Annotated in this window: 104 protein-coding genes and 3 tRNA genes (2 of these 107 running past the window's edge); 65 read left to right on the forward strand and 42 right to left on the reverse strand. The window is 68.8% G+C overall.

From position 1 onward, the window contains the following. The 3 genes from ASF30_RS16340 to ASF30_RS16350 all read right to left on the reverse strand — a co-directional run. A protein-coding gene (locus ASF30_RS16340) for an MFS transporter (RefSeq protein WP_082467964.1) crosses the window boundary here: on the reverse strand, positions 1-296 show its 5' portion. The gene continues 1,171 nt to the left of window position 1, outside the view; only the first 296 of its 1,467 coding nucleotides appear in the window; its start codon is at positions 294-296; its stop codon lies off the left edge, out of view. Between the two features lie 5 nt (positions 297-301). Then, complete coding sequence (locus ASF30_RS16345) at positions 302-721, reverse strand: MarR family winged helix-turn-helix transcriptional regulator (protein WP_055909101.1); 420 nt, start codon at positions 719-721, stop codon at positions 302-304. Between the two features lie 89 nt (positions 722-810). Further along, positions 811-1,266 carry a DoxX family protein gene (locus tag ASF30_RS16350; RefSeq protein ID WP_442914976.1) on the reverse strand — a complete coding sequence of 152 codons (456 nt, stop codon included), beginning with the start codon at positions 1,264-1,266 and terminating at the stop codon, positions 811-813. A 57-nt stretch (positions 1,267-1,323) separates the two neighbouring features. Here ASF30_RS16350 and ASF30_RS16355 point away from each other — a divergent pair, with 57 nt between their 5' ends. From ASF30_RS16355 to ASF30_RS16410, 12 genes are all read left to right on the forward strand, one after another. Further along, positions 1,324-2,103, forward strand: coding sequence for an SDR family oxidoreductase (locus ASF30_RS16355; RefSeq protein WP_055909104.1), 780 nt, complete (start codon positions 1,324-1,326; stop codon positions 2,101-2,103). A 107-nt stretch (positions 2,104-2,210) separates the two neighbouring features. Continuing rightward, positions 2,211-3,932 (forward strand): circularly permuted type 2 ATP-grasp protein, encoded by a 1,722-nt coding sequence (locus ASF30_RS16360; protein WP_055909109.1) that lies wholly within the window; start codon positions 2,211-2,213, stop codon positions 3,930-3,932. After that, a complete protein-coding gene (locus ASF30_RS16365) occupies positions 3,926-4,855 on the forward strand; it encodes an alpha-E domain-containing protein (protein ID WP_055909112.1) in 930 nt (309 codons plus the stop codon). Before ASF30_RS16360 ends, ASF30_RS16365 begins: the two co-directional genes overlap by 7 nt. Beyond that, positions 4,852-5,697, forward strand: a complete 846-nt coding sequence (locus ASF30_RS16370; RefSeq protein WP_055909115.1) for a transglutaminase family protein — start codon at positions 4,852-4,854, stop codon at positions 5,695-5,697. The genes ASF30_RS16365 and ASF30_RS16370 overlap by 4 nt, the downstream gene beginning before the upstream one ends. Before the next feature lie 37 nt (positions 5,698-5,734). Continuing rightward, the gene (locus ASF30_RS16375) at positions 5,735-6,583 is read left to right on the forward strand and encodes an alpha/beta fold hydrolase (protein ID WP_055909118.1); all 849 of its coding nucleotides are present in this window, start codon (positions 5,735-5,737) and stop codon (positions 6,581-6,583) included. Between the two features lie 498 nt (positions 6,584-7,081). Beyond that, the gene (locus ASF30_RS16380; RefSeq protein ID WP_055909121.1) at positions 7,082-8,647 is read left to right on the forward strand and encodes a glycoside hydrolase family 6 protein; all 1,566 of its coding nucleotides are present in this window, start codon (positions 7,082-7,084) and stop codon (positions 8,645-8,647) included. A gap of 142 nt (positions 8,648-8,789) precedes the next feature. After that, positions 8,790-9,839: a lipoate--protein ligase family protein gene (locus tag ASF30_RS16385; protein WP_055909124.1), complete on the forward strand. Its 1,050-nt coding sequence runs from the start codon at positions 8,790-8,792 to the stop codon at positions 9,837-9,839. A gap of 71 nt (positions 9,840-9,910) precedes the next feature. After that, a complete protein-coding gene (locus ASF30_RS16390; RefSeq protein WP_055909127.1) occupies positions 9,911-10,213 on the forward strand; it encodes a hypothetical protein in 303 nt (100 codons plus the stop codon). A 186-nt stretch (positions 10,214-10,399) separates the two neighbouring features. Then, positions 10,400-11,305, forward strand: coding sequence for a DNA-methyltransferase (locus ASF30_RS16395; RefSeq protein WP_055909129.1), 906 nt, complete (start codon positions 10,400-10,402; stop codon positions 11,303-11,305). 145 nt (positions 11,306-11,450) lie between these two features. Further along, positions 11,451-13,556, forward strand: a complete 2,106-nt coding sequence (locus tag ASF30_RS23490) for a TPM domain-containing protein (protein ID WP_055909132.1) — start codon at positions 11,451-11,453, stop codon at positions 13,554-13,556. Positions 13,557-13,658: 102 nt separating this feature from the next. Next, positions 13,659-14,390 (forward strand): PspA/IM30 family protein, encoded by a 732-nt coding sequence (locus tag ASF30_RS16405; RefSeq protein ID WP_055909141.1) that lies wholly within the window; start codon positions 13,659-13,661, stop codon positions 14,388-14,390. Positions 14,391-14,423: 33 nt separating this feature from the next. Beyond that, positions 14,424-15,254: a VOC family protein gene (locus ASF30_RS16410; protein ID WP_055909144.1), complete on the forward strand. Its 831-nt coding sequence runs from the start codon at positions 14,424-14,426 to the stop codon at positions 15,252-15,254. 15 nt (positions 15,255-15,269) lie between these two features. Here the strand turns inward: ASF30_RS16410 and ASF30_RS16415 are convergent, their stop codons facing one another. The 6 genes from ASF30_RS16415 to ASF30_RS16440 form a co-directional block, all read right to left on the reverse strand. Further along, positions 15,270-16,304: a LacI family DNA-binding transcriptional regulator gene (locus tag ASF30_RS16415; RefSeq protein WP_055909147.1), complete on the reverse strand. Its 1,035-nt coding sequence runs from the start codon at positions 16,302-16,304 to the stop codon at positions 15,270-15,272. A 29-nt stretch (positions 16,305-16,333) separates the two neighbouring features. Further along, on the reverse strand, positions 16,334-17,761 hold the full coding sequence (locus ASF30_RS16420) for a glycoside hydrolase family 1 protein (RefSeq protein WP_055909150.1): 1,428 nt from the start codon (positions 17,759-17,761) through the stop codon (positions 16,334-16,336). After that, positions 17,761-18,693: a carbohydrate ABC transporter permease gene (locus ASF30_RS16425; protein ID WP_082467966.1), complete on the reverse strand. Its 933-nt coding sequence runs from the start codon at positions 18,691-18,693 to the stop codon at positions 17,761-17,763. Before ASF30_RS16425 ends, ASF30_RS16420 begins: the two co-directional genes overlap by 1 nt. Beyond that, a complete protein-coding gene (locus ASF30_RS16430; protein ID WP_055909152.1) occupies positions 18,690-19,781 on the reverse strand; it encodes a carbohydrate ABC transporter permease in 1,092 nt (363 codons plus the stop codon). The genes ASF30_RS16425 and ASF30_RS16430 overlap by 4 nt, the downstream gene beginning before the upstream one ends. Before the next feature lie 71 nt (positions 19,782-19,852). Next, entirely contained in the window at positions 19,853-21,175 is a 1,323-nt protein-coding gene (locus tag ASF30_RS16435) for an ABC transporter substrate-binding protein (RefSeq protein ID WP_055909154.1), read from the reverse strand. Between the two features lie 284 nt (positions 21,176-21,459). Next, positions 21,460-23,325 (reverse strand): MDR family MFS transporter, encoded by a 1,866-nt coding sequence (locus tag ASF30_RS16440; RefSeq protein ID WP_055910378.1) that lies wholly within the window; start codon positions 23,323-23,325, stop codon positions 21,460-21,462. A 171-nt stretch (positions 23,326-23,496) separates the two neighbouring features. Here ASF30_RS16440 and ASF30_RS16445 point away from each other — a divergent pair, with 171 nt between their 5' ends. The 3 genes from ASF30_RS16445 to ASF30_RS16455 all read left to right on the forward strand — a co-directional run bounded on the left by ASF30_RS16445 (position 23,497) and on the right by ASF30_RS16455 (position 26,345). Next, complete coding sequence (locus ASF30_RS16445; protein WP_055909156.1) at positions 23,497-24,183, forward strand: amidase domain-containing protein; 687 nt, start codon at positions 23,497-23,499, stop codon at positions 24,181-24,183. Positions 24,184-24,262: 79 nt separating this feature from the next. Continuing rightward, positions 24,263-25,114 carry a M15 family metallopeptidase gene (locus ASF30_RS16450; RefSeq protein WP_055909164.1) on the forward strand — a complete coding sequence of 284 codons (852 nt, stop codon included), beginning with the start codon at positions 24,263-24,265 and terminating at the stop codon, positions 25,112-25,114. 145 nt (positions 25,115-25,259) lie between these two features. Next, positions 25,260-26,345 (forward strand): amidase domain-containing protein, encoded by a 1,086-nt coding sequence (locus ASF30_RS16455; RefSeq protein ID WP_055909166.1) that lies wholly within the window; start codon positions 25,260-25,262, stop codon positions 26,343-26,345. Positions 26,346-26,392: 47 nt separating this feature from the next. On the opposite strand, the gene pgm is transcribed toward ASF30_RS16455, so the two are convergent. Next, on the reverse strand, positions 26,393-28,021 hold the full coding sequence (pgm, locus tag ASF30_RS16460) for a phosphoglucomutase (alpha-D-glucose-1,6-bisphosphate-dependent) (protein WP_055909168.1): 1,629 nt from the start codon (positions 28,019-28,021) through the stop codon (positions 26,393-26,395). Positions 28,022-28,093: 72 nt separating this feature from the next. On the opposite strand from pgm, the gene pheA reads away from it, so the two are divergent. The 3 genes from pheA to ASF30_RS16475 are packed head-to-tail and all read left to right on the forward strand — an operon-like array spanning position 28,094 to position 30,096. Next, a complete protein-coding gene (gene pheA / locus ASF30_RS16465) occupies positions 28,094-29,092 on the forward strand; it encodes a prephenate dehydratase (protein ID WP_055910381.1) in 999 nt (332 codons plus the stop codon). A gap of 3 nt (positions 29,093-29,095) precedes the next feature. Further along, on the forward strand, positions 29,096-29,839 hold the full coding sequence (locus tag ASF30_RS16470; RefSeq protein WP_055909170.1) for a hypothetical protein: 744 nt from the start codon (positions 29,096-29,098) through the stop codon (positions 29,837-29,839). After that, the gene (locus ASF30_RS16475) at positions 29,836-30,096 is read left to right on the forward strand and encodes a hypothetical protein (protein WP_055909171.1); all 261 of its coding nucleotides are present in this window, start codon (positions 29,836-29,838) and stop codon (positions 30,094-30,096) included. The genes ASF30_RS16470 and ASF30_RS16475 overlap by 4 nt, the downstream gene beginning before the upstream one ends. A gap of 51 nt (positions 30,097-30,147) precedes the next feature. Here the strand turns inward: ASF30_RS16475 and ASF30_RS16480 are convergent, their stop codons facing one another. Next, positions 30,148-31,149 (reverse strand): diacylglycerol/lipid kinase family protein, encoded by a 1,002-nt coding sequence (locus tag ASF30_RS16480; protein WP_055909173.1) that lies wholly within the window; start codon positions 31,147-31,149, stop codon positions 30,148-30,150. A gap of 105 nt (positions 31,150-31,254) precedes the next feature. On the opposite strand from ASF30_RS16480, the gene serS reads away from it, so the two are divergent. The 7 genes from serS (at position 31,255) to ASF30_RS16515 (ending at position 37,263) form a co-directional block, all read left to right on the forward strand. After that, positions 31,255-32,526 (forward strand): serine--tRNA ligase, encoded by a 1,272-nt coding sequence (gene serS / locus ASF30_RS16485; protein WP_055909175.1) that lies wholly within the window; start codon positions 31,255-31,257, stop codon positions 32,524-32,526. Continuing rightward, entirely contained in the window at positions 32,523-33,368 is an 846-nt protein-coding gene (locus ASF30_RS16490; protein WP_200918470.1) for an HAD family hydrolase, read from the forward strand. The genes serS and ASF30_RS16490 overlap by 4 nt, the downstream gene beginning before the upstream one ends. A gap of 198 nt (positions 33,369-33,566) precedes the next feature. Further along, a tRNA-Ser gene (locus tag ASF30_RS16495) sits at positions 33,567-33,654 on the forward strand. Positions 33,655-33,691: 37 nt separating this feature from the next. Continuing rightward, entirely contained in the window at positions 33,692-34,975 is a 1,284-nt protein-coding gene (locus ASF30_RS16500) for an LCP family protein (protein WP_055909177.1), read from the forward strand. Positions 34,976-35,000: 25 nt separating this feature from the next. Beyond that, positions 35,001-36,155 (forward strand): calcium:proton antiporter, encoded by a 1,155-nt coding sequence (locus ASF30_RS16505; protein ID WP_082467970.1) that lies wholly within the window; start codon positions 35,001-35,003, stop codon positions 36,153-36,155. A 90-nt stretch (positions 36,156-36,245) separates the two neighbouring features. Next, positions 36,246-36,334, forward strand: a tRNA-Ser gene (locus ASF30_RS16510). Between the two features lie 209 nt (positions 36,335-36,543). After that, positions 36,544-37,263, forward strand: a complete 720-nt coding sequence (locus ASF30_RS16515; RefSeq protein WP_055909180.1) for a spermidine synthase — start codon at positions 36,544-36,546, stop codon at positions 37,261-37,263. Positions 37,264-37,272: 9 nt separating this feature from the next. Here the strand turns inward: ASF30_RS16515 and ASF30_RS16520 are convergent, their stop codons facing one another. Beyond that, the gene (locus ASF30_RS16520; RefSeq protein ID WP_157497477.1) at positions 37,273-39,666 is read right to left on the reverse strand and encodes a hypothetical protein; all 2,394 of its coding nucleotides are present in this window, start codon (positions 39,664-39,666) and stop codon (positions 37,273-37,275) included. A 120-nt stretch (positions 39,667-39,786) separates the two neighbouring features. Between ASF30_RS16520 and ASF30_RS16525 the strand changes: the two genes are divergently transcribed. The 3 genes from ASF30_RS16525 to ASF30_RS23415 all read left to right on the forward strand — a co-directional run bounded on the left by ASF30_RS16525 (position 39,787) and on the right by ASF30_RS23415 (position 42,454). Further along, positions 39,787-40,491, forward strand: a complete 705-nt coding sequence (locus ASF30_RS16525) for an SOS response-associated peptidase (protein ID WP_055909185.1) — start codon at positions 39,787-39,789, stop codon at positions 40,489-40,491. Between the two features lie 120 nt (positions 40,492-40,611). Next, on the forward strand, positions 40,612-41,316 hold the full coding sequence (locus ASF30_RS16530) for an endonuclease/exonuclease/phosphatase family protein (RefSeq protein WP_055909188.1): 705 nt from the start codon (positions 40,612-40,614) through the stop codon (positions 41,314-41,316). A 358-nt stretch (positions 41,317-41,674) separates the two neighbouring features. Beyond that, positions 41,675-42,454, forward strand: coding sequence for a hypothetical protein (locus ASF30_RS23415; RefSeq protein ID WP_055909191.1), 780 nt, complete (start codon positions 41,675-41,677; stop codon positions 42,452-42,454). 93 nt (positions 42,455-42,547) lie between these two features. Here the strand turns inward: ASF30_RS23415 and ASF30_RS16540 are convergent, their stop codons facing one another. Then, a complete protein-coding gene (locus ASF30_RS16540) occupies positions 42,548-43,030 on the reverse strand; it encodes a MarR family transcriptional regulator (protein WP_055909193.1) in 483 nt (160 codons plus the stop codon). 59 nt (positions 43,031-43,089) lie between these two features. On the opposite strand from ASF30_RS16540, the gene ASF30_RS16545 reads away from it, so the two are divergent. From ASF30_RS16545 to ASF30_RS16595, 11 genes are all read left to right on the forward strand, one after another. After that, positions 43,090-43,785, forward strand: coding sequence for an NAD(P)-dependent oxidoreductase (locus ASF30_RS16545; RefSeq protein WP_055909195.1), 696 nt, complete (start codon positions 43,090-43,092; stop codon positions 43,783-43,785). An 89-nt stretch (positions 43,786-43,874) separates the two neighbouring features. Then, positions 43,875-44,312 (forward strand): hypothetical protein, encoded by a 438-nt coding sequence (locus ASF30_RS16550; protein ID WP_055909196.1) that lies wholly within the window; start codon positions 43,875-43,877, stop codon positions 44,310-44,312. Between the two features lie 90 nt (positions 44,313-44,402). Continuing rightward, positions 44,403-45,422 (forward strand): LacI family DNA-binding transcriptional regulator, encoded by a 1,020-nt coding sequence (locus tag ASF30_RS16555; protein WP_055909199.1) that lies wholly within the window; start codon positions 44,403-44,405, stop codon positions 45,420-45,422. Between the two features lie 206 nt (positions 45,423-45,628). Further along, positions 45,629-47,293 (forward strand): glycoside hydrolase family 13 protein, encoded by a 1,665-nt coding sequence (locus tag ASF30_RS16560; protein WP_055910389.1) that lies wholly within the window; start codon positions 45,629-45,631, stop codon positions 47,291-47,293. A gap of 104 nt (positions 47,294-47,397) precedes the next feature. After that, entirely contained in the window at positions 47,398-48,765 is a 1,368-nt protein-coding gene (locus tag ASF30_RS16565; RefSeq protein WP_055909201.1) for an ABC transporter substrate-binding protein, read from the forward strand. Between the two features lie 143 nt (positions 48,766-48,908). Next, positions 48,909-49,889 (forward strand): carbohydrate ABC transporter permease, encoded by a 981-nt coding sequence (locus tag ASF30_RS16570; RefSeq protein ID WP_200918471.1) that lies wholly within the window; start codon positions 48,909-48,911, stop codon positions 49,887-49,889. Beyond that, positions 49,886-50,860: a carbohydrate ABC transporter permease gene (locus ASF30_RS16575; protein WP_055909203.1), complete on the forward strand. Its 975-nt coding sequence runs from the start codon at positions 49,886-49,888 to the stop codon at positions 50,858-50,860. Before ASF30_RS16570 ends, ASF30_RS16575 begins: the two co-directional genes overlap by 4 nt. A gap of 257 nt (positions 50,861-51,117) precedes the next feature. After that, a tRNA-Arg gene (locus ASF30_RS16580) sits at positions 51,118-51,190 on the forward strand. Positions 51,191-51,358: 168 nt separating this feature from the next. Beyond that, complete coding sequence (locus ASF30_RS16585; RefSeq protein WP_055909205.1) at positions 51,359-51,742, forward strand: VOC family protein; 384 nt, start codon at positions 51,359-51,361, stop codon at positions 51,740-51,742. Between the two features lie 51 nt (positions 51,743-51,793). Beyond that, on the forward strand, positions 51,794-52,153 hold the full coding sequence (locus ASF30_RS16590) for an A1S_2505 family phage non-structural protein (protein WP_055909207.1): 360 nt from the start codon (positions 51,794-51,796) through the stop codon (positions 52,151-52,153). After that, the gene (locus ASF30_RS16595; RefSeq protein ID WP_055909209.1) at positions 52,153-52,878 is read left to right on the forward strand and encodes a DUF5995 family protein; all 726 of its coding nucleotides are present in this window, start codon (positions 52,153-52,155) and stop codon (positions 52,876-52,878) included. The genes ASF30_RS16590 and ASF30_RS16595 overlap by 1 nt, the downstream gene beginning before the upstream one ends. Here the strand turns inward: ASF30_RS16595 and ASF30_RS16600 are convergent. The 7 genes from ASF30_RS16600 to ASF30_RS22845 all read right to left on the reverse strand — a co-directional run bounded on the left by ASF30_RS16600 (position 52,838) and on the right by ASF30_RS22845 (position 59,044). Further along, positions 52,838-53,476, reverse strand: coding sequence for a signal peptidase I (locus ASF30_RS16600; RefSeq protein ID WP_055909212.1), 639 nt, complete (start codon positions 53,474-53,476; stop codon positions 52,838-52,840). The two genes, ASF30_RS16595 and ASF30_RS16600, sit on opposite strands and share 41 nt — an antisense overlap. Next, positions 53,473-54,306, reverse strand: coding sequence for a hypothetical protein (locus ASF30_RS16605; RefSeq protein WP_055909215.1), 834 nt, complete (start codon positions 54,304-54,306; stop codon positions 53,473-53,475). The genes ASF30_RS16600 and ASF30_RS16605 overlap by 4 nt, the downstream gene beginning before the upstream one ends. Further along, positions 54,303-54,950, reverse strand: a complete 648-nt coding sequence (locus tag ASF30_RS16610) for a TasA family protein (RefSeq protein ID WP_055909218.1) — start codon at positions 54,948-54,950, stop codon at positions 54,303-54,305. The genes ASF30_RS16605 and ASF30_RS16610 overlap by 4 nt, the downstream gene beginning before the upstream one ends. Positions 54,951-54,998: 48 nt before the next feature. After that, positions 54,999-55,562, reverse strand: a complete 564-nt coding sequence (locus tag ASF30_RS16615) for an alternate-type signal peptide domain-containing protein (RefSeq protein WP_055909221.1) — start codon at positions 55,560-55,562, stop codon at positions 54,999-55,001. 964 nt (positions 55,563-56,526) lie between these two features. Further along, positions 56,527-56,964, reverse strand: coding sequence for a MarR family winged helix-turn-helix transcriptional regulator (locus tag ASF30_RS16620; protein WP_055909223.1), 438 nt, complete (start codon positions 56,962-56,964; stop codon positions 56,527-56,529). Between the two features lie 293 nt (positions 56,965-57,257). Further along, complete coding sequence (locus ASF30_RS16625; protein ID WP_055909228.1) at positions 57,258-58,895, reverse strand: MFS transporter; 1,638 nt, start codon at positions 58,893-58,895, stop codon at positions 57,258-57,260. Next, a complete protein-coding gene (locus ASF30_RS22845; protein ID WP_157497479.1) occupies positions 58,892-59,044 on the reverse strand; it encodes a hypothetical protein in 153 nt (50 codons plus the stop codon). The genes ASF30_RS16625 and ASF30_RS22845 overlap by 4 nt, the downstream gene beginning before the upstream one ends. A gap of 91 nt (positions 59,045-59,135) precedes the next feature. On the opposite strand from ASF30_RS22845, the gene ASF30_RS16630 reads away from it, so the two are divergent. The 6 genes from ASF30_RS16630 to ASF30_RS16655 all read left to right on the forward strand — a co-directional run bounded on the left by ASF30_RS16630 (position 59,136) and on the right by ASF30_RS16655 (position 65,896). Further along, entirely contained in the window at positions 59,136-59,651 is a 516-nt protein-coding gene (locus ASF30_RS16630) for a MarR family winged helix-turn-helix transcriptional regulator (RefSeq protein ID WP_055909230.1), read from the forward strand. Between the two features lie 21 nt (positions 59,652-59,672). Then, a complete protein-coding gene (locus tag ASF30_RS16635) occupies positions 59,673-61,436 on the forward strand; it encodes a cation:proton antiporter (RefSeq protein ID WP_055909232.1) in 1,764 nt (587 codons plus the stop codon). A gap of 205 nt (positions 61,437-61,641) precedes the next feature. Further along, positions 61,642-62,796 (forward strand): LLM class flavin-dependent oxidoreductase, encoded by a 1,155-nt coding sequence (locus ASF30_RS16640; RefSeq protein WP_055909233.1) that lies wholly within the window; start codon positions 61,642-61,644, stop codon positions 62,794-62,796. Beyond that, positions 62,783-63,949, forward strand: a complete 1,167-nt coding sequence (locus ASF30_RS16645) for an amino acid ABC transporter permease (RefSeq protein WP_082467976.1) — start codon at positions 62,783-62,785, stop codon at positions 63,947-63,949. Before ASF30_RS16640 ends, ASF30_RS16645 begins: the two co-directional genes overlap by 14 nt. Next, positions 63,946-64,776, forward strand: a complete 831-nt coding sequence (locus tag ASF30_RS16650; protein ID WP_121003798.1) for an amino acid ABC transporter ATP-binding protein — start codon at positions 63,946-63,948, stop codon at positions 64,774-64,776. Before ASF30_RS16645 ends, ASF30_RS16650 begins: the two co-directional genes overlap by 4 nt. A 109-nt stretch (positions 64,777-64,885) precedes the next feature. Then, positions 64,886-65,896, forward strand: coding sequence for an ABC transporter substrate-binding protein (locus ASF30_RS16655; RefSeq protein ID WP_055909235.1), 1,011 nt, complete (start codon positions 64,886-64,888; stop codon positions 65,894-65,896). 169 nt (positions 65,897-66,065) lie between these two features. Here ASF30_RS16655 and ASF30_RS16660 read toward each other — a convergent pair whose 3' ends face one another. The 3 genes from ASF30_RS16660 to ASF30_RS22350 all read right to left on the reverse strand — a co-directional run bounded on the left by ASF30_RS16660 (position 66,066) and on the right by ASF30_RS22350 (position 68,852). Further along, a complete protein-coding gene (locus ASF30_RS16660) occupies positions 66,066-66,563 on the reverse strand; it encodes a GNAT family N-acetyltransferase (RefSeq protein WP_055909249.1) in 498 nt (165 codons plus the stop codon). A 103-nt stretch (positions 66,564-66,666) separates the two neighbouring features. Continuing rightward, a complete protein-coding gene (locus ASF30_RS16665; RefSeq protein ID WP_082467978.1) occupies positions 66,667-67,794 on the reverse strand; it encodes an FAD-dependent oxidoreductase in 1,128 nt (375 codons plus the stop codon). After that, on the reverse strand, positions 67,791-68,852 hold the full coding sequence (locus ASF30_RS22350; RefSeq protein ID WP_162240774.1) for a GNAT family N-acetyltransferase: 1,062 nt from the start codon (positions 68,850-68,852) through the stop codon (positions 67,791-67,793). Before ASF30_RS22350 ends, ASF30_RS16665 begins: the two co-directional genes overlap by 4 nt. 141 nt (positions 68,853-68,993) lie before the next feature. Here ASF30_RS22350 and ASF30_RS16675 point away from each other — a divergent pair, with 141 nt between their 5' ends. Continuing rightward, positions 68,994-70,958, forward strand: a complete 1,965-nt coding sequence (locus ASF30_RS16675; RefSeq protein ID WP_200918472.1) for an FAD/NAD(P)-binding protein — start codon at positions 68,994-68,996, stop codon at positions 70,956-70,958. A 12-nt stretch (positions 70,959-70,970) separates the two neighbouring features. Here the strand turns inward: ASF30_RS16675 and ASF30_RS16680 are convergent, their stop codons facing one another. The 8 genes from ASF30_RS16680 to ASF30_RS16715 all read right to left on the reverse strand — a co-directional run bounded on the left by ASF30_RS16680 (position 70,971) and on the right by ASF30_RS16715 (position 79,612). Continuing rightward, on the reverse strand, positions 70,971-72,110 hold the full coding sequence (locus tag ASF30_RS16680; protein WP_055909252.1) for an LLM class flavin-dependent oxidoreductase: 1,140 nt from the start codon (positions 72,108-72,110) through the stop codon (positions 70,971-70,973). Between the two features lie 14 nt (positions 72,111-72,124). Continuing rightward, a complete protein-coding gene (locus tag ASF30_RS16685; protein WP_055909253.1) occupies positions 72,125-72,967 on the reverse strand; it encodes a DUF1684 domain-containing protein in 843 nt (280 codons plus the stop codon). 90 nt (positions 72,968-73,057) lie between these two features. Beyond that, positions 73,058-73,306, reverse strand: coding sequence for a hypothetical protein (locus tag ASF30_RS16690; protein WP_055909254.1), 249 nt, complete (start codon positions 73,304-73,306; stop codon positions 73,058-73,060). A 153-nt stretch (positions 73,307-73,459) separates the two neighbouring features. After that, positions 73,460-74,470: an ATP-grasp domain-containing protein gene (locus ASF30_RS16695; RefSeq protein WP_055909257.1), complete on the reverse strand. Its 1,011-nt coding sequence runs from the start codon at positions 74,468-74,470 to the stop codon at positions 73,460-73,462. Next, positions 74,467-75,867 (reverse strand): amidohydrolase, encoded by a 1,401-nt coding sequence (locus ASF30_RS16700; RefSeq protein WP_082467982.1) that lies wholly within the window; start codon positions 75,865-75,867, stop codon positions 74,467-74,469. Before ASF30_RS16700 ends, ASF30_RS16695 begins: the two co-directional genes overlap by 4 nt. Continuing rightward, complete coding sequence (locus tag ASF30_RS16705) at positions 75,857-77,050, reverse strand: LLM class flavin-dependent oxidoreductase (RefSeq protein WP_055909259.1); 1,194 nt, start codon at positions 77,048-77,050, stop codon at positions 75,857-75,859. The genes ASF30_RS16700 and ASF30_RS16705 overlap by 11 nt, the downstream gene beginning before the upstream one ends. After that, positions 77,040-78,413, reverse strand: coding sequence for an NtaA/DmoA family FMN-dependent monooxygenase (locus ASF30_RS16710; protein WP_055909262.1), 1,374 nt, complete (start codon positions 78,411-78,413; stop codon positions 77,040-77,042). The genes ASF30_RS16705 and ASF30_RS16710 overlap by 11 nt, the downstream gene beginning before the upstream one ends. Next, positions 78,410-79,612 (reverse strand): LLM class flavin-dependent oxidoreductase, encoded by a 1,203-nt coding sequence (locus tag ASF30_RS16715; RefSeq protein ID WP_055909265.1) that lies wholly within the window; start codon positions 79,610-79,612, stop codon positions 78,410-78,412. The genes ASF30_RS16710 and ASF30_RS16715 overlap by 4 nt, the downstream gene beginning before the upstream one ends. A gap of 163 nt (positions 79,613-79,775) precedes the next feature. Between ASF30_RS16715 and ASF30_RS16720 the strand changes: the two genes are divergently transcribed. Further along, complete coding sequence (locus tag ASF30_RS16720) at positions 79,776-80,114, forward strand: carboxymuconolactone decarboxylase family protein (RefSeq protein ID WP_055909267.1); 339 nt, start codon at positions 79,776-79,778, stop codon at positions 80,112-80,114. 103 nt (positions 80,115-80,217) lie between these two features. On the opposite strand, the gene ASF30_RS16725 is transcribed toward ASF30_RS16720, so the two are convergent. Further along, positions 80,218-80,910, reverse strand: coding sequence for a winged helix-turn-helix domain-containing protein (locus ASF30_RS16725; protein ID WP_055909268.1), 693 nt, complete (start codon positions 80,908-80,910; stop codon positions 80,218-80,220). 445 nt (positions 80,911-81,355) lie between these two features. Further along, positions 81,356-81,988, reverse strand: coding sequence for a uracil phosphoribosyltransferase (gene upp / locus ASF30_RS16735; protein WP_055909272.1), 633 nt, complete (start codon positions 81,986-81,988; stop codon positions 81,356-81,358). Between the two features lie 35 nt (positions 81,989-82,023). On the opposite strand from upp, the gene tadA reads away from it, so the two are divergent. Continuing rightward, positions 82,024-82,491, forward strand: coding sequence for a tRNA adenosine(34) deaminase TadA (tadA, locus tag ASF30_RS16740; protein WP_055909275.1), 468 nt, complete (start codon positions 82,024-82,026; stop codon positions 82,489-82,491). Between the two features lie 102 nt (positions 82,492-82,593). Here the strand turns inward: tadA and ASF30_RS16745 are convergent, their stop codons facing one another. Both ASF30_RS16745 and ASF30_RS16750 read right to left on the reverse strand, forming a co-directional pair. Further along, entirely contained in the window at positions 82,594-83,349 is a 756-nt protein-coding gene (locus ASF30_RS16745) for a glutamine amidotransferase-related protein (protein ID WP_055909278.1), read from the reverse strand. Further along, positions 83,346-84,308 carry a cation diffusion facilitator family transporter gene (locus ASF30_RS16750; RefSeq protein WP_055909281.1) on the reverse strand — a complete coding sequence of 321 codons (963 nt, stop codon included), beginning with the start codon at positions 84,306-84,308 and terminating at the stop codon, positions 83,346-83,348. Before ASF30_RS16750 ends, ASF30_RS16745 begins: the two co-directional genes overlap by 4 nt. 22 nt (positions 84,309-84,330) lie before the next feature. On the opposite strand from ASF30_RS16750, the gene proC reads away from it, so the two are divergent. After that, positions 84,331-85,167, forward strand: coding sequence for a pyrroline-5-carboxylate reductase (proC, locus tag ASF30_RS16755; protein WP_055909284.1), 837 nt, complete (start codon positions 84,331-84,333; stop codon positions 85,165-85,167). On the opposite strand, the gene ASF30_RS16760 is transcribed toward proC, so the two are convergent. Both ASF30_RS16760 and ASF30_RS16765 read right to left on the reverse strand, forming a co-directional pair. After that, complete coding sequence (locus tag ASF30_RS16760; RefSeq protein WP_055909287.1) at positions 85,164-85,835, reverse strand: potassium channel family protein; 672 nt, start codon at positions 85,833-85,835, stop codon at positions 85,164-85,166. The genes proC and ASF30_RS16760 overlap by 4 nt on opposite strands. Continuing rightward, a complete protein-coding gene (locus tag ASF30_RS16765; protein WP_055909291.1) occupies positions 85,828-87,270 on the reverse strand; it encodes a TrkH family potassium uptake protein in 1,443 nt (480 codons plus the stop codon). The genes ASF30_RS16760 and ASF30_RS16765 overlap by 8 nt, the downstream gene beginning before the upstream one ends. Before the next feature lie 90 nt (positions 87,271-87,360). Between ASF30_RS16765 and ASF30_RS16770 the strand changes: the two genes are divergently transcribed. From ASF30_RS16770 to ASF30_RS16780, 4 genes are all read left to right on the forward strand, one after another. Next, positions 87,361-87,795, forward strand: a complete 435-nt coding sequence (locus ASF30_RS16770) for an ArsR/SmtB family transcription factor (protein ID WP_055909293.1) — start codon at positions 87,361-87,363, stop codon at positions 87,793-87,795. 177 nt (positions 87,796-87,972) lie between these two features. Next, the gene (locus ASF30_RS16775) at positions 87,973-88,167 is read left to right on the forward strand and encodes a helix-turn-helix domain-containing protein (protein WP_055909296.1); all 195 of its coding nucleotides are present in this window, start codon (positions 87,973-87,975) and stop codon (positions 88,165-88,167) included. A 116-nt stretch (positions 88,168-88,283) separates the two neighbouring features. After that, positions 88,284-88,382, forward strand: a complete 99-nt coding sequence (locus ASF30_RS22355; protein WP_003792170.1) for a 30S ribosomal protein bS22 — start codon at positions 88,284-88,286, stop codon at positions 88,380-88,382. Positions 88,383-88,479: 97 nt separating this feature from the next. Further along, positions 88,480-88,728, forward strand: a complete 249-nt coding sequence (locus ASF30_RS16780; protein WP_055909299.1) for a glutaredoxin family protein — start codon at positions 88,480-88,482, stop codon at positions 88,726-88,728. Positions 88,729-88,875: 147 nt separating this feature from the next. Here ASF30_RS16780 and ASF30_RS16785 read toward each other — a convergent pair whose 3' ends face one another. Next, entirely contained in the window at positions 88,876-89,256 is a 381-nt protein-coding gene (locus ASF30_RS16785; protein WP_055909302.1) for an SHOCT domain-containing protein, read from the reverse strand. Positions 89,257-89,460: 204 nt separating this feature from the next. Here ASF30_RS16785 and ASF30_RS16790 point away from each other — a divergent pair, with 204 nt between their 5' ends. From ASF30_RS16790 to ASF30_RS16805, 4 genes are all read left to right on the forward strand, one after another. Beyond that, positions 89,461-91,818 (forward strand): arylsulfatase, encoded by a 2,358-nt coding sequence (locus tag ASF30_RS16790; protein WP_055909305.1) that lies wholly within the window; start codon positions 89,461-89,463, stop codon positions 91,816-91,818. Between the two features lie 85 nt (positions 91,819-91,903). Next, positions 91,904-94,270 carry an arylsulfatase gene (locus ASF30_RS16795; protein WP_055909308.1) on the forward strand — a complete coding sequence of 789 codons (2,367 nt, stop codon included), beginning with the start codon at positions 91,904-91,906 and terminating at the stop codon, positions 94,268-94,270. Positions 94,271-94,273: 3 nt separating this feature from the next. Continuing rightward, positions 94,274-95,230, forward strand: coding sequence for an HAD family hydrolase (locus ASF30_RS16800; protein WP_055909310.1), 957 nt, complete (start codon positions 94,274-94,276; stop codon positions 95,228-95,230). Further along, positions 95,227-96,861 carry a SulP family inorganic anion transporter gene (locus tag ASF30_RS16805; RefSeq protein WP_082467984.1) on the forward strand — a complete coding sequence of 545 codons (1,635 nt, stop codon included), beginning with the start codon at positions 95,227-95,229 and terminating at the stop codon, positions 96,859-96,861. The genes ASF30_RS16800 and ASF30_RS16805 overlap by 4 nt, the downstream gene beginning before the upstream one ends. Before the next feature lie 28 nt (positions 96,862-96,889). Here ASF30_RS16805 and ASF30_RS16810 read toward each other — a convergent pair whose 3' ends face one another. The 3 genes from ASF30_RS16810 to aspS form a co-directional block, all read right to left on the reverse strand. After that, on the reverse strand, positions 96,890-97,606 hold the full coding sequence (locus ASF30_RS16810) for a GAP family protein (protein ID WP_055909313.1): 717 nt from the start codon (positions 97,604-97,606) through the stop codon (positions 96,890-96,892). Positions 97,607-97,631: 25 nt separating this feature from the next. Beyond that, positions 97,632-98,552 (reverse strand): formylglycine-generating enzyme family protein, encoded by a 921-nt coding sequence (locus ASF30_RS16815; RefSeq protein ID WP_055909317.1) that lies wholly within the window; start codon positions 98,550-98,552, stop codon positions 97,632-97,634. Between the two features lie 125 nt (positions 98,553-98,677). Continuing rightward, entirely contained in the window at positions 98,678-100,018 is a 1,341-nt protein-coding gene (gene aspS / locus ASF30_RS16820) for an aspartate--tRNA(Asn) ligase (protein WP_055909321.1), read from the reverse strand. A 110-nt stretch (positions 100,019-100,128) separates the two neighbouring features. Here aspS and ASF30_RS16825 point away from each other — a divergent pair, with 110 nt between their 5' ends. The 6 genes from ASF30_RS16825 (at position 100,129) to pulA (ending at position 111,445) form a co-directional block, all read left to right on the forward strand. Next, positions 100,129-100,773 carry a histidine phosphatase family protein gene (locus tag ASF30_RS16825; RefSeq protein ID WP_055909324.1) on the forward strand — a complete coding sequence of 215 codons (645 nt, stop codon included), beginning with the start codon at positions 100,129-100,131 and terminating at the stop codon, positions 100,771-100,773. Then, positions 100,773-101,387 (forward strand): TlpA family protein disulfide reductase, encoded by a 615-nt coding sequence (locus tag ASF30_RS16830; RefSeq protein ID WP_055909327.1) that lies wholly within the window; start codon positions 100,773-100,775, stop codon positions 101,385-101,387. Before ASF30_RS16825 ends, ASF30_RS16830 begins: the two co-directional genes overlap by 1 nt. 25 nt (positions 101,388-101,412) lie before the next feature. After that, the gene (locus ASF30_RS16835) at positions 101,413-102,144 is read left to right on the forward strand and encodes a cytochrome c biogenesis CcdA family protein (RefSeq protein WP_200918473.1); all 732 of its coding nucleotides are present in this window, start codon (positions 101,413-101,415) and stop codon (positions 102,142-102,144) included. A gap of 73 nt (positions 102,145-102,217) precedes the next feature. Next, positions 102,218-103,930 (forward strand): cytochrome c biogenesis protein ResB, encoded by a 1,713-nt coding sequence (gene resB / locus ASF30_RS16840; RefSeq protein ID WP_055910411.1) that lies wholly within the window; start codon positions 102,218-102,220, stop codon positions 103,928-103,930. A gap of 51 nt (positions 103,931-103,981) precedes the next feature. Beyond that, complete coding sequence (gene ccsB / locus ASF30_RS16845) at positions 103,982-104,941, forward strand: c-type cytochrome biogenesis protein CcsB (RefSeq protein ID WP_082468096.1); 960 nt, start codon at positions 103,982-103,984, stop codon at positions 104,939-104,941. Between the two features lie 459 nt (positions 104,942-105,400). Then, positions 105,401-111,445, forward strand: coding sequence for a pullulanase-type alpha-1,6-glucosidase (gene pulA, locus ASF30_RS16850; protein WP_162240775.1), 6,045 nt, complete (start codon positions 105,401-105,403; stop codon positions 111,443-111,445). A 38-nt stretch (positions 111,446-111,483) separates the two neighbouring features. On the opposite strand, the gene ASF30_RS16855 is transcribed toward pulA, so the two are convergent. Continuing rightward, entirely contained in the window at positions 111,484-112,461 is a 978-nt protein-coding gene (locus ASF30_RS16855; RefSeq protein WP_055909334.1) for an o-succinylbenzoate synthase, read from the reverse strand. Positions 112,462-112,610: 149 nt separating this feature from the next. Between ASF30_RS16855 and ASF30_RS16860 the strand changes: the two genes are divergently transcribed. Beyond that, positions 112,611-113,522 carry a 1,4-dihydroxy-2-naphthoyl-CoA synthase gene (locus ASF30_RS16860; RefSeq protein ID WP_055909336.1) on the forward strand — a complete coding sequence of 304 codons (912 nt, stop codon included), beginning with the start codon at positions 112,611-112,613 and terminating at the stop codon, positions 113,520-113,522. A 1-nt stretch (position 113,523) separates the two neighbouring features. Continuing rightward, on the forward strand, positions 113,524-114,330 hold the 5' portion of the coding sequence (locus ASF30_RS16865) for an AMP-binding protein (RefSeq protein WP_055909338.1). It continues 396 nt past the right edge of the window; the window shows 807 of its 1,203 coding nt (coding positions 1-807); its start codon is at positions 113,524-113,526; the stop codon falls past the right edge of the window.

Below are 114,330 nucleotides of genomic sequence, written 5' to 3' on the forward strand. Positions count from 1 at the left end.
CCGGCGAGCAGCAGCACTCCGAGGCCCACGGCCAGCAGCATGAGAACGGACTGCGTCACGAACAGGATGCGCCGGCGATCGAAACGGTCGGCGACGAGGCCGGTGAACGGCACCAGCACGAGCTGCGGCCCGAACTGGAGCGCCATCGTGAACCCGACGGCCACGGCGCTGTTCTGGGTGAGCTGGGTCAGCACCACCCAGTCCTGCGTCGTCGACTGCATCCAGCCGCCGATGTTCGACACGAGGGCGCCGACGAACCAGATCCTGTAGTTGTATCCCGAGAGGGAGCGGAACATCGCACTCACTGGGTGGCGAGCCTCCCCATGAGCTCGGCGGCGCGGGCGAGCAGGTCGCGCTCCTCGACCGTGAGCTCGCGCAGCTGGGCCGTGAGCCAGGCGTCGCGCTTGGAGACCGTGGCCTTCACGAGTTCGGCGCCGGATGCCGTGAGGCTGATGTTCGTCTTCCGCCTGTCGTCGGCGTCCTCGGCGCGGGCCAGGTGCCCGGCCTCCTCGAGGCAGTTGACGGTGCGGTTCATCGACGGAGCCGAGACGCGCTCGCGCTCGGCGAGGGCGGACAGCGTGTGCGCACCGTGGATCGAGAGGGTCGCGAGCACGGCGAACTGCGCGTCGGAGACGGAGTCGTCGCTCTTCTCGGCGCGAAGACGCCGGGCGAGCCTGAAGGTCGACATCCGCAGGAGTGAGCTCTGCTGGGGGATCGTCATGATATTACTTAGCCTAGCTCATTAGCCTTGCTAAGTGATTGTCGTTCGCTGAGGGCGCGGCCTCCGCGACCGTTCCCAGCGTGACGCAGCTACTTCCGCCGCAGCGCCCGGATCGCCCCTGTCGACCACAGCGCCCACAGCACCAGCAGGGGCTGGAACACGAGCCGGATGCCGCGAGCCGTGTCGGTGTCGAGACCGAAGGCATCCGTTCTGGTGACGTACTGCGAGATGTTGCCGGGGAAGACGGCCACGAAGAACGCGGCGACGACCCAGCCGACGGGGATGCGCCGGCGGCCCAGCACGATCAGGGCGCCGCCGAGGGTGATCTCGACGATGCCGCTGGCGATCACGACGAAGTCCTTGTCGGCCGGCACCCAGTCGGGCACCTGCGCCTGGAAGTCCTGACGTGCGAAGGTCAGGTGACTGATCCCGGCGAACAGCAGGGCGGCGCCGAGCGCGATGCGCCCGATCAGCTGCGGAGTCGTCGACGGATGCGGCTTCGCGGTGAGCGAGGTGGCGAAGCGGGACGCGAGCATGGAGGCCATCTCCTCATCCTCACACCCTCGGAGCGTCGGGGGAGGGGGCTTGTACCGTGTACGAGTATGAGCAAGGAGCACAGGCGTGGCGTCGCCATCATCACCGGAGTCGGGCGACGGCGTTCGATCGGGGCCGGCCTCGCGGTCGGCCTGGCGCGCGATGGGTGGGATCTCGCCCTCAACCACTGGACTCCCTACGACGACCGCATCGACCTCGAGCGCACGCCCGATGACCCCGAGGCCATCGCCGACGAGTGCCGGGCGCTCGGGGTCTCCGTCGAGCTCATCCCCGGCGACCTCGCCGACCCGGCCACGCCGGTCCGGCTGCTCGAGAAGGCCCGGCAGCTGGGTCCGGTGACCGGACTCGTCATGTCGCACTGCGAGTCGGTCGACAGCTCGATCCTGACCACGGATCTCGAGAGCTGGGACCGCCACTTCGCTGTCAACGCCCGGGCCACCTGGCTGCTGATCAAGGCCTTCGCGGAGCAGCTGCCGGCATCCGTCGATCCGGGATGGGTCGGCGGCCGCATCGTCGCCCTCACCAGCGACCACACCGTGCACAACCTGCCGTACGGTGCCAGCAAGGGTGCCCTCGACCGCATCGTGACCGCGGCCGCTGTCGAGCTGGCCGATCGGGGAGTGCGCGCGAACGTCGTGAACCCGGGTCCGATCGACACGGGATGGATGAGCGACGAGATCCGCGACTCGGGGATCGCTGCCACCCCGGCCGGCCGCCTGGGGACGCCGGACGACACCGCCGACCTGGTACGGTTCCTCTTCTCGGCAGAGGGAGCCTGGATGAACGGACAGGTCCTCTACAGCAACGGCGGGTTCAACGTCGGCTGACGAGCGTCCGTGCCGGCGGCATCCGCCGCCCTCCCGATCCCGTGTGGAATGAGCCCGCGACGCGTGTCGGAAACACGCCCGTAACCGCACGCTGGAATGCTCGGCCCATGGTGAACCTGTTCGAAGGTTACGGATCCGCGACGATGAAGCGCCGGGGCGCGTCGCCGTGGGATGAGATGTTCCCGGCCATCGGAGACGGGGAATCGGTCCGCGAGGCCTACTCCGACATCCACTCGGCCCTGGCCCGGATGACGCAGGAGGAGCTGCGCGGTCGCACCGACTCGCTCGCCAGCTCCTACCTCGCGCAGGGGGTCACCTTCGACTTCGCGGGCGAGGAACGTCCGTTCCCGCTGGATGCAGTGCCGCGCGTCATCGATGGCGCCGACTGGACCGTCGTCGAGAAGGGCGTGCAGCAGCGGGTCAGGGCGCTCGAGGCCTTCCTCGCCGACGCCTATGGGGCTCAGGCGGCCGTGCGCGACGGCGTCATCCCGGCCGCCCTCATCTCGTCCTCCACGCACTTCCACCGCCAGGCCGCCGGCATCGTCGCGGCGAACGGCGTGCGCATCCAGGTGTCGGGAATCGACCTGATCCGGGATGAGAACGGCGCCTGGCGCGTGCTCGAGGACAACGTGCGCGTGCCCAGCGGCGTGAGCTACGTCATCTCCAACCGCCGCGTCATGGCGCAGACGCTCCCCGAGCTGTTCAGCTCGATGCACGTGCGCCCCGTCGGCGACTACCCCAATCGCCTGCTCTCGGCCCTGCGCGCGAGCGCCCCGGAAGGGGTCGACGATCCCGTCATCGTGGTGCTCACCCCCGGCGTCTACAACTCGGCGTACTTCGAGCACACCCTGCTCGCCCGGCTCATGGGAGTCGAGCTCGTCGAGGGACGCGACCTGTTCTGCTCCGGCGGGCGGGTCTGGATGCGCACGACGTCGGGCCCCACCCGCGTCGACGTCATCTACCGGCGGGTCGACGACGAGTTCATCGATCCGCAGCAGTTCTACCCGGACTCCGTGCTGGGCTCGCCCGGCATCCTGTTGGCGGCCCGCCTCGGCAACGTCACCATCGCCAACGCCGTGGGCAACGGAGTCGCCGACGACAAGCTGGTCTACACCTACGTGCCCGACCTCATCCGCTACTACTTGTCGGAGGAGCCCGTGCTCCCGAACGTCGACACCTGGCGCCTCGAGGATCCCGGAGCGCTCGAGGAGGTCCTCGACCGCCTCGATGAACTCGTCGTGAAGCCCGTCGACGGCTCGGGTGGCAAAGGACTCGTCGTGGGACCGGATGCGAGCCGGGCCGAGCTCGACGTCCTGCGCGCGCAGTTGATCGCCGACCCGCGCGGCTGGATCGCTCAGCCCGTCGTGCAGCTCTCCACCATCCCCACGCTCGTCGACGACGGCATGCGGCCGCGCCACGCCGACCTGCGGCCCTTCGCCGTCAACGACGGCGAGAACGTGTGGGTGCTGCCCGGCGGCCTCACCCGGGTCGCGCTTCCCGAGGGGCAGCTCGTCGTCAACTCCTCGCAGGGCGGCGGCTCGAAGGACACCTGGGTGACGGGTCGGATCGGAGCCCCTCCGGGACCGGATGCCGCGAGCCTGGTGTCGGATCAGGCTGCTCTTCCCAGCGCCCCGGTCATCTACGAATCGATGCCGGCGGCGGCCACGTCCCCGCAGGACAACGGCTCGGTGCGCCAGCAGCAGGAGCAGCAGCAGCAGTCCGGACCCCCGCTCGCAGAGGCACGGGAGCGAAGCGAGCGCGCCGAAGCGACCTCGCCCGCCGCATCCGTCACCCGCATCTCCTCTCCGCCCGAGGACGCAGCATGCTGAGCCGCATCGCCGAGTCGCTGTTCTGGATCGGCCGCTACCTCGAGCGGGCCGACGGCACGGCGCGCATCCTCGACGTGCACCTGCAGCTCCTGCTCGAGGATCCGTGGATCGACGAGGACACGGCCTGCCGCTCGCTGATCGCGCTGATGGGCGGCGAGGCCGACCCCGAGGTGCACCTCACGCGCAAGGACGTGCTGGCGCTGCTGGCCGTCGACCGCGACAACTCCGCCTCGATCGCCTACTCGCTCAGCTCGGCCCGTGAGAACGCCCGGCGGGCGCGAGAGATCATCTCGACCGAGCTGTGGGAATGCCTCAACACCACGCACGCCCGGATGCCGCGGCGCGTGGCCGGCGACAAGGCGCACGAGTTCTTCCGCTGGGTGCGCGAACGCACGGCCCTCGCCATCGGGGTGACCGAGACATCGACCAGCCACGACGACGCCTGGCTGTTCTTCTCCCTCGGCCGCACCATCGAGCGCGCCGACATGACGGCGCGGCTGCTGGCCACCCGCTCCCTCACCGAGGCGAGCGGGCCGAGCTGGACCACGATCCTCCGCAGCTGCGGGGCCTTCGAGGCCTACCTGCGCAGCTATCGTGGCATGCCGACCGCCCGCAACGCCGCCGAGTTCCTGCTCCTTGACCGCCTGTTCCCGCGCTCGGTGATGTTCTCGCTCAGCCGGGCCGAGGAGTACCTCGTGGCCCTCGACCCCACGAGCAGCCGCCTCGGCGTGCGCGAGGAGGCGCAGCGGGTGCTCGGCCAGATCCGTGCGGAGCTCGAGTTCCGGCCGATCAGCGAGATCATCTCGGATCTGCCCGGCCACATGGAGGAGTTCCAGGTGGCGACGGCTTCGGCGAGCGAGGCGATCAGACAGCGATACTTCCCGACGAGTGCTGTACCCGTCTGGATCGGAGAGAACTCATGAGCCGCCTGCGCATAGTGCACCGCACCGGATTCTCCTACGCACGCGCTGCGACCGCGTCGTACAACGAGGCACGCATGCTTCCGTGGCACGGCAGCGGCCAGTTCGTGCTCTCGAGCGAGCTCCACATCGACCCGGTCGCCCACCAGCACTCCTATATCGACTACTGGGGAACGCGGGTGAGCACCTTCGACGTCCTCACGCCGCACACCGAGCTCTCCGTGACCGCCACCAGCCTCGTCGACGTCGCGCCGGTGACGCCGACGGGTACGCGCCTGGGCTGGGACGAACTCGACGCCGTCCGCGAGACCGCGAGCGTCTACGTCGAGCAGCTGCGGCAGACCGAGGCCACCCGCCCGCCCGACGACGTGACGGCGCTCGCCGCCGCGATCGTGGCACGCGGCCTGGACCCCCACGACGCGGCCCTCGAGATCTGCCGTGCCATCGGCGACGGCATCGAGTACGTCCCCGGATCCACGCGGGTGAGCTCCACCGCCCGCGAGTCGTGGGAGCAGGGGAAGGGCGTCTGCCAGGACATCGCGCACATCGCCCTCGGCGCCCTGCGGTCCGTCGGCATCCCGGCGCGCTACGTCTCGGGCTACCTGCATCCGAAGCCCGGAGCAGCCATCGGTGAGACCGTCATCGGCGAGTCGCATGCCTGGGTCGAATGGTTCAGCGGCGACTGGGTGGGCTACGACCCCACGAACCAGCTCGAGATCGGGGATCGTCACGTTCTCGTCGGTCGCGGCCGCTCCTACTCGGATGTCTCGCCCCTGCGCGGCGTCTATGCCGGACCCAGCGCCTCCAAGCTCTTCGTGCGCGTCGAGATCACCCGCGAGGCGTAGCCGCCCTTCGTGGTCACGGGTGCCCTAGCCTGAGCCCATGAGAGCCGAAGACCGTACCTTCACCGACAGCTACGGCATCCACATCCACTTCGACGTGTGGGCGGTCGAGCAACCGAAGGCCGTCGTGCAGCTCGTGCACGGAGTCGGCGAGCACGCCGGGCGCTACGCCCACGTCGCGGCGGCACTCAACGCGGCGGGGTACACCGTCTACGCCGACGACCACCGGGGCCACGGCCGCACCGGGATGGAGCAGCACGGTGGCGACGTCACCAAGCTCGGCCACCTCGGCCCCGGAGGCCTGCGGGCCGCCGTCGCCGCCGTGCACCAGCTCACCGAGCTCATCCGCGAGGAGAACCCCGAATCGCCGATCGTGCTGCTCGGCCACTCCTGGGGCTCCTTCATGGCGCAGATCATCCTCAACGCATCGGCCGACGACTACGCGGCGGCGGTGCTGACGGGCACGGCCTACCGGATGCCGGGCTACCTCGACAGCGGCGACCTCAATCGCAAGCACAAGCACCTCGGCACGACGGGCATGGAGTGGCTCAGCCGCGATCCGGCCGTGCAGCAGGCCTTCGTCGACGACCCGCTCACCACCTCGGTCCCCCTCGCGAAGCTCTTCGGGCTGGTGGATGCCGCTCGCCTGTTCGGGCGCCCGGCGCGCGACCTGCCCGACATCCCGTTGCTCATCCAGGTCGGAAGTGACGACACCGTCGGCGGCGAGAGGAGCGCGCTCAAGCTCGTCGACGCCTACCGCCGGCGCTCCGGCCTCACCGACGTCACGCTCATCGTGTATCCGGATGCCCGTCACGAGGTCTTCAACGAGACCAACCGCGTCGAGGTGATCGCCGACACCGTGGCATGGCTCGACGAGCACGTCGGCTAGGCCTGCGCCCCGCCCCGCGCCGCCGCCGTATGAAGGCGCCGCTGCCGCCGTGTGAAGGCACTGCCGCCGCCGTGTGAAGGCACCACCTCCGCCGTGTGAAGGCAATGCGGAAGGCGCATCCCCGTGATTGCGGGCTTCTCGTCGTGCCCGCCTTCATCCGGAGCGGCGGATGCCTTCACACGGCGGGAGGGCGAGCGGCGGATGCCTTCACACGGCGGGAGGGCGAGCGGCGAGTGCCTTCACACGCGGGGAGGGCGGGCGGCGGATGCCTTCACTCGGCGGGAGGGCGAGCGGGGAGTGCCTTCACACGGCGGAGGCGCGCCCGCCCAGCCTGACCCCTTGACGGGGGACACGGATGTGCGGCACTCTGGAGACGCGGCATCCGTGAGAGCGCTCTCACCAGACAGGTCCACGCGGTGGCGCACGCATGACGCACCACCCTGCACGGTCCACAAGGATGTCGACCGAGGTCGACGATGACCCCCGGGAGTTCTCAGCATGACGAAGCACCACAGCCGCCGCCCGCTCCGGGCCGCAGCCATCATCGCCATCGCCGCCGTCGCGACGATGGGTTTCACCGCTGCCCCGGCCGCCGCAGCCAATGACGTGCTCGGTCCGGGAAGCGCCCTCTACGTCGACCCGCACTCGACGACGCTCGAGGCTGCGGCAGGGCTGTCGGGTCAGGCTCGAACGGATGCGCAACTGCTCGGCAGCTTCCCATCGGCCACCTGGCTCACGAAGGGCACGCCGGCCGAGGCGCAGGCCGCAGCGCACGAGGTGACATCGGCGGCGGCGGCATCCGGAGCAGTCCCGACCGTTGTGGTCTACAACCTGCCCTACCGCGACTGCGCCCAGTACTCCGCGGGCGGCGCCCTCGACACCGCCGCGTACGAGGCGTGGGTCGACGGGGTCGCGGCGGGCATCGGGGACGCGAAGGCCGCGATCATCCTCGAGCCCGACGGCCTCGGCATCATCCCGTGGCACACCGACATCAACGGCAACCTCGAGTGGTGCCAGCCGGCCGACCTCGACCCGGCCACGGCGGCATCCGACAGGTTCGAGCAGGTCAACCACGCCGTCGACGTGCTCACGGCCCTGCCCAACACCGCGGTCTACCTCGACGGAACGCACAGCGGCTGGCTCGGGGTCGGCGACATCTCGCAGCGCCTCATCGCCGGCGGCGTCGAGAAGGCCGACGGCTTCTTCCTCAACGCCTCCAATTACGTGCAGACCGAGCGCCTCGCCAAGTACGGCACCTGGGTCTCCGACTGCATCAACCTGAGCGTCAACAGCTGGTACGAGCCGAGCTACTGCGGCAGCCAGTACTACCCGGCCAGTCCCGACGACTTCTCGACCTGGGGGAAGACGGATGCCCAGTACGCCCAGGCGTACATCGACACCGGCCTCACCCCCGACCCCGCCGCCCAGGCGCACTTCGTCATCGACACCAGCCGCAACGGCGTCGGACCCTGGGCTGCGCCGGCAGGCTGGGAGGGCGACGCCGAGGTCTGGTGCAACCCGCCCGACCGTGGAGCGGGTGCTCGCCCGACGACCGACACCGGGAACGCCCTCATCGACGCCTACCTGTGGATCAAGGTTCCGGGGGAGTCCGACGGCCAGTGCTACCGCGGCACCGGTGGCCCGCTCGATCCCGTGCGCGGCATCGAGGATCCGGCGGCAGGTCAGTGGTTCGCCCAGCAGGCTCGCGAACTGATCGCCAACGCAGTGCCGGCCTTCCCGGCGACGAGCTGCCAGGTCTCGTACTCGGCCACGAAGGCGCTGTTCGGGGTGTTCGCAGCCGAGCTGCGCATCAAGAACACCGGCACCACCCCGATCAACGGCTGGACCCTGAAGTGGAACTTCGCCGGGTCCGAGAAGGTCGTGAAGCTCGTGGGGGGCAAGGTCACGCAGGCGGCGGATGCCGTCACGGTGAAGAACTCCTCCCTCACGGCGAAGATCAAGGCCGGCGCCTCGGTGCCCGTCGCCTTCGTCGGCTCCAACGCGAAGCAGCGGGTGGAGCCGTGGCTGTTCACGCTGAACGGGAGGGCCTGCGCCTCGGACTGAGCGCGACGAGGCACCGGTTCACAGGATGAGGGCGAGGATGACGGCTGGGGGAGCCGCATCCTCGCCCTCATCCTGTAAACGTGCACGGCAGCGGGGAGGGGGCGCCCCGGGGTGAGCGGTCGCGGCGTCCTAGGCTGGACGCATGCACGGTGAGTACAAGGTTCCCCAGGGCAAGCTCGTCGTCGTCGACTTCGAGGTCGTCGACGATGTCATCACAGGTTTCAGGCTCGCCGGCGACTTCTTCCTCGAGCCCGACGAGGCGCTCGGTGCGATCGACGCCGCCGTCAACGGACTCTCCGCCGAAGCCGACGCCACCGCGATAGCCCGCGCCATCACCGCGGCGCTCCCGGCGGGAACCGTCATGCTCGGCTTCTCGGCCGAGGGCGTGGCCGTCGCCATCCGTCGCGCCCTGAAGAAGGCGACGAGCTGGCGCGACTACCAGTGGGAGATCGTCCACGCCAAGGCCGTGAGCCCTGCGATGCACCTCGCCCTCGACGAGGTGTTGGCCACCGAGGTGGGCGCCGGACGTCGCCAGCCCACACTGCGCATCTGGGAGTGGGACGAGTCGGCCGTCGTCATCGGCAGCTTCCAGTCGGTGAAGAACGAGGTCGATCCTGATGGCGCGGCGAAGTTCGGCTACGACGTCGTGCGCCGCATCTCGGGCGGTGGCGCGATGATGATGGAGAAGGGCTCCGTCGTCACCTACTCCCTCTACGTGCCCGCCGACCTGGTGCAGGGAATGACCTTCGCCGATTCGTATGCCTTCCTCGACGCCTGGGTCATCGACGCCCTCCGCGCCCTCGGCGTCGACGCGAGCTACCAGCCGCTCAACGACATCACCAGCCCCACCGGCAAGATCGGCGGTGCTGCGCAGAAGCGCCTCGGCAACGGCGGCATCCTGCACCACGTCACCATGAGCTACGACATGGACGGCGAGATCATGACCCAGGTGCTGCGCATCGGGCGCGAGAAGCTCAGCGACAAGGGCATCGCCAGCGCCGCCAAACGTGTCGATCCGCTCAGGCGCCAGGCTGGGGTCGAGCGCGCCGTCATCATCGAGCAGCTCGAGAAGACCTTCGCTGCGCTGACGGATGCGGTTCCCGGCGACATCACCGACGACGAGTACGCAGCGGCCGAGGCCCTCGTCGAGTCGAAGTTCGCGACCCCGGAGTGGCTCAACCGCGTGCCGTGAGGCTGCCGGTCATTGGGGCCCGGGGCGAAGCCCGCGTCCGAAGCGCCGGAGCCGTCTTCTAGGCTGGGTGCATGACTTGGTGGATCCCCGTCGCCCTCGTGGTGCTCGTCGCGTTCATCGTGCTCGCCTCGCACAAGGGCTGGGTCGACTTCAGCAACAAGACCGGCCGTGGCACTGCCGGCGGCGGTGCGCTCGGGGTGGTCGACGAGGTGTTCGCCCCGCACCGGCACGAGATCGAGGTGCAGCGCGAGAGGGAGAGCGTGCTCCCGGCTCCCTCTCCCGTCGCCGACGATGACGACAAGGGCATCCTCGAGACGAACGAGGCCGACGACCCGACAACCCGGTTCGACGGCCGCATCCGCCTCGACCTCTAGCTCCATCCGCGTGCCGGCTCGCCACCTACGGTCGCCCGGCTGTCATCCCAGCGGCCACAACAGGCGAGCGAGACCGACGGGCGCGGCCGGCAGCGGCCACAGGTGGCGAGCGGGTGCCGCCGGCAGCGAGCCACCGGCATCGCCGCGTCAGCAGGCGCGACCGCACACTGCTGACACAATGAGGGAATGCCCGACACGGATGCCGCGACGCCCGAGCCATCCGTCGGCAGGGTCATCCACGCCGACAACCTCAGCGTGCTCCCCACGCTGGCCGACGGCTCCTTCACGCTGATCTACCTCGACCCACCGTTCAACACCGGACGCCCGCAGGCCCGGCAGAGCACGACGCACGTGCGAACCGACCAGGCCGACGCATCCGACACCGCCGCCGCCCCCCAGCGCGCCCCCGGAGTGATCTCGGGCTTCAAGGGCCGGCAGTACCAGCGCATCCGCGGCGATCTCTACAGCTACGACGACCATTTCGAGGACTACTGGGGCTTCCTCGAGCCGCGCCTCATCGAGGCCTGGCGCCTGCTCGCCGACGACGGCACGCTCTACCTGCACCTCGACTACCGCGAGGCGCACTACGCCAAGGTCATGCTCGACGCCCTGTTCGGCCGCGAGTGCTTCCTCAACGAGCTCATCTGGGCCTACGACTACGGCGCCAAGTCCAAGAAGCGCTGGCCGACCAAGCACGACACGATCCTCGTCTACGTGAAAGATCCCAAGGGCTACTGGTTCGACTCGACCGCCGTCGACCGCGAGCCGTACATGGCGCCGGGGCTCGTCACCCCCGAGAAGGCCGAGCTCGGCAAGCTGCCCACCGACGTGTGGTGGCACACCATCGTCTCGCCGACTGGTCGGGAGAAGACCGGGTACCCGACGCAGAAGCCAGAGGGCATCCTGCGGCGCATCATCCAGGCCTCGAGCCGCCCGGGCGACGCCGTGCTCGACTTCTTCGCGGGCTCGGGCACGACGGGTGCCGTCGCTGCCGCGCTGGGTCGCCGCTTCACCCTGATCGACGAGTCCCCGGATGCCGTCGCCATCATGCGCACCCGCTTCGCGCCTGTCGCCGGCGTCGTCTTCGAATAGCGGACGAGCGGCTCAGGGCAGCGCAGTCCGGGCGCTAGCCGAGAGGTCGCTGGATGCCTCGTCAACGGATGGGTGCGGCCGATAGCGTAGAGACGAACGGCAAGGCGCCTCCGATGACGGATGGCCCGACGAGGAGGACACCCGCGTGACGACAGGCAGGAACGCCGTTCGCCGTGGGCTCGCAGCTCTCGCTACCGGAGCGATCGGGTTCGCCATCGCGGTCGGAGCAGCGGCGTCGCCGGCCCTGGCGGACTCGCCCGTCGACTTCGGTTCCAGCGACATCGTCGACACGGCCGGCGTGCTCGGCTCGGACACCGATGCCGTGCAGACGGCCATCGACCAGCTGCAGGCCGACACCGGCCAGTCGCTTCTGGTCGCCTACGTCAACACCTTCGAGAACCCGAGCGACCGCGAGGCGTGGGTGCAGGAGGTGCGCGACAGCAATCAGCTCGGCGCCTCCAACATCGTGCTCGCCGTGGCCGTCGACGACAGGCTCTACCAGTTGTCCTTCTCCGACGAGTCGCCGCTGCAGGCCGACTCCGAGCAGATCGCCGAGGAGTACATCCTGCCCAGCCTCGCCCAGGACGACTGGGCAGGGGCGGCGATCGGTGCGACCGACGGCATCCGTGCAGCCTCCAACGGCGAGCTCGGCGGTGGCGGGACCGGTACGGGCGCCGGCGACACCTCAGGCCAGTCGGAATCGGGCGGAGGGGCCGTACTGCTCTGGGGCTTCCTCGTCGTCGGAGTGATCGCCCTCGTCATCGTGCTGTTCACTGTCATCCGCCGGCGTCGCCGGGCCGCTCTCGCCCGGGCTAAGGCCGCTCAGGACCGCGCGGCGCTCGAGCAACGCGCCGGCAGCCTGCTGGTGCAACTCGACGATGCCCTCAAGACCAGCGAGCAGGAGGTCGGCTTCGCAGCGGCCGAGTTCGGCGACGAGGCCGTCAAGCCGTTCACCGACGCCCTCGCCAGCGCGAACGCCTCGGCCCGCCAGGCCTTCGCCGTGAAGCAGAAGCTCGATGACGCCTTCCCCGAGAGCGACGCCGAGCGCGCGGCCATGACTGCCGAGATCACGAGTCTCGCCGAGCAGGCCATCGCGGGCCTCGACGCCCGCTCCGACGAGTTCGACGCGCTGCGCGCCCTCGACGACAACGCCGTCGCGGTTCTCGGAACCGTGACGACGGATGCCGAGAAGCTCAACGGTCGTCTGGCCGCGGCCGAGGCGCACATAGCGCAGCTGCACACCCGCTTCGAGGGTGAGACGATGTCGACCCTCTCGGGCAATGCGGCCCAGGCGCGACAGCTTCTCGCCTTCGCGACGGAGACCGCTGGTGCCGCTGCTGCGACCCTGTCGGCCCCGCCGACCGAGGGCGGACATCGCCCGAGCGTCGCGGTTCCGGTGCGGGCAGCGCAGCAGAGCATCGGCCAGGCCGCCCAGTTGCTCGACGCCGTCGACGGAGTGGCGAAGAGCCTGGAGGAGGCGACTGCAGCCGTCGAGAAGGAGATCGCCGACGTCGAGAGCGACCTCGCCGAGGCTCGCCGCACCGCCGTGACCGAACGCCTGGGCGAGGCGGCCCTCGCGGCGCCCATCGCGGCAGCCGAACAGGTACTCGCCACGGCACGGCAGTCCTCAGGAGGGCGATCCGACCCGCTCGCGCTGGTGCGCCGCCTGCAGGGCGTCGAGGCCGAACTCGACGCGGCTCTGGCCCCGTCGCGGGAGGAGAAGGTGCAGCGTGAGCGCGCCGTCGCCCTCCTCGGGCGGGCCCAGGCCACGGCCCAGTCGCAGATCCAAGCGGCGTCGGACTTCATAGCCACCCGCCGCGGCGCCGTGGGCTCCGATGCCCGCCAGCGGCTGTCCGAGGCGCAGCGACTGTTCGACTCATCGCGGGCGATCGGCCCCGGCGACCCGGTGCAGGCACTCGACCAGGCGCAGCGCGCTCAGGCGCTGGCGGCCAGCGCCATCCAGATCGCCCAGAACGACGTCTCTGGCTACGACAACGACTCCTGGGGCGGTGGGGGCTTCGGCGGAGGCGGCGGACGCGGCCGCTCCAGCGGCGGCGATGCCCTGACCGGCGCCATCATCGGCGGCATCCTCGGCGGACTGCTCACCGGCGGTGGTGGCGGTGGAGGCGGCAACTCCGGCAGCATCTTCGGCGGAGGTGGCGGCGGCGGAGGCTTCGGGGGCGGCGGCTTCGGCGGAGGATTCGGCGGCGGGGGCGGCTTCGGCGGCGGCGGATCCGGCGGCAGGTTCTAGCCGCGCCGTCCGGCAGCGGCATCCGGGAGCGAAGGCACGGCACACAGACACATCAGGCAACGACGCAGCAGCATCAATCAGCAGTACGAGAGAGGGAACACCATGGCAAAGCAGTCCATCATCGGCCGCATCACCCAGCTCGCGAAGGCGAACATCAACGCGCTGCTCGACCAGGCCGAGGATCCGCAGAAGATGCTCGACCAGATGGTGCGCGACTACACGGCGAGCATCGGCGAGGCCGAGAGCGCCGTCGCCCAGACCATCGGCAACCTGCGCATGCTCGAGGAGGACCACCGCGAAGACGTCGCCGCGGCAGACGACTGGGGCCGCAAGGCGCTCGCCGCGAGCCGCAAGGCCGACGAACTGCGTGGATCCGGCAACGCGACGGATGCCGACAAGTTCGACGCCCTCGCCCGCGTCGCCCTCGGCCGCCAGCTGCAGTCCGAGAACGAGGCGAAGGGCGCCGAGCCGATGATCGCCTCGCAGACCGCCGTCGTCGACCAGCTCAAGGACGGCCTCGGCAAGATGCGCGAGAAGCTCAACCAGCTCTCCTCGAAGCGCGACGAGCTCATCGCCAGGTCGAAGACCGTCGAGGCCCAGTCCCAGGTGAACGACGCCATCAAGAGCGTCGACATCCTCGACCCCACGAGCGAGATCAGCCGCTTCGAGGACAAGATCCGGCGCGAGGAGGCCAAGGTGCGCGGCCAGCAGGAGCTCGCGGCGTCCAGCCTCGACGCGCAGTTCGAGAGCCTCGAAGACCTCGGCGAGCTGACCGAGGTCGAGGCGCGCCTCGCCGCGCTCAAGTCGGGGCCGGCGCAGAAGGCGATCGAGTAGGCCGACCCGGGCGCACGACGGAGGGAGCCGACGATGGTGATCGTGAACGATGCCCGGGAGTACCCGCCCGGCGTTCCCAGCTGGATCGACGTCTCGACGCCGCATCCGTATGACGCCATGGAGTTCTATGGCACCCTGTTCGGCTGGCGGTTCCACGACGCCGTCCCGCCGGGAGCTCCCGGCGCCTACCTGGTCGCCACCCTCGACGGCCACGACGTCGCGGCCATCTCACCGACCGACGACCTCGACTCGGCGGTCTGGCACAGCTACATCGCCGCCCGCAGCGCCGACACCGCCGTCGAGGCCGTCATCGTCGCCGGCGGCGCCGTGCGCACCAGCCCGGTCGACGCCGGCCCAGGCGGCCGCTGGGCCGAGTTCGCGGATCCGGACGGGGCCGTTTTCCGGGTCTGGCAGGCACGCAGGCGGCTGGGGGCGCAGCTCGTGAACGAGCCGGGCACCTGGAACTTCAGCGTGCTCATCACGCCGCGGCCCGAGAGCGCCATCGGCTTCTACACGGATGTGTTCGGCTGGCAGGTCGACGCCGACCTCGGAGCCGGAATGGTGCGCCTCCCCGGCTACGGCGATCACCTGGCGAACACGATCGATCCCGACATCCGAGAGCGCCAGGCCTTCGCTCCTCCGGGGTTCGCCGACGTCGTCGCCGGCATCGAGCAGGGCGAGGCGCCGGCGCGCTGGGAGGTGCGGTTCACGGTGGAGGATCGGGATGCCGCGGCCGCCCTGGCGGAGTCGGCCGGCGGTACCGTGCTCTCCAGCGATGAGGGCCCGTGGACCCGCGAGGCCCTGATCCGCGACCCGCACGGCGCCCTGTTCACGGTGAGCCAGTTCGCGCCAACCGGCGGCTGAAGGCCGACGACAGTCCTAAGCGGACTCTCGCACCACCAGTGAGGTCTTGAGCTTCGTCACGGTGTCGACCGGCTCGCCCTCGATGAGCTTCACGAGCACGCGGGCCATCTCGCGCCCCATCTCGACCGACGGCTGGTGCACCGTGGTGAGGGCGGGGGAGGCCGTGGCTCCGTAGATGTCGTCGTCGAAGCCGATCACCGCGATGTCCTCCGGAATCCGCAGTCCGGCCTCGCGGATGGCGGAGTAGGCGCCGATGGCCATCTGGTCGTTGGCGGCGAACACCCCGTCGATGGTCGAGTCACGCGCCAGCAGGCGCTTCATCGCCGTGGCGCCCGACGCCGGCGAGAAGTCGCCGACCTCGAACAGCTCGGTGTCCATGCCGTGCTCCCCGAGCACCTCGCGCCAGCCGGCCAGGCGATCGACGCCGGGCGGCATGTCCTGGGGTCCGGCGATGGTGGCGATCTTCGTGCGACCGGATGCGACCAGGTGGGCCACCGCCGTCTCGGCACCGTGCTGGTTGTCGACGTCGATGAAGTAGTTGTCGCTCTCGGTGTCGCTCAGCGGCCGCCCGCCGAAGACCACCGGAAGGGTGCGACTCAGCAGGGCGTAAGCGTGGTCGCCCGTGTGGTGCGAGACCACGAGAGCGCCGTCGACGTTGCCGCCGAGGAGGTAGCGCCGGGTCTTGCCGGCCTGCGACTCCGACTCGATGATCATGTTGAGCGTGTAGTCGGTGTCGGCCAGGTGCAGGGCGATTCCCTGTACCACCGAGGCGAAGAACGGGTCGGCGAAGACGCGGGCCGCCGACTCCGGCACGATCAGCGCGATCGCCTGGGTCTTGCGGCTCGCCAGAGATCGCGCAGCCCGGTTCGGAACGTAGTTCAGCGCTTCGATGGCGCGTTGCACGACCTCGGCGACGTCGGGAGTGACCTTGGGCGACCCGTTGACCACACGCGACACCGTGGCACGCGAGACCCCGGCGTGCGCCGCGACCATCTCGAGCGTCGGCACGGCGCCCGTACGCAGCTTCTCTGCCACTCGATCGCTCCCCATGTTCGAACTGGCTCCCACGATAGTGCCGATCAGGCGGTCGCCTTCGACGCCGCGATGACGGATGCGTACCGGGTCGCCGAGAACTTGGGCGTGCGCACGAGAGTGTCGTAGTCGACGTGCACGATGCCGAAGCGCTTGTTGTAGCCCCACGCCCACTCGTAGTTGTCGAGCAGGGACCACACGAAGTAGCCGCGCACGTCGGCGCCTGCGTCGATGGCGTCGCCCACTGCAGCCACGTGGGCGTCGATGTAGGCCCAGCGTTCGGTGTCGTTCACTGTGCCGTCGACGAGCTCGTCGTCGTAGGAGGCGCCGTTCTCGGTGATGTAGAGCGGAGGCAGCGTCGGGTACTCCCGGCCGAGGCGCAGCAGCAGGGTGCGGAGTCCGTCGGGGTTCACCTCCCAGCCCATCGCCGTGCGCGGCAGGTGACGCGTCGGGAAGGTGACGTACTCGCTGCCCACGAACGGCGAGCGACCGGGCTTCTCGGTGGGTACCAGGCCGGGCTCGGCATCCGGTGCCGCCGGATGCCCAGACACGTTGTCGTCGTGGTAGTGGTTCACGCCGAGGAAGTCGATCGGCGTGCTGATCACGGCGAGGTCGCCGTCCTGCACGTACTGCAGGAAGTCGTAGTCCCTCAGGTCGTCGATGACGTCGGTCGGGTACTCGCCGAGCAGCAGGGGCTCGATGTACATCCGGTTCCACAGCCCGTCGATGCGGCGGGCCGCCTCGAGGTCCACGGGGTCGGACGGGTCGTTCGGCACCGCGTTGGTGAGGTTGAGGGTGATGCCGATCTGCAGCTCGCGACCGTCGCGGGCGGCCAGCTCGCGCAGCCTCGCGGCGGCCAGGCCGTGAGCGAGGTGCTGGTGGTGCAGGGCCGCGAGGCCGGCGTCGGGATCGGTGAGCCCTGGGGCGTGCTCACCGGCGACGTAGCCGATCAGCGAGGAGCACAGCGGCTCGTTGAACGTGGTCCAGTGCGTCACCCTGTCGCCGAGGGCGCCGTAGACGGCCTCGGCGTACTCGACGAACCTGTACGCCGTGTCGCGGTTCGCCCAGCCGCCCTTCTCCTGCAGCGCCTGGGGGAGGTCCCAGTGGTAGAGGGTGAGCCAGGGCAGGATCCCCTGGCCGATCAGCTCGTCGACGAGGGAACTGTAGAAATCCAGGCCCTCCTGGTTGACGGCGCGCCCTCCCGGGACGACGCGCGCCCAGCTGGTGGAGAACCTGTACGAGTCGAGTCCGAGGTCCTTCATGAGGGCGACGTCTGCCGGCATGCGGTGGTAGTGGTCGACGGCCTGCTCGGGGGTGTCGCCGTTGGCGACGGCGCCGGGAACGCGTGCGTAGGCGTCCCAGATGGAGTCCTCCTTGCCGCCCTCGTGCGCAGCGCCCTCGATCTGGGCCGCGGCCGTGGCCGAGCCCCAGAGGAAGCCCGTCGGCCAGGTGCGTTCAGTCAGTGTGGTTCCCATCAGCCCTTCACCGCTCCAGCCATGATTCCCGAGACCAGCTGCTTGCCGGCCAGTACGAACAGGATGAGGAGGGGGATGGTCGCCATGACGGCGCCGGCGAGCACGATGGTGTAGTCGACGTACTTCGCGCTCTGCAACTGGCTCAGCGCCACCTGCAGGGTCGGGTTCTGCGGAGACACCAGCAGCGGCCAGAGGTAGTCGGTCCACGCCGTCATGAAGGTGAACAGACCGAGGATGGCCATGGCGGGGCGGGCGGCCGGGAGTCCGACGTGCCAGAAGGTGCCGAACATGGTGGCGCCGTCGACGCGGGCGGCCTCGATGAGCTCGTCGGGGATCACGTCCACCAGGTACTGCCTCATGAAGAACACGCCGAAGGCCGTCACGAGCGTCGGCACGATGACGGCACCGAGGGTGCCGGTCCAGCCGAACTCCTTCATGAGCATGAAGAGGGGGATGATGCCGAGCTGGGTCGGCACCGCGAGGGTCGCGATGACGAAGATCATCAGGCCCTCCCGGCCCTTGAAGCGGAGCTTCGCGAAGGAGTAGCCGGCAAGGGTCGAGAAGAACACCACGGAGATCGTGATGACGCTCGAGACGATGATGCTGTTGGCGAGAGCCTGCCAGAACGGCACGGTGTCGAGCACGGCGCCGACGTTCTCCCAGAACTGCCCACCGGGCAGCAGCGGCGGCCAGGTCTGCGCGAGCACGGAGCTGTCGCTGGATCCGGCGACGAACGACCACCACAGCGGGTAGGCGCCGCCGACGAACAGGGCGATCAGCAGGCCGTAGGTGAGGAACCCGGGGCGGCGGTCGATGCCGACATCGCGGCCGCGGCCGGCCCGGGCGGGCTTGGCCGGCTTCACGGGGATGCTCGGAGTGCCGGCATCCGTCGTCGGAGTCGTCGGCTTCTTCAGGTCGGTGGTGGTGCTCATGAGCGCTTCTCCCCGGCGGCTGCGACCAGGGAGCGCGTGCCCTCGGCCTTCTGTGCTTTGTGTTCCTCGAGCCTGCGGCTGGTGCGCCTTCTCGATGTGCGGGTCTCGACCGACGCGATGCGTCGGGAGATCAGGAAGTTCATCAGGCCGAACGCCACGATGATGATGAAGAGGAGCCAGGCGATGGCCGAGGCCTTGCCGAAGTCGCTGCGGTTGAATGCCATGTCCCACAGGTAGAGCACTGTGGTCTGGTACTCGCGGTGCGGGCCGCCGAGCACCGAGCTCGACGGGTTGAACAGCTTCGGCTCCGTGAAGATCTGCAGCCCGCCGATGGTGGCCGTGATGATCACGAAGATCATGGTGGGGCGGATGCTCGGCAGCGTGATCGAGAAGAAGCGACGGAACGCCCCGGCCCCGTCGAGGGCGGCCGATTCGTGGATGTCACGGGGCACCGACTGCATGGCGGCCAGCAGGATGAGGGCGTTGTACCCGGTCCAGCGCCAGTTGACCATGGAGGCGATGGCGAGGTGCGACGGGAAGACCTCGGTCTTCCACATGACGGGGTCGAGGTTGAAGGCCTCGAGGATGTTGTTGATGAGGCCGTACTTCTCCGAGAAGGCGCTCGAGAAGATGATGGCGACGGCCACGGGGGTGACGACGTAGGGGATCAGGACGCTCATGCGCCAGAACGTCTTGGAGCGGATGTTCTGGTCGAGGATGGCCGCGATGAAGACGGCGGCGATGAGCTGGGGGATGCAGGAGAGCAGGAAGATGCTCACGGTGTTGAACAGCGAGTTCCAGAAGTACGGGTCTGTGAGCTCGTCGGTGTAGTTCTGGAGGCCGACCCAGTCACCGGGGCCCGTCAGCAGGTCCCAGTCGTTCAGCGACACCACGAAGGTGTAGACCAGCGGGAACAGCCCGATCAGTCCGAAGAGGATGAAGAACGGCGCGACGTAGAGGTACGGCGAGACCTTGGCGTCGAATCGGCTCACGCGATGCCGGAACGGCGGCTTCGGTGTGCCGGACGCGGCTGGTCGCTTCGCAGCGGGGGTGCTGCTCGTCTCCGGGGGACTGACTGTGGTGGTCATGCTGTTCTCTCTCAAGGAATGTGGCCCCCCGGAAACGGGTCTCCGGGGGGCCACCGTGGAGCTGGTGAGACTTACTTGAGGTCCAGGCTGTTCAGCGTGGTGATGGCTTCATCCCATGCGTCGTCGCCCGAGGTGCCCTTGTCGAGGGACTGCGTGGCCGGTCCGAAGACCTGCTCCTGGATGACCGAGTCGTTCGGGCCCTTGTACTGAGCCACGACGCCCTTGGCGCGGGATCCGAGGATCTCGCCGATGGGGGCGTTGTTGAAGAACTTGGTCAGGTCGCTCTCGCCGGTGACGCCGGGGTCGGTCTGCGCCTCGATGACCGACGGGAAGGTACCCGCGGCCTGGAAGGCTGCGACGGCGGACTTGGCATCGGTCAGGTAGGCGGCCAGTGCGGCGGCCTCCTTCGGGTGCTTCGACGTGGTGGGAACGGTCAGGAAGGTTCCACCCCAGTTGGCGGGGCCGCCGGGGAAGACATCCGCGAAGTCCCAGCCGGTCGTGGCGTCGCCGCCAGCGGACTCGACCTGACCCTTGACGACACCGAGCATCCAGCCCGGGCACATGAAGGTCGCGAACGAACCGTCGGTGAAGGCCTTGCCCTTACCCCAGTCCCACTGGGCCTGGCCGCTGGAGAGGCCTGCAGCCGCGCCGCCGGCGAGCTTGTCCCACTGCGCCTTCAGGTCGGCGTTGTCCTCGACGTCGATCTTTCCGTCGGAGGAGTAGTAGCCCTCGGGGAGCTGGTTGACCATGGCGTTCCAGACGAAGCCGCTCTGGTCGTAGAAGGCCTTGCCCGTGGCTGCCTTGTACTGCTCGCCGATCTTGAAGAAGTCGTCCCAGGTGGCGTTCTCGCCACCGAAGAGCTTGGCGACGCTCTCGCGGTCGCCGGGAAGGCCGGCAGCCTCGAACAGCTTGCTGTTGTAGCAGAGGCCCTCCGGGCCGATGTCGGTGCCGTAGCCGATGATGCGGCCGTCCTTGTCGGTGCCCTGCTTGAGCTTCCAGTCGACCCAGCGGTCCTTGATGTCGTTGGCGCCGTACTCGGTCAGGTCGGTGAAGCTGTCGGAGACAGCCTGCACCTGGCCGAGCCAGCCCTCTTCGACGGCCTGCACGTCGGGGAGACCAGAGCCTGCTGCCTGCTTGGTCTTCCAGTCGGTGAGTGCGTTTCCACCGGTGTCGATGTTGGTGGCCTTGATGGTGATGTTCGGGTTCTCGTCCTCGTACTGCTTGTAGAGGTCGTCGAGTCCCATGGTTCCGAACGTCGTGACGGTCAGTTCGACCTTCTCGTCGGACGAGCCCGATCCCGAGTCGCCGGAGGATGAACATCCCGTGGCGAGGAGGGCGATTGCTGCGACACCGGCGACGGCGGCGACAGCGGTGGTGCGTCGTGAAAGCTTCACGGTTCACTCCCTTGTGTGCGTGGACAGTTGTAATGGTGCGTTGCCTGAGAGCGCTCTCTCACTACCCTGTGAGAGCGCTCTCACGATTGCGTTCCGATGCTAGGCAGGTCGGTGCCACGATGTCAAGAGAGCGCTCTCACGATCGCCCGACGTTATGGATTCGTTACATGGATGCGGGCGACCAGAGGGCCCGAAGCCCGTTCCCTGAGGCCGCATCCCGACGCCGCGATCCCATCGGGCCCCGCGGGATCCCGGATGCCGCGAGCGCGCCGGGGCGCGCGGACCTACGGTCTCTGCGTCGGAACCGAGCCGGTGCGCGGCCCGGGCTCCACGAGCGATCCGGTGAGGTCGGCCGCACGCTGGGCCTGCAGGTCGGTCTGCAGTTCCTCGTCGGCGCGTGCCTCGGCATCCGCGCGGTTGTCTGCAGCCTCCTGCAGAGCCGACTTCGCCCGCAGCGGCGGGGTCTTGAAGAAGAGCGTCAGCACGAAGGCGATCAGCACGACGAACAGCGCGACCCAGTACACCGTGACCGCCGAGGCGTTGAAGCCCTCGAGGAACGGCCTGGACAGGCGTGGGTCCGCTCCGTTGAGGAACGACGTGTCGTCGAGGGTCCCGCTGCCGAACGACGAGCCGTCACCACCCTCGAGACTCGACTGGATCGTGGGCTCCACCTGGGCCACGACCTGGGCTCGCTGGGCGTCGTCGCTCAGGTCGACGCCCGGGGGCAGTTGCGCCTGGATGGGGTCGACGATGGGGCTGTAGATCGTCTCCATGATCTGGGCATTCTCGGGGGCGGCCGCAACCGCCGGGTCGAGTGCGGCGTCGAGGGCGTCGGACAGGGTGTCCTGATCGGACAGCGACCCGACGACGTTCGAGGGCAGCACCGTGAACATGAGCGAGAGCAGCACGGCCGTTCCCAGCGTTCCGCCGATCTGGCGGAAGAAGGTCGACGAGCTTGTGGCCACACCCATGTCGCGCAGGCCCACGGAGTTCTGGCTGGCGATGGTGAGGGTCTGCATGAGCTGGCCGAGGCCGAGGCCGATCAGCAGCATCGCCCCGGCGATGAACCAGTACGAATCGTCGTACTGGAGGAACGTCAGGTAGAAGAATCCGCCGGAGAGGAAGGCGGTTCCGATGATGGGGAACTGGCGGTACCGTCCCGTGCGGGCGATGATCTGCCCGCTGGCGATCGAGGAGACCATGAGCCCCAGGATCATCGGGAGCATCTGGAAGCCGCTCTCGGTCGGGTTGGAGCCCAGCACCAACTGCAGGTAGAGCGGGAGGGTGAGCATGGCGCCGAACATGCCGAACCCGACGAAGACTCCGATGACCGTCGCCATCGAGAACGTCGACGAGCGGAACAGCTTCAGGGGGATCAGCGCGTCGTCCTTCATGATCGACTCCACGATGATGAAGGCGATGATGCCGAGTCCGCCGATCACGTAGCAGGCGATCGCGCCGGGGCTGCCCCACCCCCAGGTTCGACCCTCCTCTGCGACGAGGAGCAGCGGGACGAGGGCGAGGATGACCGTGGCGGCACCCCACCAGTCGATGCGCACCGAGTAGCGCTCCGGCTTGGGCAGGTGCAGGAAGCGCAGCACGATGGCCAGCGCGATGAGGCCGATCGGCACGTTGATGAGGAAGACCCAGCGCCATCCGTCGATCCCGAGGATCTCGTCCGCCCCGGCGAAGAGCCCGCCGACGAGCGGGCCGATGAGACTCGAGATTCCGAACACCGCGAGGAAGTAGCCCTGGTACTTGGCTCGCTCCCGAGGAGCGAGCATGTCGCCCATGATCGCGAGCGGCATCGACATGAGGCCGCCGGCGCCGAGGCCCTGGATCGCCCGGAAGACAGCCAACTCGACCATCGATGTCGAGAACGTGGCCAGGATCGAGCCGATGATGAAGATGACGATGGCGATGATGAACAGCGGACGCCGGCCGAAGATGTCGGACAGCTTGCCGTACAGCGGCGTCGAGATCGTCGAGACGATGAGGTACGAGGTCGTGACCCACGCCTGTTGACTGAGGCCGTGCAGGTCGTCGCCGATCGTGCGGATCGCGGTTCCGACCACGGTCTGATCGAGGGCCGAGAGGAACATGCCGGCCATGAGACCGAAGATCACGAACAGGATCTGTCGGTGCGACATGAGGGGCGTCGACGCCGGGGTCTGCGCTGGGGTGGTCACAGGCTTCAACGTAGACCCGGTTGCAGACGGGGGACAATGGCCCCAGCGGGGAAAGTGTGGATTCCTCAGGTCGGCTGGTGCAGGATGCCGTTCTCATAGGGTTCTCCGATGTCGGATTGTTATGGTGCCCTCATGCTCCGCTCCCTCCCGACCTTCTCGCGTGCCATCGCCGCGGTGGCGATGACGGCCGCCTCGGTCGCCGTGCTCGCCGCATGTTCAGGCCCCACGGCGACGGAGGGGGAGGCCGCCGTCGCGCCGAAGTCGTCCACGTCCGCCCAGATCCCGGCTCCGGTCCAGGACACCTCGGCGGGCGATGCTGCTCCGGCGGCCGCCGCGCTCAGTGCCCCGGTCCAGGCTCAGGTCGACTACGCGCTGAAGTACTGGCAGGACTACAACGAGGCCGAGTACGGGGTACTCGGAGACAATGACTGCGTGAACTTCGCCAGTCAGTCGCTCATAGCGCGTGGTTGGCAGCAGGACGACGAGTGGTTCCATGCCGGTGACGTCTACGAGTCCAGCGATTCGTGGCGCAGTTCCACGGCGTTCCGCGACTGGCTCGAGACGCGTCCCGATCTGGCGACGCCCCTCGATGACACCCAGCGCGACCAGGTGAGCGTCGGCGACATCGTGCAGTTCGACTGGGACCAGTCCGGCGATCGCGACCACACGGGCATCGTGACGAAGGTGACCCACGATGACGGCGGCACGCAGGTGTACTTCGCCGGTCACACCCTCGACTCCGACTTCCGCAGCGTCGACACCGCGATAACGGAGGATCACCCGGGCGGAGCCGTCTACTACTGGCACATCGTCGGCTAGGTGCGCCGGGGCGCACGAGAAGGGTGATGCCCCGCGCGCTGAGCGGCCGGTGCGGTCGGGTGCCGGATACGCTTGATCCATGTCCGAGAGCCCTGACCGACGCGCCTCAGACCGCCGGCGCCGGAACCGCATCATCGCGGTCGGTGCCGCGGTCGTCGTGCTTGCGGTCGGTGTCACTGCGGCCGGCGTGATCTCGGGCGCCGAGGGCGACGACAGCGCCACCAGGACGTCGGCATCCGGAACCGCGGCACCGGCATCCGCGTCCCCGACTCCGACCCGACCCGCTCCCACGCTGACGCCCACGCCCACGGCGGTACCTACCTTCGACAAGGCCGCGCGGTCGATCGACGATCCGACCAGCATCTGGGTGGTCAGCGACAAGCTGCGGCCGCTGAACCCCGTCGATTACGAACCGGCCGACCTCGTCGACGTGCCCGTCGCGCACACCTGGGACCCGGTGCTGCGCCAGGAGGCATCGGATGCCGTCGTCGTGATGTTCCAGGCGGTCTCGGACGAGGCGGGTCTCGCGCTCGCCTCGAACAGTGCCTACCGGAGCTATTCCACCCAGCAGTCCGTCTACGACAGCGACGTCGCCTCGCTCGGCCAGGAGGGCGCCGACCTGAGCACGGCCAGGCCCGGCTTCAGCGAGCACCAGACCGGCCTCGCGATGGACATCGGGGCGGCATCCGGAGCATGCTCCCTGAACCAGTGCTTCGCCGACACCCCGGAGGGCCAGTGGCTCGCCGCCAATGCCTACAGGTTCGGGTTCCTTCTGCGCTACCCGGCGGACAAGGTGCCGGTGACCGGCTTCGAGTTCGAACCGTGGCACTACCGCTACATCGGCGTGGACCTCGCCACCGAGATGCACTCCACCGGAGTGACGACGCTCGAGGAGTTCTTCGGCCTTCCGGCCGCTCCGGACTACGGCTGATCGGAGCCGCTGCAGGTGGGGGTGGTCGCGGCGGCGAGGCGGCCGATCCATGCGTTCCCATGAAATGTTGAGGATTCGTCCAGAGCCTTGACATAACCGTGTGATGAGGTTACGGGTCTTCTGCTCGGCAACCCGAAACTGATTCATGCACCACGGTTCCACCCGCACGTTCACGTCCCCCACCCTCATCTCCACCGTTCGTCTCCTCGCCTCCCGCAAGCACCGCCGCGGGCTGCATGCGTCGCACTCGCCGTTCACGGCGGGCACGGCGCTGGTGAGTTGCGGACTCGCGCTCACCGTCACCGCCGGCGCGCTCACTGTCGGCGCGACGGCCGGAGCATCGGCGACGGATGCCCCGGCATCGGTCAGCGCGGCACCGGCACCGGTTCACAAGGCCACGGTGAAGCCGATCACGACGCCGTCGACGACGGCTGACGCCAGTCGTCCCGTCATCGACGCACTGCCCGTCGTGACCTCGGGCCCGGTGACCGGGGGCACGACGATCACCCTCTCGGGCGAGAACCTCGCCGACGTCACCACTGTCACCGTGGGTGGTCAGCCGGCGGCGGTGCTCTCGGCGACCGACGCCGCAGTCACCGTGGCAGCACCAGCCGCTGCCGCCTACTCCGAGGGCACCGTGCCGATCGACGTGCTCGACGACGCCGGCGATGCCGTCCCGGTCGACCTGACTCCGGCGACAACCCTCGCCGACCTCGGCGTGAAGGGCGCGGCTACTCCGGAGCTCACCTTCAGCTACACGCCGGACGAGCACATCACGGCGCAGACCGACTACATGCTCGCCTACTGGTCGAGCTACAACCCGGTCTATGCGGCGATCTCGGGAGCCGACTGCGCCAACTTCGCCAGCCAGGGTCTCATCGCCCGCGGCTGGACGATGGACTCGGAGTGGTGGTACTCGAACGGTCAGTCGAGTCCGGCATGGATCAGCTCGACGGCCTTCTCCGACTACCTGCTGGCGCATCCCGAGCGGGCGACCTACCTCGGCAACGACCGCAGCAACGTGAAGGTCGGCGACATCGTGCAGTTCGACTGGGACTCCTCGGGCGACCTCGACCACACCACGACCGTGACCAGAGTCGACCACACGGCCGACGGCGTGAAGATCTACGTGGCCGGGCACACCAAGGACTCCGACTACTGGGACATCGACGATGCCATCGCCACCGGGGGCGGCAACCTCCAGTTCTGGAGCATCAAGAACCAGGCGTGAGGCGCGCCGCGTCCGACGTCGTCGGACGCGGTCGCTGAGCGGACGGACTAGCTGATCGCGCCGTCCACGATATCGCGCGCCTCGGCCTGCACCTGGCGCAGGTGGTCCTCGCCGAGGAACGACTCGGCGTAGATCTTGTAGACGTCCTCGGTGCCGCTCGGCCGGGCCGCGAACCAGGCGTTCTCGCTCACGACCTTGAGACCGCCGACGGCCGCGTCGTTGCCCGGTGCCTTCGACAGCTTCGCCGTGATCGTCTCGCCGGCGAGCTCCGTCGCCGTGATGGCGTCGCCGTCGAGCTTGCCGAGCGCGGCCTTCTGCGCCGGGGTGGCTTCAGCGTCGATGCGCTCGTAGGCGGGGTCGCCGAACTTCTCCACGAGCTTCGCGTAGAGCTGGGACGGGCTGCGACCCGTGACCGCCCGGATCTCCGAAGCCAGCAGGGCCAGCAGGATGCCGTCCTTGTCCGTCGTCCACGCCGTGCCGTCGAAGCGCAGGAAGCTGGCGCCGGCGCTCTCCTCACCACCGAAGCCGACGGAGCCGTCGATGAGACCGGGCACGAACCACTTGAAGCCGACGGGCACCTCCCAGAGGCGACGCCCGAGGTGCTTCGCCACGCGGTCGATCATGCTCGACGACACCAGCGTCTTGCCGATGGCGGCATCCTGTCGCCATCCTCCGCGGTGGCCGTAGAGGTACTCGATGGCGACGGCGAGGTAGTGGTTGGGGTTCATGAGGCCACCGTCGGGGGTGACGATGCCGTGACGGTCGGCATCGGCGTCGTTGCCGGTGAGGATGTCGTACTCGCTCTGGTGCTTCAGCACGCTCGCCATGGCCGACGGGCTCGACGGGTCCATGCGGATCTTGCCGTCCCAGTCGAGGGTCATGAACTCCCACGTCGGATCGACGGTCTCGTTCACCACGGTGAGGTCGATGCCGTAATAGTCGCGGATGGCACCCCAGTAGTTGACGGATGCCCCGCCCAGGGGATCGGCGCCGATGCGGATGCCGCTGCGCTTGATGGCGTCGAAGTCGATGATGTTCGCGAGGTCGGCCACATACATGCCGCGGTAGTCATATGTCTGGACGGCACTCGGCTCGGCCATCTTCACGGCGTGCATGCCGTCGGCGATGATCTCGTTGGCACGGGTCGCGATCCAGCTGGTCGCATCGGAGTCGGCCGGGCCGCCGTGCGGCGGGTTGTACTTGAATCCGCCGTCGGAGGGCGGGTTGTGGCTCGGAGTGACGACGATGCCGTCGGCGGTCTCGCCGGCGGCGCGATGGGCGGCGTCGTTGTTCCAGGTGATGATGGCGAGCGAGACGGCCGGTGTCGGCACCCAGTCGTCGTACTCGTCGACCATGGCCTCGACGCCGTTGCCGACCAGCACGCTCAGTGCCGTCGTCATGGCGGGGGCGCTCAGGGCGTGCGTGTCTGCACCGATGAACAACGGGCCGGTGATCCCCTGGCCTGCGCGATACTCCACGATGGCCTGGGTGGTGGCCGCGATGTGCCAGTCGTTGAACGACGTGGTGAGGGAACTGCCTCGATGGCCCGAGGTGCCGAACACCACCCGCTGCTCGGGTATGGAGGGGTCGGGCTTCAATTCGTAGTAGGCGTGGATGAGAGCCTCGACATCGATGAGGTCGGACTTCTTGGCCGGCGTTCCTGCGCGATCCGTCATGGTGCCCAGTCTGGCATCGCGGGCGTCGCATTTCGAGGGCGTAGCGCCACACCTCGTGGCTAGGCTATGCCCATGCCAGACGAGCCCGCCGCCGACGCCGCCCACGAGACCTACAGCTACCTCGGACCGGCCGGCACCTTCACCGAGGCAGCCCTGGCGCAGGTCGAGGCTGCTGCCGGCAAGACCTGGCGCCCCGTCAACAACGTGGGGGAGGCGTTCGCCGACGTCATCAGCGGCCGCAGCGTCGCCGCGATGATCGCCATCGAGAACTCGATCGAGGGCGGGGTCTCGGCCACGCAGGATGCGCTGGCCAACGTCTCGGGCCTCCGCATCATCGGCGAGTACCTCGTTCCGGTGAACTTCGTGCTGGTCGCCCGACGCGGCACCACCATCGACCAGGTGAACGTGGTCAACGCCCACCCTGTCGCCTATGCGCAGACGCGCGGCTGGCTCGAGGCCGCCCTCCCGACGCACGGGCACATCCCGTCGACCAGCAACGTGGCCGCAGCCTCGGAACTGTTCCAGAGCACGCAGGCCGATGCGGCGATCGCCCCGCCGGGCATCGTCAACCACTACGACGTCGACGTGCTCGCCGAGGACATCGGCGACAACCCCAACGCCGTCACGCGCTTCGTGCTCGTCGGTCGCGAGCTGTCGATCCCGGCCCCGACCGGTGCCGACAAGACCAGCCTCATCGTCGAGCTCCCCGACGACCACCCCGGTGCCCTGCTCGAGATGCTCGAGCAGTTCTCCACCCGCGGCGTCAACCTCAGCCTGCTGGAATCGCGTCCGATCGGCGACGCCCTCGGACGCTACCGGTTCGTCATCGACGCCGACGGCCACATCCTCGACGAGAGGGTGGCCGATGCCCTCCTCGGCCTGCGCCGCTTCAGCCCGCAGGTCATCTTCCTCGGCTCCTACCCGCGCGCCGACAAGCAGCAGATCGAGTTCACCTCGCGCTACGAGGACGAGGTGTTCATCGAGGCGCGGGACTGGCTGCGCGGCCTGGTGAGCGGCGAGCCGCAGGCTGACGCCGACGCATCCGTGACGGATGCCGTGACGGGGATGTAGCCGATGGCCGAGAACGGGGCTCCGAACGACGAGGACGTGCCGGCCGCCGACGGCAGCGGACTCGATCCACGGTTCGATCCCCGCTTCCAGCGCGGCTACCAGGACGCTTCAGCTCCGGCCGAGCCGGCGTCGGCGCCGGTCACGCCGCGCCCTGAGGAACGTCGCGGACTCGATCCGCGCTTCGATCCCCGCTTCCAGCGCGGCTACGATCCCGAGCGTCACGAGCAGCTGCGCCGTCCGATCTCCGCTGACGAGGTCGACGACAGGCCGGCGTTCGCCTCGACCGTGAAGGCGACGATCCCGCGCCCCATCGAGCCGCCGGTCGCCCGTCCCGCGGCACGCACCCCGGTGCAGCCGGCGGCATCCATGCGGGCCGGGGCCGGGGCGGGGTCGGTTCCGGCCGCCGAGCCGGCCAACGTGGCCGAACAGCAGCCGCACCGGGCGCGGACGCCAGCGGCATCCGTCGGCGGTCGCAATCCCTACCTCATCGCGCTCTGGATCGCCTGCGTCGCCCTGGTCGCCGTCGGGGTCGCCCTCATCGTGCAGAGTGCGACGACCACCTCCGGCGGAGGGTTCGGCATCTCGGCGTTCGGCGACGCGTTCGGCGTCTCGGCCTGGGCCATTGCACCGCCGGCCGTGATGGTGGGCTTGATCGGCCTGGTCGCCCTCACCCTGTCGCGGGCGCTCGGCTGGCTGGCCGCGCATCCGGACGACGCCGATGCCTCCCTCGGCGAGGAGGAGCCGTGAACCCCTGGCTGCGTGCGCTCTGGGCCGGACTGGTGCTCGGCGCCATCGGCTGCGCGGTCGGGGCGGCCGCGTTGTCGTTCATGCTGCCGGGCCGGCGCACTGAGCAGGAGTACGCGGGCGTCGACTGGGCGACGATCAGCATCGTGCAGGTGCTCGTGCTGCCGGCATCGGCGGTGCTGCTGTTCTCCTGCGGCCTCGCGATCCTCGCGTACGCCACCGCACGCTGGCACGCGTCGGCGCGGCGTCCCATTCATTGACGGTCCCCAGCGGCTGACGGGGCGCGAACGACGGACCGCAGGCTACGAGCGTCAGCGCCCGTCGAGCGTCGGCGGCACCATCACGACGAGGGCGTCATCGTCGACCCAGGCCGTCATCGAGCTGATGACGGACACCTCGTCGCCGTCGAGCTCGAAGAAGCGCGGCTCCTCGAGGTGCATGCTGATGCGCGGGCCGCGCATGGTGGTCATCGTGGCGGGAGCGGCGGCATCCGTCAGCTTGATGATGCGCCGACCGAAGGCGAACTTCCGCATCACGCGGTTCTCCCAGGCGACGCGGCGCCACACGTCGAGCCAGCCGAACAGGGTGCGGGGCTGCATCATCGCGATGTCGAGGATGCCGTCGTCGACCTTGGCCTCCGGGAACAGCAGGATGTTGCCCGGCAACGTGCCGCAGTTCCCGATGAGCACGGTGCTGATGCGCGCGTGATGGCGGTGTTCCTCGTCGCCCATCGAGTACCGCAGCCTGAAGCGTTCGGCCTTCGGCAGCGCGCGCATGCCCGAGTCGACGTAGGCGAGCCAGCCCACCTTCTTCTTGAGCTCGGGGTTGGCTGTCGCGATCATGTCGGCATCGAGGCCGAGGCCGGCCATGACGACGAAGGCATGGTCGGCGGATGCTCCGTCCTCGGTGACGACGGACGCCATGCCCACGTCCATGGGCCGCCTCGTGCCGTCGAAGGCGAGGCGCACGGAGAAATCGAGATCGCCCAGGGGCAGGCCGAGGTTCCGGGCGAGCAGGTTGCCCGTCCCCGACGGCACCAGCGCGAGGGGGATGCCGGTTCCACGGAGGGCCGCGGCGACAGCGCGCACGGTCCCGTCGCCGCCGGCGGCGAGCACCACCGTCACTCCGGCCTCGACCGCCCGGGCGGCGACCCCGCTGCCCGGGTCCTCGACCGACGTCTCCAACCAGAGCGGATCGGCCCAGCCGTGCCAGTCGGAGTGCCGCGCGACGATCGCCCGAAGCGCCGTCGGATCCACCTTGATCGGGTTGACGATCACCGCCGCCCGCGGGGTCTGGGGCGGGGCTGCTGTCATGCGTCCCACCGTATTGCATGGGTCGGCGGATCGGTCGGGTGAGTCCGGCCCCTCGGGCGCCGGCCCGAGAATGGCGCGGAGTCCCGCGATTGTAGACTGACGACCGTGATCGATCCCGTACTCCTCCGCGACCACCCTGCCGTCATCAAGGCCTCGCAGGAGGCCCGCGGGGATTCCCCCGCCCTCGTCGACGAGGCCCTCGAGGCCGACGGCATCCGTCGGTCAGCCATCTCGGAGTTCGAGCGGCTGCGAGCCGAGCAGAACGCCTTCGGCAAGCGCGTCGCCCAGGCGGCACCCGACGAGAAGAAGGCCCTCGTCGCCGAGGTGCAGCAGCTCGCGGCCCGCGTGAAGGAGGCGAACCAGACGGCGACGGATGCCGCTGCCCGCTTCGACGAGATCGTGCGGGGTATCGGCAACGTCATCATCGACGGCGTTCCCGCCGGGGGAGAGGACGACTTCGTCACTCTCCGCGAGGTCGGCGAGATCCCCACGTTCGACTTCCCGGCGCGCGACCACCTCGAGATCGGCGAGATCCTCGACGCCATCGACATGAGCCGCGGAGCCAAGGTCAGCGGCGCCCGCTTCTACTACCTCAAGGGCATCGGAGCCCGCCTCGAGATCGCACTCATGAACATGGCGCTCGACCGTGCGCTCGCCGCGGGGTTCGTTCCTCTCATCACGCCGACGCTGGTGAAGCCCGAGATCATGCAGGGCACGGGCTTCCTCGGCGCCCACTCCGACGAGGTCTACTACCTCCCCAAGGAGGACCTCTACCTCACCGGCACCAGCGAGGTCGCGCTCGCCGGCTACCACTCCGACGAGATCATCGACGTGGAGAAGGGCGCCCTCCGCTACGCGGGCTGGAGCACCTGCTACCGCAGCGAGGCGGGCAGCCACGGCAAGGACACCCGCGGCATCATCCGCGTGCACCAGTTCAACAAGCTGGAGATGTTCTGCTACATCATGCCCGCCGAGGCCGAGGCGGAGCACGAGCGCCTGCTCGCCCTGCAGGAGGAGATGCTGCAGTCGCTGGGGCTCAGTTACCGTGTCATCGACACCGCGGCCGGAGACCTCGGATCGAGTGCGGCCCGCAAGTTCGACGTCGAGGCCTGGGTGCCGACGCAGAATGCCTACCGCGAGCTCACCTCGACCAGCAACTGCACCACCTTCCAGGCGCGCCGCCTCGACACCCGCTACCGCACCGAGAGCGGCAAGACGGCTCCTGTCGCCACCCTGAACGGCACTCTCGCCACCACCCGCTGGATCGTCGCCATCCTGGAGACCCACCAGCTGGCCGACGGATCCGTGCGCGTCCCGGAGGCGCTGCGTCCCTACCTCGGCGGCCTCGAGGTCCTCGAGCCTGTCGCCAGCCGATGAGCCTCGCGCCCGAGGACGACGACATCACTCCCGTGGCGGCATCCGAGCGCTGGCTCATCGCGCTCGATGTCGACGGAACGGTGCTGCACGAGGACGAGACGCTGAGTGCCGCCGTGCGCGACGAGATCGAACGGGTGCGGCAACTCGGCCACGAGGTCACCCTCGCAACGGGGCGCAGCTGGTCGGCGTCCAAGTCCGTGCTCGACGACCTCGGCCTCGAACCGGAGTTCGTGGTGTGCTCCAACGGTGCCCTCGTCATGGAGCGCGACGCATCGGAGGCCGACGGCTACAGGCGCGCACACGTGGAGACGTTCGATCCCGGCCCCGTCCTGGACCGCATCCGCACCCACCTGCCGACGGGTCGGTTCATGGTCGAGGATCCGACGGGATTCAGGCTGTACACGGATGGCATGACCGAGTGGAATCTCGAGAATGCGCGCCTCGTGCCGTTCGAGCAGCTCGCCGAGCAGCCCGCGACCCGAGTCGTCGTGGTCTCGCCCGACCACGACCTCGAGGAGTTCCTCTCCATCGTCGAGGGCATGGGCCTGCACCAGGTGACCTACGCCATCGGCTGGACGGCGTGGCTCGACATCGCGCCGGACGGCGTGAACAAGGCGACCGGCCTCGAGCGGGTGCGCGAGCACCTCGGAATCCCGCGCTCGCGGGTGTTCGCCGCCGGCGACGGCAGGAACGACATCGACATGTTCCGCTGGGCCGGCGTCGAGGGGCGCGCGGTCGCCATGGGACAGGCGCCGGATGAGGTGAAGGACGTCGCGACCGAGGTCACCGCATCGGTGCACGACGACGGCCTCGCCCGGGCGCTGCAGAGCTTCGGGGACTGAGCATGCGGATGCCGGATGCGTGCCTCGATCGGCATCCGTCAGCCCGCCGCTGCTGATCAACCGGCGTTTCCACGGGGCTCATGCAGAGCCTTCGCAGGTACGTCTGGAACTGTGAGAACACCGTCATCGGCTAGAATCGAGCCCTGTTCGTTTCATGCCACCCCCATTCGCGAAGGCGAATCAGCCTGAACTGAACATGGAGGGCTGTCCGAGCGGCCGATGGAGCCAGTCTTGAAAACTGGTGGGCAGAAATGTCTCGTGGGTTCGAATCCCACGCCCTCCGCCAGCCCCTGACAGCGCATCCGACTATTGAGAGGAACTGTGTGAGCGACGATCTTCGCCATCACTCCCGCCGGTCCTTGAAGACCCCGGGCGTTGCCAGGCACGGCAGGCTGAAGAAGTCCAGTGCGACGGCGACGGCGTTCAAGGCGCTCGCCTCCGCGATGGCCGTCGTGTTCGTGGCCGGCGTGTCCGTCGTCGGCATCGCGAGCCTCAGCCTCGCCTCCGAGGTGGGCCCGGGCGTCACCCTCGAGAACGAGAAGACCCTTGGCGCGATCCCGCAGATCGGCGCCATCGACGGCGGAGCCAACGTGCTCCTCGTCGGCAGTGACAGCCGCGAGGGCCAGGGCGGCGGCTACGGCGAGGAGAGCGGCGACCTCAACGACGTCACCATGCTCCTCCACATCGCGCAGGACCACTCCAGCGCATCGGTCATCAGCTTCCCCCGCGACATGTTCGTGCCCATCCCCGAGTGCCCCGACCCCGATGGCGGCACCTTCGACGCGATGAGCAGCCAGAAGATCAACACCACCCTCGGCTACGGCGGCCTCGCCTGCACCGTGCTCACCGTCGAGCAGCTCACGGGCCTCTCGATCCCGTTCGCGGCCGAGGTGCAGTTCAACGGAGTCATCGCGATGTCGGATGCCGTCGGCGGTGTTCCCGTCTGCGTCGCCGAGCGCATCGAGGACGACCACACCGACACCTACCTCGACCCCGGAATGCACACGCTCTCCGGCCTCGCCGCCCTGCAGTTCCTGCGCACCCGCCACGGAGTGGGAGACGGCAGCGACCTGACCCGCATCTCGAACCAGCAGGTGTTCCTGTCGTCGCTGGTGCGCACCATCAAGAGTGCTGACACCCTCACGAACCCCGTGAAGCTGTACTCGCTCGCGAAGGCGGCGCTCAGCAACATGAAGCTGTCGAACAGCCTGCAGAACATGGACACCATGGTCTCGATCGCGATGGCGCTGAAGGACATCGACCTCAACAGCGTCGTGTTCGTGCAGTACCCGACGGGCAGCACCGAGGGTGGCGTCGTGCCGCGCGAGGACGCGGCCGACGCCCTGAACGCCGCATTGCTCGCCGACCAGCCCATCTCGCTCACCGGCGACACCGGCGGATCGGTCGCCGACCCGAACGCGCCGGCCGCCACCGAGACTCCCGCTGCCACCGAGGAGCCGACGGCCACCGAGAAGCCGACAGCCACGACCGACCCGAGCAAGCCGCCGGCGACCACCGCTCCGACGACCAAGACCGAGGTCGATGCAGAGGGCCAGACCGCGGGGCAGTACACCTGCTCGAGCGGCCGAACACTCGACGACCAGTAGCCGAACGGAAGGCGGCACCGAGCCGATGACATCCCAGTCTCCCGACCCAGAGACTCCAGGCACGCCATCGATCGAGACGCCTTCCGGCGGACGCCTGCAGCGTTGGCTGCCGATCGTCGTCCCGGTGCTGGGCATCGTGGTGCTGGTCGCCGGGTGGGGCCGGGACCTCAACGGCGTCGTGGTCGCCCTGGTCGCCGTCGCGCTGGCTGCCGTCGTGCTGGCCGCCGTCCACCACGCCGAAGTGCTCGCCCATGCCGTCGGCGAGCCATTCGGCTCGCTGATCCTGGCGGTCTCGGTGACAGTCATCGAGGTCTCACTCATCATCACCCTGGTCACCGCCGGCGGCGAGGGCTCGGAGACCCTGGCCAGGGACACCGTGTTCGCGGCCATCATGATCACCCTCAACGGCATCGTCGGCATCGCGCTCCTCCTGGGGGCGTTCAAGCACGGCCCGGTGAAGTTCAACGCCGAGGGCACGGGCGGCGCCTTGGCGACGGTGGTGGCGCTCGCGACGCTGTGCCTCGTGCTGCCCACGTTCACCTCGTCGCAGGGACCGGTGTTCAGCTCACCGCAGCTGATCTTCGTCGCCCTGGCATCGGTGGTGCTCTACGGCATGTTCGTCGCGGCCCAGACCGTCGGCTACCGGGAGATGTTCGTTCCGGTCGTGACCGAGGGGGAGAGGGGCCGGACTGCGGATGCCCGTGAGCACGCGAGCACGCCGTCGCGTCGCGAGGCGCTCGTCAGTCTCGTCCTGCTGCTCGTCTCCCTGGTCGCCGTCGTCGGCCTGGCCAAGCTCGAGTCGCCGTCCATCGAGGCCGGCGTGGCGGCCGTGGGCTTCCCGCCCTCCTTCGTCGGCGTGGTCATCGCGCTCCTGGTGCTCCTGCCCGAGGGCATCGCCGCCGTGCGCGCCGCCCGTCAGAACAAGGTGCAGACCAGCTTCAACCTGGCGCTCGGCTCCGCGATGGCGAGCATCGGGCTCACGATCCCGGCGATGGCCGTCGCCTCCTTCTTCATCGCGGGCCCCCTCGCCCTCGGGCTCGGATCGACGCAGATCGTGCTCCTCGTGCTCACGGTGCTGGTGAGCATCCTCACGCTCGTACCCGGTCGGGCGACCCGCCTCCAGGGCGGCGTGCACCTCGTGATCTTCGCCGCCTTCATCTTCCTGTCGATCTCCCCGTGACGCCCATCACGCGTCGGTCCGGCGCCTCGATTCTGACGGGGCGCGAAGTGCGGTTATGATTGCTGAGGTGTGTTCGCTCGCGAGCATCCTGGAGACGTCGCATAGTTCGGCCTAGTGCACCACCCTGCTAAGGTGGAGTACCCGAAAGGGTACCGAGGGTTCAAATCCCTCCGTCTCCGCTCAACCGCTGGATCCTCCGTGATCCGGCGGTTTTTTCGTGCCCGCGCCGCCTCGCCCGCACCGCCTCGCACGTGCCGCCTCGCACGTGCCGCCTCGCACGTGCCGCCTCGCACGTGCCGCCTCGCACGAGGGGACGCCGCGGCATGGTGTCGGCATCCGTCGACCGTGCGCGGGCGTCCTCTCGCAGACGGATGCGATGATCAGCGGTATGAGCATGCGCTTCGAGGAACTCGACTGGCAGCAGACCGCGATGGGCGACCTCAGCCTGCGGCGTCGCGTCGAGCCGTCGCTCGGGGTGGAGGTCTTCGAGGTGAAGCTCGGCGACGAGTACCTGATGTCGAGCCTCTTCACGGTCGCGGAGGAGGAGCTGGCGGCTCTCGGGCTGGCGGCATCCGTCGGCGACGAACCGGCGTCGCTCGACGTGCTCGTGGGCGGGCTGGGATTGGGCTACACCGCCATCGCCGCGCTGCGCGACCCCCGGGTGCGCTCGTTGACCGTGATCGACACGATGCCGGCGGTCATCGACTGGCACGAGCGCGGACTGCTGCCGGTCTCGAAGACTCTGACGACGGATCCCCGCACCAGCCTCGTGCTCGACGACTTCTTCGCGGTGATGCGGCGGGGACCGGGCGACGGCGATGCCCGCTGGGACGCGATCCTGCTCGACGTCGACCACTCCCCGCGGCACCAGCTCGACCCGAGTCACGCCGATCTCTACACCGTGGCCGGGCTGCAGGCCCTCGCGCGGCACCTCGTCGACGGCGGAGTGTTCGCGCTGTGGTCCGACGATCCGCCCGACGAGGAGTTCCTGGCGAGGATGGCGCGCGTCTTCGCCGACCCCGTGGCGCACGTCGTCGACTTCGCGAACCCGATCACCGGCGGCACGTCGTCGAACACGGTCTACGTGGCGCGCTCTACGGCTGCGTGATGCCCGCATTCACGGATGGGCGGGAAGCGCCCCCTGCAACCGGGTGAGGAGGACGGTCAAGGCGACCTCCTCGTCGATGGTCGGCTTCCAGAAGAGCGCCTTGCCGAGCTCGGCGAGGGTCTCGACGAAGGTCTCGGGGCCTTGGAGTGCCTCCGTCAGTCCGCGGACGCTGAAGTTGCGGTCGTCCGTGAAGTACCCGGCCGCGGCGATCCTCCTGGGGCGGATCGGCGCGAGCTCGGCGGGCGCGGGGTCATCGAGCACGGCCAGGACGACCCTGATGATGGCCGCACTGTCCAGAAGGTGACGGAACTCGGGCGGATCGAGCTTCAGGTGCTCGCGAAGTCCCGGAAGGTTGGGCAGTTCCGGGTCGAGTGGAGTGTTGATCCCGACTGTCTTCAGAGCCGGTTTCAGTTCACGGAACCGTCCGAGGGTCCATACGTCGGTCGTGTCGAGCAGGACGAGCCGACGGATCTCGTCGATGGTCGCGAAGGGACCGAGCTCGGGGTCGTCTGCGACTCCGCTCTCGCCGGGAGTCGGAAGCGCGCGCCGCAACGGTGCTGCAACAGCCGCCGCTCGTCTGGCAGGGTGCCCACGATGACGTTGCGCGATCGCCGTGGCGTACGAGTAGGCGACATCGGGGTCCATGGACGTTCGCCCTTGGCTCAACCAGAGGCCGACAGCGGCACGCAGGTCGTCATCGCTCGGATCGCTGACGATGGCTTTGAAACGGTCGCGGGAGATCGCGGACCGCTGGCGGAGCTGATCGATCGCCTCCTCCCGCTCACGCGGGGGATCTCTGAAAAGGGCGGGCAGCAGTGCATCGAAGGCCTCGATGAGACGGGCCTTTCCCTCGATTGTCAGTGGTGCGACATCAGTCGTCGGCTTTCCGGCTGCTCGTTCGTTGTATGCGGCTGCGTCCCGATTGCGGGCGGCGACGATGTAGTTGTACAGGAGCTGGAGCATGAGGAAGTCGGGCTCAGCGTGCTCTTCTGGACGCGGCGCGGCGTTGACCTCGACCTCGCGGAACACCGGTTCGAAGCCGGCGAGGAGGGACGAGTGGTTGATCATCGGCTCGAGCGCGTCCATGAACGCTGACAGCGTGGGCGAATCGGTCTTCGCTATGTTCTCGCCGTACAACAGGATCGCCTGGGCCCGGAGGTTGTTGCTGTCGGCTTTCACAGCCTCGCGGAGGAGTTCCCTGCGAGATCCGCTGTCCTTCGTGGACAGGGCGATCATCGTGTAGCCGATGCTCTTCCACCTCGTGGCACCGTAGAACCCGTTCATGTCGTCGTAGGAGGCGGCCACCTCGAGAGTGGCGAAGGCCGCGGCCATCTGCATCATCGCCGGCCCGCGGGCCTCGGCGACGATACCGGGCGACGAATCGAGACCGACCTTCTCGACGCGCTGGGTTCGTCCGTTGCGGTCAAGGCTGAAGATGGCGGTCGAGTCATCGAGGACCGTCACCCCGAGCCTCCACGGATTGATGTTCAGCAGGAGCTGGATGACGGAACCGACGAAGGCCGAGAGCTTGGACTCCGCCTGCGTCGTCAACGCGACGAAGTCCGTGATGTCCGTGGGCCGTGGCAGGGCGATGTTGCCTGCGGGCGCATCTCCCACTTTCCGCAGGCACGCGGTCAGATCATCGGTCGGTCCTCGTTGAAGGGCGCCGGTCTTGTCGACGACACTCACCTGCATGCTCCGCCGCGTGGCGAGAGCGTGTGCGATCTTCACAGTGCCGCCGATGACGAGGAAGGCGAGAACGGCGATCACGACGATCCGGATCCCGAGCGGGTACATCGAGAGCAGGCCGGCGGTGACCGCCAGGAAGAATCCGACGGTCGAGATGGCGACGGTGACCAGACCGCCTGCGACGTCGTCCTTCCTCCGCCTCTCGGTCGTCGAACCGGTGCTGAGCGCTGGGAGAAACGCGGCGCCCACCCTGGCCAGCAGGAAGATGGTCGCCCACGTGACCAGAAGCGCGGACAGAAGACCAGCGAGCGGCATCAGAGACGACTCCACGAAGCCGTCCCACGCATCGCCGATGGATTGGGCGGGGGTCTTCGTCGGTGCGGGGGAGTGCGCGAGCGCGTCGGCCCACTCATCGGCGCATGCTGTCGCAAGGTCGCCGTCGCCGGCTCCGGCGAGTCCGGCGGATCCCCGGTCGATGGCGGGCTGGCGATACTGCTGGATGAGCGTCAGGGCGGCCTCCGCGTCGCCCTTCGCCAAGAGCGAGGCCGCTCTCTGGCAGACGGCGTCGTCTGATGCAGTCGGAACCCGACTCGGTATCGCATCCGCCGGAGTGCTGGCGCCGACCCATAATGCGACGGCCAGGAGGCAGATCGCCGTGATCGTGTGCGGCCGACGGGTCAGCCATGCTCTCAACCGTGCCGACGTCGATGCCACCGAGACCTCCAGCATTCGGGTTGCGGAAGTAGTGGTCCGAATTTACTGGGTCTCGGCCTCCCGCACCAGCATCTCGAGCGGCACTGGTGCCGGCATCCGGATGTCGTACAGACTGGCGGGATGTGCGGAAGATTCGCCAACGACGCGAAAGTCGATGAACTCATCCAGGAATTCGTGGCGCAGGGCAACGACTACAGGGACTGGCGTCCGACGTACTCGATCGCGCCGACCGACGTCGTGCCCATAGTGCGCGAGCGCCAGCACCACGACACCGGCGAGATCACGCGCAGCATCGAGCCGGCCGTGTGGGACTTCCATCCCTCGTTCATCAAGGACTCGAAACGCCCCAATTTCAACGCGCGCATCGAGACCGTGGCCACGAACGGCATGTGGAAGGGCGCCTTCGCCGGCTCGCGCTGCATCGTGCCGATGCGCGGCTACTACGAGTGGGAGGGCGAACCCGGTCACAAGCGGGCGCACTTCATCCAGGGCCCGGGGAGCCTGCTCGCGGCGGCCGGTCTCGCGACGGCCCGCAAGGTCGACGACCAGTGGGTGGTGTCGACGGCCATCATCACCCGGGCGGCTCGGGATGCCTCCGGCGAGATCCACGATCGGATGCCGGTCTTCCTCGAGCGCGCGGTCTGGGACGAGTACCTGGCGCCGGTGAAGCTCGACGACGGCGGCAAGGAGCACCTCCTCGCGCTGCTCGACGCCGAGTCCGAGAAGGTGGCGGCCACCATCACGACGTTCGAGGTCGACCCAAGAGTGAACAACACGCGCACGGTCGACCCCGAGGACCCGACGCTGATCGAACCGATCGGCTGAGGACGGCATCCGCGACAGCCGCCGGCATCATACTTTTCAGTCGCTGCACAGTCCACGTTCAGACGTGCGTCCGCCATCGCCGTAGGCTTGACGGGTCCGCCGAGTACGGGAGAAGTCACCGTGAAGGTCATCAGCTACAACCTCCGGAAGCACCGCGCGATCGGCGAGCTGACGGAGATCGTGCAGCGTCACTCGCCCGACGTGCTGTGCCTGCAGGAGTGCGACGACAGGGCGCTGCCGGAGTTCATCGGCGACCTCCACCTGTCCGATGCGACGGCTCGCAACAGGCTCGGCCTGGCCGTGTACCACCGCAACGGCCAGTACACGGTGCAGCGCACGAAGGCCTTCGAGCTCAAGCGCTCGCTGTACGACCGCGTGGCCAAGCCGGCCCATGAGCGTCTCATCGCCGTGAGGCTCCGCGACGAGGAGCACGACCGCGAGTTCGTGGTGGCGTCGTTCCACGCGGCCCCTCTCACGGCGCTCAACTCGCTGCGGCGCAAGCAGATCCACGCCGCGCTCGCCGAGATGCAGCTGATGGGCCCCGGCCTGCCCGTGCTCATGGTCGGCGACTACAACTACCCCGTGTTCAAGGCGGGACTGAGCGACAAGATCACGGCATCCGGCTACGATCTCACCCTCAGCGACAGCCGCACCTACACGCGCTACAAGGTGTTCCGCGGCCACTTCGACCTCGCGACGTCGGTCGGGCTCTCGATCGAGAGCGTGGTCACGCTGCCGCGCGGCTCGTCCGATCACCTGCCCATCCTGGTGACATCGAGCTATTCGGATGCCGCAGCTCCATCGAGGGCGGCCGAGGCGAGCTGAGGCCGCCCGGCCCACGCCGCATGCGCCGCCGCAATGGCGCGCGGGGTCCGTCCGCGCCGTCGGTGCCGTGTGCGCGCTCTCAGCGCTATGCCAGCCCCGGTACAGAACCTGCACAGGGCGATCGCCTAGATTTCTTCAGGACGTGCCGATCCCCCCATCGGCATGATCCGCTCTGCCACTGACCGCGCATCGCGCGGCAGTGGCAGAGTTCTGCGTGGTCAGCCACGCGGGGCACGGGCCCGATTCCCGTGCCACAGCCAGCCTGTGTGCTGCACGACCCGAGGTGCAGCGCCGCGGCTCACGCCTGCCATCACGCAGTCCGTCGCCCGCAGCAGGGAAGAACGAGCATTGGACCCCTGTGCGCCGTCACGCCCCCACCATCACTCCCCGCACCCGCCGCAACCGCATCATCGCGACCACCGCCATCGCGCTCGTCGCAGCCGGAAGCGTGCTCTCAGCCCCGTTCATCGCCAACGCCAGCACCGACCAGGCCGCCGCCCAGCGCGAGACCGCCGCCCTCTCCCAGCAGGGCGCTCTCGACAGCGACCACCTCTCGTTCTACGAGGACATCGCCGCCTACAAGGCGCAGAGTGCCGCGAAGACCACCATCGCCAGCGCCAACAAGGTCATCGCCTCGGCCACGTCGAAGGTCGATGCCTCAGCCCTGGAGACCAGCGTCTCCCAGCTCGCCGACTACAGGCTGCTCAGCGTCGGTCGCACCGTCGCACTCACCGACGCGACGCAGGCCGCCGCCGACCAGACGGCAGCAGCCGTCGCCGCTGCGGATGCCGCGGCCGCCGCCGCAGCTGAGGCCGCACGCGTCGCGAACACCCCCGACGGAGCTCGCGCCACGGCGCGCCAGCTCGCCGCCACCCAGTACGGCTGGGGCGACGACCAGTTCCAGTGCCTCGACAGCCTCTGGACCAAGGAGTCCGGCTGGAACGTCAACGCCAGCAACGGCAGCTCCGGAGCCACCGGCATCCCGCAGGCCCTGCCGGGATCGAAGATGGCCAGCGCCGGTTCGGACTGGGCCACGAATGCCGCGACACAGATCTCCTGGGGTCTCGGTTACATCGCGGGCAGCTACGGCTCACCGTGCTCGGCGTGGAGCCACAGCCAGTCGGTCAACTGGTACTGAGTCCGGTCGGCTCGGCGCCCGTCGCGCCGAGCCCCTCGCTCAGTCCTCGGCGACCGGTCACTCCTCGGCGACCGGTCACTCCTCGGCGAACGGTCACTCCTCGGCGAACAGCCCCGTCGCGACGCGGCCGGCCTCGGCCGATCGGCGCAGGAACCCCGTGATCACCTCGAGCTGGTCCTCGTCGTAGTCCGCGCACAGTCGATCCATCTCGCTGTTCATTCCCGTGTACAGCCGGAACATCTCGCGATTGCGTTCCGGCTCGATCCGGATGAGCACCGATCGTCGATCGGCCGGATCGCGGTCGCGGGCGATCCACAGGCCCTTCTCCAGCCGGTCCAGGATGCCGGTGAGGGTGGCCGGATGCACTCCGGCGAGCCTGGCCAGCGCCCCGGGACTCAGCGGCCCGTTGGCCGAGATGAGATCGAGGCAGTCGAGATCGACATCGCGCAGCCCGGCCCGCAGCCCCACCTGGTGGTTGAGTACCGAGAGCTGCACGCGCAGCTCGCGGAGGCCGTCCTTCGCTGCTGTGACGGCGCGACGGTGGGCGGCATCCGCCCCATTCTCTTCGATAGTCATATGATATGGTTTCCGTAAGATATGGATCTCTGAACATATGGTACCGACTGGAGCAGCCCATGCACATCACCGTCTTCGGGGCGAACGGCCCCACCGGGCGCCTGCTCGTCCAGCAGGCGCTCGCCGCAGGCCATGACGTCACGGCCGTCACCCGTCGACCCACCGACTTCCCGCTCCGCGACGACGCCCTCCGAATCGTCGAGGGCGACGTGTACGACGCAGCCGCCGTGTCTGCCGCAGTGGAGGGAGCGGATGCCGTGCTCTCGGCGCTCGGAGTTCCCTACGGCCGCGACGAGATCACCGTCTACTCCGTGGGGGCGAGGAACATCCTGGCCGCCATGGCCGAGAACGGCGTGACTCGATTCGCCTGCGTGAGCTCCAGCGCGCTCGATCCCGCCGCCGGCCCGCACGGTGGATTCCTCTTCGAGAAGCTGCTGCAGCCCGTCATCGTGAACGTGTTCGGGCGCCAGCTCTACGCCGACATGCGCCGGATGGAGGAGATCGTCACGGCGAGCGACCTGGACTGGACCATCGTGCGCCCCTCCGGGCTGTACGACGGTGACGGCGTCACCTCGTACGCCTACGCCGAGCGCTACACGCCCGGTGCCTTCACGTCGCGGGCCGACCTTGCGAACGTCCTGCTGCGCCAGGCCGAGGAATCGACCTACGCCCGCCGCATCGTGGCGGTGTCGAGCACCGAGGGGGCGCCGACCGTCGCGCAGATGATCCGGCGCGAGGCGTTCGGGAAGAAATAGCGGCGGCAGGCGGCGTCGGTGGGTGAAGCGTAAACTTGACGCTTTGCACCATCCGTTCCACCCGCAACACACAGGGGAGATCCACACCCATGAAGACAAACCGCCCGGCCATCATCGCCGCCATCGCCGTTTCCGCGGCCCTGCTGTTCACAGGCTGCGCCTCGGGCTCGTCGAGTGACTCGACGGCCTCCGCGCAGAACTGCGACACCCTCCGTTCCGAGGTGCGCGACATCAACAACGGCGCGCAGAACACCCTCGCTGGCGACCTGTCGGCCGGTCAGGCCGACGCCAAGGCCTACTTCGACACCCTCGACGAGCGGGTCGACGCCCTCTCCGACGAGTGGGACGACAACAAGGCCGTCGACAAGGCCCTCGACGGCCTGAGTGACGCTCTCGACGCCGGTGAGGACTACATCGCCACGGTGCCGACCGATCCCGAGCAGCTCGACGCCGACGCGCAGACCAAGGCGATGACCGACATCTCCGACGCTGCAGCCGCCGTCAACACGGCCTGCACGGCCAAGTAGTCGCACGCACGACAGGCGCCCTCGATCGTCCGCTCCGGCGGATGATCGAGGGCGCACGTGTTTGCGCGATTAAGTCGTACACTTGCGGGCATGTCGAGACGGTTGGCGGATGTCGCACGCAAGGTCGGAGTCAGTGAAGCCACGGTGAGCCGGGTGCTCAACAACAAGCCCGGCGTCTCGGAGGCCACTCGGCGTACAGTCCTCACCGCCCTCGACGTGCTCGGCTACGAGCGGCCGACCAAGCTGCGCGGGGAGCGGGCGCGGCTCGTCGGCCTCGTGATGCCCGAGCTGCAGAATCCGATCTTCCCGGCCTTCGCCGAGGTGATCTCGGGCGGGCTCGCGCAGAACGGCTACACGCCGGTGCTCTGCACCCAGACTGCCGGCGGGATCTCGGAGTCTGACTACGTGGAGCTGCTGCTGCACCAGCAGGTCTCCGGCGTGATCTTCGTCGGCGGCGCCTATGCGCAGGCCGACACCTCGCACGACCACTACGAGCGGCTGCGCGAGCTCAACCTGCCGACGGTGCTCGTGAACGCCCCTGTGCCCGACCTCGACTTCGCCACGGTCTCGTGCGACGACAGCGTGTCGATGGAACAGGCCTTCAGTCACCTGATGCAGCTGGGCCACAGCGAGATCGGCATCCTGCTGGGCCCGACGGACCACATGCCGTCGCGCCGCAAGCTCGAGGCGGCGGAGCGGATCGCCGGCGCGACGGGCCTCGACCTGCCCGCACGGCGCATCGTGCACTCGCTGTACTCGCTCGAGGCGGGCCAGGCGGCGGCGACCAGGCTGCTCAAGGAGGGCGTCACTGCAATGGTGTGCGCCAGCGACCCGATGGCCCTCGGCGCCGTGCGAGCCGTGCGACGGGCCGGCCTGCGCGTGCCGGAGGACATCTCGGTGATCGGCTACGACGACTCCGCGCTCATGAACTGCACCGAGCCGCCGCTGACCACAGTGCGCCAGCCCATCGAGTCCATGGGCCGCATGATCGTGGAGCTCCTGATGCGGCAGATGACCAGCGGCTCGCCGATCACCGACGAGCTCTACTTCGCACCGGAGCTCGTGGTGCGGGCGTCGACCGGGCGCGCGGCGGTGCCGGCGGCTCGCTGAGCGGGCGCCCGAACGGATCACTTGCGCCGCCGACGCACGAAACTTTACGCAGATCCGAGCAAGCTGCTTGCAGATTGTTGAGTTGTTGCGTCAATCTGTTACAAACACTACGTTCGACCTCACGCCGATGGAGTCGCTCGTAGAACCAGCCCTCCGCGGTGCGCACGAACCCGTGCGACACGCGATGAGGAGCATTCCGAGTGACCATGTCCGTACTCGATGCCGGAACCCCGGAGCAGGCAGCAGCTGATGCCCTGTGGTGGCGCAGTGCCGTCATCTACCAGGTCTACGTGCGCAGCTTCGCCGACAGCGATGGCGACGGGACCGGCGATCTGCGCGGGGTGCGCCAGCACCTGCAGTACCTCAAGGACCTCGGCGTCGACGCCATCTGGTTCAACCCGTGGTACCCGTCGCCGCTGGCCGACGGCGGCTACGACGTCAGCGACTACCGCGACATCCACCCCGCGTTCGGAACCCTCGACGAGGCCGAACTGCTCATCAGTGAGGCACTGGCTCTCGGCATCCGCACGATCATCGACATCGTCCCGAACCACGTCAGCGATCAGCATCCGTGGTTCCAGCAGGCCATCGCCGCCGGTCCCGGATCGCCCGAGCGGGAGCGCTTCTGGTTCCATCCCGGACTCGGCCAGAACGGCGACGAGATGCCCAACCACTGGGTCTCGAACTTCGGCGGCGACACCTGGACCCGCACCACCAACGCCGACGGCACGCCGGGCGAGTGGTACCTGCACCTGTTCACTCCCGAGCAGCCCGACCTCAACTGGAACCACCCCGACGTCGTCGCCGAGCACGAGGACATCCTGCGTTTCTGGTTCGATCGCGGTGTCGCGGGCGTGCGCATCGACTCGGCCGGCCTCCTCATCAAGGACCCCTCGCTCGCCGAGGTGCCGGAGAACCCCGGGCCGGGCGAGCACCCCACCGAGGACCGCGACGAGGTGCACGACGTCTACCGCGCCTGGCGCCGGATCGCCGACTCCTACGAGGGCACCCGCGTGCTCGTCGGCGAGGTCTGGGTACCGGATGCGAAGCGCTTCGCCGACTACCTCCGCCCCGACGAGATGCACACGGCCTTCAACTTCGACTTCATGTCACGGCCATGGGGCGCCGCCGAGTTCCGCGCCTCGATCGACCTCATGCTCGCCGCCCACGCCCCTGTCGGGGCGCCGAGCACCTGGGTGCTGTCCAATCACGACGTGACCCGGCCGGTCACCCGCTACGGCCGTGAGGACTCGTCGTTCGCCTTCGTGAAGAAGCGCTTCGGCACCCCCACCGACATCGTCCTCGGCACTCGCCGTGCCCGAGCGGCCGCCCTGCTCACGGCCGCTCTTCCCGGATCGCTCTACATCTACCAGGGCGACGAGCTCGGCCTGCCCGAGGTGGAGCTGCCTACCACGCTGCTGCAGGATCCGATGCACTTCCGCTCGGGTGGCGTCGATCCCGGCCGTGACGGATGCCGCGTGCCGCTGCCGTGGCGCGGCACCGCCGCGCCCTTCGGCTTCAGCCCAGGCGAGGCATCGATGGAGCCGTGGCTGCCGCAGCCCGACGACTGGGCGGCGCTCACGGTCGAGGCGCAGGAGGCCGACCCGGCCTCGATGCTCAGGCTCTACCGCGAGGCCCTCCGCATCCGTCGACAGGAGGAGGAACTCGGCGACGGCGACCTCACCTGGGTCGGCGACTCCGGAGACGTCCTCGCCTTCAGGCGCGGCCCGCACTTCCTGTGCGTGACCAACCTCTCGAGCACTGCCGTCGAGCTCCCGGAGCACGACGCCATCCTGCTCGCCAGCGGCCCGCTCGACGGCGGCCTGCTGCCCACGGACTCCACGGCCTGGCTGCGCATCACGCCCAGCTGATCGGGAGGCGGGCGGGTGACATCCGGCCCGCGGAATCACGTACGACCCAGCACCAACCCACCACCACCACACAACAGAAACACAGCACCGAAAGGACCACGACAATGAAGTCAGCAGCCAAGGTCGCGATCGCGTCATTCGCCGCGCTCGCCCTGGTCGGCACGCTCGCCGGCTGCGGCACGGGATCGGGAGAGGACGGCGGAAAGCTCCAGCTCCGCGTCGCCACCTTCCCGCCCGGCGCCGATCAGGCCGCCTACGACGCCTTCGCCGTTCAGGAGAAGCAGTTCGAGAAGCTCAACCCCGACATCGACGTCATCGGCGTCGAGTACGAGTGGAAGGCCCCGACCTTCGCGGCCCAGCTCGCGGGCGGCAGCCTCCCCGACGTCTTCACCGTGCCGTTCACCGACACCAAGACCCTGCTCGAGAACGGCCAGCTCATGGACGTGACGAAGGAGGTCAAGGACCTCGGGTACGCCGACAAGTTCAACCCGATCATCCTCGGGGAGGTGCAGGACGACAAGGGCAACATCTTCGGCTTCCCGCGCCAGGCGTACGCCATGGGCCTGCACTACAACCGCGACCTGTTCACCGCCGCCGGCCTCGACCCCGACCAGCCTCCGACCACCTGGGACGAGGTGCGCGCCGACGCCAAGGCCATCGCCGAGAAGACCGGCAAGGCCGGGTACGCCACGATGACGATGGGCAACACCGGCGGCTGGCAGCTGACCGCGCAGTCCATCTCGCGCGGCGCCGAGATGCAGAAGGACAACGGCGACGGCACCTACACGTCGACGCTGAACAACGAGGGCACCAAGGCGACGCTCGAGTACTTCCACGACCTGCGCTGGGAGGACGACTCGATGGGCGACAACTTCCTGCTCGACTGGGGAAGCATCAACCAGGAGTTCGCCGCCGGAAACCTGGGCATGTACACCAGCGGGTCCGACGTCTACACCGCACTCGTGCGCGACTTCTCGATGAAGCCCGAGCAGTACGGACTGACCGTCATCCCCACCGACGGCGCTGACGCCGGCGTGCTCGGCGGCGGCGACATCGCCGTCATGAGCCCGAAGATCGACGACGCCCACAAGGACGCCGGCGTGAAGTGGATCGACTGGTACTACATGCAGAAGCTGCTGAACAAGGATGCCGCCCAGGCCGACGCCAAGGCTCTCGCCGACAGCGACCAAGCCGTCGGAACGCCGGTCCTCCCGGTGCTCGACAAGGCCACCTACGACCAGCAGCAGGAGTGGATCAAGCCCTACGTGAACGTGCCGACCGACCAGATGGCCGGCTTCTTCGACGGCATCTTCGACCAGAAGCCCGTCGGCGAGTTCAAGGGGCAGACCCAGCCCATCTACGGCCTCCTCGACAACGTCATCCAGGCCGTGCTGACCGACAAGAACGCCGATGTCGACGCCCTCCTCACGAAGGCCGACACCGACGCCCAGGCCCTGCTCGACGCCCAGTAGGACGGGACCACGACGGATGCCGGTTCCCACGTTCAGCGGGGAACCGGCATCCGCCACCCGACCTCTCACCACCCAGATCGTCCAGCCGGGTCGCCCGGCCTCCACCAGGGTCACCGCCGCCCCACACGAAGGAACCTCTCACCATGACAGTCACGGATGATCCTCCCGTGGTCCGAGACACTGCTCCGCCCCTGCCCCCGACATCGGTGCCCCAGAAGAGGAAGCGCCGGCGCAATCCCGCGACCTGGGTGCGCGGCGGCGGGCTGTCGAACCTGGTGTTCCTCGCCCCGATGCTCGTGGTGTTCACCGTGTTCAGCTGGTCGCCGATCGTGCAGTCGGTGGTCATGAGCTTCCAGAAGACCAACCTCGTGCAACCGGCCACCTGGGTGGGGCTCGACAACTTCGAGCGCGTGCTGAGCGACCCCATCCTCGGCACGGCGATCCTCAACACCCTCTACTTCGCGCTCCTCGCCCTCATCTTCGGCTTCCCGATCCCGCTGTTCCTCGCCGTGCTCATGAGCGAGGTCAAGCGAGGCAAGGGCCTCTACAGCGCCCTCGCCTACATGCCCGTCGTCATCCCGCCCGTCGTCGCCGTGCTGCTCTGGAAGGTCTTCTACGACGCCAGCCCGAACGGCGTCTTCAACACCGTGCTGGGCTGGGTCGGCATCCCGCCGCAACCATGGCTGCAGAGCGCCGCGACGGCCATGCCGTCCCTCGTGATCGAGGCGACCTGGGCTGCGGCCGGCGGCTCGATCATCATCTACCTCGCCGCGCTCATCAGCGTGCCGCCGGAGCTCTACGACGCCGCCGAGGTCGACGGTGCCGGCATCTGGCGCAAGGTCTGGCACGTCACGGTGCCGCAGCTGCGCGGCGTGCTGTTCATCATGCTCATCCTGCAGATCATCGCGACGTCGCAGGTGTTCCTCGAGCCCTACCTGTTCACGGGCGGTGGGCCCAACAATGCGACGCTCACGATCCTGCTGCTCATCTATCGCTACGCGTTCCAGAACTCCCTCGGCGGCGACTACGGGGAGGCCACGGCGCTGAGTCTCATGCTCGCGATCTTCCTCGGCCTCATGAGCTGGGCCTACTTCAAGCTGACCGAACGATGGAGCACCAATTGACCACGAGTGTGAGCTCGGACACCGCCGGCCGCCGGACTCTGATCAGGAGCAGCAAGGGCCGCCGCCGGACGACGCGCAAGTCCCTCGACGACTCGGTCGACCGTGGAGTGCTCTCGGACTACGAACGTCGGGGAAGGGGAGTGCGCGCCTCGATGACGGGAGTGCACATCGTGCTCTTCGTCGGCCTCGTGATCGCGGGCCTCGGACCCATCCTGTGGCTGGCGAAGGCAGCGGTGACCCCGACGCAGGACACACTGCAGCATCCGTTCGAGCTGTGGCCGAACGGCATCGACTGGGCGAACCTGTCGTCGGCCTGGAACGACGTGCACATCGACCAGTACTTCGTGAACACGCTGGTGATCGCGGCCGGGTCCTGGCTGTTCCAGGTGCTCGTGGCGACGACGGCGGGCTACGCCCTGTCGGTGCTGAAGCCGAAGTACGCCCCGATCCTCAACATGGCCGTGCTCGCCACGATGTTCATTCCGGCCGTCGTGCTGCTGGTGCCGCTGTACCTGACCATCCTGCATCCGCCGATCATCGGGGCGTCGATGCTGAACACCTATTGGGCCGTGTGGCTGCCCGCTGCCGCCAACGCCTTCAACATCCTGTTGGTCAAGCGCTTCTTCGACAACCTGCCCCGCGAGGTGTTCGAGGCTGCGAAGACCGACGGCGCCGGCCCGTTCCGCGTGTTCTGGTCGATCGTGCTGCCGATGTCGCGGCCGATCCTCGGCGTGGTCTCGGTGTTCGCGATCATCGCGGCCTGGAAGGACTTCCTCTGGCCGCTGCTGGTGCTGCCCGACCCCGCCGTGCAGCCGCTGTCGGTGCGGCTGCCCGCGATCCAGTCGCAGACCGAGCTCGACGTGTTCCTCGCGGCGCTCGCCATCTCGACGATCATCCCGGTGGCGCTGTTCCTCATCTTCCAGCGGCTGTTCCTGCGCAGCGCCGGCCTCGGGGGTGCCGTCAAGGGGTGACGGATGCCGCTCCTCCCGGGACGCGCCCATCCGGGCGTGCTGCCGCCCTCCGACGGCGCTGTCGGGCGCATCCTTCCTCCGACGGCGCAGGGTGCTCGGTGCGTCGTCGGAGCGAAGCTGCGCCGCACGGGAGGAGGGCGCGCCGGAGCGCCACCGCGCGCGCCAGGCGGCGGCATCCGTCCCTCGAATTGGTGAGACGCCACTGTCTGGGATATAGTCTGTAGGTTGCTTCCGGCCGGTTGGCCGGCGGAGAACATGCGCCCGTAGCTCAACGGATAGAGCATCTGACTACGGATCAGAAGGTTGGGGGTTCGAATCCCTCCGGGCGCACATCAGGCCCCGTCTCACGACGGGGCCTTTTCCGTTTCCCGGTGCGTGCTCTCGGCGCCGTCCTGCGGACCCGGCGGGGGTTGGATGACCTGGCGGAGGTTCCTGCATCCGCCCGATCACCGAACCCCCGCCAGGTCGGTCGGTGCGACGCTGGCGTATCGTGTTCGCATGCCGGAGCGCCCGATACTCGCCATCCAGACCGTCACCATCCCCGTTGCCGACCAGGACCGGGCGCTCGCCTTCTACCGCGACGTGCTCGGCTTCGAGGTCACCGCCGACAACGCCTTCGGCGATCAGCGCTGGCTGTCGGTGGCGCCGGCGGGCAGCTCGGTGGACTTCACCCTGCACCCGCCGTTCCCCGGACAGGCCGGCCCCGGGTGGCAGCAGGGCATCGTGCTGCACACCGACGACATCGCCGGCGTGGTTGCGGCCTTGACGGCGGCGGGTACCGAGGTCTCCGACCCCGAGTCGGTGGGCTGGGGCACGCAGGCCCAGTTCTCCGATCCCGACGGCAACGGGTTCGTACTGCTGCAGCAGGGACCGGCAGCGTAAGGCGCCCAAACGACCATTGCGCATCCGTCGGCCGCGGAGCATCGTGGTCGCATGATCACAACCCTCGGTCCCGACGAGATCTTCGTGTTCGGCTCGAATGCCAGCGGCGCGCACGGTGGCGGTGCGGCCAGGTTCGCCGCCGACCACTTCGGAGCCCTGTGGGGCCAGGCCGAGGGTCTGCAGGGGCGGTCCTACGGCATCGACACCATGAGCGGCCTGCCCACCATCGAGAGGCAGGTCGCGACGTTCCTCGAGTTCGCGAGGGAGCATCCGGAGCTCCGCTTCCTCGTCACGGAGATCGGATGCGGCATCGCCGGGTACGCCCCCGACCAGATCGCTCCGTACTTCAGCGACGCCACGCAGAACGTCGTGCTGCCCGAAGCCTTCGTGCACGTCCTCGAGGCGCGATGATGGCCGGCGTGCTCACGGTCGTGGACCCTTCGACGCCGATCGGGAAGGTCGTGCGCGATCTCGACGCCGTGCGTGCTCCGTTGACGAGGGCCGATGGCATCGCCGTGTTCGTCGACGTCTACCGCGAGGTGACGGCTCTCGTTGCGAAGCGAGTGACGGACCGCACCTTCGAGGACCCCGACTTCATCGAGGTGCTCGACGTCGTGTTCGCGGGCCTGTTCCTCGCCGTGCCGAAGGCGCTCGCCGCCGGTGAGCCGGTGTCGAAGGCGTGGGAGCCCCTGGTGGAGCGCCGGGCGCTGCGTCTCTTCCCGCTGCAGTTCGCCCTCGCCGGCATGAACGCGCACATCAACCACGACCTCGCCGTGGCCGTCGTGAAGGTGTGCGTGAAGAAGAAGCGCGACCCGTCGTCGGGATCGATCCATGCCGACTTCGTGCGCATCAACGACGTCCTCGGTGAGCTCGTGCGACCCATCCGCCAGTCGTTCCTCGAGAAGGCCGTCGTCGAGCACGGCGCCGCCATCACCCCGCTCGCCGACCTCCTCACCAACTTCTCGATGGAGAAGGCGCGGGACGCGGCCTGGGCGTCGGCGCTCACGCTCTACGCCGTGCGCGACGTGCCGTTCGTGCGCGACCTCACCAGACAGACCCTGGCGAGCACGGTCGGGCTCGTCGGTCGTCAGCTGCTCACGCCGTTCGATCCGCTGGGACGCCTTCCTGGGCGCTGACGGATGCCTCATGGTCGGCATCCGTCGTCGAATCCGCGTCGGAACCACGGCGGCGGCGCATCGAGACGATCACGCCCGAGACGATCATGAAGGCCGCGTAGCCGAACAGGGCGATGGCCAGGCCCGGCACGATCCACGAGCGGGCATCTCCGTTGACCGCTGCGTTGACCCAACCCACGAGGGGGATGCTGTACCAGAGGCGGCCCTTGAGTTGGTCTGCGACGACGGGAGGGTCCTCGACGGCGTTGTTGTCGCCCTTCGTGGTGAAGGTGTAGCTGCCGTCGCTGGCCGAGGTGACGGCGATGACGCGGTGGGTGATGACCTCGGGTTCGCCCGAACGGATCTGGTAGGTGACGACGTCGCCGACCCGCACGTCGGCAGGCTCCACCGGACCGACGACGACGAGGGTGCCCGGCGGAAGGGTCGGCTCCATCGACTGCGTGAGCACTGTGAGCGGCGTAGCGCCGCCCACCTTGGGAACGACGATGAGGAGGGCGGCCAGGGCGATCACGAGAGCGAGCAGGCCGAAGCTGAGGCCGATGCCGACGTAGTGCAGCAGCCCGCGCTCTCGCGGGGCCTCGTTCCGGGTGATGGTCATGGATTCCTCCGTTGACGTCTGCGGAGCGGCAGGAGCACGGCGAGCGCTCCTCCCGTGATGAGGGCGACGGATGCGAGCAGCCAGGTGAGCGCGTCGGTTCCGGTCGAGGAGAGGGAGCCGCCGAGCGCTCCTGTGGGGCCCGAGGCGCCGGCGGGGACCGCCGGTGATGATGGCTGCGGCGTCGGATCCGGCGCGGGCACGGTGGGTGCCGGGGTGGGCGTGGGCTCCGGGGTTCCGGGATCGGGGTCGCCGAGAACCGGCAGGTGGGCGCCGTCGCCGTCGCACTCGCCGTCCTCGACCCAGGGAGCGCCCGCCTCGCGCATCCCGACGGCGAGCGTCGCGCTCGCCGTCGCGTCCTGTGCCAGGGAGCCGGAGACGTCGCCCATGGCCAGCCGGATCGTGACGGGAATCGTCTCGCCGGGCAGCAGGTACTGCTCGCCGAGCAGGAGGAAGCACGACTCCGCGGTGGCGAAGCTCATGCGTGCCCCGGACGGCTGGGTCGTGGTCGTGGCGCGCAGGGACAGGGCTGCGGCGTAGTCGGGATCGTCGACGTTCACGTCGGTGGCGTTCACGCGGATGACGAGCGCCGATGTGCCGTCATTGCGCACCCAGAGTCGCGCCGTCTCGCGCTGGCCGGGGACGATGGCCCCGATGCCCGCGAAGAGCGCTCCGTGCGGTTGGGCGGTGAACGTCACGCCGTCGCGGCTGAAGGATGCGGCATCCGCCGGCGCAGCGGATGCCGCCGATGTCGCGGACGCTGCGATGCCGATGAACGCCAGGGCGACTGCCGCGGCGCTGAGGATGCGAAGGCTTCGAGGGCGCGAGCTCACGACTGGGTCGCGGTGTAGGTGACGAGGAACTGCACCGCACCGCCCGAGACGCTCTGTGGAGCGTTGGGGTCGAGCTTCACGTCGAGGCAGTAGGTGACGCCGGTGGTGGACGAGGGGGAGGCCGTGAAGGTGTCTGAAGACAGCGCCACCGACTTCGTGGAGTCGGGGTTGAGGGCACCGCCTACCGGGGCGGCGGTCCCAGTCCCGGCTGGGGATGTCGTGCACGTCGTGCTGGCTGGGATGCGTCTCGTCGTGACGATGAGTGAGCTGGCCAGGCCGTTCACGTTCGTGCCGTTGATGACGGACACGGAGGACGTCAGCGTCGCGGCGCTGTCGCCGGTGTACTGGACCTCATACGTCGAGGTGACCGAGGTTCCCGGCATGAGCTTGGTGCCCGCGAGATTCACCGTGGCCGAGGCGTTGCCATTGATCTTCAGGCTCAACGACCCCGCCTGGATGGTGCCGGCAGAAACCGTCGCCTGGCTGTTCCAGAGGGCGAAGGTACCGCCTGATGTCGCGATGGTGACGGCGCAGACCGCGAGGATCGCGCCGACGAGGATCGAGAGTCGACCCTGCAGGGAGGAGGAGCCGCGCTCACGGCGCACCGGAACTGCTGCCTCTGACGGCTTCTTCGGATTGCGCATGAACTCCTCCTCCCTTCGGGTGCGTGACTTCGGGTGTGGTGCGATCGGTTACGGGGTCGGTGCGACCAGGTTGCCGTTGGTGGTCTGCTTCAACTGGAGCCCGACGCTGCCGAGGTTGACCGTGCCGTTCTTGCCGGTCGTCGAGTTGGGGTTGAACGCGACCGTGATCGTGAAGTTCACAAGGGTGTCTGTTGCACCGTTGCCAGGGGTCACGACGAATACGTTCGTGTTCCCGCTCTCGTTCACGACAGCGGAGTTGCCCGACGATGCGTCGAAGGTGACGAGGGCATCCGGGATCGTGCTGACGATTCCGGATTCCGTGGCTGTCAGCTCGGCCGTGAGGTCGTGACCGTCCGCGAGGAGGTGCACCGAGCCCGTGTACTTGAGCCTGTTTCCGGGAACGATTTTGTAGTTGGCGACGTCACCGATAGCGGCGCCGGTGACGTCGTTCGTCCACGATCCGCTCTGGTTGTCGAGTGCCAGGTTGCCGGCCGTGATCGTGCCGGCGCCAACGGTGCGGCTGTCGTTCCACAGTGCGAAGGTTCCCGCACCGCCGAGGAGGAGGGCGATGCCGGCGGCGCCTGCGATCGACCCCTTGATGATCTTGTTCATGTGTTGCATTTCCTTCCGGATGTGCGTGCCGTCGCGCGAGCGCACCACGAAGTGGTGCGGCCGTGTCGGCCCGAAGTCGCGCCTCACGCGAGGCGGAACACTGATGTAGGGCTGAGTGCTGAGAACTCGTCGGCTTTCACCGACGTGTACCTCGGGGCCGACAGTAACTGTCCGCATAACTACCTACCTAGCGATGTACCCCGGAATTCCTGCACCCAGTACTGGTGTCACACCAACGGGGGACGAGGGGGCGTCCCGGCGACGGACGCGCCGCATCGAGCTGCAGCCCCGGCTGTCGCGCATGGAATCGTGCGTAGCGCGCTCGAAACCGCATCCGTCTCGGCTATTTCGCACGTGATCGCCGATCTGTGCGCGAGCCCCGAAAGACGCGAGTGCACCCCGATGGGCCGACTTCCTCGTCCACGTCCTCATCCATGAGGACATCTGTACCCCGACGTTTTTCGACCGTTTCATCGGTCACCTCAGTCGGCGGGTGAGGGAGCCAGCTCCTGGTCCTTCGGCCCCCACGTCCCCCACTCGGGGTACTTGTGGTGGCCCGCACGCACACTAGGCTCACCTCAAGGTGTCTGCCACGCGGATGCCCCAACCCGATTACGCGTCACTACCGAGCGCCGCTCTTTGCGCACTCCTGTGACGGCACACACGTCAGCCGACCCGAAAGGCACGTGGACATGGAGCCCGAACTCCGTCTGCCCACACTGGAGCACCGCGCTCCGGCTGTGCTCGGTCATGCCCCGACTGCGCTTCGCGCGGTATCAGGGAGCCTGTGTGGCGCGCCATCGGTGTGCTCTCGACGGGCCATGTTCGGGTAGCCCGGCCGAGATGGCAATCCTGCGAGGGACTGCCGCGATGGGGCGGGGAGTAGGGTCTCCGTCCCATCGTTCCTTTTAACGGGCCTGCACTGGCAGCGCGTTATCGGGCCCGCACCGGCAGCGCGCGACCCTCAGGCCTCGGCGCCGCGCAGCTTGTCGCAGAGTCGCGAGAGTTCAGTGAGCTCGGCGGTGTCGAGCCTGGTCCCGACGCGCTGGCTGATCGACTCGGCATGCTCGACGGCGACCCGGCGGTAGGCGTCGTAACCGGAATCCGTCAACGTCACGATCGCACCTCGTCCATCGGTCGGGTCGGTGATCTTGTCGAGGAAGCCGCGCGAGACGAGGCGGTCGACCAGGCGGCTCACGCTGGGCTGCGTGAGCAGTACGTGCTTGTTGAGATCGCGCAGGCGCAGGCTGCGGTCAGGCTGCCGCGAGATGTTGAACATCACGTCGTATTCGTTGAACGAGATGTCGTGCGCGGGGAACTCGTGGGTCAACGTGCGCATCACAGCGACCTGCGCGCGGAACAGCGACTCCCACGCTCCGACGGCCGTTGCTTTGTTCGACATGCCCTGTCCTCCCCTTCGAGGTACAAGGATAGGGTGTCGACGACCCCTGCCGTGCGCATCTGAGCCTGTCCAGACGTGATTTCCGAGTCCGCCCGGACGTGATTGAGGGCCGGTCGTTGAGGCTAACGACCGGCCCTCTCCCTTGCACCAAGAGTGTCCTGCAATCACATTCCGCGTCAGCCGCCACAGCAAACAACTGACGCTGAATTGAATATATAACGAAGAGGTAACGGCCGCTAGTACCCCGAACATGAATTCTCAGAATTCACATGAGTCCCATAGGAATGCGGGTCTCAGGCGGCTGGAGCGGCGGCCGTGTCTGTCGCCGGTGAGCCGGTCCGCTCGTCCTCGCGCGGTCGGCCCGAGCCGAGCGAGATCGTGGCGAGCAGGCCGAGCGCGAGGAATCCGGCGGCGGTGAACGCGGAGTAGCGCGTCGCGTCGCTGAACGCCTCGCGGGCGGCATCCGCTGCGGCCGGTGACTTCTCCTCGACGGCCGGGATGGCGGAACCCGAGCTGTCGACCACGAGGCCGACGAGCTGCTCACGGGTGGCGGCATCCGGAACCGCCGACTCCAACCGGGAGTCGAATCCGTTGCCCAGCGAGGTGAACAGCACGGTGCCGAGGATGGCGATTCCGAGGGCGGAGCCGAACTGGCGCGCCGTGCTCTGGGTGCCCGATGCCTGTCCGCTCTGTTCGACCGGCACATCGGCGAGAACCACGCCGGTGAGCTGGGCCGTCGCCAGGCCGACGCCGAAGCCGTAGATGAAGAGGCCGATCACGATCTGCCACCACGGGGTGTCGACCGAGATCACGAGAGCCACCAGCACCAGGCCGATGATCTCGAAGAGGATGCCGGCGCGCACGATCCAGACGGGGGCGAACCGCCGACCGAACGTTCCAGCCGCTCCACTCGCCGCGAAGGAGCCGATCGCCAGCGCGAGCAGGATGTACCCCGTCTGCAGGGCGTCGTAGCCGAGCACGTTCTGCAGCCAGAGCGGCAGCGAGAGGATGATGCCGAACTCGCCGAGGGAGACGATGAGGGCCGCGATGTTGCCGTTGCGGAACGACGCCAACCGGAAGAGCGAGAAGGCGATCATCGTGCTCTGGCCGCGTTTCTGGCGCCGCAGTCCCCACCAGACGAAGGCAGAACCGGCCACGACGGTGATCGCGAAGGCGATGGGGATGGGGGAGATGGTCAGCGGCCAGGTCCAGTCGCCGAACGTGAGACCGTCCTCGGCGAGCCACCAGCCATAGGTGCGGCCCTCGATCAGGCCGAACACCAGGCTCGCCGAGGTGATCACCGAGAGCACGGCACCGAACACGTCGACCCGTGACGGATGCGCCGCCTTCGACTCCGTGACGGCGAACATCGCCCCAACCACGATGAGGATGCCGAGCGGCACGTTGATGCCGAAGGCCCAGCGCCACGAGTACTCGGTGGTGAGCCATCCGCCCAGCAGTGGTCCGACCGCGGCCATGCCGCCGATCGTGGAGCCCCAGACGGCGAAGGCGATGCCGCGCTCACGGCCGCGGAAGGTCGCGTTGATGAGCGAGAGCGTCGTCGGCAGGATCATGGCGCCGCCGATGCCCTGGATGACGCGCGAGAAGATCAGGAACTCGCCCGTCGGCGCGAGCGCGGCCATGATGCTGGCCGCGGCGAAGATCGAGATGCCGATGATCAGCATCCGTCGTCGTCCCCACTGGTCGGCGAGGGTGCCGAACACGAGCAGCAGTGCCGCGAAGACCAGGGTGTAGCTCTCCTGCACCCACTGCACCTGCGTCGAGCTGATGCCGAGGTCGTCGATGATCGACGGGATGGCAACGTTGACGATCGTGGAATCCACGATGATCAGCGCCACGGCGAGGCTGATGACGACGAGGCCCAGCCAGCGGCGGCGGTCGGGGGCGGTCGACGGATGCTGCTCGCTCATGTCGCGGGTCCTTCCGGTTCGGTCACGTCGTCGAGGAACGCCGCGATGACGACCTGCTCCTCGGGGGTGAAGTCAGCGAGAGTCTCTCGAACGGCCCGCTCGGTGCGGAGCCGCTGCTCGTGCAGGGTCTCGCCTTCCCGTTGCTCCATCGTGCCTCCATCCGCAGAACTTTTGTCTCTGTAGTGATAAATCTCGGTCAACGAGAGTTTATTCCTGACGTCGTTCCGCCACAATGAGACTGTGGACGAATCAGGCGTCGCCGACCCGGTCGGTGAGGAGAGCGGGGAGCGCGACCAGCTCCGCCGGATCACCCGCGCCCACCAACGACTGCACGCCGCGACCGAGCAGGTGTCGAGCGCGTTCGCTACGCTGCAGGGCCTGCACCAGATCGATCTCGAGGCCCTGCTGGCCGTGATGAACGCCGAGCAGGCCGGATCACCGCTCACCCCGGGCCAACTCGGCGCGGCCGTGCGCCTGAGCTCCGCCGCGACGACGGGACTGATCGACCGCCTCGAACGCGCCGGACACCTCGAGCGCCGCCGGGACGACACGGATCGCCGACGCGTGCACCTGCACTACGCCGACGCCAGCATGCGCGTCGCCGAGCAGTTCTTCGGTCCGTTGGGGCGCATCTCCTCCGAGCTGCTGGCCCGGTACACGCCCGAGGAGCGTGAGCTCATCACCGGCTATCTCGACGCTGCGGCCGACGGCATGGCCGCCCACGCGCACGCCCTGCAGGAGCACGGCGACGACTGATCACCCACGAGGGGGGAACGCATGGACGTGCTGGTCATCGGAGTGCTCGGAGTGCTCGCCATCGTGCTCGCGGCGCAGGCGTCGGGTCGCCTCGGCGTCGCAGCCCCCCTGCTCCTGGTGGTGCTCGGCATCGGCGTCAGCCTGCTCCCGTTCGTCGGCGACATCGAGGTCGAACCGGAGTGGATCATCGCCGGAGTCCTCCCGCCGCTGCTGTACTCCGCCGCTGTGTCGATGCCCACGATGGAGTTCCGGCGGGACTTCAGGTCGATCGCCGGCCTCTCGGTCATCCTCGTCGTGCTGAGTTCCGTGCTCCTCGGCTTCCTGTTCGCCTGGCTCATCCCCGGGCTCGGATTGGCCGCGGGCATCGCCCTCGGGGCCATCGTGAGCCCCACGGATGCCGTGGCCACGTCGATCGTCAAGAAGCTCGGCGTCTCGCCGCGCATAGTCGCCGTCCTCGAGGGCGAGAGCCTCCTGAACGACGCGACGGCTCTCGTGCTGCTGCGATCGGCCATCGCCGCGACCGCCGCCACAGTTACGTTTTGGGGGGTCTTGGGCGATTTCGCCTACGCCGTCGCTGTCGCCGCCGTGATCGGCATCGCGGTGGGTTGGCTCAACCTGCGCCTCAGGCACCGCGTCAAGGATGCCGCCGTCAACACGGCCATCTCCTTCACCATCCCGTTCATCGCCTCAGTTCCCGCCGAGGCCCTCGGCGCCTCGGGGCTGGTCGCAGCCGTCGCCGCCGGGATCGTCACCGGAGCCGGAGCGGCACGGTGGCTCACCCCGTCCCACCGCTTCTCCGACGCCCAGAACTGGCGCACCATCGAACTGCTGCTGGAGGGTGCGGTGTTCCTGGTCATGGGACTCGAGCTCTCGACGATCCTCGACGACGCCCGGTCCGACGGCGACGTGCTGTGGAAGGCCGTGTGGATCGGCCTCGTCGCGCTGGTGGCCACAGTGCTCATCCGTGCGGCCTATGTGGGCCCGCTCCTGCAGGGGTTGGCGCGTTCGGCGAAGCGCAAGGCGGCCCGCACCCAGCAGTTCGGCGCCATCCAGGATCGCATCGACCAGATGGAGGCGGGGAGTCCGGCTGTCGGTGACGGGCCGAACGAGGACAATCCGCTCCGCAGCCGCGGCATCCCGCCCGGCGACCCGACGCGCATGGAGGACCGGCCGATCCCGAAGCTTCGCCCCGGCGATGCGCAGAGGTTCCGCGACCGCGTGGTGCGCTACGTCGCCGACGTCGACTACATGCAGGCCGAGCCCCTCGGCGTCAAGCAGGGCGCCGTCGTCGTCTGGGCCGGCATGCGCGGGGTCGTCACCCTCGCGGCAGCCCAGACGCTGCCGCAGGGTACGGAGTCGCGCTCGCTGCTGGTGCTCATCGCCTTCGTCGTGGCGGCGTCGTCCCTCCTCATCCAGGGCGGGACTCTCGGTTGGCTCGCCCGTCGCCTCGGGCTCACCGGCATCGGCGTGAACCTCGAGGAGCGCGAGAGGCTCTCGGCCGAGCTGGGCGAGGTTTCGATGAAGGTGTTCACGGACAAGGGCATCGACCCGCGCGAGATGATGCGCCGACCCGACGATGACACGGGATCCGACGTTCCCGACCCGAAGCCGGACTTCCAGCGCGTGCGGGCCATGCGCGTCGAGATGATCGAGGCGCAGCGGGTGCGCCTGCTCGAGCTGCAGAAGACCGGCACGTACTCGTCGGCCGCGCTCACCTGGGCGCTGCAGTCCCTCGACGCCGACCAGATCAGCATGGAACTGCACGCGCCCGACGCCGGCGAGTAGTGCCCGTCGCGCCGAGGCGCGCCCATCTCATTGCACGCTCTCATTGCACGCTCTCATTGCACGCGGATGCCGCTGGTGCCAGCATCCGTCGCCGCTGTGACGCTCCGTGACGATAGTGACGAACTGTGAAACACGGCGCTGGTCAGGGCCTGCGGCTGCGCCATACCTTCTGGGCATCACCCGCTGCACAGGAAGGAAGCCAGCCATGCCCATCGAATTCCTCGGAATCGCCGGTCTGAACGACGGCGGCGAGACCCGCGCCCGGAGCGGCGCCAGTTTCGACAAGGACTACACCCTCAGGTTCGCCAGGGCCCACGAGGACAACGGCTGGGACCGCATCCTGTTCGCCTACCACTCGGGTTCGCCCGACCCGGCGACGGCCGCGGCGTACATCGCGAGCAAGCTCGACCACCTGCAGATACTGCTCGCGCACCGCCCCAACGTGTCGTACCCGACCTACGCGGCCAAGGTCTTCGCCACACTCGACCAGATCAGCGACGGCCGGCTCAGCGTGCACTTCATCACCGGCGGCAGCACGGCCGACCAGGCTGCGGAGGGCGACTTCCTCACCAAGGACGAGCGCTACGCCCGCACCGGCGAGTACATCCGCATCGTCAAGCAGGCCCACACCAGCCGCACGCCGTTCAGCCACGAGGGCGAGCACTACAGGTTCGAGAACTTCGTGAGCGACATCTTCCCGGTGCAGCAGCCGCGGGTGCCGATCTCCTTCGGCGGATCGTCGCCGGCTGCCTACGCCGTGGGTGCGGCCGAGGCCGACGTCTTCGCGCTCTGGGGTGAGCCGCTCAGCGACACCGCCGCGCAGATCGAGACCATCCGGGCCGCAGCCCGGGCGGCGGGACGCAGCACGCCGCCGCGCATCCAGGTGGCGTTCCGCCCGATCATCGCCCCGACGGATGCGCTGGCCTGGGAGAAGGCCGAGCGCATCCTCGGGCAGATCGGGCAGCGTGCAGCCGGCCTCCGGGAGACGGCGCCCGCGTTCCTCTCCGCCCCCGCGGAGAACGCCGGAACCCAGCGCCTGCTCGAGATCGCCGACCGCGGCGACCGTCACGATCGCGCCCTCTGGACCAAGCCGGCCCGCCTCACGGGCGGACGCGGCAACTCGAACGCGCTCGTCGGCAGCCCGGAGACCGTGACGGCGGCCCTCCTCGACTACATCGACCTGGGTGTCGACATCATCTCGGCCCGCGGCTACGACTTCATCGACGACACCATCGACTTCGGCCGCTACGTCATCCCGCTGGTGCGCGACGAGGTGCGCCGGCGCGACGCCGCCCGTGCGCCGCTCGGCTCGGCATCGGCCTCCGACACCCGCGACGGGGTGCGTCATGACGCCGCCTGACGCCGGAACGCCGGTGCAGAACCGGACCACACAGGTCACGGATGCTGCATCGCCGGATGCCGCGACCACCGATGCTGCGGCATCCGCCGTCGCCGACGTGCCGCCCACCGTCGTGAACCGCGCCGCCGCCTCGACGGCGGCGGGCAGGGGCCCGGACGGCCAGCTCGAAGTGGTGCATCCGAAGCACTGGACCCGCTGGATCCTGAGCGCCATCGCCGTCTTCGTCGTGGCCCAGTTCGTCTGGTCGCTCGCCACCAACGAGCAGTACCAGTGGGACGTCTTCGCGGAGTACTTCTTCAGCGACGCCGTGCTGAAGGGACTCGGTCTCACGCTCTGGCTCACCGTGATCGCCGGGGCCATCGGCTTTGCACTCGGCGGACTCCTCGCCATAGCCCGCCTGTCGAAGTCGGCGCTGTTGAACTCGCTGGCGTGGAGCTTCATCTGGTTCTTCCGCTCGGTGCCCCTCGTGGTGCAGCTGGTGGTCTGGTACAACCTCGGCTACCTCTATCCGCAGCTGGGACTGGGCTGGCCGTTCACGACGGACTTCTGGATCGGGTCGATCGACACCGTCACCCTGATCTCGTCGTTCGCGGCGGCTGTGCTCGGCCTCTCCCTGCACCAGGCGGCCTACTCGGCCGAGATCATCCGAGCCGGTATCCTCTCCGTCGACCAGGGACAGCTCGAGGCCGCGGCCGCTCTCGGCCTGCCCCGACGGGTGCGGTTCTTCCGCATCATCCTTCCGCAGGCCGCCCGGGCCATCGTGCCCAACGCCTTCAACGAGGTGATCGGCCTGGTGAAGGGCACTTCGGTGGTCTTCGTGGTCGCGCTGCCCGAGCTGTTCTACACGGTGCAGGTGGTCTACAACCGCAACCAGCTGGTCATCCCGCTGCTCCTCGTCGCGGTGGTCTGGTACGCCATCATCACGACGATCCTCTCGATCGCGCAGTTCTACATCGAACGCCGGTTCTCGCGCGGAGCTCTCCGCGTCCTGCCGCCCACTCCGATCCAGCGGGCCACGGGCTGGGTGCGCACGCAGTGGGCCCGGCTCGACGACAAGCCCGCGGCATCCGATGCCACCGATGCAGCCGAGGCCGAGGCCGAGGCAACCGTGCCGGCCGCCCAGCCCGCGCCCCAGACAGGAGCACTCCGATGAGCACCACCACGCGCCTCGCGCCCTCCTTCGACGAGAACATCACGGCGGCGGCCTCGCGCCGTCGCAGCGACGGCCACGTCGAGATCACCGGCGTGAGCAAGTCGTACGGCGCCCACGAGGTGCTGCACGACATCGACCTCACGATCGAGCCGGGGGAGGTCGTGGCGCTGCTCGGGCCGTCGGGCTCCGGCAAGTCGACCCTGCTGCGCGCGATCAACCACCTCGAGAGCGTCGACCGCGGATCCGTCACCATCGACGGCCAGTACATCGGCTACGAGCGCCGCGGCGACAAGCTCTTCGAGCTGCACGAGAAGGAGGTGCTGAAACGCCGCACCCAGGTCGGCATGGTGTTCCAGAACTTCAACCTCTTCCCGCACCTCACCGCCATCGAGAACATCGTCGAGGCCCCCATCGCCCTCGGACGGCTGAGCAAGACGGATGCCCGGGAGCTCGCACTCGGACTGCTCGCGCGGGTCGGACTCTCCGACAAGGCCGACCACTATCCGCGGCAGTTGTCCGGCGGTCAGCAGCAGCGTGTGGCCATCGCCCGCGCGCTCGCGCTGAAGCCCAAGGTGCTGCTGTTCGACGAGCCGACGAGTGCGCTCGACCCCGAGCTCGTCGGCGAGGTCCTCGCCGTCATCGGCGAGCTCACCAAGCTCGGCACCACCCTCGTCATCGTGACGCACGAGATCGGCTTCGCCCGCGAGGTGGCCGATCGCGTCGTGTTCCTCGACGGAGGCCGCGTGCTCGAACAGGGAACGCCGGCGCGGGTCCTGCTGCATCCGCAGCATCCGCGCACCAAGGACTTCCTCCGCAAGGTGCTCTGACCGGCACCTCGTCGCAATCGTTCCTTCCGGCACCCAGAGGCCGGAAGGGCTGACCCCGCGCGCCCGGACGGACGCAGCGGACAACCACATCCAGGAGAAGAGGCACATCATGGCAGTCAACAAGAAGAAGGTCGGCGTGATCGTCGGCGGCGTCGCCGTCGTCGCCATCGTCGGCGGGATCATCGCCGCCGTCGCGATCAACAACGGCGGCAGCACGGCAGAAGCCGCTCCGGCGCCCACCCCGACGTCGGAGGCGATCAAGTTCGACCTCACGAGCAAGAACGTCGAGGGCCGTCCGCGCATCGATCCCGTTCCCGAGGCCGTCGCTGCGCTCAAGGCGAGCGGGTTCAAGCCCATCACGGCCGGGACGCTCACCGTCGTCGGCAGCGCGTACATCCCGCCGCTCGGCTTCCTGGCCGAGGACGACAACTCCACCCTGCTCGGCAGCGAGCCCGACTTCGGCCAGCTCATCGCCGACGGCCTCGGGCTCAAGTTCAAGAACGAGGTCGCCCAGTGGGCCGACTGGCCCCTCGGCATCCAGTCGGGCAAGTACGACCTCATCACCTCGAACGTGACGGTGACCGAGGAGCGCAAGGACCTGTTCGACTTCGCCTCGTACCGCAACGACGAGCTCGGGTTCTACGTGCGCAGCGACAGCAAGATCACGTCCATCAAGGAAGCCAAGGACGTCGCCGGCCTCTCGATCATCGTGGGCTCCGGCACCAACCAGGAGAAGATCCTGCTCGCCTGGGATGAGGAGAACAAGGCGGCCGGGCTCGACCCCGTCGACTTCCAGTACTACGACGACGACGCGGCCGGAACCCTCGCGCTGCAGTCGGGACGCGTCGACGCGACGTTCGGGCCCAACGCCACCTCGGCGTACAAGGCGGCCGTCGACGGCAAGACCAAGCTGGTCGGCCTCGTGAATGGCGGCTTCCCCGCCAACGCGCAGATCGCGGCTGGCACGGCGAAGGGCAACGGTCTCATCGAAGCCGTGAACATCGTGCTGAACTACGCCATCGAGAACGGCCAGTACGACGCGATCCTCGAGCGCTGGGGCCTGGAGTCCGAGGGCATCGACAAGAGCGAGGTCAACCCGGCCGGACTCCCGCGCAGCTGACCGACCTGGACTGAACGGCGAACGGCCCCTCTCCCGAGTGCGGGAGAGGGGCCGTTCGCTCTGTTCGGTGTTGCAGGTGGTGCGTTGCGCCATTTCATGGGCTTGCGCGCCACCTCATCGGGCGCAGAGCGCCCAGAAATGGCGCAGCACGCCGCGGTCAACCGCTCGATCAGCGTGTGAGCACGCGGGCGTAGCAGAGTGACATCGGCAGCACGTCGTAGGGCGGGTAGATCGGGATGGGCGTGTAGCCGAGCCATTCGTACAGCCGCACCGCCTCGGGCTGGCGATCACCGGTCTGCAGGATGAGACGGGTGGCGCCCTCGGTGACAGCCGCGGCCTCGACCTCGGCGATGAGCGACTTCGAGATGCCGTGTCCGCGGTGGCTGGGCAGGGTGACGACGCGCTTCAGCTCCCACTCGTCGCCGAGGCGGCGCAGGGCGGCGTGGCCGACTGCCTCCCCGTCGACGACGGCCAGGAACGTCGCGCGGATGTCGCGGGGATCGAGCGTCAGCGCCCGCTGGGCGACCTCGGCCGCCGATGGGTCCCAGTCGTTCCAGGCCGAGGCGTAGCGTGCGCCCATCTCCTCATCCATGGCCGCGCGCAGTGCGACGGCCCGCGGGTCGTCCCACGCGACGGACTCGATCGTGATCGACGGGGTCTCCGCCATGGTGTTCTCCTTCGGTCGTGCTGCTGTGCGCCGGTTCGCGGGGTTCTGCGCCCTTTCAGGTGGCGCAGAACCGCACGAAATGGCGTGGGAGGTGGGGGCGAGGTCAGCGAGCGCCGGGCGGGAAGCGCCCGAGCGAGAAGACGTGCGGCGCTGGGCGCCCGATGGTGAGGTCGGCGAGGACCCGCCCGATGGAGGGCGTGAACTTGAAGCCGTGCCCCGAGAAGCCGGCGCCGACCGTGACGGGTCCGACCGAGTCGAGGATGAAGGTCGAGTCGGGGGTCGTCGTGTAGGTGCAGCTGATCTCGACGGCGGCATCCGCGTCGGCTCCAGGCAGCCATTCGCGCGCATAGCGACGGAGGGCGGCGAGCTGCACGGGCTCGGACGTGAAGTCGCGTTCGTCAGGGTCGACGACCGGCCCGACGCCGTGCCAGCCGGCCTTGACGCCCTCGCCCGGGGTGTGCATCCCGTAGACGCCGGAGTACCACCAGGAGTCCTCGGGTCGCGGTCGGTGGTTGAAGCCCGGCCACTCGAAGGAGGTGTCGAGCACGGCGAAGTGCGCGGGCTGCTCCTGGGTGACGACGAGGGGCGGCAGGTCGACGAGCTCGCCCAAGAGCTTGCGGGTCCAGGCGCCGGCCGTGACGACGGCGCGCCGGGCGGTGATGGTTCCGGACTCGGTCGTGACGCGCACCCGGTCGTCACCGAGCACCTCGATGCCGAGCACGCGGGTGTCGTGCCTCACGTCGGCGCCGCGCGCCCGAGCGGCCTGCTGCAGCGCTGTCACCGAGGCGTCGGCGTTCAGCCTGCCGGCCGTCGGCGTGTGCAGCACGCGCGTCTCGAAGCGGAGCCCGGGCCAGCGCGTGGCCGCCTCCGCTGCGGGAAGGAACTCGCTCGGGATGCCGACCGAGGCCAGCGCCTGGTGCACGCCGTCGATGTCGGGGTAGTCGCCGTGGTTGACGATGCCGACCTGGGCGAGGAGCGAGGCGTCGGTCTCGTCCTCGAGCTCCCGCCAGAGTCGCAGCGACTCGACGAGTAGGGCGAGGTGCACGGGATCGCCGTAGCTCACGTTGAAGTTCCGGGAGGCGCCGTGGGAGGCCCCGTTGGCATGGCCGGGCGAGAAGCGCTCGAGCAGGGTGACCCTGGTTCCGCGGCTGGCGAGCTGCCACGCCGTCGCCGAGCCCATGGCCCCACCGCCGATGACGACGACCTCGGTATCGGTTCCGGATGCCGTCACGAGGCCGCCCCCACCGGAATGGTGAAGGCCAGCAGCTGGATGGTGCGACCGCCCTCGGTGATCGCACCCTCACGCTCGGGCAGCCTGCCGAAGCCGAGCTTCTCGTAGAGCCTGTGCGCGCCGACCATCTGCTGTCCGCTGTTCATGACCACGTGGTCGAGGCGGCGCAGGCGCGCGAGCTCGATGACGTGACGGGTGAGCAGGGCGCCGATGCCGCGGCCACGCGCCGGCGGGTCGACCGCGAGCAGCCTGAAGTCGAGCTCACCCTCGCGGGCGAGCGGCGAGATCGCCCGCCCGGGCCGCGGCGTCGCCACGGCACCGAGCAGCGCTCCTGTCGCCGTGTCGACGGCGACCCAGACCTGGTGCTCCTGAGCGCGCTCGGCGATCTGGCGGATGGACGCGCGGTACGTCTCCGTGATGTCGTACTCGATCGTGTAGGCCCGCTCCGAGAGATCGGCTGCAGCCTCGTACTCCTCGGGCAGTACGAGCCTCACGAGCACGTCGGCGCGGTCGCGCAGCGGCTTGATGAACTCGACGTGCCGGATGGGCGAGCCATCGGGCTCCGTCGACTGGTTCGGCATGAGCTCGTAGCCGAGGCTCCGATAGAGCGTCTGAGACACGAGATTGCGGGTTCCCGTATCGAGCACGACGGATGCGGCACCCCAGCCGAGGGCGACCTCCTCGGCGGCCAGGGCGAGCGCACGACCGAGGCCGAGTCCCCGCGCCGCGGCGAGCACGCCGAGCAGGCGCAGCTCCGCCTCGTCACCGACGGCCAGCCGTGACTGCGGGGCTCCGGCGCGCACCAGGGTGACTGTGCCGACGATGACGCCGTCGGGAGCCACGGCCACGAGCACGGCACCCGAGGCCGCGCGAGCCGCGACGTCCAGCACGAGTTCTCGGCGCTCCGCCGTGACGGGGAGGTGGCCGTAGGGGCCTTCGGCGAAGGCGCGTTCGGTCACTCGACCGACCTCGTCGTACTCGTCGGGTCGTGCCGGGCGGATCTCGACCGACCCGCGAAGTCCGTGGCGTTCGTCCTGGGATGCTGCGGTAGTGCTCACGCGCTCCTCGTTCTTTCTCTCTACCCTCGATTGTGCTGACTCGACGATGAGAGCGTGCTGTGTTACCCGCGGTGTCGACGCGTTACGCGAGCATGACGCTCGGCGTTGCCGCGGCATCCGTCGCTCCCATAGCTTCGCACGATGCCGGCCGAGACCCGCCGGCGCGAAGGGAGCCGTGCCGTCATGGTCGACCCTGTGCGCGTCGTCATCGTGGGCGCCGGTCCTCGCGCCGTCATGCTGCTCGAGCGCATCGCGGCGAACCTGGCGGTCGCATCGGCGGAGGATGCTGCGACGCGACTCGACGTGACCCTGGTCGACCCTCACCCGCCGGGAGCCGGACGCATCTGGCGTCAGGCTCAGTCGCCCCTGCTGAAGCTCAACTCGATGGCGAAGGACGTGACGGTCTTCACCGACGAGTCCTGCCGCATCGACGGGCCCGTCGTGCCCGGTCCATCGATGATCGCGTGGGCCGAGGAGGTGCGATCGGGGCTTCGACCCGAGGTTCGGGTGACGGATGCCGGGCTGCTGGCCGAGATCGCCGCCCTGCGGGGTGAGAGCTTCCCGACCAGGCGCCTCAACAGCGCCTACCTGGGCTGGTTCCACGAGTCGATCGTGCGCGATGCCCCCGAGTCGCTCACCGTCACCGTGATCCAGGCGTCGGTGCAGTCGGTCGTCGACGTCGGCGAGGATGTCGACGTCGGCGACGATGGCGGCGGTGGCACCGGCCCCCACAGGGTCACGCTCGACACCGGCGAGGCCTTGGAGGCCGACATCGTCGTCTACGCCGTCGGGCACAACGCCCGCGAGCACGGCCAGCGCGAGAGGGAGCTGCAGGCCTTCGCCGAGCGCAACGCCGTCACCTACATCGCTCCGGACTTCACCGCCGATGCCGACCTCAGCGGCATCCGAGCGGGCGATCATGTGATCGTGCGGGGCATGGGTCTGGCCGCGACCGACCTCGTGGTGCTGCTGTTCGAAGGGCGCGGCGGCTCATTCCATCGTGGAGCCGACGGGCGCCTCGTCTACAGGGCGAGCGGGCATGAGCCGATCGCTCACCTCGGCTCGCGCCGCGGAGTGCCGTACCGCTCCAAGATCACCTCGACGCTGCAGGGCGACGCACCCCGACTCGAGGTGCTGACGCCCGAGCGCATCGCGGCGTTGGGAGCGGCATCCGGAACCCTCGACTTCGACCGCGATGTCTGGCCGCTCGTGGCCACAGAGCAACTGCTCGGGTACTACCGCGAGTTGTCCACCGGCCATGCCGATCGGGTGAGCTCCGAGTGGGCGTCGTTCTCCGAGCTGATCCGGTCCCATCCATGGAACTCTCCCGAGTTGCTGGCGGCGATCGAGCAGGCTGTTCCGGATGCCGCGGACAGGTTCGACCTCGTGAGCTTCGACAGGCCGCTCGGCGGCGAACTTTACGCCTCTCCCGAGCAGCTGCAGCAGCGCCTGCGCCGGCACATCGCCGCCGACCTCGCGCACCGCACCGAGCAGCGGCACAGCGCCACGCAGGGGCTGTTCCTCGCCACCCTCTACGCCTACATGGCCGTGACCGAGATCCCGCGCGATGCCTGGAACGAGGTGTCGCGTTCGCAGACCCTGCCGCGCGACTGGCACGCGTACTTCTCCTATGTCGCCAGCGGCCCGCCCGGGCATCGGCTCGAGGAGCTGCTCGCCCTCTCGGATGCCGGCCTCGTGCGCTTCCTCGGCCCCGACGTGCGCGTGCGCACCGTGGACGGCATCGGCTTCATCGCCGACAGTCCGTGCGTTCCCGGATCCGTGCAGGCCGCTGCCCTCGTCGACGCGTGGCTCCCCGAAGCGCACGCAGCGGAGAGCATCAACCCCGTGCTGCGCGAGCTGGTGGGACGGGGCGCCGGGGCGGGGCGGATCACCGTCCACTCCGAGCACTCCCGCGTCGTCGACGGCGCGGGCCGGGAGCATCCGTCGGCCTTCGCTGTCGGCAGCTTCACGGCGGCGCCGGAGACCGGTGCATTCACGCGCCCCGGCACGAACGCACTGCCGTTCCGCGCGAACGACGCCCTCGCCCGAGCGCTCATCTCCCAGGCGGCGCGGGTGCACGGCGACCGCGCACTCGCACCGGCCTGAGCGCGGGCGCCCTCAGGCTCCGACGAGCTCCGCCCGGGCGGCCTCGACGACGGCCGCGGCATCGGCCTGGGCTCCGCCGGCGACGGACGGCCGTTCGGCGTAGGGGTCGCCGTCGCCCCAGAGCGTCGTGGGGAACTCGCGCCGTGCTGTCGGAACCACCTCGGCGGCGAAGCGCTCGAGCAGCTCGTGCTGCTGTTCGGTGGGCAGCGTCGTGGGCAGGCTGACCGACTGCAGGTCGTGGCCGAACGCCTCATGGAAGCGTCCGATCTTGTCGATGACCTGCTGCGGGCTTCCGACCAGGGCCGGCCCCTCGGCGATGGCGTGGTCGATGTCGCGGAACGGCGTGTTGTTGCCCGGCACGTTCGTCGCCGCGACCAGGGCCTCGTAGACCGGACCGTACAGGTCGCGGGCCTGCTGGGTGGTGTCGGCGATGAACAGCGACCCCGAGCCTGCACCGATGTACGAGTAGCGGGGATCGTGACCGTGGCGGGCGTACTCGTCGCGGTAGTGCTGCACCAGCACGGCGTAGTTGCGGAGCGGCTGGATGGCATTCGCCGTGAACAACGGATCTCCCCAGCGCGCGGCCAGAGCGGCCGACGCGAGGGTCGTGGCCGAACCGTGCCACACCCGCGGGGCGCCGGCGAAGGGCCGCGGCAGCGTCGTCGTTCCGGTCTGCGACCGCGTGTACGGGGTGGCGGCCCAGTCCACGTCGGTCTCGCGCCAGAGCCGACGCAGCAGGGCGTACTTGTCGGCGAGCAGCTCCCACTGGTCGTCGATCTCGAGGCCGAAGAGCGGGAACTGCGCAACCTCGTTGCCCTTGCCGATGGTGATCTCGAGGCGACCGTGGGAGAGCTGGTCGATGGTGGCGTAGTCCTCGGCCACCCTCACGGGGTCGAGCACCGACAGCACCGTGACGCCCGTCTGCAGACGGATGCTGCTGGTCACGGCCGCGATGGCACCGAGCAGCACCGACGGTGACGACGACAGGAAGCGACCGGCGTGGCGTTCGCCCACCGAGAAGGCGTCGATGCCGAGCCTTTCAGCTCGGCGGGCGAGCTCCACGGTCTGGCTGAGCCGCTCTGCGGGACTCACCTGGCGCCCGGTGATCGGGTCCGCGTAGTAGGGGACGATGTCGAGGATCTGGAATCTCATGGCTGGTGCCTCTCTCAGCCGCGCTCGAGCGGGGTCTTCTCGCCGGCCTCGATGCCCACCGGGAGGCGGTTGCCCGCCGGGGGCAGCGGGCAGGTGGCGAAGTCCGTGTAGGCGCAGGGCAGGTTCGTGGCCCGGTTGAAGTCGAGCACGACGTGCCCGTCGGCATCCGGAGCATCGATGGACAGGGATCGGTTCGCGGCGTAGGTGGTGATGCCGCTGGTGGCATCGGTGAACAGCGCGAACAGGCTGCCGGGGGTGTGGCCGTTGAAGGCGATGAGGGTGAAGGTCTCGCCGCGCAGCTCGAACTCCACCTCGCCCGGGGCCTCGTAGACGTGCTGCAGGCCCTCGACGGCGGCGCCGACGGTGACGGCCCGCGGCTCGTCGTAGGCGACGAAGCGTCCGTGGGCCAGCCAGCGCGGGTTCGGCAGGTAGGTGGGCGTACCGGTGTAGTCGGTGCGCAGCGGATGCGTCGGGTTGCGCGGTCGCACGATGTCGTTACCGCCGCGGCGGGCGACCTCGATGGCGATGTCGCCCCACCGCACGGTGACTCCACCGCGCTCGGCGATCGGGCCGAAGGCGTGCCGACCCGTGATGGTGGTGCCGTCGAGCTCGAGCGATTCGCCGTCGGCCAGGTCGACGACGGGGCCGTCCTCTCCGGTCGACCAGGTGCCGGGGGCGTCGAGCACGGCCTGCGGAGTCTCGGTCAGCCAGTGCAGGCCTGTCACAGCGAGGAAGCCGTGGGCGTCTGCGCGCTGGTCCTCGTGGCGGGTGTGCCACTGCTCCCACTCGCGCGCGAACGCGGCGCGGTCGATGGAGGCTGTCGGCGTGAGGGTCGGGGTTGTCGTGGCAGTGGTCATGATCGGATGCTAGGGATCGCGGCATCCGGCGTCTCCGCCTGTGACAGCACGTGTCGGCCCATCGTCATCCGGCGCAACAGAGTGGCGGATTCAGGCGGCGTGCGCGACGGCGCCGACGAGGGCGTCGGCTTCGCGGACCACCCGATCGAAGGCGGCCAGGGCGTCGGCCTCGTCGAGTTCGCCGTCGTCGATCGCCGTCGTGATGATGTATGCCGAGAGCCTGATGCGAGCGGATGCCGACAAGTCGTGCCGCGCGATCTCGTCGATGCGCGCGTGCAGTTCGAGCCTGCGGAGGATGAGTTCGGGTGTCCAGCGACGTCGTCCCGGGGATGTGGTCATGATCGGCTGCCTTCCTGTGCTGCATGGATGCGGTTGTTCCGCGTGCAGCCAGAGTGAGGGCGGGAGTCGGTCCTGGCCAGCAGTGTGACGCGCCATGTCGTCCCCGTGTAACCGAGCGCAACGCCGTGGGCGACCACGGGGCTCGAGGCCGGCTCAGTCGGGGTAGTGCTCCCGCAGCAGGGCGCCCAGGTACCGGGCGATGCGACCGGGACCCGAGGCATCCGCTTCGGCCTCGACGTCAGCGTTGTAGTTGGTGTTCGTGTTGATGTCGTAGACGACCTGGCGACCGTCGGCCGAGGCGATGAACTCGATGCCGGCGATCTCGATGCCGAGCTGCTTCGTGAAGGCGACGAGCCGCTCGACGATGGGGTCGTCGAAGTCGCGGCGCAGGGAGAACAGCTTCTGGCCGGGCAGCGGAGCGGCCTCCGCGCCCGGAGGGGCTACCGGCAGGCCCGTGCTCGGGTCGACGGCGCAGGCGTCGGCCGGGCAGAGCTGGAAGCCGCCGTGCACGGTATCGGCCGCGATGGCGTAGACGAACTCGCCGCCGACGATCTCGACCCGGGTGATGAAACCCTCAGCCGGGCGCACGTACTCCTGCAGCAGGGTGATGCCGTCGACGGGCACCTCGAAGTCGTCGGAGTCGACGTAGTCGGCGAACTCCTCGTGGCTGTCGAAGCGGCGGACGCCGAGGCCCTTGCCGCCCTGGTTGTGCTTGGTGATGAACGGGGTCGGCAGACGGCTGGCGGCATCCGTCAGCCCGGAACGTCCGACGACGGCCACGGTGGCCGGGGTGTCGAAGCCGGCCGCGCGGAGGGCTGCCAGCTGAGCGATCTTGCTGACCTCGAACTCGATGGTGCTGCGACCGTTGACGGTGCGGCGACCCGATGCCTCGACCCAGCTGAGCACGCTGCGGGCGTAGTCCTTCGAGAACGGGTGGTCGCGTGACGGGGACGACGCGCTGATGCGCGACCAGAAGATGCCTTCGGGCGGGGTGGACAGCGGATCGAGTTCACCCTCGATGAGGCGCCACTCCCGCACCGGAACACCGGCGGCCCGGAACGCAGCCTCGAACGGCGGCCACCAGTCGGCGTTCTCGTGCAGGGCGTAGACGACGGGCCGGCCGTCGGGTTCCGGGCTGAGAGTGGCCGGGGACTGCGTGCTCACGAGAAGTACCTTTCGACGTCGACGATGCCACCGGATGCCTCGAAGTCCGCGCGCACGGCCGCGCGCAGGTCGGCATCGGCGAGGAAGTCCGCCGCTGTGGCGGCGAGGCCGTAGGCGGCATCCGCAATCGCCGTCACGACCGCGGGGTCGGAGGCGTGGGCCGCGAACTCGCGGGTGTGCAGGCTGACCTCGGGCGGGGCGATGGCGATGACCGGGTGGATGCCGGGGACCCGCACGCTCACATTGCCGAAGTCGGTGGAGGCGGCCAGGTGCGACGGCACTGTCGCGCTGGTGCGCACGGTGCGACCTCGCTCGGCCTGGGCGATGGCCCAGCGCTCGCCGAGGGGCGTGTTCGAGCGGATGGGCAGGGTGAATGGCAGCGGGTCCCAGTGCACCTCGACCCCGGTGCCCGTCGCCAGCGCGATGCCGTGGGCGATGTCCTCCACGCGCAGGCTCAGCTCCTTGAGCGTCTCGGCGGCGTGCGAGCGCACGTAGTACTCGAGCTCGGCGCGCTCGGGCACGACGCTGGGGCGCTCGCCGCCGTCGATGACGATGCCGTGGATGCGGTCTCCGGGCACGAGGTGCTGGCGGAGCAGACCGACGGCCTGGTAGTTGAGCGTGGCGGCGTCGAGGGCGTTGCGGCCCTGGAACGGCGAGGCCGAGGCGTGGGCCGCGACCCCGTTGTAGACCACGCGCACGATGCGGCGGCCGATGAACGGCTGGTCGATGACGTCGTAGCCGAACGGGTGCACCATGATCGCGGCATCCACCCCATTGAACGCGCCGGCCCGAGCCAGGATCTCCTTGCCGTTTCCGCCCTCTTCCGCGGGCGTTCCGATGAGCAGCACCCGGCCCGGAACCGAACCCGGCCGCGCGCGCTCGGCGCGCACCAGCGCCAGGAAGGCGCCGACGGCGGAGGCGGCGATGACGTTGTGGCCGCAGCCGTGGCCGAGCCCCGGGAGGGCGTCGTACTCCGCGAGGATCGCGATGGTGGGGGCGTCGGATGACCCGCTGCCCGCGGCATCGAACCGCGCGACGAAGGCCGTCGGCAGCCCGTGCACGCCGACGGTGACGGCGATGGCCTCGGCTTCGAGTGCTGCGCGGATCGCCTCGACACTCCCCACTTCAGCGAAGCCGGGCTCGGCGAGATCGAAGATGGTCGACGACAGTGCGCCGAGCGTCGGCGCCAGGTCTGCGACGGCATGGCCGACCTCGTCGAGAACTGATGCCGCGGCACCGGCATGCGGTGAGGTGATCGGCGGTGCCAGGGCCGCCCGGCGCTCCGCGTCCTGGGCAACGGCGTCGAGGTAGAGCGTCGACGGTCGAGTCGGTTGCGCCCCGACCCGCAGGCCGTGCACCGCCGTGAGCCCGGCCGTGGCCGCGCCCTCAGTCGGCATCGTGTCGCGACCAGGCCTCGGCCAGCAGCCTGTAGGAGTTCACCCTGTCGGCGTGGTCGTGCGTGATCGTCGTGACGAGCAGCTCGTCGGCTCCGGTCACGCGCTGCAGGGTCTCGAGTAGGCCCACCACCGTCTCCGGGCTGCCGACGAACCTGGTGTCGAGGCGATCCCGCACGGCATCGCGCACGGTGTCGCTGAGCTCGTTCCAGGCGGCTGCGTCCTCGGGTGCGGGATAGGGAACGGCGCCCTGGCCCTCGCGGATGGACAGCACCCACTCCGCGTAGCCGGCGGCGAGGCGCTCGGCCTCGGCATCGGTCTCGGCCACGACCACGTCGACCGACACCGTGGTGTGCGGTCGCTCGAGGGTCGCCGACGGCTGGAAGTGCGCGCGGTACTCCGCCAGGGAATCGAGCACGCCGCTCGGCAGCACGTGGTAGTTCGCGCCGTAGCGCAGGCCGAGGCGTCCGGCGAGGCGAGCGCTCTCGCCGGCACTCGAGCCGTGCACCCAGAGTTCGACGTCGCTTCCCTCCGCCGGTTGCACGGTCACGGGGATGCCGTCGCCGACGAAGTCCCCCTCGAAGAACGCTGCGATGTCGGTGACGGATGCCGCGAACCCGTCGGCGTCGCCCGGCGTGCGTCCGAGCAGGCGGGCCTGCAGGGCGAAGCGCTCCCGGTTGAACCTGTATGTGGTCGGCTGTGGCACCACGAGTCCGTCGACGATGGTGTTGGCCGCGGGTTCGGGGGAGGCCGGCGCTGGTGCGGGCGGGGCCGCCGGCTGTGGCGCTGTCGCGGGCTTCGCGGCATCCGTCGCCGGAAGGCCCGACCTGCCGAAGCCGAGGTCGGTGCGTCCGGGGAACAGCGACGCGATGGTGCCGAAGGCCTCGGCCACCTGCACCGGCTCGTAGTTGCCGATGATCGTGGCTGCCGTGCCCACTCTGATGCGTTCGGTGCGTGCCGCGATGATGCCGAGCAGGGTGTGCGGCGCCGAACCGGCGACCCCGGGGTTCAGGTGATGCTCGGCCAGCCAGTAGCGCGCGTAGCCGAACTCCTCGGCGCGTTGGGCGAGGTCGATCGTGTTCGCCAGGGCGTCGCGGCCCGTCGCGCCGCTCGGGATCGGCACCAGGTCGAGGACGGCGAGCGGAACACGGCGGGCAGCCGCGCGGGCAGGAGCCTCAGCCGACATCGCGGGCCTCGGCGCGGGCGGGCTGCGGTGCGGGCAGCTCGAGGTTCTCGCGCAGGGTGGCCCCTTCCGCATACTCGGTGCGGTAGACGCCGCGCTCCTGGAGCAGCGGGATCACGGTGTCGACGAACTCGTCGAGGCCGTACGGGTTCGTCGTCGGTACGATGACGAAGCCGTCGCTCGCTCGGTTCTGCACGTAGCGGTCGATCTCGGCGGCGATGTGATCCGGGGTGCCGACGAAGCTCTGTCGGCCCGAGGTGCGGATGACGAGTTCGCGGATGCTGAGGTGCTCGGCCTCGGCCAGTTCACGCCAGGAGGCGACGACGGCTCCGACATCGCGGGTGTGCCTGGCGCGTCCGCGGGAGATCCCGGGCCCGTCGACATCGGGTTCGATGTCGGGCAGAGGGCCGTCGGCGTCGTAGGCGCTCAGGTCCCGACCCCACACCTGCTCGAGCGTCGAGATGGCGGTCTGATGGCTGACCTGGGCGAGCGTGGTCTCGCGAGCCTTCTCCGCGGCATCCGCCGCCGAGTCGCCGATGACGAAGGTGGCACCGGGGAGGATCTTGAGCGAGTCCTCGGTGCGGCCCCAGCCGGCCAGGCGTCCCTTCACGTCGGAGTAGAAGGTGCGGCCGTCCTCGTACTCGCTGTGCAGGGAGAAGATCACCTCGGCGTGCCTGGCGGCGAAGTCGCGCCCGTCGGGGGAGTCGCCCGCCTGCACGATCACGGGGTAGCCCTGCGGGCTGCGCGGAACCGTGAACCGACCGCTCACGTCGAACTGCGGCCCGTGATGGCTGACGGTCTCGATGGCGTCGTCGGCGAGGAAACGGCCGCTGGCGGCGTCGGCCACCACGGCATCCTCCGACCAGCTGTCCCAGAACTCTTTGGCCAGGCTGACGAACTCGGCGGCGCGCGTGTAGCGATCGCCGTGGTCGAGGAAGCCGCCGCGGCGGAAGTTCGCACCGTGGAAGGCGTCGGACGACGTCACGACGTTCCAGCCGGCCCGCCCGTCGGAGAGGTGGTCGAGGCTCGCCAGCTGGCGGGCGAGTTCGTAGGGCTCGTTGAAGGTCGAGCTCAGCGTGCCGACGAGGCCGATGTGCTCGGTGACCGCCGCCACGGCCGCGAGGATGGCGAGGGTGTTCGGTCGGCCGACGACGTCGAGGTCGTGGATGAGGCCGCGGTGCTCGCGCAGGCGCAGGCCCTCGGCGAGGAAGAGGTAGTCGAAGCGACCGCGTTCGGCGTTGCGGGCGAAGTGCTCGAACGACGAGAAGTCGACCTGGCTGAGCGACCGGGGGTCGCTCCAGATGGTCGTGTTGTTCACGCCCGGGAAGTGGGCGGCCAGGTGCACCTGGCGGGGCGTCGTCGTCATGCTGCGTTCTCCTCGGTGCTGGTGGCGTAACGGTTCTCTGCCCTCTCGAAGCCGAGGCGCTCCCGCAGGGTGACGCCCTCGGCTGTCGCCGCCTCGTCGTCCTCGAGCCTGGGGAGCACCTTCTCGGTGATGGCGACGAGGTCGTGCGGCAGGCGGGCCGGGCGCAGCCTGAAGCCCTCGTAGCCCAGCGCGGTCCAGGAGTCGAGCCGGTCGATCAGCTGGTCGGGGGTTCCTGCGACGATGAGGGCGTCGGATGCGAGTGGCGTGCCGTTCTGCTCGTCCAGCCGCTCGAGGGCCGAGCGGGCGGCCGCCGGGGAGTCCTCGAGCAGCACGACCACGTCGGCGTACAGGGACAGAGGGCGCCCGCTGCGCCCGACCCGGAGTTCGGCGTCGCGCACCTCGTCGCGGATCGCGGCGGCGTCGACGTCGGACTGCGGCGTGAGGTAGACGATGTCGGCGCTGGTCGCGGCCAGCTCGTACGGGATGCGCTGGTGCGCGAGCACAGTGACCAGCGGCTGCCCCTGCGGAGAGCGCGGGGTGATCGACGTGCCCTTGATGCTGAAGTGCTCGCCCTCGAAGTCGGCGTAGTGCAGCTTGTCGCGGTCGATGAACCGGCCGGTAGACGCGTCGCGGATGATGGCGTCGTCCTCCCAGCTGTCCCAGAGCCGGCGCACCACCTCGATGACCTCGCGCGCCTCCCCGAACACCTGCTCCTGCAGGGCGACGCCCTCGGGGGAGCGCAGCTGGTCGATCGACAGCCGCGGGAAGTCGCGACGCCCGATGAGGGCGGCATCCGCGGCTCCGGCCGAGACCTGGGCTCGCCAGCCGGCGCGGCCGAGGCTGGCGAAGTCGAGCGTCTGCAGGGCCGTCGCCACGTGGAACGGCTCGGTGTGCGTGGTCGTCACGGTGGGGATGAGCCCGATGCGGCTGGTGAGCGGACCGACGAAGGAGGCTATGAGCAGGGCGTCGAGGCGACCGCGCACCTGGTCGGTGCGCTCGTCGGGACGGGTGAACGCCGCGGACTGCAGTCCGAGCGAGTCCTCGATGGTGACGAAGTCGACACCGCCCCTCTCGGCCGTGCGCACGAGGTCGACCCAGTACCCGGCACTGAAGAGATCACGGGGGCGGGCGTCGGACTCGCGCCAGGCTGCCGGATGCCAGCCTGCTCCATCGAGGGCGACGGCGATGGTTCTGGTCATGACTCTCAGTGCTCCTTCTGGGCGATGCTGTGCCGATGCGGCCTCGGCCCAGCTTGGAAGCGATGCATGGTGATGACAACCGTCGTCGTAACACGGCGAATGCCCCTGTCACATGGCGTCACGGTGGCACGGCCGCGCTCGGTCGTGCGGGTTGGATGAAGCCATGAGCGAGTATTTCGAGAGCACGGATCGCAGCTACACGAAGGTCTACAAGGAGCACACGCCCGACATCCTCGCGGCCTTCGCCGCGTTCGATGACGCCGTGTTCGCCGCGGACGGCCGAGCGATCCCGCTGAAGTATCGGGAGCTCATCGCTCTCGCCGTCTCGATCACCACGCAGTGCGTGTACTGCATCGACGGGCACAGCAAGAACGCCGTGAAGGCCGGAGCCGATGAGGCGGAGCTCGCCGAGGCGGCCTGGGTCGCGACGGCCATCCGTGCCGGTGGCGGGTACACCCACGGCCGTCTGGCCTTCAAGCTCTCAGGAGCTCACGAGCACTGAGCGGTGCGGCCGCTTCCGCTGGCCACGAGGCCGCGACGAAGTCGCCGCCGAAGGCGAGGGAGCAGGGAGCAGGGAGCAGCAGCCCGTCAGCCGGCGCTGGACCTCAGTACAGGTCGGGGCTGGGCGTCGACGCCTGGCGGATGGAGACATCCGCGTGCCGGTCGAACCTGTATCCGACGCCGCGCACCGTGCGCACGATGTCCTCGTAGGCGCCGAGCTTGGCGCGCAGGCGTCGCACGTGCACGTCGATGGTGCGCTCGTTCGGAACCTCGTCGTCGCCCGCGGCGTCCCACAGCGATGAGATGAGCTCGGCACGCTCGATGGTGCGCCCCTCACGCAGCACGAGGTACTGCAGCAGCTCGAACTCCTTGTAGGTGAGCCCGGCGGACTCGCCGTCGAGCAGAACGCGCTTACGCGAGATGTCGACGATGACGCCGGCCGGGTGCCTGTCGGCGGCATCCGGGGTCTGACGGTGCTTGGCGAGGGCCGACGGGTCCTGCAGGGCGAGGCGCACGACATCGACGTCGCGGCCGCCGGCACCCTGGGGGGCGAGCGCCACGGCGGCGTAGGTCTCCGAGCCGGGGGCGACTTCGGCGGCCAGCGCCTTCAGGGCCTCGACCACGCGGTGGAGGGTGGTTCCGGATGCTGCGGCCTTGGCCTCGTCGAACCCGACGTAGAGCACGAAGCCGCGGGCCTCGGTGCCGTCGGGAACGGCACGGACGCGGGGCGGCTGGGTCGGGGCCTCGGCTGCGAGGTCGGTGAGCGAGTCGGGCGAGGTGTACTGGGCGATCGACATGAGAAGTCCTTCAGAGGAGAGGGTGCTGCGATGAACCTGTCGCTGAAGAGGAGCGACGAGAGAGGTTCGATGAATGGCGGCCGGAAGGCCTCGGGAGTCCGTGACGAGGACTCGGCGGTCGGAGCTGCGTCAGCTGCACATTCGACAACACATGCGCGCACGGCCGGGCATCATCATGCCGGCATGCCTCTGGGCCTCGAGCGAGGTCAGGGGGTGTGCGTTCTTCGTCATGATGGTCAGTAAAACCAGTGTGACGAGTTGTGTCAATTCAGTGTCGCCGTGTGACCGATCCAGCGCCGCATCAGGTGCGCCGAAGGTTGCACCGAGCGGCAGCATCCGTCATCGAATGGAATTCGGGCAAAGAAAAACCGATAAAAACGAGTTTCATCGGATTTTCTTGATCGGATGCCGCGACGGCGTGTCGGCGGCCGAAGATTATTCGCGCCTACACGAGTCCATAGAGCCTGTCGCCGGCGTCGCCCAGTCCGGGGACGATGTAGCCGTGCTCGTTGAGGTGGTCGTCGAGGGCGCCGAGCACGATCGTGACGTCGTGCCCGTCGAAGGCCTTCTCGACGGCGGCGAGGCCCTCGGGGGCGGCCAGGATGCAGATCGCCGTGACGTCCTGTGCGCCGCGGTCGAACAGGAACTGGATGGCCGCGGCGAGCGAGCCGCCCGTCGCGAGCATCGGGTCGAGCACGAAGCACTGGCGATCGGAGAGGTCATCGGGAAGTCGCTCGGCGTAGGTGGTCGGCTCGAGCGTCTCCTCATTGCGCGCCATGCCGAGGAAGCCGACCTCCGCCGTCGGGAGGAGCTTCACCATGCCCTCGAGCATGCCGAGGCCGGCGCGCAGGATCGGCACGACGAGCGGACGCGGCTCGCTGATGCGCACGCCGGTGGTCTCGGCGACGGGCGTCTGGATGGTGTGCGGCTCGACGCGCACGTCGCGGGTCGCCTCGTAGGCCAGCAGGGTCATGAGCTCGTCGACGAGCGCCCGGAAGACGGGGGAGGGGGTGTCCTTGTCGCGGAGGACCGTCAGCTTGTGGGTGATGAGCGGGTGGTCGGCAACGTGGACTCGCATAGGCTCATCCTAGTTCGAGCAGGAGGTGGCGGCCCATGGGGTCTTCGGGTGCGCACACGGCCGCGATGCTGATCGCACTCGACGAGGCGCGGCAGGCCCTGGCCGGCGGTGACGTGCCCGTCGGGGCCGTGGTCACCGATGCCGACGGGCGGGTGATCGGCCGCGGTCGCAACGAGCGCGAGCTCACCAACGACCCCACCGCGCACGCCGAGATCGTGGCGATCAGGGAGGCCGCCGCAGCGCTCGGCGACTGGCACCTGGTGGGCTGCACCCTCACGGTGACCCTCGAGCCCTGCGTCATGTGCGCCGGCGCGATCCTCGCCGCCCGTCTGCCTGTCGTGGTGTTCGGCGCGTGGGACGAGAAGGCCGGCGCCTCGGGTTCGCTCTACGACGTGCTGCGAGACCGCAGGCTCAACCATCGGGTCGAGGTGTTCGCGGGCGTCGAAGAGGCCGAGTGCTCGCGGATGCTGCTGGACTTCTTCGAGGGGAAGCGCGGCGGCTGAGCCCACTCCGCTGGCAGAGTCACGAAGTCACAGAGCCACAGACGCGCAGCGGCGGCGGCGAAACCGAGGAGTGAGCGCGGCTCGAGCGCTACGTGGCGTTCGCTACGCTCGCGTCACTCTGCCGGCGGGTTCCTGCCGAGCATCAGCCAGCGCCAGCCCATCCAGGTACTCGCCCAGCAGGGCCCGAGAGGCCCGCTGCATGTCGTCGGAGTACTTCGCCCTGTCGGCGCGCAGTCCATCCGGCGTGAGGCCGTGGTCGGGCAGCTCGGCGCCCCAGCGCTGCACCCAGTCCTCGTGCATCTCGGCCGTGACCTCGGGGTGGAACTGTACGGCGAGCAGCCACTCGTCGATCGCGAAGGCCTGGTTGGCGTACTGGGCTGAGCTGGCGAGCGTCGTGACGCCAGCCGGCAGCTCGTAGCTGTCGCCGTGCCATTGCACGACGGGAACGCCGCGGAAGTGGCGAACCGGCGACCTGTCGCCGGCATCCGTCGGCACGATCTCCAGGTAGCCGACCTCCGTCGACGGTCCCTTGTAGGCCGAGCCGCCGAGCGACTCCGCCAGCAGCTGGGCGCCGAGGCAGACGCCGAAGATGGGGCGCTCGGCGGCGATGCGCTCGCGGAGCAACGCGATCTCGGCGTCGATGTACGGATGCAGCTCGCCCTCGTAGGCGCCCTCATCGCCGCCCAGCACCACGACGAGGTCGGCCTCGGCAGGATCGATGGCGCTGAGATCGGTCGCAGGGGTGTCGATGATGCGCACGTCGTAGCCGTGTTCGGCCAGAACGGGTCCGAGGTTGCCGAGCCCGATCCCGGCATCGTGCCGAAGCACGAGCGCGGAACGCGAAGCCTCCGCGCTCACTCGAGGCCCTTGATGACGATGGCGTCGGTCGGCGGAGCCGGGTCGGCGTTCGGACGGTAGACGTCGGGTTCGAGGTAGACCGTTCGCGCTGCGGGCACGGCCTCGCGGATGCGCTTCTCGATGGCGTCGATGCCCGCGGCCACCTCGGCGAAGCGCAGCTCGGAGTCGACCGCGATCTTCGCGCCCACGAGGATCTCATCGGGCCCGAGGTACATGGTCTTCATGTGGATGATGCGGTCGGTCTCGTCGCCGGCCAGGATCGCGTCCTCGATGGCGGCGGCGTCGGCGAGGTTCGCTCCCTCTCCGACGAGAAGGCTCTTCGTCTCGATGCCGAGGATGACGGCCACGAGGATGAGCAGTAGGCCGATCGCGAGGGTGCCGAGGGCGTCCCAGACGCCGTTCCCGGTGATGGCGGTGAGGCCGACGCCGATGAAGGCGAACACCAGGCCGGTGAGGGCTGCGACGTCCTCGAGCAGCACGACGGGAAGTTCGGGGGCCTTGGCGTGCCTGATGAACGTGACCCAGCTGTCCTTGCCCTTGTGCGGCAGCGACTCGTGGATGGCCGTGCGCAGCGAGAACGACTCGAGGATCATCGCGATCACGAGCACGAGGATCGGCAGCCACCAGTTGTCGAGGGGATGCGGATGCCGCAGCTTCTCGACGCCCTCGTAGAGGCTGAACACGCCACCGACCGAGAACAGGATGATCGACACCACGAAGGCGTAGACATAGCGCTCGCGACCGTAGCCGAAGGGGTGCGAGAGGTCGGCGCGCTTGCGGGCCTTGCGCCCGCCGAGGAGCAGAAGAAGCTGGTTGCCGGTGTCGGCGAGCGAGTGCACGCCCTCGGCGAGCATCGACGACGAACCCGAGAAGAACCAGGCGATGAACTTCGTGATGGCGATGCCCAGATTCGCGAGCAGTGCCGCGAGGATCGCCTTGTTGCCGCCGGATGCGCTCATACCGCAATCCTAGGATGGTCGCGTGAGCACAGAACTCCCCACGATCGCCTTCCTCGGTGCCGGGTCGATGGCGCGGGCCATCATCAGCGGACTCCTCCAGCCCGACGTCACGGTGGCCGGCGGCATCCGTGCCACCAACCGCTCGTCCGAGAAGGCGGCGGAGCTCGACGCCCTCGAGGGCGTGACGGCCACGGCCACGGAGACGGATGCCGACGCCAACAGGGCCGCCGTGAGCGGAGCGAGGCTCGTGGTCGTCGCCGTGAAGCCCGCGATGGTGCCCGACCTGCTGCGCGAGATCGCCGACGCCCTCGCACCGGGAACGGTGGTGGTCAGCGTCGCCGCCGGAGTCACCGTCGCGACGTTCGAGGCGCTGCTGCCGGAGTCGGTCTCCGTCGTGCGCTCGATGCCGAACACTCCTGCCGTCGTCGGCCGGGCTGTCACCGGAGTCTCGGCCGGTACCCGCTCGAGCGAGGCCGACCTCGCGCTCGCCGTCGCGCTGTTCGAGACCGTCGGAGAGGTGCTGGTGGTTCCCGAGGAGCAGATCGACGCCCTCTCCACCATCTCGGGATCCGGGCCCGCTTACGTCTTCTACCTGATGGAGCAACTCACGGCGGCGGCGGTCGACAAGGGCTTCACGCCCGAACAGGCCCGCACCATGGTCGAGGGCACGTTCCGCGGCGCGAGCGAGATGCTGGCGGTCTCGGATGTCGACCCGACCGAGCTGCGGCGCCGGGTCACCAGCCCCAAGGGCACGACGGAGCGGGCCGTCGCCGTGCTCGAGCAGGCCGGGCTCAAAAGCGTCTTCGACGAGGCGACGGATGCCGCCCTCGCCCGGGCGAAGGAACTGGCGGCGAGTTAGCCGCCGAGCGCCGCGAAGCGCTCGATGTCGGCTTCGGTGCCCGACACGATGATCAGGTCGTGGTCTGAGACGACGGTCTGCTCCGTCGCGTAGGTGAACGGCTTGCCCGGGCTCTTCACGCCGACGACGGTGATGCGGTACTTGGAGCGCACACCGGAGTCGTGCAGCGAGAGGCCGCGGATCGGCTTCGGCGGATACATCTTGACGAGGGCGAAGTCGTCGTCGAACTCGATGAAGTCCAGCATCCGCCCGCTCACCAGATGCGCTGTGCGCTCGCCGGCCTCGCGCTCGGGGTAGATCACGTGATTGGCGCCGATGCGCTCGAGGATCTTGCCGTGCGAGGTCGAGATGGCCTTCGCCCAGATCTGCGGGATCTTGAGGTCGACGAGGTTCGCCGTGATGAGCACTGAGGCCTCGACGCTGGAGCCGACGGCGCAGACGGCGATCGAGAAGTCCTGCGCGCCGATCTGGCGCAGTGCGTCGATGGACTTCGCGTCCGCCTGCACGGCGTGGGTCACCCGCTCCGACCACTTCTGCACCAGCAGTTCGTTGTCGTCGACGGCGAGCACCTCGCGACCGAGGCGATCGAGCTGGCCGGCGGTGGCCGCCCCGAAGCGGCCGAGGCCGATGACGAGCACTGGGGCGTCGTGCTTGATGCGGTCAACCAACGATGGGCCTCTCTTCCGGACGCTTGAACAGCTGTCGGGACTGGCTGGCCGCCAGGGCCGCAGCGAGTGTCACTGTACCAACGCGACCCATGAACATCGTCGCCGACAGCACGTAGACGCCGGCCGTCGGCAGGTCCTGGGTGAGTCCTGTCGACAGCCCGCAGGTGGCGAATGCCGAGATCACGTCGAACAGCACGATGTCCAAAGATGCCTTGGTGATATGCAGCAGCAGGATGCTGGAGACGGCGACCGTCGTGGCTCCCCAGAGCACCACGCTGACGGCGAGGCGCAGGATGTCGCGGGGGATGCGGCGACCGAACGCCTCCATCGCGTCGCGACCGCGCGCCTCAGCGAAGGCGGCGAGGAACAGCACGGCGAGGGTGGTGACCTTGATGCCTCCGGCCGTCGACGCCGACCCGCCGCCGATGAACATCAGCATGTCGGCGACGAGCAGGCTCGACCCGTGCAGGTCGGAGATGTCGATCGTCGAGAAGCCTCCGGACCTCGTCATGACCGACATGAAGAAGGACTGGAAGACGGTGTCGAAGGCGTTCAGGCCGCCGAAGGTCTTCGGGTTGTCGTACTCGAGCCAGATGAAGGCCGCGGCCCCGGCGACCAGGAGTACGGCGAAGGTGAACAGCGTGATCTTCACGTGGACCGTCCACTTGCGCGGAGACCGCCACAGCCGCACCACCGCATAGATCACGGGGAAGCCGATCGCACCGAGCACGACCCCGAACATGAGACCGGCGAGGAACACGTAGTCGTGCTCGAACGGCGTCAGGCCCTCGGGGTTCGGCAGGAAGCCGGTGTTCGTGAACGCCATCGCGGAGTAGTAGAGGCTGTACCAGATCGCGTGGAGGACGTCGTAGCCGGCAGCCAGTACCCGGGGGAACAGCACCAGCGCTGTGATCGCCTCGATCGCCAGCGCGCTGATCGCGACGGTGGCGAGGAGGCTTCCCACCTCACCCAGGCGCACGGCCTGACCTTCATTGACCGGGCCGACGTGGATGCGCGACGGGTTGCTGTCGCTGGCCGCCATCAGGCGGGTGCGCAGGCTGATGCGGCGCGACACGACGAGGCCGAGGATGGAGGCGAGAGTCAGCACGCCGATGCCGCCGATGTTCACGCCGATGTAGATGAGGGCGTTGCCGAACGCCGACCAGTGGGTCGCCATGTCGACCGTCGACAGCCCTGTCACGCAGATGACCGAGACGGCTGTGAACAGAGCATCGGCCAGTGGCGTCATCGAGCGGTCGTGGGCCGCGATCGGCAGCGAGAGCATCAGCGTCCACAGCAGGATGAGCGCCGTGAAGATGAGGATGGCGAACCGGGCGGGGGACTGCCTGGCGAGGAAGTCGATGCCATCGCGGATGCGTCCCAGGGTGGATCGGGACGGGGTGACGAATCCGCGCGACGCCAGACTGCGCTGCATCACGCCCCTCGTTCCCTGTGAAGCCGAATCGTTCCGGCGGCGGTCCGAAATGTCATGGTACTCCCCGGTCGGACTGACTAACCTTGCACCATGGCGGACATCTTCGACGTTGTGGCTGATGCCACCAGACGCGACATCCTCGGCACCCTGCTCGCGCATCACACCGAGGGGTCGACTCGTCCGAGCGAGATCAGCGTCTCGGCCATCGTCGCCGAACTGGGACTCAGCCAGCCGACGGTCTCTAAGCACCTCAAGGTGCTGCGCGAGGCCGGCCTCGTCGGAGTGCGCGAAGAGGGCCAGCATCGCTACTACCACCTGGTCTACGCCCCGCTCGAGGAGATCGAGGACTGGCTCATCCCCTTCCTCAGCGTCGATTTCGAGGCCGCCGTGGCCGAGCAGACGGCCGAGGGGTTGAAGGAGGAGCAGAAGGCCTTCGCCGCCGCCATCGGCAAGGCCGTCGCCGATGCCTCCCACCAGGTCACGAGCGCCGTCAAAGAGGTCAGGCCCAAGTCCTGGCGGCGTTGATCGCCCGGTTCGCCGCGGGTTCACCGCTGGTTGGGCGGGGTCGAGCCGCGGCCGGATGCCGAATTGACAGTGGACGGCGCGGGTCGCGAGTTCTAGAGTCTCGTTAAACACTCCAGTCACACCCGTTGACTCGAGTAGGGCTGAAGGCCTCGACGGCCGCGAGCAAAGGTCACCATCATGACGAGCGATCTCTCCGATGTGCGGTTCCTCACCGTGGCCGAGGTCGCCGAGATGATGCGCGTCTCGAAGATGACGGTGTACCGCCTGGTGCACTCCGGTGACCTTCCCGCCATCCGTTTCGGCCGATCCTTCAGGGTGCCGGAATCCGCCGTGGCCGCCGCGGTGGAGAACCACGTCGCCGACACCGCCTAGCGGTCGCCGCCTGCCGAGTTCCCCCTCGTGGCACCGCGCGGCCGTTCCATCCGGTAGACTGGGCACTTCGTGTGGCCGAGCATCCGCCGGTCGCCCCCGATTCGTGTGAGGTTCGCGTGGGTTCTGTAATCAAGAAGCGTCGCAAGCGCATGGCGAAGAAGAAGCACCGCAAGCTGCTTCGCAAGACTCGCCACCAGCGTCGCAACAAGAAGTAGAGTCTTCCGACTTCTACTTGCACGAGCGCTCGACCGTCATGGTCGGGCGCTTTCTGCATTAACCGCATTCCGCGTCGACAGTGCGTAGCGTTGGACCATGACGACGCTGACCCTCATCGGCAAGCCCGGCTGCCACCTGTGCGACGACGCCCGTGCCGTGGTCACGGCAGTGCTGGCCGAGTTCCCGGATGCCGCCCTCGACGAGCTGTCCATCCTCGACGACGAGTCACTGCGCGATCGGTGGGCCGAGGAGATCCCCGTGCTGCTGATCGACGGGGCGGTGCACACCTACTGGCGTGTGGACGCGGAGCGCCTGCGGTCGGCGCTGAAGGCCCCCGTCCGCTGAAGCCCCGGCGGAGTCGGAGGCCTTAGCGCGCCTCGGGCGGTCGCTTCGCTCGGCCCTCGGCGGTCGCTTCGCTCGGCCCTCGGCCGGGGAACAGAAAGGGCGACCGGCGCGGGTGCGCCGATCGCCCTGTCAGGGTGTTGCTGTCGCTTACGCGAGGGCCTTGGCCTTGAGGGCCGCGTACTCCTCGTCGGTGATGCTTCCCGCGGTGTGCAGGGCCTTCGCCTTGGCGATCTCATCAGCAGCGCTCGAACCGGCGACCTGCTTGATGTAGGCGTCGTTGGCCTGCTGAGCGGCCCTGACGTCCTTGAGCTGGCGCTCGGCCATGCCCTGGCCGCGCGCGATCAGGTAGACGAGAGCGGTGAGGAACGGCACGAACAACAGGAAGATGATCCAGACGGCCTTCCACCAACCGCTCAGCTTGTGGTCGCGGAAGAGGTCTCCGATGATCGCGAACAGCGCCATCAGGTAGGCGATGAAGGCGAAGCTCCAGAAGAAGATCCAGATGATGTCCCAGAAGTTACCCCACATAGAGGAGTCCTTTCCCGTTGTTGTTCAGGTGTTACCGGCGACCATCCCGGTGCCAGTAGTCGCCATCAATGTATCGCAACTGAAAAGAGTTCATGATTCACGCACCGTGTGTCATGACGACCCGCGTCGTGCATTGTGAGCGCCGCTCGCTTGTGAGAGTGTCGAGAAGAACGCGCTTGCGCCAGAAGGTCGAACGGGGAATCAGTGTCAGAGGTACTTCCGGGAAGCGTGCTTCCCGTTCCGGATCAGGTCTACACGGGTCCGATGGTGATGGACGCGAAGAAGATGGAGGAGAAGCTCCCTCCCATCGAGATGAAGCGGCCGCCGAAGAAGGCCCCGAATGTGCTCCTCGTTCTCCTCGACGACGTCGGCTTCGGCGCGTCCAGTGCTTTCGGCGGTCCGGTGCCCATGCCGACGGCCGAGCGCCTCGCCGCGGGCGGGTTGCGCTACAGCCGCTTCCACACGACGGCCATCTGCTCGCCGACCCGGGCGGCCATGCTCTCCGGGCGCAACCATCACCAGGTCGGCATGGGTCAGATCACCGAGACGGCGACGCCGTCGCCCGGGTACAGGTCGACGCGTCCGAACTCGTGCGTGCCACTGCCCGAGATCCTGCGGCAGTCCGGCTACAACACGGCCCAGTTCGGCAAGTGCCATGAGGTGCCGGTCTGGGAGAGCGGCCCGACCGGTCCATTCGACCACTGGCCTGCGTTCAGCGGCTTCGAGAAGTTCTACGGCTTCATCGGCGGCGAGACCAACCAGTGGACGCCGGCACTCATCGACGGCGTGGGATTCATCGAGCCGCCGACCGACCCCGACTACCACCTGATGCCGGACCTCGCCGACAAGACGATCCAGTACATCAACCAGCAGAAGGCGCTCACGCCCGACAAGCCGTTCTTCATCTACTTCGCGCCCGGTGCCACCCACGCCCCGCACCACGTGCCGAAGGACTGGATCGCCAAGCACAAGGGCAAGTACGACCAGGGTTGGGACAGGCTCCGCGAGGAGACCTTCGACCGCCAGAAGGCGCTCGGAGTGATCCCGGCGGATGCTGTGCTCACCGAGCGTTCGGAGGGCATCCCGGCGTGGGACGAGACCGACGAGGCCATGCGGCCGATCCTCGCTCATCAGATGGAGGTCTACGGCGCCTTCCTCGAGTACGCCGACCACCACACCGGCCGCGTCGTGGATGCGCTGGAGGGACTCGGCATCCTCGACGACACCCTCGTGTTGTACATCATCGGCGACAACGGGGCATCGGCCGAGGGCGGCCTGAACGGCGCCTTCATGCTCTCGACGGCGGCAAACGGCGGTGCCGAGTACGAGACCACCGAGTTCTGGACCGAGAACCTCGACAAGATCGGGGGGCCCGAGGCCTACAACCACTACGCGGTCGGCTGGGCGCACGCCATGTGCACGCCGTACCAGTGGACCAAGCAGGTCGCGTCGCACTATGGCGGAACCCGCAACGGAACGATCCTGCACTGGCCGAGCAGCATCGAGGCGAAAGGCGAGGTGCGCACTCAGTGGCACCACGTCATCGACGTCGCCCCGACCATCCTCGACCTCGCCGGTCTCGCCCAGCCGCACACCGTGAACGGCGTGACCCAGGTGCCGATGCACGGGGTCTCCATGGCCTACTCGTTCGATGACGCCGCCGCCGCCGAGAAGCACAACACCCAGTACTTCGAGATCATGGGCAACCGCGGCATCTACCACCGCGGCTGGACGGCGCAGACCCGCCACCGCACCCCGTGGGACGTGGTGAGCGCCGCGCCCGATTTCTCCGACGACGTCTGGGAGCTCTACGACACGACCGTCGACTGGACCCAGTCGAACAACCTCGCCAAGGAGAACCCCGAGAAGCTGGCCGAACTGCAGCAACTCTTCCTCATCGAGGCGACGCGCTACAACGTCATCCCGCTCGACGACAGGGCCGCCCAGCGCATGAACCCCGAGTTCGCCGGCAGGCCGACGATCGTGCAGGGCGACACCCTGCGGCTCTACGAGGGCATGACACGTCTCAACGAGAACGTGGCCATCAACGTGAAGAACCGCTCGTGGTCGGTGACGGCCGAGATCGTGGTTCCGGATGACGGAGCGCTCGAGGGTGCCATCGTCGCCCAAGGAGGTCGCACCGGCGGCTGGTCGTTCTTCGCCGAGGGCGGCAGACTCGGCTTCCACTACAACTTCTGCGGCCTGCTTCGTTCGACGGCACTGACGGATGCCGCCATCGGCGCCGGGAAGCACCAGGTGCGTGCCGAGTTCGCGTACGACGGTGGAGGCATCGGGCGCGGCGGCACAGTCACGCTGTACATCGACGGTGCGGCATCCGGAACCCCGGCGACGGTGAAGCGCACCCACCCGATGTACTTCTCCTTCGACGAGGGACTCGATGTGGGCATCGACACGGGCATGCCTGCGTACGAGGGCTACACGACCGAGCAGGGCCGGTTCACCGGCAAGCTCGACTGGGCCGAGATCGAGCTCGGCCTCGACGACCACAGCCACCTCATCGATCCCGAGGAATGGCTGCAGGCGGCGATGCGCCACCAGTAGGACTGCCGGATGCGGTGCGCCATCGTGAAGGTGCGCCGCGTCCCCATCATCACGTGCAGCAGCGATACGTAGAGGGAAACGAAGAATGACCAGCAACGAGAACATCCAGCGCAGCGCCCTGCCCATCCCGGACCTGGCGTACACCGGCACGGTCACCTACGACGCGACGGATCCCGACACCCACTACCCGCCGATCGAGCGGCTGCTGCCGCCGGAGGGTGCTCCCAACGTGCTGGTCGTGCTGATCGACGACACCGGCTTCGGAGCATCGAGCGCTTTCGGCGGCCCGGTGCAGACGCCGAACTTCGAGCGCGTCGCCGCTGCGGGCCTCAAGTACACCCGTTTCCACACCACGGCCCTCTGCTCGCCGACCCGCGCTGCGTTGCTCTCGGGCCGCAATCACCACACCGTGGGCATGGGTGGCATCACCGAGATCGCCACGAGCGCTCCCGGCTACAACTCCCTCCGCCCGAACAGCTGTGCTCCGCTGGCCGAGACTCTGAAGCTCAACGGCTACAACACGGCCCAGTTCGGCAAGTGCCACGAAGTTCCGGTGTGGCAGGCGAGTGCCGTCGGGCCCTTCGACGGATGGCCGAGCCCCGGCAACGGCTTCGAGCACTTCTACGGGTTCCTCGGCGGCGAGACCAACCAGTGGTACCCGGCCATCTACGAGAACACCTCTCCCGTCGAACCGTGGGGAACTCCGGAAGAGGGCTACCACTTCATGGCCGACATGACCGAGAAGGCCATCGACTGGACCCGTCAGCAGAAGTCGCTCGCGCCGGACAAGCCGTTCTTCACCTACTTCGCACCGGGCGCCACGCACGCACCGCACCACGTGCCGACGGAGTGGGCCGACAAGTACAAGGGCCAGTTCGACCAGGGCTGGGACGAGATCCGCAAGGAGACCTTCGCCCGCCAACTCGAGCTGGGCGTCATCCCAGCCGATGCAGTGCTCACCGAGCGGAGCCCCGGCATCCCGTCGTGGGACGAGATGAGCGACGTCATCAAGCCGGCGCTCGCCCGTCAGATGGAGGTCTACGCCGGCTTCCTCGCCTACGCCGACCACTACGTGGGAAAGCTGCTCGACGCCTATGAGGAGCTCGGCATCCTCGACGACACCCTCGTCTACGTGATCATCGGAGACAACGGCGCCTCGGCAGAGGGCTCGATGCACGGCACCACCAACGAGGGCTTCACGATCAACCACATGAACGAGATCGAGAGCGAGGAGTACGTCGCCGCGCACATCGACGACATCGGAACTCCGAACTCCTACAACCACTACGCGGTGGGCTGGGCCCACGCCATGGACACCCCGTACCAGTGGACGAAGCAGGTCGCATCGCACTGGGGCGGAACCCGCAACGGCACGATCGTGAGCTGGCCGAACGGCGGGGTGGAGAAGGGCGGCATCCGGAACCAGTTCAGTCACGTCATCGATGTCGCCCCCACAGTTCTCGCGGCCGCCGGCATCCCGGAGCCGTCGACGGTCAACGGCGTCACCCAGCGACCCTACGAGGGCACGGCGATGAACTACACCTTCGCGGCGGATGCCGCCGACGCCGACGAGCAGCACACCACCCAGTACTTCGAGATGATCGGCAACCGCGCCATCTTCCACAAGGGCTGGACCGCGGTCGCCAAGCACAAGGACCCGTGGCTCGCCTCCAGCCACGGGCTCGACGACGACGTCTGGGAGCTCTACAACGTCGACGAGGACTGGACGCAGTCCAACGATCTCGCGGCCCAGGAGCCCGCCAAGCTCGCTCACCTGCAGCAACTGTTCCTCATCCAGGCGGCACGGTTCAACGTGCTGCCGCTCGACATCCGTTCGGCCGAGCGCATGAACCCCGACATCGCCGGTCGCCCGGCACTGGTCACGGCGCAGACCCAGACGTTCTACCGCGGGATGCGCAGGCTCAGCGAGAACTCGTCCATCAACATCAAGAACAAGTCGTTCACGGTGACGGCCAAGGTCGAGGTTCCCGAGGGCGGCGCCCAGGGCGTGGTGATCGCGCAGGGCGGCGCCTACGGCGGGTGGTCCGTGTACGGGATCGACGGCAAACTGGCGTTCGCGTACAATCTGCTCGGGATCCAGCTGGACATCGTGCGTTCCGACGCGCCAGTGCCGGCCGGCACCACCGAGCTCAAGGCGCACTTCGCCTACGACGGCGGTGGGGTGGCCAAGGGCGGTACCGTGTCGCTCTTCGCCGACGGCGACCAGATCGGCGAGGGCCGGGTGGAGAAGACCATCCCGTTCCAGTTCACCTTCGACGAGACCACGGATGTCGGAGTCGACCTGGCCTCACCGGTGTCCACCGACTACACGGCGCAGGGCAACGAGTTCACCGGAACCCTCGACTGGGTGCGGATCGACCTCGGTGACGACGACCACTCGCACCTCATCGACGACGAGCACAGACTCGCCGTCGCGATGCTCAAGCAGTAGCGCGTGAGCGCCGTTCTCCTCTCCTGGCGTGACACGGCCACCCGCTCCACGATCATGGACTTCGTGGAGCGGGTGACCGGCGACGGTCCTGATGCGGTTCCCGTCGAGGAGCGCATCGCGGTCTTCGACAACGACGGCACGCTCTGGACCGAGAAGCCGATGCCCACCCAGCTGCACTACCTCGTGCAGCGCTGGGGAGCGGCGGCGAAGACCGATCCGTCGCTCGCCTCGCAGCAGCCGTACACGGCCGTCGCCACCGGCGACCTCTCCTGGCTCGGCGCGGCGGTCGACAAGCACTACGCCGGTGACGACTCCGACCTCCACGCCATCGTCGGGGCGATCATCGCCGCGACGGCGAACGAGAGCGTCGAGGACTACGCGGCATCCGTCGCCGACTTCTACCGCGACGCGCTGCATCCCGTGCTGGAGCGCACGTACTCGGGCGTGGTCTACGAGCCGATGATCGAGCTCCTGAGCTACCTCGAGGCCAACGGCTTCACCTGCTACATCGTCTCGGGCGGCGACCGCGACTTCATGCGACCGATGACAGTGGACTACTACGGCATCCCCCCGGAGCGCGTGATCGGCTCGGCCGTGGGCCTGGTCTACGACGAGGAGTCCAACTCCGTGCGCTACGGCAGCAGCTTCGACTTCCTCGACGACGGCCCGATCAAGCCCGTGCGCATCTGGACCCGCATCGGACGGCGGCCGATCCTCGCTGCAGGCAACTCGAACGGCGACATCCCGATGCTGCGCTACACGAACGGCAGCGCCCGGAGCCTCTCCCTGCTCGTTCACCACGACGACGACACCGGCCGCGGCGACACGCCCTACGACAAGGGCGCCGAGGCTGCGCTGGATGCTGCGTCCGACGCGGCATCCGGAATCACCGTCGTCAGCGTGAAGGACGACTGGTCGGTCGTGTTCCCGGATGCCGCAGAAGCCGAGGCGGGCGCGTGACGACAGCCGCCACGTCATCGCTGCGCCGGTGGTGGCTGCCGACCCTCGTCGGCTACAGGGCGTCGTTCCTGCTGAACGACGCCCTCGCCGGACTCAGTGCCGGTGCTGTCGTCGTTCCCCAGGCGATGGCGTACGCGACCATCGCGAACCTGCCGGTGCAGGTGGGCCTCTACACCTGCATGGTGCCGATGCTCGTCTACGCGATGCTCGGCGGATCGCGCGCGATGAGCGTGTCGACGACGTCGACCATCGCGACGCTCACGGCGACGACGCTGGTGTCCGCCGGCGTCGCCGTCGCCTCGGACGAGCCGTCCCGCGACCTCATGACGCTCACGCTCCTGGTGGGCGTCCTGCTGCTGCTCGCCCGCCTGTTCAAGCTCGGGTCGCTCGTCGAGGCGATCAACAAGCCCACGATCATCGGCATCCAGGTGGGCGTGGGAGCGACGGTGGCCGTCGGGCAGCTGCCGAAGCTCCTCGGGGAGACGTCGAACTACTCGGGGCACGGATTCATCCGCTCGCTGGTCGGGGTGGCCGAGGCGCTGCCCGGCGCGAATCCGGCCACCGTCGTACTGTCGGCGGTCTCGATCGCGGTGCTGCTGGTGCTCAAGCGCTTCGCCCCGCGCGTGCCCGGCCCGCTCATCGTGGTGATCGGGGGCATCCTCCTCGTCGCACTCACGAACGTGACGGATGCCGGCGTTGAACTCATCGCCGAGGTCCCCGCCGGGCTCCCGGCAGTGGTGCTGCCGTCGTTCGACAATGTCGGGGCGCTGCTGCCCGGGGCGCTCGCGATCGCTGTGATGGCGTTCCTGGAGTCCGCGGCTGTGGCCCGCGGCATCCGTCGGGCCGGAGAGACGCAGATCCAGAGCAACCAGGAACTCCTCGCCACAGCCGTTGCGAGCGTCGCCGGGTCGTTCTTCCAGTCGATGCCCGCGGCCGGCGGCTTCTCGCAGAGCGCCGTGAACCAGGGCGCCGGTGCACGCTCGCAGGTGTCGGCGCTCGTGACGGTGGTGCTCGCCGTGGTCGTGGCGTTGTTCCTCGGTCCTGTGCTCAGCCTGCTTCCGCAGGCCACCCTGGCGTCGATGGTGATCGTCGCCGTGATCGGCCTGATCGACGTGCGGGGGCTCGCGCGGCTGGCGCGCATCAACCCGCGGGACTTCTGGATCGCGCTCTCGACGGCTGTCGTCGGCCTCGTCGCCGGACTGCTCGCGGCGGTCGCCGTCGGCGTCATCGTGACCCTCGCGGAGGTGCTGCACGCTCTCAACAAGGTGCGCGTGGCGGCGGCCGACCGCATCGGCGACGTTCTCGTGATCACCGTGGGCAACCCGATGTACACGGCCAACGTGCTCGAGACCGAGTTGGCGGTGCTCGATGCCGTCGACGCGGCCAGGCCGGTGGCATCCGTCGTGCTCGATGTCAGACGGATGCGGGAGACCTCGGTGACAGTGCTCGACGCCCTCGAGGACCTCGACCGCGAACTCGCCGAGACCGGCGTGCAGCTGCGGCTGGCGGGCGTGCCGGCGTCGGCGGCCGAGATCGCCGGGCGCACCGAGTGGTACCGCCGAGTGCTCGCGTCGGGGCGCTCCTTCGCGACCGTCGAGGACGCCGTCGCGGGCCCGTCGCCTAGTCCCTGAGCCGCGACCTGCGTTCCGGCGTCCGCCGTCAGAGGAGCGCGGTGATCGCCTTCTGCAACTGAAGGACACCGATCACGAGGAGCAGAGCGGCATTGAGAACGCTGTTGTGCCCGGCGATCCAGGTGCGCGTTCCGTCGAGGAACGGTTGCGCCTTCTCGCCGCGCACCAGGACGAGGACGACCGGCACGGCGATGGGGAGGATGCCGATGACGGCGAAGCCGGTGCCGACGGCGATCGACTGGGCATCGGGGAGCCCGGCGAGCGCGATGTCGAGGCCGGCGAGGATGGCGCAGGAGGCATCGATGGGGTTGAAGGTGAAGATGCCGGTGCCGAGCAGGAGCGAACGACCCGGCTTGAAGGTGTCGATGGCCTGCAGCCAGCCGGGCAGCTGAGGGGCTGCGGCGGCGACCTCTCGTGGAGTCGACGCCTTCGCCATCTGCCTCACGTGCGCCGCGCCGCGACGGTAGACCCAGACGGCGGCGAAGACGAGGAAGGCCCCGACGAGCAGTCGCACGACCGACACCCAGATCGGCGCCGGCCCGAGATCGGGCACCTCCAGCAGCCCGAACGCCCAGATCGACACCGCCAGCACCCCGACGACCCCGATCGACCAGCCGATCAGGTATGCCACGCCATTCACCCGCGCGAGGCGGGAGAGGAGCACGGCGATGAGGGCCATGTACGCGAGTGGACTCAGCAGGATGCCGAGGGCCAACGGGATCAGCTCGACGATCAGTAGACCCATGCTCACCCCTCGGTTCAGAACGAGGCTACGGCCGGACGTCTCGGGCGCAGCGGAAGCCGATGTGCGTCGTCGCCGTGTCGTCGGCCTGGGGCGAGCGCGCCGCAGGGCGGTAGCGCAGGCAGTACTCCGGTGCGCACAGGTGCGACCCGCCCTTGAGCGCACGGCGGGAGATGCGCGAACCCGGCTCGGCGCTCGCGGCGGCGAGGAGATCGGGGCGCCCGCCGGCCTGGGCGAACACCGTGCCCGGCACGATGTGGCGCTCGGTGTAGAAATCGGTGGTCCATTCCCAGACGTTGCCGGCGCAGTCGAACAGGCCGTAGCCGTTGGGCGGGAACGAGCCGACAGGGGAGGTGCCCACCCATCCGTTCGCACCGGTGTTGCGGAACGGGAAGGAGCCCTGCCAGTGGTTGCCGCCGAGTTCGGCCGGCGCGTCGGGCTCGTCGCCCCAGGTGTAGAGAGCGCCGTCGAGGCCGCCGCGGGCCGCGAACTCCCACTCCGCCTCCGTCGGCAGTCGCTTGCCCGCCCAGGCCGCATAGGCCGAGGCGTCCTCGAAGCTCACCTGCACGACGGGATGGTCGAGCCTGTCGTCGATGGAGGACTCCGGACCGAACGGATGCCGCCAGCTGGCGCCGGCCCCCCACGTCCACCACTGCCGCCAGTCGCGCAGGTCGACCGGGCCCGGGGTCGGCCGGAACACGAGCCCGCCGGGAACCAGGTCGGCGGGGTCCGCGCCGGGGAAGTCGGCCGGGTCGAGCGGGCGTTCGGCGACGGTGACGTAGCCCGTCGCGTCGACGAAGTCGGCGAACTGCGCATTCGTGACCGGATGCCGGTCGATCTCGAAGGCCGCGACAGTGCGTTCGTGCACCGGGGACTCGTCGGGGTAGAAGGTCGAGCCCATGCTGAAGGTACCGCCTTGGAGCGGCACCATCTCGGTGGGTTCTGTCATGGCTCGAGCCTATGCGCCGAACTGCCCACTTCCGCTAGTCCGGGGTGCGGACCACTGGCGGAAGTGGGCAGTTCGGGTGGCCGGAGCCGGAGCCGGAGCCGGAGCCGAAACCAGGCGAGCGCTGCCTACGGCAGCAGGCGCGTCGGACCGCGGAAGAGGTACGTGGTCTCGCGGATCGAGGATTCGCCCAGCATGAGCATCAGCACGCGCGCGAGGCCCATGCCGAATCCACCGTGAGGGGGAACGCCGTAGCGGAAGAAGTCGAGGTAGAAGGCGAGTTCCTCGGGGTCGAGGCCTTTGTCCTTCGCCTGCTCCACGAGGATGTCGATGCGGTGCTCGCGCTGGGCGCCCGTGGAGATCTCGACCCCGTTGTAGATGAGGTCGTACGAGTTCGTGATGCTCGGGTCGCCCTCGCGGCGCATGTGGTAGAACGGCCGGATGCTCGACGCGTAGTCCGTGAGGAAGACGAAGTCGTGCCCGTAGGTCTCCTTGACGTAGGCCGAGATCTGACGCTCGCCCTCGGGGTCCATGTCGTCGTCGGCACGGGGCACGACGTAGCCGCGGTCGGCGACGATCTGCTTCGCCTCGGCGAGGGGGATGCGCGGGAACGGCGTCGTGGGCACCTGGAGCTCGATGCCGAACAGCTCGGAGATCTCGGCACCGTGCTTGGCGACGACGGCCGTGAAGCCGGCGACCATGAGCTCCTCGTGCAGCGCCATCACGTCGTCGTGCGAGTCGATCCAGCTGATCTCGGTGTCGACGGAGGTGAACTCCGTCGCGTGGCGGCTCGTGAACGACGGGTCGGCACGGAAGGCCGGACCCACCTCGAACACGCCGCCGAAGCCTGCGGCCTGCGCCATCTGCTTGAAGAACTGGGGGCTCTGGGCGAGGTACGCCTTGCCGTCGAAGTACTCCACCTCGAAGAGCTCGGCGCGGGACTCGGATGCCGATGCCATGAGCTTCGGCGTGTGGATCTCGATCAGGCCCTTCTCGACCCAGACTCCGCGAAGAGCGTGCAGGAACGTGGTCTGGATGCGGAAGATCAGGTTCTGCTTGGGGTGGCGCAGGTCGAGGAAGCGCCAGTCCATGCGCTTGTCGAGGCTCGAGTCGGCGGCGATGGGGGTCTCGGGGTGGGCCGGGGTCACGACCTCGAGCGTCGTGAGCTTGACCTCGAGGCCACCGAGCTTGACGCGCTCGTCCTTCTTGAGCTCGCCCGTGACCGTGATGAACGAGCCGTGCGAGAGCGCGGAGATCGACTCGGTGGTGGCCAGTCTGGCGCCGTCGCCCTCTGCGGCTTCTTCTGGAAGCTCGCGCAGCGCGGGGTTCACGACCTGGACGGCGCCCGACTCATCGCGGAGGATGACGAACTGCACCTTCTTCTGGTCGCGAACGGTGTCGACCCAGCCCGACACCGTCACGGGGCCGTCGGGGAGGTCGGAGAGGTTCTTCACGAGTACACGAGTCACAAGGGGAAAGTCTACCGTGGCGCTCCCGCCGCCGATCGAGTGGCGCTGGAGCAGAGCGAGCCCAGCTCTCACGGCGAACTCGCGGTTTCGGCTTCCGTAGACTGGAGGGCGTGGCAGCATCCCGAATCCACCTCGTGCGACATGGAGAGGTGGAGAACCCTCAGCGCGTCCTCTATGGACGACTCGAGGGCTTCGGGCTCTCAGCACTCGGGCAGCGCATGGCGCAGGCCGCGGCCGACGAACTGGTCGCATCAGGTCGCCCCGTCGCTGCCATCTTCGCGTCTCCGCTCCAGCGCACGCAGGAATCGGCGGCCCCCATCGCCCGGGCGTTCGGCCTCACCCCGCAGCTCGATGAGCGCTTCATCGAGCCTGCCAACGACTTCGAGGGCATGCGCATGCAGGGCCCCGACGGCGCCCTGCGCCAGCCGCGCAACTGGATCAAGCTGCGCAACCCGTTGCGGCCCAGCTGGGGCGAGCCGTTCTCCTCCATCGCCGCCCGCATGATGGACGGCATCCGCGATGCCGATGCCTCGGTCGACGGCGGCGACGTGATCATCGTCAGCCACCAGCTGCCCATCTGGATGGTCGCCCGCTCCGTCGCCGACAAGTGCCTCGCCCACGATCCGCGCAAGCGGCGGTGCGACCTGTCCTCCATCACGAGCCTCGAGAAGCGCGACGGCCGCTACGTCGAGGTCGCCTACTCCGATCCGGCAGCCCCCCTGCACGCCGGGGCGACAGACGTGGGAGCCGTCTGATGCGCGCTCGCCTGCAGTCCCGGGTGCGCGCATCCGTCGCCATCGGCATCGCCCTCGCCGCCGTGGTCTCCCTCGGTGCCTGCTCGAGTGACCCCCTCGCCGACCAGTACCGGGCCGGAAGCGGCAAGAACTACGTGGCGGGCGACGGAACCGTCACCGAGATCGACGCCGACGATCGCGGCGAGCCCGTCGAGTTCTCGGGGACCACCGAGAGCGGGGCCGACTTCGACTCCACCGAGCACACCGGCGACGTCGTGGTAGTCAACTTCTGGTACGCCGGATGCGCTCCCTGCCGTGCCGAGGCCGCCGACCTCGAATCCATCAATCAGGAGTTCGGAGACGAGGGCGCGACCTTCGTCGGCGTGAACGTGCGCGACCAGCCGGCACAGGCGAAGGCCTTCGACGAGAAGTACGGCGTCACCTACCCGTCGATCATGGACCTCGAGTCCGGCGCCGTGCAGCTCGCCTTCGCCGGCAAGGTTCCCGCCAACGCCGTCCCGACGACGCTGGTGCTCGACAAGCAGGGCCGGGTCGCCGCCCGCATCCTCGGCCAGCTGCAGAGCCCATCCATCCTCGAGACGCTCGTGCGCGACACCATCGCCGAGAGCGACTGAGGTGGGCGGCGTCGGCGACATCGTGATGAGCGGCCAGCTCCTCGCGGCCATCCCCATCGCCATAGCGGCCGGACTCATCTCCTTCCTCTCGCCGTGCGTGCTGCCCCTCGTTCCCGGATACCTCGGCTACATCGGCGGCTTCACCGATGCCTCGTCGGATGCGGCCGAAGAGCGTCGCTACCGCCGCCGCCTGCTGCTCGGCGTCGCCCTGTTCGTGCTCGGCTTCACCGTGGTCTTCGTCGCCTACACCGTCACCATCGGCGCCCTCGGCGTGTGGCTCAAGGTCTACTCCGACCTCATCATCCGCATCCTGGGTGTCGTCGTCATCGTCATGGGCCTGGTGTTCATCGGCCAGTTCACGTTCCTGCAGCGCCAGTTCAAGCCGATCTGGCGGCCGGCGACAGGACTCGCCGGCGCTCCGCTGCTCGGTGTGGTCTTCGGCATCGGCTGGACACCATGCATCGGCCCGACCCTCGCGGCCGTGCTCAGCCTCAGCCTGGATTCCGGGTCGGCCTGGCGTGGTGCCGTCCTCGGCATCGCGTACTGCATCGGCCTCGGCGTACCCTTCCTGCTGGTGGCCCTCGGCCTCAGCTGGGTGACCGGAGCCGTGACATTCTTCAAACGGCATATTCGTACGATCAACATCATCGGAGGCGTGCTGCTGATCGCTGTCGGCGTGCTGATGGTGACAGGAGTCTGGACGGCGTGGATGAGCGAGCTGCAGGCGGTGATGGCGGGCTTTGACCTCTTCCTCTGATGAGACCGGGCGCCCCTCGAACAATGGGCGCAACGACGGGCACGAGGACGGCCGTGGCGGCGCCGAGGAGCGGCTGCGCCGCCCCGACGACCACATCGACGCCGCGGCATCCGTCGATCCATCCGGCGACGGCCCTGGCGGTTCCGGCGGCGACATCGTGCAGCCCAAGCTCGGCGTCGTCGGGTGGCTGCGCTGGTTCTGGCGCCAGCTCACCAGCATGCGCACCGCGCTGTTCCTGCTGCTTCTCCTCGCCGTAGCCGCGGTTCCGGGCTCCCTCGTTCCGCAGCGTTCGAGCGACCCGAACGGCGTCACGCAGTACTTCCGCGACAACCCGGACCTGGCGCCATTCCTCGACAAGCTGCAGGCCTTCGACGTCTACAGCTCGGCCTGGTTCTCGTCGATCTACATCCTGCTGTTCATCTCGCTCATCGGATGCGTCATCCCGCGCACCAAGCATCACCTCGATGCCCTGCGGGCCAAGCCGCCGCGTACGCCCGTGCGCCTGGGCCGGCTCGCCGGCTACACCGAGCGCGACGGCATCGGCTCCCTCGACGACGCGGCGGAGGCGGCCCGCGCCCAGCTGCGGTCGGCAGGCTACAGGGTGGCCGTGTTCGAGAAGAGCGGCGAGAAGAGCGTCTCGGCCGAGCGCGGCTACCTGCGCGAGACCGGCAACCTGGTCTTCCACAGTGCACTGGTCGGCATCCTCGTGACTGTCGGATTCGGCAGCGGCTTCGGGTTCAGCGGCCAGCGAGTGCTCGTCGAGGGGCAGACCTTCGTCAACACCCTCGCCGCGTACGACTCGTTCAACCCCGGCCGGTTCTTCGACCCCGACTCCCTCGACCCATACTCGCTGACCCTCACCGACATGGACGTCACCTACGAGCAGCAGAACCAGAAGGCGTTCGGCCAGCCGATCGACTACACGGCGACGGTGCAGATCGGCGCCCCGTCGGGCGAATCGACCGAGCAGACCATCAAGGTGAATGAACCGCTGCGCACCGGAAGCACCGACATCTACCTGCTCGGCAACGGCTATGCGCCGTCGATCACGGTGCGTGATCCCGACGGCAAGGTCGTCTTCACGGACTCGATCCCGTTCCTCCCTCAAGACGCCCAGCTCACCTCCATCGGAGTCGTCAAGGTTCCCGACGGCCTTGCGAAGCAGCTCGGCATGATCGGACTGTTCTACCCGACGCAGGGTGCCCAGGAGCCGCCGTACTTCTCGAGCTACCCCGACCTGGAGTACCCGGTGCTCACCCTGCAGGTGTTCGAGGGCGACCTCGGCATCGATGCCGGCACCCCGACCTCCGTGTTCACCCTCGACACCGACTCGATGACGGAGATCGCCGGCGGCAAGGCCGAGGCGAAGGCGCTCGAGCTCATGCCGGGGCAGACGCAGGCGCTGCCGAACGGCCTGGGCACCGTGACGTTCGAGGACGCTGCGAACCCGAGCGGCGACGAGGCTCCTCCCGTCACCGAGGAGAGCGACGCGGCCGGAACCGCCGGCACCGACTACTCCCAGTCCGTGCTGCGCTTCGCATCGCTCGACATCCACCACGACCCGACGCAGGGGTGGGTGCTGGTGTTCGCTCTGCTCGTGCTCGCGGGGCTCGTCACGAGCCTGTTCATCCCGCGCCGCCGGGTCTGGGTGAAGGTGCACGACCTCGGAGACGGCGCACTGCGCTTCGAGTACGCCGGGCTCGCGCGCGGCGACGACCCGGGGCTCGATGCCGCGGTGGCAGCGGTGGCCGACCGGCACGCCGCAGGATTCGCACGTGAAGCGTAGGGTTGAGCCGTGAACTTCGATGAGATGTCCGTCATTGCGCTGTACTCGGCCATGGCCGTGTACGCGCTCGCCTTCATCGCCTACGCGGTGGACCTGGCGAAGCGCTCGTCGTCGACCGCCGACGTCGTCGAGAACGCGGGCGGCTCGGCATCCGTCGCCGCCGTTCCCGGCACGGCCTCGGCCGGAGGCTACGGCTCGACCGCGACGATCACGCCGTCGGCTCCGGTGACGGATGCCGCACCGCGCTATGGGCGCTCGGCCTCGCTGCGCGTGGGCGTCGCGCTCACGGTCGTCGCCTGGCTGCTCCACCTGTCGGCCGACATCCTGCGCGGTCTCGCCGCCGGACGCGTGCCGTGGGCCAACATGTACGAGTTCGCCATGACGGGCACGCTCGTGATCGTCGCCGTGTTCCTGGTGGCCAACCTCTTCGTCGACGTGCGCTTCCTCGGCACCTTCGTGACGGGCCTCGTGCTCATCCTGCTGGGCCTGGCATCGGTCAACTTCTACGTGGCCGTCTCGCCGCTTCCGCCGGCACTGCAGTCGGTCTGGCTGGTCATCCACGTGTTCGTCGCCGCGACGGCCGTGGGTCTGTTCGCCCTCGGGTTCGGCCTGTCGGTGGTGCAACTGCTCCAGTTCCGGCGTGAGAGCCTCGTGGCCGGTGCGAAGGCCGGCGGGCTGCGCCTGCTCGCCACGCTGCCGTCATCGACGAAGCTCGAGGCTCTGGCCTACCGCATCAACATCATCGGCTTCATCCTCTGGACCTTCACCCTCATGGCCGGCGCGATCTGGGCCGAGAAGGCCTGGGGACGCTACTGGGGCTGGGACACGAAGGAAGTCTGGACCTTCATCATCTGGGTCATCTTCGCCGGCTACATCCACGCACGTGCGACCCGCGGATGGCGCGGCTCGCGCTCGGCCTGGTTGGCGATCATCGGCTTCTCGGCCGTACTGTTCAACTTCACCATCGTGAACCTGTTCTTCAAGGGACTGCACGCCTACTCGGGGCTGTAGGAGGCGCGCTGGCGCGCCGCGGCCACGCGCCACGCGTGGCTGCTCGTCGCCCGCTCGCCACTTGTGGTCGCTCACCGGCTGCCCGCTCGCCACTTCTGGTCACTCCCCGGCTACCCGCTCGCCACCTGTGGTCGCTCACCGGCTGCCCGTTCGCCACTTGTGGTCGCTTGCCGGCTGCCCGCTCGCCAGGTGTGGCCGCAGGGAGCGCGGCCTGCCGGCCACAACTGGCGCGACGGCGCGCCGGCCGGCTGCGTTCGGTCGGCAGCGACCCGTGCAGCGCGGCGGTCGGCTGAGCGCACCCCTCCTTCGGGGTCGACAGCGCTTGCACTAATCCGGCCTCTCGGCGCATGAGACCTCCCACATTAAACGTGCAAACGCTTGCACGCGCGTCGAATCCGCTGCTACGGTCACACTCGACGCGCGGTACAGGGGTGTGCCGGCGAGAGTGGGGAGTCGACGATGACGGTACGGGTGGGAACACAGCGCTGGTTCGCCGCGGGAACGATCGCGGCCCTGGCCGCGTCAGCTCTCGTGATGGTGGGAGTACAGCCCGCCCTGGCCGACGATCCGCGCACCTTCGCCCTGGTCGGCGACCTGCAGTCGGAGCTCGGCTGCCCCGGTGACTGGGCCCCCGACTGCGCCGACACCGAGCTCGCCCCCACCGACGTCCCCGGGGTCTACGCGGCCGACTTCACCCTCCCCGCCGGCAGCTACGAGTACAAGGTCGCCGTGAACGACGGGTGGGACGAGGCCTACGGCCTGAACGGCGGCGGAGACAACATCCCGCTGACGATCGCCGGCGACACCGGCATCCGTTTCACCTTCGACGACAACACCCACCGCGTCGGCCTCGCACCCCTCGAGCTCGACGGCGCCTACACCGAGTCGGATGCCGACCTCGTCGCCGACCCCGTGCGTCAGCTCGGCGCCGACAACGTCTTCTACTTCGTCATGACCGACCGTTTCGAGAACGGCGACACCTCCAACGACACCGGTGGTCTCACCGGTGACAGGCTCGCCACCGGGTACGACCCCACGGCCAAGGGCTTCTACAACGGCGGCGACATCGCCGGTCTCCGCTCCCGCCTCGACTACATCGACCAGCTCGGCACGACGGCCATCTGGCTCACCCCGAGCTTCAAGAACAAGCCCGTGCAGGGAACCGGCGCCAACGCGTCGGCCGGCTACCACGGCTACTGGATCACCGACTTCACCCAGATCGACCCGCACCTCGGCACCAACGCCGAGCTCGAGGCCCTCATCGACGAGGCCCACGCCAAGGGCATCAAGGTCTACTTCGACATCATCACCAACCACACCGCCGACGTGATCTCGTACGAGGGCGGTGAGACCGGCTACATCGATCAGGCCACGAGCCCCTACAAGGACGCTGATGGCGTCGCCTTCAACCCGGCCGACTACGCCGGCACCGACGACTTCCCGACCCTTGACCCGGCCACGAGCTTCCCGTACGTGCCCACCATCGACCCGGCCGAGGCCGACGTGAAGGTTCCGGCCTGGCTCAACGACCCCACGATCTACCACAACCGCGGCGACTCGACCTTCGCGGGCGAATCGACCACCTTCGGCGACTTCTCGGGCCTCGACGACCTCATGACCGAGGACCCGAAGGTCGTCGACGGCTTCGTCGACGTCTACAACGACTGGGTCGACCTCGGCATCGACGGCTTCCGCATCGACACCGCCAAGCACGTGAACTTCGAGTTCTGGCAGAAGTGGTCCACGGCCGTCCGTGCCCATGCCGCGTCCATCGGCAATGACGACTTCTTCATGTTCGGCGAGGTCTACGACGCCGACCCGACGAAGCTCTCGCCCTATGTGCGCGACAGCGACATGAACTCGGTGCTCGACTTCACCTTCCAGTCGCAGGCGGTGGGATACGCATCCGGCAACTCGGCGAAGAGCCTGCAGAGCCTGTTCGCGGGTGACGACTACTACACGACGCCGCACAGCTCCGCGACGGCGCTGCCCACCTTCCTCGGCAACCATGACATGGGCCGGGTCGGCTACTTCCTGGCGAACACCGATGACGCCGTGCAGCGCGACTCTCTCGCCCACGACCTGATGTTCCTCACTCGCGGCCAGCCCGTCGTCTACTACGGCGACGAGCAGGGCTTCGCCGGCGCCGGCCAGGGCAATGACCAGAGCGCCCGCCAGACGCTGTTCCCCAGCCAGGTGACGGAGTACACCGACCAGAACCTCATCACGGGCGAGCCCGTGGGCACGGGTGAGCATTTCGCGACGGATGGCGAGCTCTACACGCACATCGCCGAGCTCTCCGCACTGCGACAGGCGCATCCCGCCCTCTCGCGCGGAGCGCAGATCGAGCGCTACGTCGACAACGGGCCGGGCGTCTACGCCTTCTCCCGCGTCGACGCGAACGAGAAGACCGAGTACCTCGTGGCGGTCAACAACTCCGCCGCCGAGAAGACGGTGTCGGTTCCGACGCTCACGAAGAATGCCGACTTCACGCCGCTCTACGGCGCGACGGGCGCGCTCGCGTCCGATGCCGACGGAGTCGCATCCGTCACGGTCCCCGCCCTCGGCGCCGTCGTCTGGAAGGCCGGAACGCCCGTCAGCGCGCCGACCGCCCCCGACGCCATCACGGTGGCCGCACCCACAGCGGGAGCCGGACTCTCGGGCGTGAGCGCCGTCTCCGCCGACGTCGCCGACGACACCTGGCAGCAGACGAGTTTCGCCTGGCGCACAGTCGGAGACACGGAGTGGACCGAGCTCGGCACGGCCGAGACGACGGCGCCGCGCGTCTTCCACGACGTGAAGGGCCTCGACGCGGGCACCCTGATCGAGTACCGAGCGGTGACGACGGATGCCGCAGGCAACCATGCGGCGGCCTCCACCTACGCCTCCGTCGGCAACGCCGTCACGACAGTGGTGACCGAGGAGCCCGAGGAGGAGATCTCCCTCGTGACCATCCCGGGAAGCCACAACAGTGAGATGGGCTGTGCCGGCGACTGGACGCCCGCCTGCGAGACGGCCATGCTCACCAAGCGTGCCGACGGCATCTACGCCGGCACCTTCGACATCCCCGCCGGCGACTACGAGTTCAAGGTCGCCCTCAACGGCTCGTGGGATGTCAACTACGGCGCCAACGGGGTGAAGGACGGCGCGAACATCGCGTACACCGCCCCCGGCGGACCGATCACCTTCTACTTCGACCCGCGCACGCACCAAGTGCAGAACACGGCGCAGGGTCCCATCGTCACGGCGCCGGGCAGCTACCAGAGCGAGGTCGGCTGCCCCGGAGACTGGCAGCCGGAGTGCCTGGCCACCTGGCTGACGGACGGTGATGGCGACGGCGTCTACGAGTGGTCGAGCGATGAGATCCCTTCGGGCTCCTACGAGCTCAAGGTGGCGCACGGCATGAGCTGGGACGAGAACTACGGCGTCGGGGGAGCACCCGGTGGCGGCAACCTCGCCTTCACGGCCACCGAGGGCAAGCTCGTCACGCTGCGCTACACCATCGCGACGCACGTGCTCGAGGTCGTGCTGGCCGATCCGCCGCTCGCCGGCACCGGTGAACTGCGCGCGCACTGGGTGAGTGAGGACACGCTGGCCTGGCCGCAGTCGCTTCTGGGCGAGACCGATGCCGCCGACGCGACGTTCGCGCTGCACCACTCGGCCTCGGCCGCGCTGGCGGTCACCGACGGCGCGGTGACCGGCGACGACGGGGCCGTCGCGCTCGAGTACGACTCGGCCGGACTGACGGATGCCGAGAAGGCGGCCTTCCCGGCTCTCGCCAGCTACGTGGCGCTGCATCCGGTCGACCTCTCCCGTTCCGACGTCGCTGGGCTCGTCACCGAGCAGCTGCTCGTCTCGCAGGAGAGCGATGACACCCTGACCGCCCTCACCGGCGTACAGCTGCCCGGTGTGCTCGACGACCTCTACGCCGCCGCCCTCGCCTCGAGCACCCTCGGCGTGAGCTGGTCGGGAGCGTCGCCAACGCTGCGGCTGTGGGCGCCGACGGCTCAGAGCGCCGCGCTGCTGGTCTACCCGACCGGCGTCGCCGGCGACCCGGTGCCGGTACCCGCGGAGTGGGACGCCGCCGATGGAACCTGGGCCGTGACCGACGCATCCGTCGCCGCCGGAACCGAGTACCGCTGGTCGGTCGACGTCTACGCGCCGACGACGGGAAGGATCGAGACCAACTCGGTGACCGATCCGTACTCGGTGGCGCTCACCCGCAATTCCGAGCGGAGCGCGGTCGTCGACCTCGCCGACGACGAGTGGGCGCCGACGCAGTGGGCCACGACGAAGGCCCCGGTGATCGACAAGCCCGTCGACCGCGCCATCTACGAGCTGCACGTGCGCGACTTCTCCATCGGAGACACCACCGTGCCCGAGGCCGAGCGGGGAACCTATCGCGCCTTCACCCGCGACAGTGCCGGAACGGATCAGCTGCGCCAGCTCGCCGACGCCGGCATCAACACCGTGCACCTGCTGCCGACGTTCGACCTCGCGACCATCGAGGAGGACCGAGCCGCGCAGCAGCAGCCGGCCTGCGATCTCGCGAGCCTCGGGCCCGCATCCCCCGATCAGCAGGCCTGCGTCGCGGCCGTCGCCGACACCGACGGCTACAACTGGGGCTACGACCCCTTCCACTTCCAGGCGCCTGAAGGCTCCTACGCCGTCGACCCGAACGGCGGCGCGCGGGTGGAGGAGTTCCGCGAGATGGTCGGAGCGCTGCACGCGACGGGCCTGCAGGTCGTGCTCGACGAGGTGTACAACCACACCGCCGAGAGCGGCCAGGGCCAGCGCAGCGTGCTCGACCGCGTCGTGCCCGGCTACTACCAGCGGCTGAACGCCGTCGGCAACGTGGAGACCTCCACCTGCTGCCAGAACGTGGCCACCGAACATGCCGCAGCCGAGAAGCTCATGGTCGACTCCGTCGTGCTGTGGGCGAAGCAGTACAAGGTCGACGGCTTCAGGTTCGACCTCATGGGTCACCACTCGAAGGCGAACATGCTGGCTGTGCGCGCCGCGCTGGACGAGCTGACACTCGCGAAGGACGGCGTCGACGGCAAGGCCGTCTACCTCTACGGCGAGGGCTGGAACTTCGGCGAGGTGGCCGACAACGCGCTGTTCGAGCAGGCCACTCAGGGCCAGCTCGGCGGCACGGGAATCGGCACCTTCAACGACAGGCTGCGCGACGCGGTTCACGGCGGCAGCCCCGTCGACGCGAGCACGACCTACGCCCAGGGCTACGGAACCGGACTGTCGACGGATTCCAACGGCAACGCCATAAACGGCACCGAAGCCGAGGCCGCAGCGTCGCTCGCCCGCCAGACCGACCTGGTGAAGCTGGGCCTGGCCGGAAACCTGCGCGGCTTCGAGTTCGAGACCGCTGACGGCAGCGTCAAGCGCGGAGATGCGCTCGACTACAACGGGCAGCCAGCCGGCTACTCGGACGAGCCCGCGGAGACGATCAATTACCTCGACGCCCACGACAACGAGACGCTCTACGACCTCGGGGTGCTGAAGCTGCCCGTCGACACACCGATGGCCGACCGCATCCGCATGAACACGCTGTCGCTGGCCACGGCCACGCTGTCGCAGTCGCCGTCGTTCTGGCACGCGGGCACCGAGCTGCTGCGCTCCAAGTCACTCGACCGCAACAGCTTCAACTCGGGCGACTGGTTCAACCGCATCGACTGGACCGGCCAGACCTCGACCTTCGGATCCGGCCTCCCGCCGGCGGCCGACAACGAGGACAAGTGGCCGATCATGGCGCCCCTGCTGGCGGACCCGGCGCTGAAGCCGGCGGCATCCGACATCTCCACCGCCGAGGCGCAGGCGCTCGACCTGTTGCGGCTGCGTTCCGACGTCGACCTGCTGCGCCTCGGCTCGGCGGCGCTCATCGACCAGAAGGTGTCGTTCCCCGGCAGCGGCCCGACCGCCGTGCCCGGCGTCATCGCGATGAGCATCGACGACCTCGTTGGCCCGGATGCCGACCCCGAACTCGACGGCGCCCTCGTGGTGTTCAACGCGTCACCGGATGCGGCCACTCAGGCACTTCCTGCGCTTGCGGGCCGTGACTACGCGCTGTCGTCGGTGCAGGCATCCGGAGCCGATCCCGTGGTCAAGCAGACGACGTGGAACACGGCGACGGGGTCGGTGACGATCCCAGGCCGTTCGGTGGCCGTGCTGCTCGACGACCAGGCGCCCGACCCTGTGAAGACGACGGTGCTCGCTGCCCCGAACAAGCTGCTGGCGAAGGCGGGGAGTGCCGTGAAGGTGGTCGGCAAGGTGATCGCCGCGGACAGGAGCAACCCGGTGGGAACCGTCACGGTGACCGACAACGGCAAGGTCATCGCGACCGAGACGCTGAAGACCGGCGACAAGGGCCGCATCGACGTGAAGCTGCCGAAGCTCGGCAAGGGGATCCACCTGATCCGCACCGCGTTCACCGGTGATGAGCCGTACGAGGACTCCCGCTCGATCCCGCTGCCGGTGCTGCTCTGGTAGGGCTACTCGACCAGCGGGAACGTGGTGAAGGGGACGCCCTACAGGTGCGCGTACACGGCCTTCAGCCGCGCCAGCCACCAGTCTCGCCGCTCGGGTGACGCTGCGTGCTGCTCGAGGAGGGCGGCATCCGGAACCACCCGGCGCACGTCGATCGCGCCGTCCGTGACGGTCAGCGGATCGCTCGTGACATCGGCGGCGAGCAGCTCCGCCGTGCCGAGCCCGCAGTCGTATTCCAGATCGGGAATGCTCGCGGCGAGGTAGGCGCCCATCGCCAGCCCGACGCTGGTGTCGATGGCGCTCGAGACCACCACCGGCAGGCCAGCTCGACCCACGATCTGCAGCGCCGTCTTGATGCCGCCGAGCGGCTGGGCCTTGATCACCAAGAGGTCGGCGGCACCGGCCTGCGCGACGGCGAGAGGGTCCTCGGCCCGACGCACGCTCTCGTCGGCAGCCACGGGGATGCCCATGTACCGCACGCGACGACGCAGCTCCACGAGCTCCTCGACCGTGGCGCAGGGCTGCTCGATGTACTCCAGGTCGAACGGCTCGAGGGCGTGGGCGGCATGCTCGGCCTCGTCGACGTTCCAGTTGCCGTTGGCATCGACACGGATGCGGCCCTCGGGCCCGAGCGCCGCGCGCACCGCGGCCACGCGCGCCACGTCGTCGGCGAGCGACACGTCACCGCCGGCCACCTTCACCTTGGCGGTGCGGCATCCGGCATAGCGGGCGAGGATGCCGGCCACCTCCTCGGCGGGGACGGACGGGATCGTCGCGTTGACGGGGATGCGGGTGCGCAGGGGAACCGGAAGCTCGCGCCAGCCGAAGTCGATCGCGGCGCTCAGCCAGGCGGCCGACTCGGCATCGTCGTACTCGACGAAGGGGGAGAACTCGGTCCAGCCGGCCGGTCCCTCGAACAGCATGGCCTCGCGCACCTCGATCCCGCGGAACCTGGTGCGCAGCGGAAGCGCGACGACGCGGGCGGAGGAGAGCAGTTCGACGAGCGGCGGCAGTGGCACCTCCCCATCGTCGCACCTCGGGCCGCACTCCGCCCGATCGCCGCCCCCATCTCCGCCGGATCGCCGACCCGTGTCCGCATCCGTGCCGGGCCGGTCGGCCGACCCACGGGGCCGAACCGCGTCGGCTGCACCCGGAATAGGCTGGGTCCATGAGCGCACAGGTGTCCGAGATCTTCGATGCGAGCCAGTGGGCCGACGTTCCGGGCTATGAGGGCCTCACCGACATCACGTACCACCACAGCACCGATGGCCGCATCGCGCGCGTGGCGTTCAACAGGCCCGAGGTGCGCAACGCCTTCAGGCCGCACACCGTCGACGAGCTCTACTCGGCTCTCGAGAACGCCCGCACCGATCCGCGCATCGGCGTCGTGCTGCTGACCGGCAACGGACCCAGCCCTAAGGACGGCGGCTGGGCGTTCTGCTCGGGCGGCGACCAGCGCATCCGCGGGCGCGACGGCTACAAGTACGCCAAGGGCGAGACGGCGACAGGCATCGACGCTGCGCGCTCGGGGCGCCTGCACATCCTCGAGGTGCAGCGGCTGATCCGCTTCATGCCGAAGGTCGTCATCGCCGTCGTTCCGGGGTGGGCGGCCGGCGGCGGGCACTCGTTGCACGTGGTCTGCGACCTCACCATCGCGAGTCGCGAGCAGGCCCGCTTCAAGCAGACCGACGCCGATGTCGGCTCCTTCGACGCCGGCTACGGCAGCGCATACTTCGCGCGACAGATCGGCCAGAAGAACGCGCGCGAGGTGTTCTTCCTGGCCCGTGAGTACTCGGCCGACCGTGCGTACGAGATGGGCGCCGTCAACGCCGTGGTTCCGCATGCCGAGCTCGAGTCGACGGCCATCGAGTGGGCCCGCGAGATCCTCACGAAGTCGCCCACGGCCATCCGCATGCTCAAGTTCGCCTTCAACGCCGTCGATGACGGACTCGTCGGCCAGCAGGTGTTCGCCGGTGAGGCCACCCGTCTCGCCTACGGAACCGACGAGGCCGTCGAGGGTCGCGACTCCTTCCTCGAGAAGCGCGAACCCGACTGGTCGCCGTTCCCCTGGCAGTTCTGACGTGAGTCGCCCCCTCGCGCTCGTCGACGGCGGGAACGCGGATGCCGTTCTCCTGCGCCTGCGCTCGGCCCTCGACGGATCGGGACCGGCCGTCTTCCCGGTGGCACCGGATGCCGGCGCGGAGGCCGCGGCGGATCTCGGAGGGGCGTCGGCCGTGCCGGCCGAGGCCGCTCTCGTCGTGCAGACCAGCGGATCGACGGGCCGCCCCAAGCGCGTGGCGCTGAGCGCCGACGCCTTGCTCGCCTCTGCCGCGGCATCCGCCGACGCCATCGGCGGATCGGGTCAATGGCTGCTCGCGCTGCCCGCGCACTACATCGCCGGGGCGAACGTGCTCGCGCGCTCGATAGCGGCCGGCACCGAGCCCGTGCTGCTGCCCGCTGCCCATTTCGACCCGGCAGCCTTCGCCGATGCCGCCGCCGGCCTCACCGCCGAGCTGCGGTTCACCTCCCTGGTGCCGGCGCAGCTGGCGCGCGTCGTCGACGCCGCCGAGCACGACGGCCGGGTGCTCGAGGCCGCCCGTGGCTTCACCCGCATCCTGCTCGGCGGACAGGCGACGCCCCCGGAACTGCTGGAGCGTGCAGCCGCCCTCGGCATCGCCGTGACGCGCACCTACGGCTCCAGCGAGACCAGCGGCGGCTGCGTCTACGACGGTGCGCCGATCGGGTCGACGCAGATCGCCGTGCACGACGGACAGGTCGAACTGGCCGGCCCGACGCTCGCGCTCGGCTACCTCGACGACGAGTCGCGAACGGCCGAGGCCTTCGTCGAGCGCGACGGATGCCGCTGGTACCGCACCGGCGACCTCGGG

The sequence above is a fragment of the Leifsonia sp. Leaf264 genome (assembly GCF_001422325.1).
Taxonomy (GTDB): Bacteria; Actinomycetota; Actinomycetes; order Actinomycetales; family Microbacteriaceae; genus Orlajensenia.

Excerpts from the sequence above, each read along its gene's own strand:
- ASF30_RS16420 (WP_055909150.1), bottom strand. The coding sequence starts at position 17,761 with ATGGGAACCACACTGACTGAACGCACCTGGCCGACGGGCTTCCTCTGG.
- ASF30_RS16415 (WP_055909147.1), bottom strand. The coding sequence starts at position 16,304 with ATGGGGAGCGATCGAGTGGCAGAGAAGCTGCGTACGGGCGCCGTGCCG.
- ASF30_RS16585 (WP_055909205.1), top strand. The coding sequence starts at position 51,359 with ATGCCGGAGCGCCCGATACTCGCCATCCAGACCGTCACCATCCCCGTT.
- ASF30_RS16685 (WP_055909253.1), bottom strand. The coding sequence starts at position 72,967 with ATGACCACTGCCACGACAACCCCGACCCTCACGCCGACAGCCTCCATC.
- ASF30_RS16645 (WP_082467976.1), top strand. The coding sequence starts at position 62,783 with ATGACGCCGCCTGACGCCGGAACGCCGGTGCAGAACCGGACCACACAG.
- ASF30_RS16525 (WP_055909185.1), top strand. The coding sequence starts at position 39,787 with ATGTGCGGAAGATTCGCCAACGACGCGAAAGTCGATGAACTCATCCAG.
- ASF30_RS16540 (WP_055909193.1), bottom strand. The coding sequence starts at position 43,030 with ATGACTATCGAAGAGAATGGGGCGGATGCCGCCCACCGTCGCGCCGTC.
- ASF30_RS16480 (WP_055909173.1), bottom strand. The coding sequence starts at position 31,149 with ATGACAGCAGCCCCGCCCCAGACCCCGCGGGCGGCGGTGATCGTCAAC.
- ASF30_RS16765 (WP_055909291.1), bottom strand. The coding sequence starts at position 87,270 with ATGCAGCGCAGTCTGGCGTCGCGCGGATTCGTCACCCCGTCCCGATCC.
- ASF30_RS16445 (WP_055909156.1), top strand. The coding sequence starts at position 23,497 with ATGCTCCGCTCCCTCCCGACCTTCTCGCGTGCCATCGCCGCGGTGGCG.
- ASF30_RS16365 (WP_055909112.1), top strand. The coding sequence starts at position 3,926 with ATGCTGAGCCGCATCGCCGAGTCGCTGTTCTGGATCGGCCGCTACCTC.
- ASF30_RS16355 (WP_055909104.1), top strand. The coding sequence starts at position 1,324 with ATGAGCAAGGAGCACAGGCGTGGCGTCGCCATCATCACCGGAGTCGGG.
- ASF30_RS16455 (WP_055909166.1), top strand. The coding sequence starts at position 25,260 with ATGCACCACGGTTCCACCCGCACGTTCACGTCCCCCACCCTCATCTCC.
- ASF30_RS16615 (WP_055909221.1), bottom strand. The coding sequence starts at position 55,562 with ATGAACAAGATCATCAAGGGGTCGATCGCAGGCGCCGCCGGCATCGCC.
- ASF30_RS16620 (WP_055909223.1), bottom strand. The coding sequence starts at position 56,964 with ATGTCGAACAAAGCAACGGCCGTCGGAGCGTGGGAGTCGCTGTTCCGC.
- ASF30_RS16600 (WP_055909212.1), bottom strand. The coding sequence starts at position 53,476 with ATGACCATCACCCGGAACGAGGCCCCGCGAGAGCGCGGGCTGCTGCAC.
- ASF30_RS16810 (WP_055909313.1), bottom strand. The coding sequence starts at position 97,606 with ATGGGTCTACTGATCGTCGAGCTGATCCCGTTGGCCCTCGGCATCCTG.
- ASF30_RS16705 (WP_055909259.1), bottom strand. The coding sequence starts at position 77,050 with ATGTCGGCTGAGGCTCCTGCCCGCGCGGCTGCCCGCCGTGTTCCGCTC.
- ASF30_RS16490 (WP_200918470.1), top strand. The coding sequence starts at position 32,523 with ATGAGCCTCGCGCCCGAGGACGACGACATCACTCCCGTGGCGGCATCC.
- ASF30_RS16780 (WP_055909299.1), top strand. The coding sequence starts at position 88,480 with ATGACGACGCTGACCCTCATCGGCAAGCCCGGCTGCCACCTGTGCGAC.
- ASF30_RS16375 (WP_055909118.1), top strand. The coding sequence starts at position 5,735 with ATGAGAGCCGAAGACCGTACCTTCACCGACAGCTACGGCATCCACATC.
- pgm (WP_055909168.1), bottom strand. The coding sequence starts at position 28,021 with ATGACGGATCGCGCAGGAACGCCGGCCAAGAAGTCCGACCTCATCGAT.
- ASF30_RS16660 (WP_055909249.1), bottom strand. The coding sequence starts at position 66,563 with ATGGCGGAGACCCCGTCGATCACGATCGAGTCCGTCGCGTGGGACGAC.
- ASF30_RS16770 (WP_055909293.1), top strand. The coding sequence starts at position 87,361 with ATGGCGGACATCTTCGACGTTGTGGCTGATGCCACCAGACGCGACATC.
- pulA (WP_162240775.1), top strand. The coding sequence starts at position 105,401 with ATGACGGTACGGGTGGGAACACAGCGCTGGTTCGCCGCGGGAACGATC.
- pheA (WP_055910381.1), top strand. The coding sequence starts at position 28,094 with ATGCCAGACGAGCCCGCCGCCGACGCCGCCCACGAGACCTACAGCTAC.
- upp (WP_055909272.1), bottom strand. The coding sequence starts at position 81,988 with ATGCGAGTCCACGTTGCCGACCACCCGCTCATCACCCACAAGCTGACG.
- ASF30_RS16345 (WP_055909101.1), bottom strand. The coding sequence starts at position 721 with ATGACGATCCCCCAGCAGAGCTCACTCCTGCGGATGTCGACCTTCAGG.
- ASF30_RS16565 (WP_055909201.1), top strand. The coding sequence starts at position 47,398 with ATGAAGTCAGCAGCCAAGGTCGCGATCGCGTCATTCGCCGCGCTCGCC.
- ASF30_RS16860 (WP_055909336.1), top strand. The coding sequence starts at position 112,611 with ATGAGCGCACAGGTGTCCGAGATCTTCGATGCGAGCCAGTGGGCCGAC.
- ASF30_RS16815 (WP_055909317.1), bottom strand. The coding sequence starts at position 98,552 with ATGACAGAACCCACCGAGATGGTGCCGCTCCAAGGCGGTACCTTCAGC.
- ASF30_RS16775 (WP_055909296.1), top strand. The coding sequence starts at position 87,973 with ATGACGAGCGATCTCTCCGATGTGCGGTTCCTCACCGTGGCCGAGGTC.
- ASF30_RS16625 (WP_055909228.1), bottom strand. The coding sequence starts at position 58,895 with ATGAGCGAGCAGCATCCGTCGACCGCCCCCGACCGCCGCCGCTGGCTG.
- ASF30_RS16610 (WP_055909218.1), bottom strand. The coding sequence starts at position 54,950 with ATGCGCAATCCGAAGAAGCCGTCAGAGGCAGCAGTTCCGGTGCGCCGT.
- ASF30_RS16680 (WP_055909252.1), bottom strand. The coding sequence starts at position 72,110 with ATGAGATTCCAGATCCTCGACATCGTCCCCTACTACGCGGACCCGATC.
- ASF30_RS16655 (WP_055909235.1), top strand. The coding sequence starts at position 64,886 with ATGGCAGTCAACAAGAAGAAGGTCGGCGTGATCGTCGGCGGCGTCGCC.
- ASF30_RS16700 (WP_082467982.1), bottom strand. The coding sequence starts at position 75,867 with ATGCCGACTGAGGGCGCGGCCACGGCCGGGCTCACGGCGGTGCACGGC.
- ASF30_RS16410 (WP_055909144.1), top strand. The coding sequence starts at position 14,424 with ATGGTGATCGTGAACGATGCCCGGGAGTACCCGCCCGGCGTTCCCAGC.
- ASF30_RS16385 (WP_055909124.1), top strand. The coding sequence starts at position 8,790 with ATGCACGGTGAGTACAAGGTTCCCCAGGGCAAGCTCGTCGTCGTCGAC.
- ASF30_RS16450 (WP_055909164.1), top strand. The coding sequence starts at position 24,263 with ATGTCCGAGAGCCCTGACCGACGCGCCTCAGACCGCCGGCGCCGGAAC.
- ASF30_RS16690 (WP_055909254.1), bottom strand. The coding sequence starts at position 73,306 with ATGACCACATCCCCGGGACGACGTCGCTGGACACCCGAACTCATCCTC.
- ASF30_RS16560 (WP_055910389.1), top strand. The coding sequence starts at position 45,629 with ATGTCCGTACTCGATGCCGGAACCCCGGAGCAGGCAGCAGCTGATGCC.
- ASF30_RS16750 (WP_055909281.1), bottom strand. The coding sequence starts at position 84,308 with ATGAGCGCATCCGGCGGCAACAAGGCGATCCTCGCGGCACTGCTCGCG.
- ASF30_RS16595 (WP_055909209.1), top strand. The coding sequence starts at position 52,153 with ATGGCCGGCGTGCTCACGGTCGTGGACCCTTCGACGCCGATCGGGAAG.
- ASF30_RS16430 (WP_055909152.1), bottom strand. The coding sequence starts at position 19,781 with ATGACCACCACAGTCAGTCCCCCGGAGACGAGCAGCACCCCCGCTGCG.
- ASF30_RS16370 (WP_055909115.1), top strand. The coding sequence starts at position 4,852 with ATGAGCCGCCTGCGCATAGTGCACCGCACCGGATTCTCCTACGCACGC.
- ASF30_RS16390 (WP_055909127.1), top strand. The coding sequence starts at position 9,911 with ATGACTTGGTGGATCCCCGTCGCCCTCGTGGTGCTCGTCGCGTTCATC.
- ASF30_RS16830 (WP_055909327.1), top strand. The coding sequence starts at position 100,773 with ATGCGCGCTCGCCTGCAGTCCCGGGTGCGCGCATCCGTCGCCATCGGC.
- ASF30_RS16710 (WP_055909262.1), bottom strand. The coding sequence starts at position 78,413 with ATGACGACGACGCCCCGCCAGGTGCACCTGGCCGCCCACTTCCCGGGC.
- ASF30_RS16395 (WP_055909129.1), top strand. The coding sequence starts at position 10,400 with ATGCCCGACACGGATGCCGCGACGCCCGAGCCATCCGTCGGCAGGGTC.
- ASF30_RS16380 (WP_055909121.1), top strand. The coding sequence starts at position 7,082 with ATGACGAAGCACCACAGCCGCCGCCCGCTCCGGGCCGCAGCCATCATC.
- ASF30_RS16505 (WP_082467970.1), top strand. The coding sequence starts at position 35,001 with ATGACATCCCAGTCTCCCGACCCAGAGACTCCAGGCACGCCATCGATC.
- ASF30_RS16715 (WP_055909265.1), bottom strand. The coding sequence starts at position 79,612 with ATGACCAGAACCATCGCCGTCGCCCTCGATGGAGCAGGCTGGCATCCG.
- ASF30_RS16360 (WP_055909109.1), top strand. The coding sequence starts at position 2,211 with ATGGTGAACCTGTTCGAAGGTTACGGATCCGCGACGATGAAGCGCCGG.
- ASF30_RS22845 (WP_157497479.1), bottom strand. The coding sequence starts at position 59,044 with ATGGAGCAACGGGAAGGCGAGACCCTGCACGAGCAGCGGCTCCGCACC.
- ASF30_RS16570 (WP_200918471.1), top strand. The coding sequence starts at position 48,909 with ATGACAGTCACGGATGATCCTCCCGTGGTCCGAGACACTGCTCCGCCC.
- ASF30_RS16795 (WP_055909308.1), top strand. The coding sequence starts at position 91,904 with ATGACCAGCAACGAGAACATCCAGCGCAGCGCCCTGCCCATCCCGGAC.
- ASF30_RS16470 (WP_055909170.1), top strand. The coding sequence starts at position 29,096 with ATGGCCGAGAACGGGGCTCCGAACGACGAGGACGTGCCGGCCGCCGAC.
- tadA (WP_055909275.1), top strand. The coding sequence starts at position 82,024 with ATGGGGTCTTCGGGTGCGCACACGGCCGCGATGCTGATCGCACTCGAC.
- ASF30_RS16550 (WP_055909196.1), top strand. The coding sequence starts at position 43,875 with ATGAAGACAAACCGCCCGGCCATCATCGCCGCCATCGCCGTTTCCGCG.
- ccsB (WP_082468096.1), top strand. The coding sequence starts at position 103,982 with ATGGCCGTGTACGCGCTCGCCTTCATCGCCTACGCGGTGGACCTGGCG.
- ASF30_RS16350 (WP_442914976.1), bottom strand. The coding sequence starts at position 1,266 with ATGGCCTCCATGCTCGCGTCCCGCTTCGCCACCTCGCTCACCGCGAAG.
- ASF30_RS16725 (WP_055909268.1), bottom strand. The coding sequence starts at position 80,910 with ATGTCGATCGCCCAGTACACCTCGCCCGACTCGCTCACCGACCTCGCA.
- ASF30_RS16545 (WP_055909195.1), top strand. The coding sequence starts at position 43,090 with ATGCACATCACCGTCTTCGGGGCGAACGGCCCCACCGGGCGCCTGCTC.
- ASF30_RS16590 (WP_055909207.1), top strand. The coding sequence starts at position 51,794 with ATGATCACAACCCTCGGTCCCGACGAGATCTTCGTGTTCGGCTCGAAT.
- ASF30_RS16785 (WP_055909302.1), bottom strand. The coding sequence starts at position 89,256 with ATGTGGGGTAACTTCTGGGACATCATCTGGATCTTCTTCTGGAGCTTC.
- ASF30_RS16425 (WP_082467966.1), bottom strand. The coding sequence starts at position 18,693 with ATGAGCACCACCACCGACCTGAAGAAGCCGACGACTCCGACGACGGAT.
- ASF30_RS16675 (WP_200918472.1), top strand. The coding sequence starts at position 68,994 with ATGCCGGCCGAGACCCGCCGGCGCGAAGGGAGCCGTGCCGTCATGGTC.
- ASF30_RS16640 (WP_055909233.1), top strand. The coding sequence starts at position 61,642 with ATGCCCATCGAATTCCTCGGAATCGCCGGTCTGAACGACGGCGGCGAG.
- ASF30_RS16650 (WP_121003798.1), top strand. The coding sequence starts at position 63,946 with ATGAGCACCACCACGCGCCTCGCGCCCTCCTTCGACGAGAACATCACG.
- ASF30_RS16635 (WP_055909232.1), top strand. The coding sequence starts at position 59,673 with ATGGACGTGCTGGTCATCGGAGTGCTCGGAGTGCTCGCCATCGTGCTC.
- ASF30_RS16515 (WP_055909180.1), top strand. The coding sequence starts at position 36,544 with ATGAGCATGCGCTTCGAGGAACTCGACTGGCAGCAGACCGCGATGGGC.
- ASF30_RS16720 (WP_055909267.1), top strand. The coding sequence starts at position 79,776 with ATGAGCGAGTATTTCGAGAGCACGGATCGCAGCTACACGAAGGTCTAC.
- ASF30_RS16405 (WP_055909141.1), top strand. The coding sequence starts at position 13,659 with ATGGCAAAGCAGTCCATCATCGGCCGCATCACCCAGCTCGCGAAGGCG.
- ASF30_RS16835 (WP_200918473.1), top strand. The coding sequence starts at position 101,413 with ATGAGCGGCCAGCTCCTCGCGGCCATCCCCATCGCCATAGCGGCCGGA.
- ASF30_RS16440 (WP_055910378.1), bottom strand. The coding sequence starts at position 23,325 with ATGTCGCACCGACAGATCCTGTTCGTGATCTTCGGTCTCATGGCCGGC.
- ASF30_RS16555 (WP_055909199.1), top strand. The coding sequence starts at position 44,403 with ATGTCGAGACGGTTGGCGGATGTCGCACGCAAGGTCGGAGTCAGTGAA.